86 protein-coding genes, 1 tRNA gene, 1 pseudogene and 1 riboswitch (1 of these 89 only partly in view) are annotated in these 98,129 nt (G+C 59.3%); of the genes and pseudogenes, 39 read left to right on the top strand and 49 right to left on the bottom strand.

Translation table 11 applies throughout. The annotated features are described in order from the left end of the window. Positions 1-268: 268 nt before the first annotated feature. On the bottom strand, positions 269-3,115 hold the full coding sequence (gene rapA, locus CIB54_RS07255; RefSeq protein ID WP_065952024.1) for an RNA polymerase-associated protein RapA: 2,847 nt from the start codon (positions 3,113-3,115) through the stop codon (positions 269-271). A gap of 219 nt (positions 3,116-3,334) precedes the next feature. On the opposite strand from rapA, the gene CIB54_RS07250 reads away from it, so the two are divergent. Further along, on the top strand, positions 3,335-3,676 hold the full coding sequence (locus tag CIB54_RS07250) for an aspartate-semialdehyde dehydrogenase (RefSeq protein ID WP_065893415.1): 342 nt from the start codon (positions 3,335-3,337) through the stop codon (positions 3,674-3,676). Here CIB54_RS07250 and CIB54_RS07245 read toward each other — a convergent pair. The 3 genes from CIB54_RS07245 to CIB54_RS07235 all read right to left on the bottom strand — a co-directional run bounded on the left by CIB54_RS07245 (position 3,673) and on the right by CIB54_RS07235 (position 6,284). Next, complete coding sequence (locus CIB54_RS07245; RefSeq protein WP_101219300.1) at positions 3,673-4,854, bottom strand: aminotransferase class V-fold PLP-dependent enzyme; 1,182 nt, start codon at positions 4,852-4,854, stop codon at positions 3,673-3,675. The genes CIB54_RS07250 and CIB54_RS07245 overlap by 4 nt on opposite strands. After that, positions 4,851-5,321, bottom strand: coding sequence for a RidA family protein (locus tag CIB54_RS07240; protein ID WP_101219298.1), 471 nt, complete (start codon positions 5,319-5,321; stop codon positions 4,851-4,853). Before CIB54_RS07240 ends, CIB54_RS07245 begins: the two co-directional genes overlap by 4 nt. A 90-nt stretch (positions 5,322-5,411) precedes the next feature. Further along, positions 5,412-6,284: a LysR substrate-binding domain-containing protein gene (locus CIB54_RS07235; protein WP_065952021.1), complete on the bottom strand. Its 873-nt coding sequence runs from the start codon at positions 6,282-6,284 to the stop codon at positions 5,412-5,414. A gap of 132 nt (positions 6,285-6,416) precedes the next feature. On the opposite strand from CIB54_RS07235, the gene CIB54_RS27435 reads away from it, so the two are divergent. Together CIB54_RS27435 and ccoM are read left to right on the top strand one after the other, a co-directional pair. After that, a complete protein-coding gene (locus CIB54_RS27435) occupies positions 6,417-6,578 on the top strand; it encodes a hypothetical protein (protein WP_090408332.1) in 162 nt (53 codons plus the stop codon). A gap of 143 nt (positions 6,579-6,721) precedes the next feature. Beyond that, positions 6,722-6,838, top strand: a complete 117-nt coding sequence (gene ccoM / locus CIB54_RS27885) for a cytochrome c oxidase subunit CcoM (protein WP_017530457.1) — start codon at positions 6,722-6,724, stop codon at positions 6,836-6,838. A gap of 168 nt (positions 6,839-7,006) precedes the next feature. Here the strand turns inward: ccoM and CIB54_RS07230 are convergent, their stop codons facing one another. From CIB54_RS07230 to CIB54_RS27260, 3 genes are all read right to left on the bottom strand, one after another. After that, positions 7,007-8,482 carry an inorganic phosphate transporter gene (locus CIB54_RS07230; RefSeq protein WP_101219296.1) on the bottom strand — a complete coding sequence of 492 codons (1,476 nt, stop codon included), beginning with the start codon at positions 8,480-8,482 and terminating at the stop codon, positions 7,007-7,009. 329 nt (positions 8,483-8,811) lie between these two features. Next, positions 8,812-9,012, bottom strand: a complete 201-nt coding sequence (locus CIB54_RS07225; protein ID WP_003172389.1) for a hypothetical protein — start codon at positions 9,010-9,012, stop codon at positions 8,812-8,814. 292 nt (positions 9,013-9,304) lie between these two features. Continuing rightward, complete coding sequence (locus tag CIB54_RS27260) at positions 9,305-9,532, bottom strand: hypothetical protein (RefSeq protein WP_137201566.1); 228 nt, start codon at positions 9,530-9,532, stop codon at positions 9,305-9,307. Here CIB54_RS27260 and pcaR point away from each other — a divergent pair. The 11 genes from pcaR to pcaC all read left to right on the top strand — a co-directional run bounded on the left by pcaR (position 9,521) and on the right by pcaC (position 20,314). Continuing rightward, a complete protein-coding gene (gene pcaR / locus CIB54_RS07220; protein WP_065886157.1) occupies positions 9,521-10,363 on the top strand; it encodes a pca regulon transcriptional regulator PcaR in 843 nt (280 codons plus the stop codon). The genes CIB54_RS27260 and pcaR overlap by 12 nt on opposite strands. A gap of 144 nt (positions 10,364-10,507) precedes the next feature. Beyond that, a complete protein-coding gene (locus CIB54_RS07215; RefSeq protein WP_101219294.1) occupies positions 10,508-11,848 on the top strand; it encodes a 4-hydroxybenzoate transporter PcaK in 1,341 nt (446 codons plus the stop codon). Positions 11,849-12,117: 269 nt separating this feature from the next. After that, complete coding sequence (locus CIB54_RS07210; protein WP_101219292.1) at positions 12,118-12,975, top strand: CoA transferase subunit A; 858 nt, start codon at positions 12,118-12,120, stop codon at positions 12,973-12,975. Continuing rightward, entirely contained in the window at positions 12,975-13,754 is a 780-nt protein-coding gene (locus CIB54_RS07205) for a CoA-transferase subunit beta (protein WP_101219290.1), read from the top strand. Before CIB54_RS07210 ends, CIB54_RS07205 begins: the two co-directional genes overlap by 1 nt. Further along, positions 13,751-14,953, top strand: a complete 1,203-nt coding sequence (gene pcaF, locus CIB54_RS07200; protein ID WP_269801676.1) for a 3-oxoadipyl-CoA thiolase — start codon at positions 13,751-13,753, stop codon at positions 14,951-14,953. The genes CIB54_RS07205 and pcaF overlap by 4 nt, the downstream gene beginning before the upstream one ends. Before the next feature lie 18 nt (positions 14,954-14,971). Further along, the gene (gene pcaH / locus CIB54_RS07195) at positions 14,972-15,676 is read left to right on the top strand and encodes a protocatechuate 3,4-dioxygenase subunit beta (RefSeq protein WP_101219286.1); all 705 of its coding nucleotides are present in this window, start codon (positions 14,972-14,974) and stop codon (positions 15,674-15,676) included. A gap of 1 nt (position 15,677) precedes the next feature. Continuing rightward, complete coding sequence (pcaG, locus tag CIB54_RS07190; RefSeq protein WP_101219284.1) at positions 15,678-16,244, top strand: protocatechuate 3,4-dioxygenase subunit alpha; 567 nt, start codon at positions 15,678-15,680, stop codon at positions 16,242-16,244. A gap of 188 nt (positions 16,245-16,432) precedes the next feature. Continuing rightward, positions 16,433-17,728 (top strand): MFS family transporter, encoded by a 1,296-nt coding sequence (locus tag CIB54_RS07185; protein ID WP_065932817.1) that lies wholly within the window; start codon positions 16,433-16,435, stop codon positions 17,726-17,728. A gap of 10 nt (positions 17,729-17,738) precedes the next feature. Further along, the gene (locus tag CIB54_RS07180; protein ID WP_101219282.1) at positions 17,739-19,103 is read left to right on the top strand and encodes a 3-carboxy-cis,cis-muconate cycloisomerase; all 1,365 of its coding nucleotides are present in this window, start codon (positions 17,739-17,741) and stop codon (positions 19,101-19,103) included. A gap of 10 nt (positions 19,104-19,113) precedes the next feature. Then, a complete protein-coding gene (gene pcaD / locus CIB54_RS07175; protein WP_101219280.1) occupies positions 19,114-19,905 on the top strand; it encodes a 3-oxoadipate enol-lactonase in 792 nt (263 codons plus the stop codon). 10 nt (positions 19,906-19,915) lie between these two features. Beyond that, positions 19,916-20,314, top strand: coding sequence for a 4-carboxymuconolactone decarboxylase (gene pcaC / locus CIB54_RS07170; RefSeq protein ID WP_065952012.1), 399 nt, complete (start codon positions 19,916-19,918; stop codon positions 20,312-20,314). A gap of 18 nt (positions 20,315-20,332) precedes the next feature. Here pcaC and CIB54_RS07165 read toward each other — a convergent pair whose 3' ends face one another. The 8 genes from CIB54_RS07165 to CIB54_RS07130 form a co-directional block, all read right to left on the bottom strand. Beyond that, complete coding sequence (locus tag CIB54_RS07165) at positions 20,333-21,994, bottom strand: M91 family zinc metallopeptidase (protein ID WP_232790532.1); 1,662 nt, start codon at positions 21,992-21,994, stop codon at positions 20,333-20,335. 103 nt (positions 21,995-22,097) lie between these two features. Further along, a complete protein-coding gene (locus CIB54_RS07160; RefSeq protein ID WP_065952011.1) occupies positions 22,098-22,997 on the bottom strand; it encodes a polysaccharide deacetylase family protein in 900 nt (299 codons plus the stop codon). A gap of 84 nt (positions 22,998-23,081) precedes the next feature. Then, positions 23,082-24,332 carry an OprD family porin gene (locus CIB54_RS07155; protein WP_101219278.1) on the bottom strand — a complete coding sequence of 417 codons (1,251 nt, stop codon included), beginning with the start codon at positions 24,330-24,332 and terminating at the stop codon, positions 23,082-23,084. Between the two features lie 150 nt (positions 24,333-24,482). Further along, entirely contained in the window at positions 24,483-26,165 is a 1,683-nt protein-coding gene (locus tag CIB54_RS07150; protein WP_101219276.1) for a J domain-containing protein, read from the bottom strand. 11 nt (positions 26,166-26,176) lie between these two features. Beyond that, entirely contained in the window at positions 26,177-27,874 is a 1,698-nt protein-coding gene (locus CIB54_RS07145) for a molecular chaperone HscC (protein WP_101219274.1), read from the bottom strand. A 163-nt stretch (positions 27,875-28,037) separates the two neighbouring features. Continuing rightward, entirely contained in the window at positions 28,038-29,495 is a 1,458-nt protein-coding gene (gene adeC, locus CIB54_RS07140; RefSeq protein WP_101219272.1) for an AdeC/AdeK/OprM family multidrug efflux complex outer membrane factor, read from the bottom strand. Continuing rightward, positions 29,492-32,653 carry an efflux RND transporter permease subunit gene (locus CIB54_RS07135; protein ID WP_101219270.1) on the bottom strand — a complete coding sequence of 1,054 codons (3,162 nt, stop codon included), beginning with the start codon at positions 32,651-32,653 and terminating at the stop codon, positions 29,492-29,494. The genes adeC and CIB54_RS07135 overlap by 4 nt, the downstream gene beginning before the upstream one ends. Before the next feature lie 3 nt (positions 32,654-32,656). Beyond that, entirely contained in the window at positions 32,657-33,802 is a 1,146-nt protein-coding gene (locus CIB54_RS07130; RefSeq protein ID WP_065952005.1) for an efflux RND transporter periplasmic adaptor subunit, read from the bottom strand. A 286-nt stretch (positions 33,803-34,088) separates the two neighbouring features. Between CIB54_RS07130 and CIB54_RS07125 the strand changes: the two genes are divergently transcribed. Next, the gene (locus CIB54_RS07125) at positions 34,089-34,721 is read left to right on the top strand and encodes a TetR family transcriptional regulator (protein WP_065952004.1); all 633 of its coding nucleotides are present in this window, start codon (positions 34,089-34,091) and stop codon (positions 34,719-34,721) included. Positions 34,722-35,024: 303 nt separating this feature from the next. Here the strand turns inward: CIB54_RS07125 and CIB54_RS07120 are convergent, their stop codons facing one another. Together CIB54_RS07120 and CIB54_RS07115 are read right to left on the bottom strand one after the other, a co-directional pair. Then, positions 35,025-36,080 carry an alkene reductase gene (locus CIB54_RS07120; protein ID WP_065952003.1) on the bottom strand — a complete coding sequence of 352 codons (1,056 nt, stop codon included), beginning with the start codon at positions 36,078-36,080 and terminating at the stop codon, positions 35,025-35,027. Positions 36,081-36,213: 133 nt separating this feature from the next. Then, entirely contained in the window at positions 36,214-36,534 is a 321-nt protein-coding gene (locus tag CIB54_RS07115; RefSeq protein ID WP_101219268.1) for an ArsR/SmtB family transcription factor, read from the bottom strand. 155 nt (positions 36,535-36,689) lie between these two features. On the opposite strand from CIB54_RS07115, the gene CIB54_RS07110 reads away from it, so the two are divergent. Next, entirely contained in the window at positions 36,690-37,274 is a 585-nt protein-coding gene (locus tag CIB54_RS07110; RefSeq protein ID WP_101219266.1) for an acyl carrier protein phosphodiesterase, read from the top strand. A gap of 41 nt (positions 37,275-37,315) precedes the next feature. Here the strand turns inward: CIB54_RS07110 and CIB54_RS07105 are convergent, their stop codons facing one another. Continuing rightward, positions 37,316-38,116, bottom strand: a complete 801-nt coding sequence (locus CIB54_RS07105; protein WP_101219264.1) for a lysophospholipid acyltransferase family protein — start codon at positions 38,114-38,116, stop codon at positions 37,316-37,318. Further along, a complete protein-coding gene (gene olsB, locus CIB54_RS07100) occupies positions 38,116-38,871 on the bottom strand; it encodes an L-ornithine N(alpha)-acyltransferase (RefSeq protein ID WP_065886188.1) in 756 nt (251 codons plus the stop codon). The genes CIB54_RS07105 and olsB overlap by 1 nt, the downstream gene beginning before the upstream one ends. Before the next feature lie 185 nt (positions 38,872-39,056). Between olsB and CIB54_RS07095 the strand changes: the two genes are divergently transcribed. From CIB54_RS07095 to CIB54_RS07075, 4 genes are all read left to right on the top strand, one after another. Next, the gene (locus CIB54_RS07095) at positions 39,057-40,130 is read left to right on the top strand and encodes a serine hydrolase domain-containing protein (protein WP_101219262.1); all 1,074 of its coding nucleotides are present in this window, start codon (positions 39,057-39,059) and stop codon (positions 40,128-40,130) included. Continuing rightward, positions 40,127-40,441, top strand: coding sequence for an amidase (locus CIB54_RS07090; protein WP_101219260.1), 315 nt, complete (start codon positions 40,127-40,129; stop codon positions 40,439-40,441). The genes CIB54_RS07095 and CIB54_RS07090 overlap by 4 nt, the downstream gene beginning before the upstream one ends. 1,200 nt (positions 40,442-41,641) lie before the next feature. Beyond that, positions 41,642-42,223: a YceI family protein gene (locus CIB54_RS07080; protein ID WP_065951997.1), complete on the top strand. Its 582-nt coding sequence runs from the start codon at positions 41,642-41,644 to the stop codon at positions 42,221-42,223. 1 nt (position 42,224) lies between these two features. Next, positions 42,225-43,382, top strand: coding sequence for a phospholipase D-like domain-containing protein (locus CIB54_RS07075; RefSeq protein ID WP_101219256.1), 1,158 nt, complete (start codon positions 42,225-42,227; stop codon positions 43,380-43,382). A gap of 82 nt (positions 43,383-43,464) precedes the next feature. On the opposite strand, the gene bglX is transcribed toward CIB54_RS07075, so the two are convergent. Continuing rightward, positions 43,465-45,756, bottom strand: a complete 2,292-nt coding sequence (gene bglX, locus CIB54_RS07070; RefSeq protein ID WP_101219254.1) for a beta-glucosidase BglX — start codon at positions 45,754-45,756, stop codon at positions 43,465-43,467. 238 nt (positions 45,757-45,994) lie between these two features. Here bglX and CIB54_RS07065 point away from each other — a divergent pair, with 238 nt between their 5' ends. The 4 genes from CIB54_RS07065 (at position 45,995) to CIB54_RS07050 (ending at position 49,443) form a co-directional block, all read left to right on the top strand. Continuing rightward, a complete protein-coding gene (locus CIB54_RS07065) occupies positions 45,995-46,606 on the top strand; it encodes a LemA family protein (protein WP_065886194.1) in 612 nt (203 codons plus the stop codon). An 18-nt stretch (positions 46,607-46,624) separates the two neighbouring features. Next, positions 46,625-47,356, top strand: coding sequence for a TPM domain-containing protein (locus CIB54_RS07060; protein WP_101219252.1), 732 nt, complete (start codon positions 46,625-46,627; stop codon positions 47,354-47,356). 31 nt (positions 47,357-47,387) lie between these two features. Next, positions 47,388-48,005, top strand: a complete 618-nt coding sequence (locus CIB54_RS07055) for a TPM domain-containing protein (RefSeq protein ID WP_065949301.1) — start codon at positions 47,388-47,390, stop codon at positions 48,003-48,005. Between the two features lie 220 nt (positions 48,006-48,225). Further along, positions 48,226-49,443, top strand: coding sequence for a class I SAM-dependent methyltransferase (locus CIB54_RS07050; protein WP_101219250.1), 1,218 nt, complete (start codon positions 48,226-48,228; stop codon positions 49,441-49,443). Positions 49,444-49,502: 59 nt separating this feature from the next. Here CIB54_RS07050 and CIB54_RS07045 read toward each other — a convergent pair whose 3' ends face one another. The 4 genes from CIB54_RS07045 to CIB54_RS07030 all read right to left on the bottom strand — a co-directional run bounded on the left by CIB54_RS07045 (position 49,503) and on the right by CIB54_RS07030 (position 54,909). After that, positions 49,503-52,061: a TonB-dependent receptor gene (locus CIB54_RS07045; RefSeq protein WP_101219247.1), complete on the bottom strand. Its 2,559-nt coding sequence runs from the start codon at positions 52,059-52,061 to the stop codon at positions 49,503-49,505. Between the two features lie 118 nt (positions 52,062-52,179). Next, entirely contained in the window at positions 52,180-53,145 is a 966-nt protein-coding gene (locus tag CIB54_RS07040) for a FecR family protein (RefSeq protein WP_101219244.1), read from the bottom strand. Continuing rightward, complete coding sequence (locus CIB54_RS07035) at positions 53,142-53,681, bottom strand: RNA polymerase sigma factor (protein WP_065949297.1); 540 nt, start codon at positions 53,679-53,681, stop codon at positions 53,142-53,144. The genes CIB54_RS07040 and CIB54_RS07035 overlap by 4 nt, the downstream gene beginning before the upstream one ends. Before the next feature lie 211 nt (positions 53,682-53,892). Next, positions 53,893-54,909, bottom strand: coding sequence for a DUF4917 family protein (locus CIB54_RS07030; protein ID WP_065949296.1), 1,017 nt, complete (start codon positions 54,907-54,909; stop codon positions 53,893-53,895). Between the two features lie 123 nt (positions 54,910-55,032). Between CIB54_RS07030 and yiaY the strand changes: the two genes are divergently transcribed. Then, complete coding sequence (yiaY, locus tag CIB54_RS07025) at positions 55,033-56,181, top strand: L-threonine dehydrogenase (RefSeq protein WP_065949295.1); 1,149 nt, start codon at positions 55,033-55,035, stop codon at positions 56,179-56,181. A 90-nt stretch (positions 56,182-56,271) separates the two neighbouring features. Further along, positions 56,272-56,946, top strand: a complete 675-nt coding sequence (locus tag CIB54_RS07020) for an NAD(P)H-binding protein (RefSeq protein WP_101219242.1) — start codon at positions 56,272-56,274, stop codon at positions 56,944-56,946. Here the strand turns inward: CIB54_RS07020 and CIB54_RS07015 are convergent, their stop codons facing one another. Then, positions 56,947-57,435, bottom strand: coding sequence for a DMT family transporter (locus tag CIB54_RS07015; protein ID WP_065949293.1), 489 nt, complete (start codon positions 57,433-57,435; stop codon positions 56,947-56,949). 77 nt (positions 57,436-57,512) lie between these two features. On the opposite strand from CIB54_RS07015, the gene CIB54_RS07010 reads away from it, so the two are divergent. The 3 genes from CIB54_RS07010 (at position 57,513) to CIB54_RS07000 (ending at position 59,858) form a co-directional block, all read left to right on the top strand. After that, complete coding sequence (locus CIB54_RS07010) at positions 57,513-58,421, top strand: LysR family transcriptional regulator (RefSeq protein ID WP_420094154.1); 909 nt, start codon at positions 57,513-57,515, stop codon at positions 58,419-58,421. Between the two features lie 147 nt (positions 58,422-58,568). Then, positions 58,569-59,210 (top strand): LysE family translocator, encoded by a 642-nt coding sequence (locus CIB54_RS07005; protein ID WP_101219240.1) that lies wholly within the window; start codon positions 58,569-58,571, stop codon positions 59,208-59,210. 120 nt (positions 59,211-59,330) lie between these two features. Further along, positions 59,331-59,858 (top strand): DUF4142 domain-containing protein, encoded by a 528-nt coding sequence (locus CIB54_RS07000; RefSeq protein WP_065949290.1) that lies wholly within the window; start codon positions 59,331-59,333, stop codon positions 59,856-59,858. 52 nt (positions 59,859-59,910) lie between these two features. On the opposite strand, the gene CIB54_RS06995 is transcribed toward CIB54_RS07000, so the two are convergent. Next, positions 59,911-60,336 carry a low affinity iron permease family protein gene (locus CIB54_RS06995; RefSeq protein WP_065949289.1) on the bottom strand — a complete coding sequence of 142 codons (426 nt, stop codon included), beginning with the start codon at positions 60,334-60,336 and terminating at the stop codon, positions 59,911-59,913. A 180-nt stretch (positions 60,337-60,516) separates the two neighbouring features. On the opposite strand from CIB54_RS06995, the gene CIB54_RS06990 reads away from it, so the two are divergent. Continuing rightward, complete coding sequence (locus CIB54_RS06990; protein WP_101219238.1) at positions 60,517-61,299, top strand: GNAT family N-acetyltransferase; 783 nt, start codon at positions 60,517-60,519, stop codon at positions 61,297-61,299. Here the strand turns inward: CIB54_RS06990 and CIB54_RS06985 are convergent, their stop codons facing one another. From CIB54_RS06985 to CIB54_RS06965, 5 genes are all read right to left on the bottom strand, one after another. Next, positions 61,300-61,800, bottom strand: coding sequence for a methylated-DNA--[protein]-cysteine S-methyltransferase (locus CIB54_RS06985; RefSeq protein ID WP_065949287.1), 501 nt, complete (start codon positions 61,798-61,800; stop codon positions 61,300-61,302). It abuts the gene before it with no gap. A gap of 87 nt (positions 61,801-61,887) precedes the next feature. Then, positions 61,888-62,211 (bottom strand): hypothetical protein, encoded by a 324-nt coding sequence (locus CIB54_RS06980; protein ID WP_101219236.1) that lies wholly within the window; start codon positions 62,209-62,211, stop codon positions 61,888-61,890. A 124-nt stretch (positions 62,212-62,335) separates the two neighbouring features. Further along, positions 62,336-62,641, bottom strand: coding sequence for a DUF6482 family protein (locus CIB54_RS06975; protein WP_101219234.1), 306 nt, complete (start codon positions 62,639-62,641; stop codon positions 62,336-62,338). A gap of 872 nt (positions 62,642-63,513) precedes the next feature. After that, positions 63,514-63,882 carry a DUF2513 domain-containing protein gene (locus CIB54_RS06970; protein WP_065869382.1) on the bottom strand — a complete coding sequence of 123 codons (369 nt, stop codon included), beginning with the start codon at positions 63,880-63,882 and terminating at the stop codon, positions 63,514-63,516. A gap of 129 nt (positions 63,883-64,011) precedes the next feature. Continuing rightward, positions 64,012-64,479: a helix-turn-helix domain-containing protein gene (locus CIB54_RS06965; protein WP_083225742.1), complete on the bottom strand. Its 468-nt coding sequence runs from the start codon at positions 64,477-64,479 to the stop codon at positions 64,012-64,014. 175 nt (positions 64,480-64,654) lie between these two features. Here CIB54_RS06965 and CIB54_RS06960 point away from each other — a divergent pair, with 175 nt between their 5' ends. Then, positions 64,655-65,299: a hypothetical protein gene (locus CIB54_RS06960; protein ID WP_101219232.1), complete on the top strand. Its 645-nt coding sequence runs from the start codon at positions 64,655-64,657 to the stop codon at positions 65,297-65,299. On the opposite strand, the gene CIB54_RS06955 is transcribed toward CIB54_RS06960, so the two are convergent. Then, positions 65,274-65,852 carry a recombinase family protein gene (locus tag CIB54_RS06955; protein WP_065869384.1) on the bottom strand — a complete coding sequence of 193 codons (579 nt, stop codon included), beginning with the start codon at positions 65,850-65,852 and terminating at the stop codon, positions 65,274-65,276. The two genes, CIB54_RS06960 and CIB54_RS06955, sit on opposite strands and share 26 nt — an antisense overlap. A 105-nt stretch (positions 65,853-65,957) precedes the next feature. Between CIB54_RS06955 and CIB54_RS06950 the strand changes: the two genes are divergently transcribed. Next, positions 65,958-69,077, top strand: coding sequence for a DEAD/DEAH box helicase (locus CIB54_RS06950; RefSeq protein ID WP_101219230.1), 3,120 nt, complete (start codon positions 65,958-65,960; stop codon positions 69,075-69,077). Positions 69,078-69,175: 98 nt separating this feature from the next. Here the strand turns inward: CIB54_RS06950 and CIB54_RS06945 are convergent, their stop codons facing one another. The 12 genes and pseudogenes from CIB54_RS06945 to CIB54_RS06890 form a co-directional block, all read right to left on the bottom strand. Beyond that, entirely contained in the window at positions 69,176-69,958 is a 783-nt protein-coding gene (locus CIB54_RS06945) for a site-specific integrase (protein ID WP_101219227.1), read from the bottom strand. A gap of 1,051 nt (positions 69,959-71,009) precedes the next feature. Next, positions 71,010-71,141 (bottom strand): annotated as a pseudogene (locus CIB54_RS27940) (DUF6538 domain-containing protein); the annotation flags it as partial. Positions 71,142-71,229: 88 nt separating this feature from the next. Further along, a tRNA-Gly gene (locus CIB54_RS06935) sits at positions 71,230-71,303 on the bottom strand. Positions 71,304-71,437: 134 nt separating this feature from the next. Next, positions 71,438-72,322, bottom strand: a complete 885-nt coding sequence (locus CIB54_RS06930) for an alpha/beta fold hydrolase (RefSeq protein ID WP_065949284.1) — start codon at positions 72,320-72,322, stop codon at positions 71,438-71,440. A 303-nt stretch (positions 72,323-72,625) separates the two neighbouring features. Continuing rightward, on the bottom strand, positions 72,626-73,318 hold the full coding sequence (locus CIB54_RS06925) for a pseudouridine synthase (protein ID WP_101219225.1): 693 nt from the start codon (positions 73,316-73,318) through the stop codon (positions 72,626-72,628). Next, complete coding sequence (locus tag CIB54_RS06920) at positions 73,308-73,520, bottom strand: cysteine-rich CWC family protein (RefSeq protein WP_065949282.1); 213 nt, start codon at positions 73,518-73,520, stop codon at positions 73,308-73,310. The genes CIB54_RS06925 and CIB54_RS06920 overlap by 11 nt, the downstream gene beginning before the upstream one ends. Before the next feature lie 48 nt (positions 73,521-73,568). Beyond that, positions 73,569-77,162: an urea carboxylase gene (uca, locus tag CIB54_RS06915; protein ID WP_101219222.1), complete on the bottom strand. Its 3,594-nt coding sequence runs from the start codon at positions 77,160-77,162 to the stop codon at positions 73,569-73,571. A 166-nt stretch (positions 77,163-77,328) separates the two neighbouring features. After that, complete coding sequence (locus CIB54_RS06910) at positions 77,329-77,958, bottom strand: urea amidolyase associated protein UAAP2 (RefSeq protein ID WP_101219220.1); 630 nt, start codon at positions 77,956-77,958, stop codon at positions 77,329-77,331. 9 nt (positions 77,959-77,967) lie between these two features. Further along, positions 77,968-78,693, bottom strand: a complete 726-nt coding sequence (locus CIB54_RS06905; protein ID WP_065949279.1) for an urea amidolyase associated protein UAAP1 — start codon at positions 78,691-78,693, stop codon at positions 77,968-77,970. Then, on the bottom strand, positions 78,690-79,454 hold the full coding sequence (locus tag CIB54_RS06900) for an ABC transporter ATP-binding protein (protein WP_101219218.1): 765 nt from the start codon (positions 79,452-79,454) through the stop codon (positions 78,690-78,692). The genes CIB54_RS06905 and CIB54_RS06900 overlap by 4 nt, the downstream gene beginning before the upstream one ends. After that, positions 79,451-80,266 (bottom strand): ABC transporter permease, encoded by an 816-nt coding sequence (locus CIB54_RS06895; protein ID WP_065949277.1) that lies wholly within the window; start codon positions 80,264-80,266, stop codon positions 79,451-79,453. The genes CIB54_RS06900 and CIB54_RS06895 overlap by 4 nt, the downstream gene beginning before the upstream one ends. 11 nt (positions 80,267-80,277) lie before the next feature. Next, entirely contained in the window at positions 80,278-81,345 is a 1,068-nt protein-coding gene (locus CIB54_RS06890) for a putative urea ABC transporter substrate-binding protein (protein WP_101219216.1), read from the bottom strand. Positions 81,346-81,404: 59 nt separating this feature from the next. Beyond that, positions 81,405-81,506: riboswitch (guanidine-I (ykkC/yxkD leader) on the bottom strand. 163 nt (positions 81,507-81,669) lie between these two features. Between CIB54_RS06890 and CIB54_RS27595 the strand changes: the two genes are divergently transcribed. Together CIB54_RS27595 and CIB54_RS06875 are read left to right on the top strand one after the other, a co-directional pair. Further along, positions 81,670-82,041 (top strand): hypothetical protein, encoded by a 372-nt coding sequence (locus tag CIB54_RS27595; RefSeq protein ID WP_101219212.1) that lies wholly within the window; start codon positions 81,670-81,672, stop codon positions 82,039-82,041. 146 nt (positions 82,042-82,187) lie between these two features. Then, complete coding sequence (locus CIB54_RS06875) at positions 82,188-82,622, top strand: DUF3757 domain-containing protein (protein WP_065949275.1); 435 nt, start codon at positions 82,188-82,190, stop codon at positions 82,620-82,622. A gap of 4 nt (positions 82,623-82,626) precedes the next feature. On the opposite strand, the gene CIB54_RS06870 is transcribed toward CIB54_RS06875, so the two are convergent. Beyond that, entirely contained in the window at positions 82,627-83,739 is a 1,113-nt protein-coding gene (locus tag CIB54_RS06870; protein WP_065949274.1) for an enoyl-CoA hydratase/isomerase family protein, read from the bottom strand. Between the two features lie 135 nt (positions 83,740-83,874). Between CIB54_RS06870 and ung the strand changes: the two genes are divergently transcribed. From ung to CIB54_RS27255, 5 genes are all read left to right on the top strand, one after another. Next, positions 83,875-84,567, top strand: a complete 693-nt coding sequence (ung, locus tag CIB54_RS06865) for a uracil-DNA glycosylase (RefSeq protein WP_101219210.1) — start codon at positions 83,875-83,877, stop codon at positions 84,565-84,567. Between the two features lie 191 nt (positions 84,568-84,758). After that, positions 84,759-86,702, top strand: a complete 1,944-nt coding sequence (locus tag CIB54_RS06860) for a hypothetical protein (RefSeq protein ID WP_101219208.1) — start codon at positions 84,759-84,761, stop codon at positions 86,700-86,702. 317 nt (positions 86,703-87,019) lie between these two features. Further along, positions 87,020-88,984: a hypothetical protein gene (locus CIB54_RS06855; RefSeq protein WP_157829692.1), complete on the top strand. Its 1,965-nt coding sequence runs from the start codon at positions 87,020-87,022 to the stop codon at positions 88,982-88,984. Positions 88,985-89,285: 301 nt separating this feature from the next. Further along, positions 89,286-91,475 (top strand): autotransporter outer membrane beta-barrel domain-containing protein, encoded by a 2,190-nt coding sequence (locus CIB54_RS06850; protein ID WP_332871779.1) that lies wholly within the window; start codon positions 89,286-89,288, stop codon positions 91,473-91,475. Positions 91,476-91,626: 151 nt separating this feature from the next. Next, a complete protein-coding gene (locus CIB54_RS27255) occupies positions 91,627-91,914 on the top strand; it encodes a chitin-binding domain-containing protein (RefSeq protein ID WP_137201593.1) in 288 nt (95 codons plus the stop codon). 149 nt (positions 91,915-92,063) lie between these two features. On the opposite strand, the gene CIB54_RS06845 is transcribed toward CIB54_RS27255, so the two are convergent. From CIB54_RS06845 to CIB54_RS06830, 4 genes are all read right to left on the bottom strand, one after another. Then, complete coding sequence (locus tag CIB54_RS06845; RefSeq protein WP_101219202.1) at positions 92,064-95,219, bottom strand: hypothetical protein; 3,156 nt, start codon at positions 95,217-95,219, stop codon at positions 92,064-92,066. 167 nt (positions 95,220-95,386) lie between these two features. Continuing rightward, complete coding sequence (locus tag CIB54_RS06840) at positions 95,387-96,415, bottom strand: AbrB family transcriptional regulator (RefSeq protein ID WP_065949268.1); 1,029 nt, start codon at positions 96,413-96,415, stop codon at positions 95,387-95,389. Next, the gene (locus CIB54_RS06835) at positions 96,408-97,922 is read right to left on the bottom strand and encodes a tripartite tricarboxylate transporter permease (protein ID WP_065949267.1); all 1,515 of its coding nucleotides are present in this window, start codon (positions 97,920-97,922) and stop codon (positions 96,408-96,410) included. Before CIB54_RS06835 ends, CIB54_RS06840 begins: the two co-directional genes overlap by 8 nt. A gap of 1 nt (position 97,923) precedes the next feature. Beyond that, on the bottom strand, positions 97,924-98,129 hold the final stretch of the coding sequence (locus CIB54_RS06830; protein WP_101219200.1) for a tripartite tricarboxylate transporter TctB family protein. It continues 253 nt past the right edge of the window; only the last 206 of its 459 coding nucleotides appear in the window; the start codon falls outside the window, past its right edge — the gene reads right to left on this strand; its stop codon occupies positions 97,924-97,926.

Below are 98,129 nucleotides of genomic sequence, written 5' to 3'. Positions count from 1 at the left end.
ATGGGCCATCCATGGCCCAGTGCGGCTAACCCGGCGTCCTGCCGGGTTACCCACGGATTCAAGCCTGCGGTCGGCCAGCGTGGTTTAACGGGGCGCCTGAGATCAAGATCAAAAGCAGATCAAGAGCAAGAGCGGCTCGCTTCGCATCGTGGTTAGCGTTGGCGGCTGTAGGCTGCGAAGTTGTGTAGATACCTATGCGCCGATGAGCCCCTTAAGACATAAAAAGGCCCGCAGTGTGTGCGGGCCTTTCTTTTTCAGCAGGCAGTGATCAACCCGCCACCAGCACTCGAATCGCTTCCAGTCGCAACGCCGCCTTGTCGAGCATGGCCAGGCCTTGCTCGCGCTGGTTGCGCAGGGCCACCAACTCGCTGTCGCGTACGGTCGGGTTGACCGCCTGCAGCGCGGTCAAACGCGCCAGCTCTTCGTCGGTGTCGGCCGCCAGGCGACGCTTGGCCTCGGCCACGCGCTCGGCGTGACGCGGGGCGATCTTCTCTTCGCCGGCGTTGATGCGCGGCGTCAACTGGTCGCGCTGGGCCTGCACGAATTTGTTGGCGCTGGCCCGCGGCACGCTTTCCAACTGGTCGTTCAAGGTCACGAACGACACGCGGCCGGACAGGTCATTGCCGTTGGCATCCAGCAGGCAGCGCAGGGCTGCCGGTGGCAGGTAGCGGCCCAGTTGCAGCGAGCGCGGGGCAACCACTTCGCTGACATACAGCAGTTCCAGCAAGACGGTTCCCGGCTTGAGCGCCTTGTTCTTGATCAGCGCCACGGCGGTATTGCCCATGGAGCCGGACAGCACCAGGTCCATGCCGCCTTGCACCATCGGGTGTTCCCAGGTGATGAACTGCATGTCTTCACGCGACAGCGCCTGGTTGCGGTCGTAGGTGATGGTTACACCTTCGTCGTCGCCCAGGGGGAAGCTGGCGTCGAGCATCTTTTCGCTGGGCTTGAGGACCAGTGCGTTTTCCGAATGGTCTTCGCTGTCGATGCCGAAGGCGTCGAACAGGGTTTCCATGTAGATCGGCAGGGCGAACTGGTCGTCCTGCTCGAGGATGTCCTCGACCAGCGCATCACCTTCACCCGCGCCGCCGGAGTTGAGTTCCAGCAAACGGTCGCGGCCGGTGTGCAGCTCCTGTTCCAGGCGCTCGCGCTCGGCGCGGGCTTCGTCGATCAGGGCCTGCCATTGCCCGTCGTCGGCGTTTTCCAGCAGCGGCAGCAGGCGTGGGCCGAACTGATGCTGCAAGGCGTTGCCGGTCGGGCAGGTATTGAGGAACGCGTTCAGGGCTTCGTGGTACCACTGGAACAGACGCTCTTGCGGGCTGGTTTCCAGGTACGGCACGTGCAGTTCGATCACGTGTTTCTGGCCGATCCGGTCCAGACGGCCGATGCGCTGTTCCAGCAGGTCGGGGTGGGACGGCAGGTCGAACAGCACCAGGTGGTGGGAGAACTGGAAGTTGCGGCCTTCACTGCCGATTTCCGAACAGATCAGTACCTGGGCGCCAAATTCTTCATCGGCGAAGTACGCTGCGGCGCGGTCGCGTTCGAGGATGTTCATGCCTTCGTGGAACACCGTGGCCGGAATGCCGGAGCGTACGCGCAGTGCGTCTTCCAGGTCCATGGCGGTTTCGGCGTGAGCGCAGATCACCAGGACCTTGGTGCGCTTGAGCATTTTCAGCTGATCGATCAGCCACTCGACACGCGGGTCGAAGCGCCACCAGCGGTGCTCTTCCTCGATGTCCGGTTGTGCCTGGAAGCTGACTTCCGGGTACAGCTCGGCGTGTTCGCCCAGCGGCAACTCCATGTATTCGTCCGGGTTCGGCAGCGGGTAGGCGTGCAGCTTGCGCTCCGGGAAGCCTTGCACGGCGGCGCGGGTGTTGCGAAACAGCACGCGGCCGGTGCCGTGGCGGTCGAGCAGCTCACGCACCAGGCGCGCGCTGGCTTCGGTGTCGCCATCGTTGACGGCGGTCAGCAAGGCTTCGCCTTCGTTACCAAGGAAACCCTGGATGGTCTTGTGCGCGGCAGGCGACAAACGGCCCTTGTCCAGCAGCTCCTGCACGGCTTCGGCCACCGGGCGGTAGTTCTCGCTCTCGGCGCGGAAGGCGTGCAGGTCGTGGAAGCGGTTCGGGTCGAGCAGGCGCAGGCGCGCGAAGTGGCTGTCCTGGCCCAGTTGTTCCGGGGTGGCGGTGAGCAGCAGCACGCCGGGAATCACTTCGGCCAGTTGCTCGACCAGCGAGTACTCGGCGCTGGCCTTGTCTTCGTGCCACACCAGATGGTGGGCTTCGTCGACCACCAGCAGGTCCCAACCGGCAGCGAACAGCGCGTCCTGGGCCTTCTCGTCGTCCACCAGCCATTCCAGGGCGACCAGCGCCAGTTGGGTGTCTTCGAACGGGTTGGTGGCATCGCTTTCGATAAAGCGTTCTTCGTCAAACAGTGCAACCTGCAGGTTGAAGCGGCGGCGCATTTCCACCAGCCACTGGTGCTGCAGGTTTTCCGGGACCAGGATCAGCACGCGGCTGGCACGGCCCGAGAGCAACTGGCGATGGATCACCAGGCCCGCTTCGATGGTCTTGCCCAGGCCCACTTCGTCGGCCAGCAATACCCGTGGTGCGATACGGTCGGCGACTTCGCGGGCGATGTGCAGTTGGTGCGCGATGGGTTGCGCACGCACGCCGCCCAGGCCCCACAGCGAAGACTGCAGCTGGCGGCTGGTGTGTTCCAGGGTGTGGTAGCGCAGCGAGAACCAGGCCAGCGGGTCGATCTGCCCGGCGAACAGGCGGTCGCTGGCGAGGCGGAACTGGATGAAGTTGGACAGCTGGGTTTCTGGCAGGGTGACCTGCTCGTTCTGCCCGTTGAGGCCGTGGTAGACCAGCAGGCCGTCGACGTCATCGACTTCCTGTACGGTCATTTTCCAGCCTTCGAAATGGGTGATGCTGTCACCCGGCGAAAACCTCACGCGGGTGAGGGGCGCATTCCGTAGCGCATACTGGCGAGTGTCGCCAGTGGCCGGATAGAGCACGGTCAACAAGCGGCCGTCCTGTGCCAGAACGGTGCCTAACCCCAGCTCTGCTTCGCTGTCACTAATCCAGCGTTGCCCCGGTTGATACTGCTGCGCCATGCTGCCTGACTCCCGCCGTGAAAAAGCCGACTATCTTAACGGAACAAGGCCCCATGCCCAAGGACTCTGACGAAAACTACTGGGTTGGTGTGCACGCCCGCCGGCTAAATCGACGGGTGGCGGGCACTCACAACTGTCGACTGGGTCACAGCTTGGCGAGCGAACGCTCAAGTCGCCCTGAGGCGCGCCGACAGCCTGTTGATCAGGAGAATCAAGATTATGTTGCCACCCATGCTGCCCGTCAGTGTCGTGCCGGTCACGTCGCAACTCGATCCGGTGCGCCAGAAGCCGGATATCCCGCCCGTTGTGCCGGTTCAACCGGGCTCCAACGAGAGCACCATCGACCTGAAAAAGGGCGATGCGGAGCAATCGACCTTTCTGCTGCGCGAAGAACAACGCCGCCAGCAAGAGCAGCAAAAACGTCAGCGTGAAGCCGGCGACGACCCTGAGCAGCACCTGCCGATTCCCGGCGATCTGCTCAACGCCGACAACACCGTTCCCGTGGCGCCGCTGATTGAAGACGCACCGCGCCAGGGCTTGTGGGTAGACATCGAGGTTTAGTCGCGCAGTGCTCGCAAGGCCCCCAGCAGTAACTCGCAGTCCCGGTCGTCGTTGAATGGGCTGACGGAGATTCGCGCAATGCTGTTCAACCCGCGCGCCTGCATGTCCAGTGGTGTGTAGGCCACACCGTTGGCGCCGATGTTGATGCGCTGCAAGCCCAGGCGCTGCTTGAGTTCGAAGGCGTCCCAACCGCTCAGGTTGAAGGCGATCAGTCCGGACTGAAGCGTGCCCACGTCATGCAAGGAAATCCCCGGGATCTGGCGCAGCCCTTCGCGGATTCGCGCGCTGGTGCGCGAGACGCTCTCCCATACCGCTTCTATCCCCAGTTGGTTGATCTCCTGCAAGGCATTGCCGAGTCCGGCCAGCAAGGCAAAGGACGCTTCGCTGGTCTCGAAGCGCCGCGCGTCGTTGCGCAAATCGAAACCGGCGGCGGTCCAGGGAGCTGAAAACACATCGCGCTGGGCAGGATTCAGGCGCTGCAAAAACGCCGGCCTTACATACAACAGTGCTGTGCCCCGTGGCCCGCGCAGGTGCTTGCGGCCGGCGCACTTGAGCACATCGCAGTGCAGCGCCTGCACATCCACAGGCACCTGGCCGAGCGCCTGTCCAGCGTCGATAAAGTAGGGGATGGCGTGACGCCGCGCCACTTCGCCGATGGCCTGGGCAGGGTTGATCAGCCCACCGTTGGCCGGTAGCCAGGTGAGGTTGATCAACTTCACGTCGGCGTCAATCATCGCCTCCAGTGCCACCGGGCACACTGCGCCGGCCGCATCGCAGGGGATGACGTCGATTCGAGCACCTGCTTGCACGGCCATGGCCATGCTCGCCAGGTTACCGCCCCATTCATGCCGGCCCACCAGGATGCGGTCACCCGGCTGCCACGGTCCCAGGGCCTGGAACGCCAGGTTCCACGCCGTCGAGCCACTGCTGGCGAAGGCAATCGAGGACGCAGGCGCATTGAGCAATTGCCCGGCGGCGCGACGGGCCTGCTCCACCAGCAGGGCGCCATGCTCGCCAGCTTCCATCGGACCGTCCTGGGCTTCACGTTGCAGTTGCGCGACGATGGCGTCGAGGGTGGCCTGGCTGGGCAGAGACGCGCCGGCATGATTGAAGTGCACGATGCCGGCCCGGCAGCCAGGCGTGGCCGCTCGCAGCTGTCGGATGTCCAGCGGGGTCACGGTTGCAACTCGAAAATGGCGTCAACCTCCACGGCCACGCCTGCTGGCAAACTGCTCACGCCGACAGCAGTGCGCACATGCTGGCCTTTGTCACCGAGGGCGTTGACCAGCAGGTTCGACGCGCCATTGGCGACCACGCTCTGGCGCTGGAAATCGGCGTTGCAGGCGATGAATACCCCCAGCTTCACGATGCGCACCACGCGCGACAGGTCATCGCCCAGGGCATCGCTCAGTTGCCCGAGCAGGCCCAGCGCCGCGAGTTCTGCCGCCTGCGCGCCTTGTTGATCATCCAGCGTGTCGCCCACGCGACCGACGTAGGCGGGCGTGCCATCGAGCAGGGGAATCTGCCCGGAAATGAAGAGTTGGTTCCCGCTGACGACATGGTTGATGTAGTTGGCCGCCGGTTGGCTGGCAGTCGGCAGTGTCAGGCCAAGGGCGTGAACGCGTTGACGGATGGAGTCGCTCATCATGCAACCTCTTGAGGGGTGAGGTTCCAGCATGTTGGCTGCACCGGTGGCCGACAAACGGATAGATCTCAACCGACGCATCGAAAAAAATCATGCGTCGGCGCAGGTTGCCTGCAGCCACTGACTGAAACATGTCGCCGCTTCGCTCAGCGGACTGTGGGGCGTGATCAGCCAATAGCCGATCTCACTGTGGTACGGCGGCCAGTCGAACGCCTCCACCAGGCTGCCGTCGCGAAGCTTGCGTTGGATCAGGCGATGGCGGCCCATGGCGATTCCCTGGCCGGCCACGGTGGCTTCGACCACGATGTTGTAGTCATGCAGCATCACGCGAGGGTGGCGCTCAAGGTCGACCTGATAATGCTGCGACCAATCCGTCCACTCGAACGGGCGGTGTGAGGTGGCCATCAACAGCGGGCTATCCTGCGATTGGCCGGCCTTGAAGGCCGGGCTGCATACCGGTGACAGGGTTTCGGTCATCAGTCGCGTGGCGTGCACGTCGGGCCAGTCGCCCTTGCCGTAACGGATGGCCAGGTCAACCTCGGCACCGGCGACGTTGGCCAATTGAATGGCGGGCAGCAATTCAACCTGGATATGCGGGTAGCGATCGAGAAACCCGGCCAGACGCGGCGCCAACCACAGCGTGGCAAAGGACGCCAGCAAGCCGACGCGCAACAGGCTCGGGCCGGGAACTTCTTTTTGGTGGCGGGTGGCGGTTGCAATGGCATCAAGGGCCGGGCGGATTTCGTTGTAGTAATGCTGGCCGTCCACCGTTAGATCTATCGCACGTGTGCGCCGGATAAACAGCGGTTTGCCCAAGTGTTGCTCAAGTTTCTGCACCTGGTGGCTCAGGGCGCTCTGGGTCACCGACAACTCATTTGCCGCCTTGATAAAGCTCAAGTGCCGCGCCACAGCCTCAAAGGCGCGCAGGGCCAGCAACGGAGGAAGGTCCTTGTGCAGTGCCACCGGGTTGCGTCTCCTGGGGAGGAAGGGAAGTGCCGATTCTGGTCGATGCCCTGCCTTTTGTCGCCCGCTGATTTGCCGTCGGGCGCGGGAGACCGCATTATTGGGCACTCCCGCCATAACGTAAGCCAAGCCATGAGTGACGACGACAAGCTGATCGACCTGAATGCCGAACGCGCCAAGCGCGTGCATGACCTCAATGACAAACGCCTGAACGAAGTGCGCCAGGCGTTTGAACAGGCGATGCCCCTGGGTAAAGCCAAGAAGAAGTCGAAGAACAAGCCGAAAAAACGTTGAATCAACTTGCCTGGATTGATCCAGGTCAGTTATTGCCCTTCTTTACGCCCCGTCGCGGGCGACATTGATCCCCGTCAATTTTCCATTGCGCCTTCTCCATTAACTTAGCCCTATCGCAACAGGGCGAGTGCAGGAGGCCGGTCATGTTTATCGATAATGTGGTATTTGCCGGAGTGCTGACCGTAAGCCTCATGGTGCTGTTTTTTGTAGGATTTGGATTTTTTATCTGGAAAGACGCAAACAAGCGTAAAAAACCTTAGGTTTTTCCGGATTACAGGGCACGCAAGGCATTTTGGGCGACTTCGGTCGCCCTTTTTTTTGGCCGATCGTTGGCCGATCATTCCCATGCAGGGCGTGGGAACGATCATCAGGCCATAAAAAAAGGTGCGATTCTCGCGAATCGCACCTTTTTTATTGCAGGCGACTAATCAGTTGCCCAGCGCCCAGGACGCCAGCCAGAACAACCCGGCCGAGAGGCCTACGGTTGCCGGCAAGGTCAACACCCAAGCCATCAGGATAGTCTTGACCGTACCGCCTTGCAGACCGCTTTTGTTAGCGACCATGGTACCGGCCACGCCAGAAGACAACACGTGGGTGGTGGACACCGGCAGGGCGAAGATATTGGCAAAGCCGATCATGGTGGCGGTGGTGATCTGTGCCGACATGCCTTGGGCATAGGTCATGCCTTGCTTGCCGATCTTCTCACCGATGGTCAGCACCACGCGCTTCCAGCCGACCATGGTGCCCAGGCCCAGGGCCAGTGCGACCGCGAGAATCACCCAGAACGGTGCGTACTCGGTCGTAGCGGTCAGGTCCTTGCGCAGCTTGTCGAGGTCGGACTTTTCACGCGCATCCAGGCCAGGCAGCTTGCCGACTTTCTTGGCGGTATCGTCCAGGCAGAGCAGGTAACGACGTACTTCAATGCGCTGGTCGGCACTCAACGCGTGGTAGTCGGAAACACCTTTGAGCGTATCAACGAGCGCGTTGATAGTCGGCTCGGTCTGCTGCGGGTTGCATTGGAACTTGCCCGGCAGATCGTCTTTCACGCTTTTGCCCAGGGCCAGGAACTCGCCGAGGGTGGCATTGTTGCGCTGGTAGAACTGGCTCAAATGCACGGTGGCGTCGCGGGTACGTTCGATCTGGTAGGTGGTGCTGCCCAGGTCGAGCACGAACTGCGCCGGCACGATACCGATCAGCACGAGCATGATCAGGCCGATGCCTTTTTGCCCATCGTTGGAGCCGTGCACGAAGCTGACAGCCATGGCCGAAATCACCAGCACCAGGCGGTTCCAGAACGGCGGGTGCTTCTTGTCGTCAAGCTTGCGGCGCTGGTCCGGGGTCTTGTGCATCTTCGACAGCGGGCGCCACCACTTCAGGCCGATCAGCACCAGGGCTGCGACGAGAAAGCCGGCCATCGGCGAGAACACCAGGGACGCACCGATATCGATCGCTTTCTGCCAGTTCACACCGTCAGCCAGGGGAATATCGTTGATCAGGGCGTTGGCCAGGCCCACACCGAGGATCGAGCCGATCAGCGTGTGGGAGCTGGAGGCGGGGATACCGAAGTACCAGGTGCCCAGGTTCCAGGTGATTGCCGCCGCCAACAATGAGAAGACCATTGCCAAACCATGGCCGGTGTTCACATTGATCAGCAATTCCACCGGCAGCAGATGCACGATGGCGTAGGCGACACCTACACCGCCGAGCAACACGCCAAGGAAGTTGAACACCCCGGAGAAGAACACCGCCAGGTGCGGCGGCATGGCTTTGGTATAGATGACTGTGGCCACCGCGTTAGCGGTGTCATGAAAGCCATTGATGAACTCGAAGGCGAGGACAAAGGCCAGGGCGAGCAACAGGCTCACTAGAACCCAAGCATCCAGTCCGCTGAATAAATCGATCATGAAGGTTTTCTGACCCGGTCGTAAGGGGGCGCGATTATGCCAGAAAACCTCAGTAATCGATGCATTAGCTGCTCATCGGTAACAATCTAGCTTGAAAAAAACCGGGCTGTGCAGGCGCATCCCAGGGTTTTCGGGGCTTTGGCAAGTGGTTGATTTGTAAAGCCCGGGCGCGAAAAAACGCGGTTTCGACACGAAAATGTCATGTGTGAAACATTTGTATGAAATTTCGTTAGCAGCAGTAGGGCGCCGACCAGTGGCTTTGAAGGGCGATGCCCTTCGCAGGCGATGGCCGGCACAGACCGTAAAGCCTGGAGGCTCAACGCACAGCCCTAGGGCTCTTCGGCTTTGAGTTCCTGCTCGATCTTCTGGATTTCCTGGGCGAATGCCTGGTCCAGCAGGCTGGCGCGCTTGCGCCATGGCTTACGTTCCGGCTCAGGCTGGGCGGCGTAGGTGGTGACTTCCCCGCCGTAAACGTCCTTGTAACGTTGCTCCTGGCGCTCAAGTTCCGCGCGCAGTTCATCTTTCGTCACAGTGTTACCTAATTGAGTTGGGTTTAATAAGGGTACAACTTCAAGCCAGAAGGCGCCGCGGGTATACCTACTTGAACAGACGCCCTGTCCAAGTTTAAGTAGGGACCTGAGATCGCTTTTTCAATCCACTGCTTTAATCGACCATGCGCACGGAATGCGGCGCCGGGCGAGCTCCGATCCCAATAGCTGAATTGGGCTGACCTCTGTACAGGCTGCATTATAGCGACGCATTTGAAGAACGCTATCGGCATAAAGTTAAAAAGCCTCAACTTCATGTGCGAGTTTTGTTACATCACAACCTAAGTGTCGGCTGAACATATACCTCAGGCAGCCGTTTTTTACCGAGCAACGCGCTGCGGCAGGCTTGGCAGCCGAGAATTGCGATAATCGAATGATCGTCCGATAATCGCCCAATGTTGCCGCCCTTGCCTTGTGCATCGCTAAGCGTGCAGCTAGTAATAGCAGCCAGCCCTTCTGTGGTTGAAAACAAGAAAAAGGATCCCTGGAAATGAACGATCAATTGCGCAACTCCTTCGCGTCAGTGGCGCCGCCGATCGTGGCATCACCCGCCAAGCGCATCCAGGCGTTCACGGGTGATCCGGACTTCATGACCTCCCTGGCCCGTGGCCTGGCCGTGGTGCAGGCGTTTCAGGAGCGCAAGCGTCACCTGACCATCGCCCAGATCAGCCATCGCACCGAAATTCCGCGTGCCGCCGTGCGCCGCTGCCTGCATACCTTGATCAAGCTGGGGTATGCCACCACCGATGGCCGTACCTACTCGTTGCTGCCCAAGGTGCTGACCCTTGGCCACGCCTATTTATCGTCGACCCCCTTGGCCGTGTCGGCCCAGCCTTATCTGGACCGCATGAGCGAACAGCTTCACGAAGCCTGCAATATGGCGACCCTTGAAGGCGACGACATTCTTTATATCGCCCGTTCGGCCACCACTCAGCGCCTGATTTCCGTTGACCTGTCCGTGGGTGGACGCTTGCCGGCGTACTGCACCTCCATGGGCCGCATTCTGCTTGCTGCCCTGGATGATGCCTCGTTGCAGGATTACCTTGACCACGCCGATCTGCAAACCAAGACCAGTCGCACCTTGACCACGCCCGAAGCGTTGTTCGAATGCCTGCAACAAGTGCGTCAGCAGGGCTGGTGCATCGTCGATCAGGAGCTGGAGCAGGGCCTGCGTTCAATTGCCGTACCGGTTTACGACGCCTCGGGCCAGGTGCTGGCCGCGCTCAATGTCAGCACCCATGCCGGGCGGGTCAGCCGCAGCGAGTTGGAGCAGCGTTTCCTGCCGAGCATGCTCAGCGCCAGTCGCGAGCTGAGCATGCAACTGTTTGCCTGAGTGTTCGGTGACCGCACAGAACCCGGCGTGATCAATTGACGCTGTTTCCCCTGGCTTATTAATGTGCGGCAGCGCTTCAGGGCGCGCTCCAATAATAATCGCGACCCCAGGTCGCTGGCCCGCCATCGGTGTGGAATAAAAATAATGAATCAGCCATCTGTCGGTTCTACCCTGGACGTGCAGTCCTTCATCAATACCCAGCCGTTGTCTCGTTACCAATGGCGCGTGGTGATCCTGTGCTTCCTGATTGTCTTCCTCGACGGCCTCGACACCGCCGCCATGGGCTTTATCGCACCCGCGCTGTCCCAGGACTGGGGCATCGACCGCGCCAGCCTCGGCCCGGTGATGAGCGCCGCGTTGATCGGCATGGTGTTCGGCGCGCTGGGTTCCGGCCCGCTGGCCGATCGCTTCGGGCGCAAAGTGGTGCTGGTGGGCGCGGTGCTGGTGTTCGGTGCCTTCAGCCTGGCTTCGGCCTACAGCAGCAATGTCGACCAACTGCTGGTGTTGCGTTTCCTGACGGGCCTGGGGCTGGGCGCCGGCATGCCCAACGCCACCACGCTGCTCTCCGAATACACCCCCGAGCGGCACAAGTCGCTGTTGGTGACCAGCATGTTCTGTGGCTTCAACCTGGGCATGGCCGGTGGCGGGTTTATCTCGGCCAAGTTGATCCCGGCCTTCGGCTGGCACAGCCTGTTGCTGATCGGTGGCATCCTGCCGTTGATCCTGGGCGCGGTGCTGCTGGTGTGGTTGCCGGAGTCGGCGCGTTACCTGGTGGTGCGCAACCGTGGCACTGACAAGGTACGCAAGGCCCTGTCACCGATTGAACCCGGCATTGTCGCCCAGGCCACTCACTTCAGCGTGCCGGAACAAAAGACCGTCAAGGCGCGCAACGTGTTCGCGGTGATTTTTTCCGGCACCTACAGCGCCGGCACGCTGTTGCTGTGGCTCACCTATTTCATGGGCCTGGTGATTGTTTACCTGCTCACCAGCTGGCTGCCAACCCTGATGCGCGACAGTGGCGCCAGCATGGAGCAGGCCGCCTTTATCGGTGCCTTGTTCCAGTTTGGCGGCGTATTGAGCGCCGTCGGCGTGGGCTGGGCGATGGACCGGTTCAACCCGCACAAAGTGATTGGCACCTTCTACCTGTTGGCGGGGGTATTTGCCTACGCGGTCGGGCAGAGCCTGGGCAATATCACGCTATTGGCGACTCTGGTGCTGATTGCCGGCATGTGCGTCAACGGTGCGCAATCGGCGATGCCTTCGCTGGCTGCGCGCTTCTACCCCACCCAGGGCCGCGCCACCGGCGTGTCGTGGATGCTCGGCATCGGCCGTTTCGGTGCCATTCTCGGTGCGTGGATGGGCGCTACCTTGCTGGGACTGGGCTGGAACTTCGAGCAGGTACTGACGGCGCTGGTGATTCCGGCGGGGTTGGCCACGGCAGCGGTGCTGATCAAGGGCATGGTCAGTCACGCCGACGCGACCTGACGTCTGGCAGGGTTGAAAATGTGGGAGGGGGCTTGCCCCCGATTACGGTGGGTCAGCTTGATAATTGCTGACTGATACACCGCCATCGGGGGCAAGCCCCCTCCCACATTGGATCATCTGCGCCCAAGAGTCAGCCCCGCAACAATTCGTTCGATAATCGAACACTGAGTCGATTATCGGATTGTTCGGCCCATCCCCCCGGCTTAATCTTCAAGCACTTCGGCGCCCCCCTCAGCGCCTTTTTCGATCAACACCGGGAGCCCAACCCCATGGCTGAAATTCTCACCCTGCGTGATGCGGTCAAGCGCTTCGTGAACGATGGCGACACCGTCGCCCTCGAAGGCTTCACTCACCTGATCCCCACGGCCGCAGGTCATGAAATCATTCGTCAGGGCAAGAAAGACCTGACGCTGGTGCGCATGACGCCTGACCTGATCTACGACCAGTTGATCGGCGCCGGCTGTGCGCGCAAGTTGATTTTCTCCTGGGGCGGCAACCCGGGCGTGGGCTCCCTGCATCGTCTGCGCGACGCCGTGGAAAAACACTGGCCGCAGCCACTGGAGATCGAAGAACACAGCCATGCCGACCTGGCCAACGCCTACGTCGCCGGCGCCTCCGGCCTGCCGTTTGCGGTGCTGCGTGCCTACGCCGGTTCCGATTTGCCCAAGGTCAACCCGCTGATCAAGACCGTCACGTGTCCGTTTACTGGCGAGGTGCTGGCGGCCGTCCCGTCGGTACGCCCGGATGTGACGGTGATCCACGCGCAGAAGGCCGACCGCAAGGGCAACGTGCTGCTGTGGGGCATCCTCGGCGTGCAGAAGGAAGCGGCCCTGGCGGCCAAGCGCTGCATCGTCACCGTCGAGGAAATCGTCGATGACCTGAACGCGCCGATGAACAGCTGCGTATTGCCGACCTGGGCCCTGACCGCCGTGTGCCATGTGCCCGGTGGCGCGCATCCGTCCTACGCCCACGGCTATAACGAACGCGACAACCGTTTCTACCAGGCGTGGGACCCGATTGCCCGCGACCGTGGGACTTTTACCGCCTGGATCGACGAATACATCCACGGCACCGCCGACTTCAGTGAATTCCAGGCCAGGTTGGTCACCGCGCAGGAGGCCAAGTAATGACTTACTCCACGAATGAAATGATGACCGTCGCCGCCGCGCGCCGCCTCAAGAATGGCTCGGTGTGCTTCGTCGGCATCGGCCTGCCGTCCAAGGCAGCCAACCTGGCGCGCCTGACCTCGTCGCCTGACGTGGTGCTGATCTACGAGTCTGGCCCGATTGGCGCCAAGCCATCGGTGCTGCCGCTGTCCATCGGCGACGGTGAGTTGGCGGAAACCGCCGATACCGTGGTGCCCACCGGTGAGATCTTCCGCTACTGGCTGCAGGGCGGGCGCATCGACGTCGGCTTTCTCGGCGCGGCTCAGGTCGACCGTTTCGGCAACATCAACACCACCGTGGTCGGCGATTATCACCAGCCCAAGGTGCGTTTGCCGGGTGCCGGCGGCGCGCCGGAAATTGCCGGTTCCGCCAAAAGCGTATTGATCATCCTTAAACAGTCGTCCCGTTCGTTTGTCGACAAGCTGGACTTCATCACCTCGGTCGGCCACGGCGAAGGCGGCGATTCACGCAAACGCCTGGGGCTGCCGGGCGCCGGTCCGGTCGGCATCATTACCGACCTGTGCATCATGGAGCCGGAAGCGGGCAGCCATGAGTTCGTGGTCACTGCGTTGCACCCTGGGGTGACCCGCGAGCAAGTGGTCGCGGCGACCGGCTGGGCCGTTCGTTTTGCCGACCAGATCAAGGTGACCGCCGAACCGACTGAGGTTGAGCTGAGCGCCCTGCGTGACCTCGAAGCACGCACCGCCGCCGCCCATGGCCAAGCGCCGGGAGAAGCCTGATGCGCGATGTCTTTATCTGTGACGCCATTCGCACCCCCATCGGCCGCTTCGGCGGTGGCTTGTCCACGGTGCGCGCCGATGACCTGGCGGCCTTGCCGATCAAGGCGCTGATGGAACGCAACCCAACGGTGGAGTGGAGCGCCGTGGATGAAGTGTTCCTCGGCTGTGCCAACCAGGCCGGCGAAGACAACCGTAACGTGGCACGCATGGCGCTGTTGCTGGCGGGCCTGCCGCAGAGTATTCCCGGTGTGACCCTCAACCGCTTGTGCGCCTCGGGCATGGACGCTGTCGGTACCGCCTTTCGCGCGATTGCCAGCGGCGAAATGGAGCTGGCGATTGCCGGCGGCGTCGAATCGATGTCCCGTGCGCCGTTCGTGATGGGCAAGGCCGATGCGGCGTTTTCACGCACCATGAAGCTCGAAGACACCACCATCGGCTGGCGTTTTATCAACCCCTTGATGAAAGCCCAATACGGCGTCGACGCGATGCCGCAGACCGCCGATAACGTTGCCGACGACTACAATGTTTCGCGCGCCGACCAGGATGCCTTTGCCCTGCGCAGCCAGCAACGTACCGCTGCCGCGCAGGCCGCCGGCTTCTTTGCCGAAGAGATTGTGCCGGTGCGGGTGGCCCATAAAAAAGGCGAAACCTTTGTGGAGCACGATGAGCATCCACGGGACACCACCCTGGACGCTCTGGCCAGACTCAAACCGGTCAACGGCCCGGACAAGACCGTCACCGCCGGCAACGCCTCGGGCGTCAACGATGGCGCTGCCGCGCTGATCCTCGCTTCTGCAGAGGCTGTGAAGAAACACGGTCTCACTGCCCGCGCCCGTGTGTTGGGCATGGCCAGTGCCGGCGTCGCCCCGCGCGTGATGGGGATCGGCCCGGTGCCGGCGGTGCGCAAGCTGGTGGAGCGCCTCGGTCTGGCGGTCACTGATTTTGACGTGATCGAACTCAACGAAGCCTTCGCCAGCCAAGGCTTGGCGGTGTTGCGCGAGTTGGGTATTGCCGATGACGCGCCGCAGGTCAACCCCAACGGCGGCGCCATCGCCCTGGGTCACCCACTGGGCATGAGCGGCGCACGGCTGGTACTGACAGCCCTGCACCAGCTGGAAAAAACCGGCGGCCGCAAAGGCCTGGCGACCATGTGCGTGGGCGTGGGCCAAGGCCTGGCCCTGGCGATTGAACGCGTCTAACAACAGAGGATTTGCTCCATGAAAGACAAGCCCGGTTACCGGCGCCCGCACGCGGGCACTCAACCTGACTACCTGCACCCGGCCTACCAGTCGACGAACTTGCGTTCGCCGTCGCAACCGTTGGTGTTTCTGCCCCATTCCTTGTCGGAAATCACCGGCCCCACCATCGGCGCCGAGCGCATCAGCAAGAACGACAACGACCTGACCGCCCAGCATGAAGGTGAGCCCCAGGGCGAACGTATCATCATTCACGGGCGGGTGCTGGACGAGAACGGCCTGCCGGTGCCGGGCATCCTCGTGGAGATCTGGCAGGCCAACGCCGCCGGTCGCTACAACCACAAGCGCGACCTGCACGATGCGCCGCTGGACCCGAACTTCACCGGCACCGGGCGTACCGTCACCGACGCCGAGGGCTGGTACCAGTTCCAGACCATCAAGCCTGGCGCCTATCCGTGGGGCAACCACCACAACGCCTGGCGCCCGGCGCATATTCACTTTTCGCTGTTCGGACCCAGCGTGCTGACGCGGCTGGTCACGCAAATGTATTTCCCCGGCGACCCGCTGCTCGAATACGACCCGATCTACAACTGCGTGCCGGACGCCAGCGCCAAGCAACGCCTGATCGCAAGCTTCGACCTGGAAAAAACCATTCCTGCCTATGCCCTCGGCTACCGCTGGGACATCGTCCTGCGCGGCCGCGACGCCACGCCGATGGAGAAATGAGATGAGCCTTTACGCAACCACGTCCCACACCGTCGGGCCGTATTACCACATCGGCCTGACCTGGCTGAACCGCGAAGACCTGACGGTCGCCGCCACCCTGGGCGAACGCGTGGCAATCAGCGGGCAGGTGGTGGACGGCAACGGCGATGTGGTCAACGACGCCATGCTTGAGGTCTGGCAGGCCAACGCCGCCGGCAAGTACGACCACCCGGAAGACGAGCAGGACAAAGCGCTGGATCCCAACTTCGAAGGCTTTGGCCGCGTGCCGGTGGATGCCGAAGGGCGCTTTCGCTTTACCACGATCAAGCCGGGCAGTGTGCCGGGGCTTCAAGGCACGACCCAGGCGCCGCATCTGGTGGTGCTGGTGTTTGCTCGTGGGTTGGTGAAGCACTTGCTGACGCGGATTTATTTTGACGGTGAGGCGTTGAATGGGGATGACCCGTTGCTGGCGTGTGTGCCGGCGCAGCGTCGCGGTACGTTGATTGCCAAGCAGGATGCTGCGGGGGTTTATCAGTGGAATGTGGTTTTGCAGGGGACAGATAAGGAAACGGTGTTTTTCGATTATTGAGTGGGCTGTAGGGCCCTATCGGGGGCAAGCCCCCTCCCACACTTGAATGTATTCACAAATCAAAATGTGGGAGGGGGCTTGCCCCCGATGGGGCCCTCCCAGGCACCACCTACCCAAAAGTCTGCTTGCATGAAACGGTTGTTGCAAAGTATGTCTAGGCTATAACCGTTCCCATTGAGTAAAAAACCATGACCACAAAAACCAGTCACTACACCGGAGAAGAGCGCAGCAAACGGATTTTTGCGATTGTCGGTGCTTCCTCCGGCAATCTGGTCGAATGGTTCGACTTTTACGTCTATGCCTTCTGCGCCATTTACTTCGCCCCGGCCTTTTTCCCCTCGGACGACCCCACCGTCCAACTGCTCAACACCGCCGGCGTGTTCGCCGCCGGGTTCCTGATGCGTCCGATCGGCGGCTGGCTGTTTGGCCGGGTGGCCGACAAACATGGCCGCAAGAATTCCATGATGATCTCGGTGCTGATGATGTGCGCCGGTTCCCTGGTCATCGCTTTCCTGCCGACCTACAAGGATATCGGCGCCTGGGCCCCGGCGCTGCTGCTGGTGGCGCGGCTGTTCCAGGGGTTGTCGGTGGGGGGCGAATACGGCACCACGGCGACCTACATGAGCGAAGTGGCGCTCAAGGGCCAGCGCGGTTTCTTCGCCTCGTTCCAGTACGTGACCCTGATCGGCGGGCAACTGCTGGCGGTGCTGGTGGTGGTGATCCTGCAACAGATCCTCACCGAAGAAGAATTGCGTGCCTGGGGCTGGCGCATTCCGTTCGTGATCGGCGCCATTGCGGCGGTGATCTCCCTGTTGCTGCGCCGCACCCTCAAGGAAACCACCAGCAAGGAAATGCGCGAAGACAAGGACGCCGGCAGTATCGTCGCGCTGTTCCGTGACCACGGCAAAGCGTTCATTACGGTGCTGGGCTACACCGCCGGTGGCTCGCTGATTTTCTATACGTTCACCACCTATATGCAGAAATACCTGGTGAACACCGTCGGCATGCACGCCAAGACCGCCAGCTACATCATGACCGGCGCGCTGTTTCTGTACATGTGCATGCAGCCGCTGTTCGGCATGCTCGCCGACAAGATTGGCCGGCGCAATTCCATGCTCTGGTTCGCCGGCCTGGGCACGCTGTTCACGGTGCCGATCCTGCTTACCCTGAAAACCGTGACCAGTCCGTTCCTGGCTTTTGTGCTGATCACGCTGGCACTGGCCATCGTCAGCTTCTATACCTCCATCAGTGGCCTGGTCAAAGCCGAGATGTTCCCACCCCAGGTGCGTGCATTGGGCGTGGGCCTGGCGTATGCCGTGGCCAACGCGGTGTTCGGCGGTTCGGCGGAAGTGGTTGCGCTGAGCCTGAAGTCCATCGGTATGGAAAACACCTTCTACTGGTACGTCACCGCGATGATGGCCGTGGCGTTCCTGTTCAGCTTGCGCCTGCCGAAACAGGCGGCGTACCTGCATCACGATTTGTAAGGGATGAGTTATGACACTGCGCACGAGCAACCAACTGTTCGACGCCTACTTCACCGCCGACAGCATGGCCGAAGTGTTCTGTGACCAGGGCCGATTGCAGGGCATGCTGGATTTCGAGGCCGCGCTGGCCCGGGCCGAGGCCCAGGTCGGGTTGATCCCGCAGGCCGCCGTGGCGCCGATTGCCCAGGCCTGCCTGGCATCGCTGTATGACGTGGATACGCTCAGCGTGGCGATTGCCACGGCGGGCAACTCGGCGATTCCATTGGTCAAGGCGCTGGGCAAGTTGATTGCCGCTGAAGACGCCGGGGCCGAGCGTTATGTGCATCTGGGGGCAACCAGCCAGGATGTGATGGACACCGGCCTGGTGGTGCAATTGCGCCGCGCGCTGGAGCTGATCGAAGCGGACCTGGCGCGCCTGGGCGATGTATTGGCGTCCCAGGCGCAGCGGCATGCATCGACACCTCTGGTCGGGCGCACCTGGCTGCAGCATGCCACGCCCGTCACCCTGGGCATGAAGATCGCCGGCTGGCTGGGCGCGGTGACGCGCAGTCGCCAGCGCCTGGTGGAATTGAAACCGCGTTTGCTGGTGCTGCAGTTTGGCGGTGCGTCGGGCACCCTGGCTGCGCTGGGCGAGCAGGCCATGCCGGTGGCGCAAGCCTTGGCCGCCGAGTTGCAACTGAGCTTGCCCGAGCAGCCGTGGCACACGCAACGTGATCGTCTGGTGGAGTTTGCCAGCGTGCTCGGCCTGATCGCCGGCAGCCTTGGCAAGCTGGGCCGCGACATCAGCCTGTTGATGCAAACCGAAGCGGCGGAAGTGTTCGAGCCCTCGGCGCCGGGCAAGGGCGGCTCTTCGACCATGCCGCACAAGCGCAATCCGGTCGGCGCCGCCGTGCTGATCAGCGCCGCGACCCGTGTGCCCGGTCTGGTGGCGACGATGTTCAGTGCCATGCCCCAGGAGCACGAACGCAGCCTGGGGCTGTGGCACGCCGAATGGGAAACCTTGCCGCAGATCTGCCGATTGGTCTCGGGAGCACTGGAACAGGCGCTGCTGGTCAGCGAAGGGCTGGAGGTGGATGCCGAGCGCATGGCCCGCAATCTCGACCTGACCCAGGGCCTGGTGCTGGCCGAAGCTGTCAGCAGCGTGCTTGCCCAACGCCTGGGGCGTGAAACCGCGCACCACTTGCTGGAGCAGTGCTGCAAACGCGCGGTCGCCGAGCAGCGCCATTTGCGTGCCGTGCTGGCGGATCAGCCGCAGGTCACCGCCGAGTTATCCTCGGCCGAACTGGACCGTCTGCTCGACCCGGCCAACTACCTCGGCCAGGCCCCTACCTGGGTCAGCCGCGCCGTGACTGAACACTTTGCATTGACCGCGTAAGGAGACCACTGTGGCTTTCGTACAACTCGCCGAGGGCGAACTGCATTACCAACTCGATGGGCCCGCCGATGCACCGGTACTGGTGCTGTCCAACTCCCTGGGCACTGACCTGCATATGTGGGACATCCAGGTGCCGGCATTCACCCAGCATTTTCGCCTGCTGCGCTTTGATACCCGCGGCCATGGCAAATCCCTGGTCACCGAGGGCCCCTACAGCATCGAACAACTGGGTCACGATGTGATCGCGTTGCTGGATGCGCTTGATATTGACCGCGTGCATTTTTGCGGGCTGTCCATGGGCGGGTTGATCGGCCAATGGTTAGGCATCAACGCCGGCACGCGGCTCAATCGTCTGGTGGTCTGCAACACCGCCGCCAGGATCGGCACGCCTGAGGTGTGGAACCCGCGTATCGAAATGGTATTGCGCGATGGCGCGGCGGCGATGGTTGCACTGCGTGATGCCTCGATTGCACGCTGGTTCACCGCCGATTTTGCCGCCGCCAACCCCCACCAGGCCGAGCAGATCACTGCCATGCTTGCGGCCACTTCGCCCCAAGGGTATGCCGCCAACTGCGCGGCGGTGCGCGATGCGGATTTGCGTCATCAGTTGGCGTCGATCAAAGTGCCCACCCTGGTGATTGCCGGCACGGAAGACGCGGTGACCCCGCCAGCCGGCGGACACTTTATCCAGAACCATGTAAAGGGCGCCGAATACGCCGAGTTCTATGCGGCGCATCTGTCCAATGTGCAAGCCGGCGCTGCGTTCAGCGACCGCGTGATTGAATTTCTGCTGGGCCGCTGAGGAGCTTTTCGTGGACGAGAAACAACGTTATGCCGAGGGTCTGCAAGTGCGCCGCGAAGTGCTGGGCGACGCCCATGTGGAGCGCAGCCTCAATGCCCTGACCGAGTTCAATAGCGAGTTTCAGGAAATGATCACTCGCCATGCGTGGGGAGACATCTGGACCCGCCCAGGCTTGCCACGTCACACCCGCAGCCTGATCACCATCGCGATGCTGATCGGCATGAACCGCACCGAAGAGTTGAAGCTGCATTTACGTGCCGCCGCCAGCAACGGCGTGACCCGCGCCGAGATCAAGGAAGTGCTGATGCAGAGCGCGATCTACTGCGGGATCCCGGCGGCCAATGCGACGTTCCACTTGGCCGAATCGGTGTGGGATGAGTTGGGCGTGGAGTCGCGAGGTTCGGCCTGATAGGCGGTGGCCCTGTTTCTAATATTTTTTTCTGAGGGGCAGTTGCAGTTCCTCTCTCAATGCGTTTTCAGTGAACGGCTTGGGGTTGGTCGTGGTGGGTTGCGCAGATGGCCTGTTGATGAAGTTGAACGGCGGCGCGTCGGTGGGTAAGCCAACCGCCTGGTGTTCAACATCGCGTTCACCGGAGAGTTTATGCGGCACCCTTGTTCTCCCGGGTAGCATGCTGCCGTTGGCTCCGTTATACGCATGGGCCATCTCATGGTACAGCGTGACGATGGGGCCACTAACATCAGGGAGCGAAAAGGAGGGGTTGTAATGTATTTCGCCTGCGGTCGCGACATCCCCGGGTCGATTGTAAGTAACCTCTCCCCAGTCGGCTGGAGTTAATCCTTCCAGGTCGTATGTGGTGAACACGCCGCCGAAGTTTTGTCCCTTCCATTTGTCTTTAGGGTTTACTTCATCAGGTCTGTCCGTGGAAAAATGTTTTCTCAGTTTCAAACTGTTGAAGTGATAAGAACCGTTATTGACTTTGGTTTCTTTGATCAGCGTCGGAGCATCATTACGGTTCGCTGCCGCGTCCGCCTCAGCTAACATCTGCTTGCCTGTCGGCGAGAAACGTAATAAGTCAAGATCATCTTTTACGGTCTGTACAAACTCTTCAGAACCTTCGACGGTATACCCACTGTGTCCCACCTCCTTGAAGGTCGTGTGAGTCAGTGTGGAGCCCGGGGTACGATGAACTTCGTCCGTGGGTTTGGCATAAATTACGCTGTCGTCGCTGTGCGTCCGAACAATGTTTTTATCGCGTCCGGTGTATACGGTGGCCTTGCCGTGGGTAACGATAAGGTTCTCGCCCTTACCCCCGTGTAAAATAGTCGGGTTATCAAGGGTGTTCTTGGTGACAATCATGAAGTCGTGACCGTCTCCTCCGTCCATGTACAGACTACTCCCCTTAGTCCGTTCGCCAGCTTGCATGCGGTCATTGCCATTATTGCCCCTGAGCACGCCATTACCGGTACCGGCGATCATCAGATCCTCGCCGTCACCCCCGAACGCTATGCCCTGGCCACTGCCGAGCTTAAGCGTATCGTTGCCTGATCCACCGCGCAGGGTGGTATATCCTGAGCCAGCCTGGGCGTAATCGTTACCGTCCCCTAAGTCGATGTCTACGGGGAATTTCACATCAGCGTCGACAAGCACACAGTCGTCGCCCCCGTTTGTTTTAATACGCAGGCTGTAGACTTCGCTTTCTTCGGAGTAAATCTTATTGAGTTGGTAGGGTTTATCATTGACTGTGACGATTATGCTCTGGTCGGGACCGTCTTTTATTCTGATACGGTCATTGGCATTGCCTGTTTCAATCACCACTACTAAGTCTTCGGCTAAGTGGGGTTTTCTATGCAGGCTGTTGATGGTTGTTTCATGACTTATTTTTACATGCTTGTCGTGTCGCAGCACTTCAGCGTTGATGTATTTCTCTTTGTACCGATGAACCGGTTTTTGGTCTGGGGCGAGTCGTGAGTTTGCGTTGAACCTCAGGCGTCGATCGTTGTTGGCGTGAGGGTCGCTCACACTAGGAATATTAATCATCGTCGCCGTTGGAGCGCCAGAGGCTTGAAAGGTTGGCGAAAGTAAGGGATCCGTCATTGGTATGGGCGGGGAGGGCGGTTGGGTAATCATTGTCTACCTGGGCATGAAGAGTTGCGTTCCTCTTTGGTGGCAAGTATTGATGTAGGGTTCCTGATATCTATTTATACCTGCACATCCAATTGTTGCGGGGCGCTTAGTGGGCATCGGCGTCCCACAGCCAATTCCACACCCCTGGCAGATGCACCGGCTCGTTCATATCCTGGACCGTGCGGGCCAGCGCTGCGCGTTGCAGGGTGGCGGTGTCGGTGTAGAAGGGCGTGGCGGCGGTCTTCAGGCCGTTGATGCGGGCGCTGTCCATCAGGATCTGCAGGTACTCCTGCATATGCCGTGCGGTGTAGCGGTTGATGTCATGGAAGGTCACCACCACCGGTACCACGCCGTCCACCGTCGGCAACTCACCCGCCGCGATGCGCTCACGCACCACTGACAGCTGCCGGTACAGGTTGGCGCGGCGGCGTGGGCTGCCATTGAAGCCCCAGATCTTGCCGTCGTTGGCACTCAGGTCGGTCAGCAGGACCTGCATGCCGTGGCGTCGGTAGGCGGCGAATGTGCGGTGGTCGTAGTTCCAGAACGGTGGCCGCACCAGCAGGGGCGGCGTGCCGGTGATGGCGGCGATGTCCGCGGCGCCCTGGGTCAGGGTGCGTTCCAACTCGGCGTCATTGAGCCAGCGATGATTGGTATGAAACGCCGTCGCCGTGTGGAAGGCCAGGACATGGCCGGCGGCATGTTCACGCACCATGGTCTTGCGGCCCCGCGCGCTGCCCCCTGAACGGGCGGCTTCGGTCTGTAGAAAGAACACCGCCTTGATCCCCGGCGATACCGGGTTATCGGCCAGATCGGCCACCACCGAGCGGCTCGGGTTGTTGTAGCCCGAGGCGCTGGGGCCGTCATCGAAAGTCAGCAGAAAACGGATCGGCGCCCGGGCTTGCAGGCGTTGCTCGGTCTGCGGCGTCAGGGCAATGGGCGAACCGATACAGCCGCCCAGGCTCAGGGCCAGGGCAAACACTGCGATTGCTGGGACGAAGGTTTTCATGCTGTGCGCGGGCCCGAATGAAAGGCCGCTGCTGGGGCGATCAGCAGCGGCAGGCGCGCACCATACAGTAACTGCGGCGCCGGTTTACAGCAGACTTATCGGGTAGCTGACGATCAACCGGTTTTCATCGAACTCGTTGTTGCTGTAGTCACGCCGCATGCTGGAGTTGCGCCAGCGCAGGGTCAGGTTTTTCAGGCTGCCGCTTTGTACGGTGTAGCCCAATTCGCTTTCGCGGCCCCATTCCTTGCCGTCGGTCACCGTGCCGGTGTGCACGTTGCTGCCGCTGATATAGCGGTTCATCAGGGTAAGGCCCGGTACGCCAAGGGCGGCGAAGTTGTAGTCGTGGCGAACCTGCCAGGATTTTTCCTCGGCGTTGTCGTAGCTCGAGTTATAGCTGTCGTTGGCCAGGGTGCCGCCGCTGGTGCCGTTGACACGCATCCAGGCGCTGTTGCCGGTGAGTTTTTGCAGGCCGACGTAGAAGGTGTTGCCACCGTGGCGCGCGGACAGCAGGCCGGACCAGGTTTTGTTGTCCAGGTTGCCGGCGCGGGCGCTGCCGTCGTCCTTGCCGTAGAAGAACCCCAGGTTGGCGCCCAGGGTCCAGTCGCCTACGGGCTGGCTGTGGATCAGATTGACGAACTGCTGGCTGTAGATGTCCTTGAGCTGGGCATTCCACACCCCGACTTGGGTGCGTTTGTCGTTGAAGGCATATTCGGCGCCCTGGAAGTTGAAACGATCGGACGTGAACGCGGTTTTGCCGGTCATCGACAGGTCGCGCATGCTGCTGTCGTCCCGCGGGCTGTTGGCACGAAACTGACCGCCATACAGGGTCAGGCCATCGATTTCCTTTGATGTGATCTGCCCGCCGCGCAGGGTTTGCGGGAGTGAGCGACCATCGTCCGAGCGCAGGATCGGCAGCACCGGCATCCATTCCCCGACTTTCACTTCAGTCCTGGAAAACTGCGCCTTGAACGCCACGCCCAGGCGCCCGAACGCATCGGCCGGGCGGCCGTCGTGGTCCAGCGGCAACAACTGCGTGCCGCCGGTGCCGCGCCCGCCATCGAGCTTGAGCGAATACAAGCCCAGCACGTCCACACCGAAGCCGACCGTGCCTTGAGTGAACCCGGACTTGGCGTCGAGGATGAAACTTTGCGTCCACTCCTGCGCGCCGCCCTGGGTTTTGGTCGGGTTGGTGTAGTTGCGATTGAAGAAAAAATTACGCAGGTTGAGGTTGGCGCTGGCGTCTTCGAGAAAGCCGTGTTCCTCGGCAAGAGCGGGCAGGGCAAGACTGCTGACAACGCTGGCCAGCAGGAGCTGGCGCGGATGGAAAGTGCTCATGGTATCGGACCTGTTGTTATTGGGGTTATGCAGGTGGCCGCCATGGTGCTGGGTGCTGCGGGGACGGTGAAAGTGGGGCAGAGCGGGTTGTGGGCGATGATCGAACGCAAGTTGCGGGCCTGCGCAATACGCTCAGGCCCAAGCGTCTCGTTACTGTTTGGGCAGGTCGATATGGGACCATGGCACCGCTGGCAGGTAGTGCTGCGCGGCGATGATCACCGCCACCATCACCACCAGGAATACCACTTGCAGCGGGCTCCAGAAGGCCCAATGCAGGCCGTTGAGCCACGGAAATTTCAGGCTTTTCTCACCCATGTGGCCGATGCGTTTGCTGTGCAGCAGGTTGATCAGCAGCATCCCGGCATACGTAATCGCTCCCAGAATGCCCAGTGCCAGCCCGCACACCGCGAGCATGGCCAATTGCGGGATGCCGTGGCGTAACACCAGCCAATACTGGTTGGGGTTGACGCGTTTAGGGATCAAATACTGGCTCAGCCACACGTCCGCAACTACAAAGGACGCACTCATCCCGGCCCACATCTGCGTGATCCGAAAGAAGACCACGGCCGGCAAGATCGCCAATACCACTAAGATGAGTACGACCCCGAAGTCCAGCTTTTCGGTTTCAACGTGAACGAGGTTCAGGACAGCGGCCAAGGCAAAGATCGCCCAGAGCCGGATAAGCACATGGACGTAAATCGGTCGTGGGACGAATTTGCGCCAGAAAAACAGGTCGCTTTGGGGCAGGCGTTCGATCAACTGCGGATAACGCCAGGTCAGGGTTTCGCCCAGATGCTGGCAAGCGTTCCATTCGTTTTGGCCAAACCTGCCGATGATGCGCATCTGTTGGGTTGCGGTCATGGGCGTGAGCAACAAGCGCGCGGCCAGGGCATCGGCGCAGGTGCGCCGGGTGTCCTGGGCTTTGTCTTGGAGGCTGATATAAAAGCTTTCCTGCTCGCAACGCGACACCAGGCTGCGCCACATCCACGCGGGTTCCGCAAACACGCCTTTCTGGTCGTCCCAGCCAAAGGCCTGGCATACGCGTTCAAACAGCGGCACGCTCCATTGGGTGTCGTGCAGCAGTTGCAGAATAATGTGTTGCCACTGTTGCTGCTGATCGAACACCCGCAGCCAGGCTTGCTCGTTGTAGTGCGTCAGTTGGGTGATGAACTCGCGCTCGGCCTTTTGCTCCAGCAGTTCCTGCAAGTTGAGGCGATATTCCTGCAACAGCTCACTGGTCAGTGCATCGTGCTGCCATGGCGTCATGGCCACCCGTTGCCAGGGTGTCAGCCATTCCAGCTGTTGCATCGCCCAACGGGTAATTGCACTGCGCTCGCCGGGGGCTTCAAAGCAGTGGCGCAGCAGGCCGGCCTGGAAGGCGTCGCTGCAGTCCTGTTGCCGGGCCTGGGCCCAGCGCTCATCGAGGTTGTCGGCGTTGAGGCCGGTGAGCAACGCATGGACCGGGTCAGGTTTTGGCGCTTCAAAGGGCGCGGGGCTGAGCGTACTGACGTCCATCAGCTCGGCCAGGTCGTAGGCGCCTTTGGGCGCAGGTGCCTCGAACGCAGCAGGGCTCAAGGGACGGACATCCATCAGCTCGGCCAAATCCTTGAGGTTGCTGTCAGTCTGTTCGACGACGGCAGTTGCGCGCTGTTCCTCTTCGTTGTCTGCACGCCAGCGTGCGTATCCCAATGCAGCCTCATAAGCTTCGCGCAGACGCTGGAACCCTTCGGGATCATCGTCCGGGCGGCAGCTTTTCAGCAGTCGCGCGTAGGTTCGCTTGATGGTCCGTTCGTCGGCATCGTCCGCCAATTGCAACACTGTCCAACAGTCCATGTGGATTTCCTTCAGCGCCAGAACCCGTTATCGAGTTGCTCAAGTTGTCGGGTCAGTTCGCTGCGGGCCTCACGGATGCGGCGCTCGTCCTGGGTGTCGAGCACTTGCTGAAACTGCGCGGCCCAGTGTCCGAGTTGCTCGCGCAGCTCGCCCAGGCTTTCCTGGTAGAGCCGTTCGAGGCGGGCGGTCAGCACGGTGTTGACCTGCTGGTCGCGCGGGTGAATTTTCAACAATGCCAACGCTTGCAGGCGTTGCTGGATCTCTTGCGGGCTGAGCACGCCAGGATTGTTTTCGATCACCAGCGAGTGCTGCTCGCCGGTCAGCGGAATGTTCACCTGGGCTTCGAGCAAACCGTTGTTGTCGTAGGTGAAGCGCACGTCCAGTGAGACTTCGCCAGCCTTGCGCTTGGGCACGGGGATTTCCAACTGGCCCAGTTCGATGTTGTCTTTCACCAGACGGCTTTCGCCTTGGTAGATTTTCAGCAGCACGCGGGGCTGGTCGTCGTAGAGCGTGACCACGCTTTTGACCCGGCTCACCGGCACGCTGCTGTTGCGTTCGATCAGCGGCAGGTAATGCCCGCTTTCGATATGGCCGCCGTACTGGTTCGAGGTTTCGATACCCAGGGTGTAGGGGCAGACGTCGGTCAGCACGATTTCTTCCAGTGCCGCCGAGCGGGCTTTGAGCGCGGCCTGGATCGCCGCGCCGTGGGCAACCACCTGGTCCGGGTCGAGGCTGATGGACGGGAAACGCCCGAACAAACCAGCGGCCAGTTTGCGCACCAGCGGCATGCGCGTGGTGCCGCCGACCAGCAGGATTTCATCCAGGTCACCGACCCGAATGCGTGCGTCTCGCAGGGCGCGTTCAATCGGTGCGCGCAGGCGTTCCAACAAGGGCGTGTAGAGCTTGGCGAGTTCGGCCTGGGTGATGGTTGTGACCCACTGCTGGCCATCGATACGCAGGGCGAACTCGGCGCTGTCGTCCTGGCCCAAGGCTTTGCGCACGCGCTCGGCTTCGCGACGCAGGGCTTGCAACACACTGCTGGTGGGCGGGAAACCCTGGGCATTGCGCTGGCTGTCGACGAAGTGCTCCAGCAACAACGTGTCGAAGTCTTCGCCGCCCAGGAAGTTGTCGCCGGCGCTGGCGCGTACTTCCATTACACCGTCGAACAGCTCGATGATCGACACGTCAAAGGTGCCGCCGCCGAGATCGAAAACCAGGAACGAGGTTTCCTTGTCACGCTGGTGCAAGCCATAAGCCAAGGCGGCGGCGGTGGGCTCGTTGATCAGTTTTTCAACATTGAGCCCCGCCAGTTCACCGGCAATGCGCGTGGCTTTGCGCTGGCCGTCGCTGAAGTAGGCGGGCACGCTGATCACCGCTTCGGTGACGGTTTGGCCATAGGTGCGCTCGATGTCTTCCTTGAGGCTTTTGAGGACCAGCGCCGACAGCTCTTCGGGGCGGAACGAGCGGTCGCCCAGGCGCACTTCGGTGGCACTGCCCATGTAGCGCTTGAACAGCGACGTGGTCAGGTGCGGGTGAGTATGCAGGCGTTCCTTGGCGGCTTGGCCCACCAGGATGCGGCCTTGATCATCCATGCCTACCACGCTTGGGGTCAGCAACTGGCCAAGGGCATTGGGCACCATTTCGGCGGCATCGCCGCGCCACACGGCGGCCAGGCTATTGGTCGTGCCCAGGTCAATGCCTACGATCATTACGACAAGCTCCCTCTGTGGTCTGTAAGAATCTGTTACCAATCTTACCCTGAAAGGTTGAAGTGAAGGCAAGCCAGCGCCCACCTTTGATTCGCAGGGGTTAGTGACATGGCAAAAAAAAACCGCTTCCGGTAAGGGAAGCGGTTTGATTAGACAGGCGCTATCAGAACAACTTGAGCGGCGGCGCTTGTTCTTTCACCGGCTCGTTCTTCGCGGTCTGCTCATTCCAGCCGCCGCCGAGGGCCTTGTACAGGTTGACCTCGCTGGTCAGCTGCGCCAGGCGGTCGGTGATCAGCGATTGCTGGGCACTGAACAGTTGGCGCTGGGCATCAAGGAAGGTCAAATTGCTGTCCACACCGATGCGGTAGCGACGCTCGGCCAGGCGGTAGTAGTCCTGGTTGGCGGCGACGAAGCCACGTTGGGCATCCAGTTGCTGCTTGTAGGTCTGACGTGCGGCGAGGCCGTCGGAGACTTCCTGGAAGCCGGTCTGGATCGCCTTCTCGTAGTTGGCCACGTTGATCTCTTTCTGGATCTTCGAGTAGTCCAGGCTTGCGCGCAGGCTACCGGCGTTGAAGATCGGGATGTTGATCTGCGGTGCGAACGACCAGGTGCCCGAGCCGCCCTTGAACAGGCCGCCCAGGTTCGGGCTGGCGGTGCCGGCGCTGGCGGTCAGGCTGATGCTCGGGAAGAACGCCGCACGGGCCGCACCGATGTTGGCGTTGGCGGCCTTGAGGTTGTACTCGGCCTGGACGATGTCGGGACGCCGTTGCAGCAGGTCCGACGGCAGGCCGGCGGGTACTTCGCTGAGCAGGTCATCAGACAGTGGCTTGCTGGCGATATTCGCCGGCAGGCCGGTGCCCAGCAGCAGGGTCAGGCTGTTTTCGTCCTGGGCCACCTGGCGCGTATACCGGGCAAGCTGCACCCGGGCGTTTTCCACCGAGGTGCGCGCCTGGCTCAGGTCGAGGGCCGAGGCCACGCCGACTTCGTTGCTGCGCGAGGTCAGCTTGAAGCTCTGCTCGAACGCCCCGAGGGTGTCCTGGGTCAGCTTGAGCAGTTCCTTGTCGGCCTGCCAGGTCAGGTAGGCATTCGCCACGCTGGCCACCAGGCTGATCTGGGTGCTGCGCCGCGCTTCTTCGGTGGCGAAGTACTTCTGCAATGCTTCTTCGCTCAGGCTGCGCACGCGGCCAAACAGGTCCAGCTCATAAGAGCTGATCCCCAGGCCCACCGAGTACTGGCTGGAAATGCTCGATTCGCCGGTCTGCGACAGCCGCGCCGGGGTACGCGAACGGGTACCGTTGCCGGTGGCCGAGACGGCCGGGAACAGGTCGGCACGCTGGATCTGGTACTGCGCCGCATAGGCGTCGATGTTCAGGGCCGCGACGCGCAGGTCGCGGTTGTTCACCAGCGCGGTCTGGATCAGCTGTTGCAGGACAGGGTCATGGAAAAACTGCTTCCAGCCTTGCTCCGCGGCAGCCTGGCCCGGCGCCTGGGCCGACGAGTACGCCGGCCCCTGCGGGAACTGCGCCGCTACCGGCGCTTCGGGGCGCTGGTAGTCGGGGATAAGCGAGCAGCCACTGAGCACGAAGGCGGTGACGGCTAAGGAAAGTAGCGACTTGCTCATTGGCCAGCCTCTTTAGGAGTTTCAGTGGTGTTTTTCTGTTTGCGTTCGCCGGCGGAAGACACGGTTGCGTAGAACAGTGGCACCCAGAAGATCGCCAGCACGGTCGCGGTGATCATACCGCCGATCACGCCGGTACCGATCGCGTGCTGGCTGCCCGAGCCTGCGCCGCTGGAAATCGCCAGCGGCAATACGCCGAGCACGAACGCCATGGACGTCATGATGATCGGGCGCAGACGCATGCGGGATGCCTCGATGGCCGCCTCGACAATGCCCTTGCCTTGCTCGTGCAGCTCCTTGGCGAACTCCACGATCAGGATCGCGTTTTTCGCTGCCAGGCCCACCGTCACCAACAGGCCGACCTGGAAGAACACGTCGTTGGACAAGCCGCGCATGCTGGTGGCGATCAACGCACCGATCACACCCAGCGGGACTACCAGAATCACCGCAATCGGGATCGACCAGCTTTCATACAAGGCGGCGAGACACAGGAACACCACCAGCAGCGACAGGGCATACAGCGCAGGCGCCTGGGAGCCGGACAGACGTTCTTCGTACGACAGGCCTGTCCAGGCATAGCCGATGCCGGCCGGCAGTTCCTTGGCAATCCGCTCGACTTCCGCCATCGCGTCACCGGTACTGTAGCCAGGCGCCGGCGTGCCGAGGATTTCCATGGCCGCTACACCGTTATAACGCGAGAGCTTCGGCGAGCCGTAGATCCACGTGCCCGACGAGATGGCCGACAGCGGCACCATCTTCCCGGAGTCGGCGCGCACGTACCATTTGTCCAGGTCTTCCGGCGACATGCGGCTGGCCGCATCACCCTGTACATACACCTTCTTCACCCGACCACGGTCGATGAAGTCGTTGATGTAGCTGCCGCCCAGCGCGATGGCCAGGGTCTGCTGGATGTCCGACAGGCTGATGCCCTGGGCGCTGGCTTTCTCGTCATCGACGGTCAGTTCGTACTGCGGCTCATCGTTCACGCCGTTGGGCCGCACGCCCGCCAGTATCTTGCTTTGGGCCGCCGCACCGAGGAACTGGTTACGGGCTGCCATCAGCTTGTCGTGGCCGACGCCACCCTGGTCTTGCAGGAACACGTCGAAGCCGGTGGCGTTACCCAGTTCCAGAACCGAAGGCGGCACGATGGCAAATACCATGGCGTCCTTGAAGGCCCCGAAGAAGTAACCCTGGGCCCGCTTGGCCACTTCGAATACCGACTGGGACGAATCGCGCTCGTCCCATGGCTTGAGCATCACGAATGCCAGACCCGAGCTCTGGCCGCGGCCGGCAAAGTTGAAGCCGTTCACGGTAAATACCGACTTCACGGCCTTGCCTTCGCCCGGCTCGCCTTCCTTGTCATGCAGCAGGAAGGCGCGCATGTCGTCGATGACTTTTTGCGTACGCTCGGCCGAGGCGCCCACGGGTGTCTGTACCTGGGCGAAGATCACGCCCTGGTCTTCCTCAGGCAGGAACGCGCTCGGGATACGGGTGAACATCCAGATCATGCCGGCCAGGATCAGCGCATACACGATGAAGGCCGGGATCTTGTGCTTGATCATGCCGCCCACGCCGCGCTCGTACTTGAGTACGCCGCTGTCGAAGGTGCGGTTGAACCAGCCGAAGAAGCCGCGCTTGGGTTGGCCGTGTTTTTCCGGGTCGATCGCCTTGAGCATGGTGGCGCACAGGGCTGGGGTGAAGATCAGGGCAACCAGTACCGACAACGCCATCGCCGACACAATGGTGATGGAGAACTGCCGGTAGATCACGCCGGTGGAGCCGCCGAAGAAGGCCATCGGCAGCAAAACCGCCGAGAGTACCAGGGCAATACCCACCAGGGCGCCCTGGATCTGGCCCATGGACTTGATGGTCGCTTCCTTGGGTGACAGGTGCTCCTCGGCCATGACCCGCTCGACGTTTTCCACCACGACGATGGCATCGTCCACCAGCAGGCCGATGGCCAGGATCATGCCGAACATGGTCAGGGTGTTAATGGTGAAACCGAACGCCGCCAGGATCCCGAACGTACCCAGCAGTACCACCGGTACGGTCATGGTGGTGATGATGGTGGCGCGGAAGTTCTGCAGGAACAGGAACATCACCAGGAACACCAGCACGATCGCTTCGATCAGGGTGTGAACCACACCGGAGATCGATTCGGTCACTACCGGGGTCGTGTCGTACGGCACCACGGCTTTCATGCCTGGCGGGAAGAACGGCTCCAGGGATGCCACGGTGGCGCGGATCGCTTTACCGGTGTCCAGGGCATTCGCCCCGGCGGCCAGCTTGATCGCCATACCGGACGCCGGCTTGCCGTTGAACTGCGCGCTGATGCTGTAGTTCTGGCCGCCCAGTTCAATACGTGCAACGTCGCCCAAGCGCACTTGCGAGCCGTCGGCATTCACCTTCATCAGGATCTTGGCGAACTCTTCGGCGCTTTGCAGGCGCGTCTTGCCGATGATGGTCGCGTTCAATTGAGTGCCGGGCAGGGCAGGCAGGCCGCCCAGTTGGCCGGTGGCCACCTGCACGTTCTGGGCCTTGATGGCGTTGCTGACATCCACCGGGGTGAGCTGGAAGTTGTTCAGCTTGGCCGGGTCAAGCCAGATACGCATGGCGTACTGCGAACCGAATACCTGGAAGTCACCCACACCCGAGGTACGGGAAATCGGGTCCTGGATGTTGGACACGATGTAGTTGGAGAGGTCGTCCTTGGTCATGCTGCCGTCTTCCGACACCAGACCGATCACCATCAGGAAGTTCTTCACCGACTTGGTCACGCGGATACCCTGCTGCTGCACTTCTTGCGGCAGCAGTGGGGTCGCCAGGTTCAGCTTGTTCTGCACTTGAACCTGGGCGATGTCCGGGTTGGTACCCTGGTTGAACGTCGCAGTGATGGTCATGCTGCCGTCGGAGTTACTGTCCGAGGCCACATAGCGCAGGTTGTCGATACCGTTGAGCTGTTGCTCGATGACCTGTACCACGGTGTCCTGCACGGTTTGTGCGGACGCGCCTGGGTAGGTCACCTGGATGTCAATGGCGGTTGGCGCAATGGCCGGGTATTGGTTGATAGGCAGCTTCAGGATCGACAGTGCCCCGACCAGCATGATCACCAGGGCAATTACCCAGGCGAAAATGGGACGGTCGATAAAAAATTTCGACATGGATTACTCCCCTTTGCCAGCAGCGGCAGCAGGAGCGGCAGAACCGGCGGGCTTGGCGTTGCCGGCTTCCGTGACCTTCACCTCGGCGCCCGGCTTGACGTACTGCAAACCTTCGGTGATGACGCGATCGCCCGCGTTGAGGCCTTTCTCTACCAGCCAATAGGCGCCGGCAGTACGGTTGGCTACCAGTTCACGCTGCTCGACCTTGTTGTCGGCATTGACGATCAGGGCCGTCGGGGTGCCCTTCAGATCACGGGTCACGCCTTGTTGCGGCGCGAGGATGGCCTTGCTGTTCACACCGGCCTGCAGCTGGGCGTGCACGAACATACCCGGCAGCAGCACATGGTCGGGGTTGGGGAACACGGCGCGCAGGGTCACGGAACCGGTGGTCTGGTCGACCGACACTTCAGAGAACTCCAGTTTGCCTTGCTGGCCGTAGTCGCTGCCGTCTTCCAGGGTCAGCTTGACCATGGCGGCGTTGTCGCCGGATTTTTGCAGTTGGCCGCTTTCCAGGTCTCGACGCAGTTTCAGCATTTCGGCCGAGGACTGGGTGACGTCGACGTAGATCGGGTCCAGCTGCTGGATCACGGCCATGGCGTCGGCCTGGCCGTTGCTGACCAGCGCGCCTTCGGTTACCGCAGAGCGGCCGATACGCCCGGAAATCGGCGCGAACACCTTGGTGTAGCGCACGTTGATCTGCGCGCTCTGCAGGTCGGCCTCGGCGGTCATGCGGTCGGCGACGGCGGTGTCGTATTCCTGGCGGCTGACGGCTTGCTCATCGATCAGTTGCTTGTAGCGATCGGTGATCGATTTGGTCTGCGTCAGCTTGGCCTGGGCGCTCTTGAGCGTGGCTTCATACACCGACGGATCGATCTGGTAGAGCTGCTGCCCTTCCTTCACGTCGGCGCCTTCCTTGAACAGGCGCTTGAGAATGATGCCGTTCACCTGAGGGCGCACTTCGGCAATGCGGTAGGCCGTGGTGCGGCCCGGCAGCTCGGTGGTCAGGGTAAAGGCTTGCGGTTGAATAGTGACCACGCCGACCTGAGGGGTTTGAGCGGGCGGAGCCGCTTCTTCCTTTTTACATCCGCTGAGCAGCGATGCCAGGGCGACGGCAGTGACCAGAGCGGTAACAGCTGGCTTAAGTTGCATGAAGATCCTCGGGTCAGGCGCGCAGGGTGCGCACAAGAAGTGTGGAAGGGTAAAAAACAAGCCGTGAGTGGATAAGTAGCTTGCTACGCAATATACTTACGTTCATGGTTGTTTGTAAACTCTTGACAGGCTCGGCGCAATGCTGACAAAGCAGCGCCCAAAGCCTCGATTTTAGTACGTTCGGCGCCCATGACGGTGTCGTCCCACAATTATTCAGATGATCGTTCACGCCTATTAACGTCGCGTTAACGATAGTCCCCAGTGTTCTGATTGAGGTTTTACTGCCATGGTTCGTCGCACCAAAGAGGAAGCTCAGGAAACGCGCAGCCAGATCCTCCAAGCCGCCGAGCAAGCCTTTTATGAACGTGGCGTTGCACGGACCACGCTGGCGGACATTGCCGCCCTGGCCGGCGTGACGCGCGGTGCTATTTACTGGCATTTCAGTAACAAGTCCGATTTGCTGCAGGCCCTGCTCGACACGCTGCACGAACCCTTGGACGAATTGGCCCGGGCCAGTGAAAGCGAGGATGAAGTCGACCCGTTGGGGTGCATGCGCAAACTGCTGATTCATCTCTATCATCAAGTGGCCCTGGACCCGAAAACCCGGCGCATCAACGAGATCTTGTTTCATAAGTGCGAGTTCACCGATGAAATGTGTGACATGCGCCGCCAGCGCCAGGCCCATAGCCTGGAGTGCAACCTGCGCATCGGTCTGACGTTGCGTAACGCGGTGCATCGCGGGCAATTACCGGACGGTCTTGATACCCACCGTGCTGCGGTGTGCCTTCATGCGTACATCCACGGCCTTATCGGCCAGTGGCTGCTGGTGCCTGAAAGCTTTCAACTGCATCAGGACGCCGAGCGCTGGGTGGACGCAGGGCTGGACATGCTGCGCCTGAGCCCCAGCCTGCGCAATTGAGACAAAATGCGTAATTGCGACCAGTTGTGTCAACAGTAAAGCCCAAGGACGGTCAATCGTCCTTCTGCTGATTGAAGGGGTGACTTTATATACGGACTGGCGGGCGGTTGATAGGTAGCGGCCTAAGTATTTTGTAGCGATATTGTTGCGGTTCTGTGAAGCGATGTTTCCAAGACGAAACATGCGGTAAAAAATGTGGGAGGGAGCTTGCTCCCGATAGCGGTGTGTCAGTCACTGATGTGTTGACTGAAGCTCCGCTATCGGGAGCAAGCCCCCTCCCACATTGCTTTGTGTTTCGGTCAGTTAGATCGGCAGGGTTGGGTAGTCGATATAGCCGACCGGGCCTTTGCCGTAGAAAGTTTCCGGGTGCGGCTCGTTCAACGGCGCATCGGCCTTCAGGCGTGCCGGCAGGTCCGGGTTGGCAATGAACGGTATGCCGAACGCCACTGCATCGGCCTTGCCGGCGGCCAGCCAGGCGTTGGCGCTGTCTTTGGTGAAGCGTTCGTTGGCGATGTACACGCCGCCGAAGGCTTTTTTCAGTTGCGGGCCGAGGCTGTCTGCGCCTTCTTTTTCACGGGAACAGATGAAGGCAATGCCACGCTTGCCCAGTTCGCTGGCGACGTAGGTGAAGGTTTCCGCCAGGTTGTCATCGCCCATGTCGTGGGCGTCGGCACGCGGTGCCAGGTGCACGCCCACGCGGCCCGCGCCCCAGACCTCGATGGCGGCGTCGGTCACTTCCAGCAACAGGCGCGCACGGTTTTCCAGGGAGCCGCCGTATGGGTCGGTGCGCTGGTTGGTGCTGCTTTGCAGGAACTGGTCGAGCAGGTAGCCGTTGGCACCGTGGATTTCCACGCCGTCGAAACCGGCGGCCTTGGCGTTTTCGGCGCCAGTGCGGTAAGCGTCGATGATGTCGGCGATTTCAGCGGTTTCCAGGGCGCGTGGGGTGGGGTAGTCGGCCAGCGGGCGTACCAGGCTGACGTGGCCTTTGGCCTGGACCGCGCTCGGCGCCACCGGGGCCTCGCCATTGAGGTACGACTCATGGGAGATGCGGCCGACGTGCCACAGTTGCAGGAAGATCTTGCCGCCTGCGCCGTGCACGGCCTTGGTGATGTTGGCCCAGCCGCGCACCTGGTCGTTCGACCAGATCCCCGGTGTGTCCGGGTAACCCACGCCCATGGGCGTCACGGAAGTGGCTTCGCTGAGGATCAGCCCGGCGGATGCGCGCTGCACGTAATACTCGGCCATCAGCGCGTTGGGAACGCGGCCTTCATCGGCACGGCAGCGGGTCAGCGGCGCCATGATGATGCGGTTCGACAGTTCCAGGTCGCCCAGTTTTATCGGATCAAAAATAGTCGTCATGGGAATGTACCTTTCTCTTCAAGTTGATCAGTTGGTGGCGGGGGCCAGGTCGGCATCGCCGTTCTGACGGAAAGTAATCAGGGTCACCGGCAGCGCGAGAATCATTAGCAATGAGCGCGGCATTTTCGGCTCCTTATTGCGGCGCAGGGGCGCTGAGTTCGGCGATGAGCGCTGCGAGGAAGGCTTGGATCGTTTCCTCATTGCGTCTGAAAAAGTGCCACTGCCCGGCTTTCTGACTGGTGATCAAGCCCGCCCGTTGCAAGGTCGCCAGGTGGGCCGATACGGTCGACTGGGACAAGCCGCAGCGCTGGTCGATCTGCCCGGCGCAGATGCCGTATTCGTGGTTGTGCAATTGCTCGGGAAACTGCACTTTCGGGTCTTTCAGCCAGGTGAGGATGTCTCGTCGTACTGGGTGGGCCAGGGCTTTTATTATTTCGTCGAGGTCGATCGGCATGGCAGGGTGCTCGGTGGCGTAAAACGTTATATCGCGATGAGGCGAACTTTAAATCGTCGTATTCCGATATACCAATATGATTTTGATCTGGAATCAGCACGAATCGGTATATCGGGTTATAACGATATGATGGCCGCAGTGGTAGACTGCGCGCCATGAATTATCTCGCACATCTGCACCTGGGCGGCCAACTGCCTGCGCAATTGCTGGGCAGCCTGTATGGCGACTTCGTCAAAGGCCGTCTGCAGGGCCAGTTCAACCCGCAAATCGAAGCGGCGATCCAGTTGCATCGCTCCATTGACCGATTCACCGACAGCCACCCATTGGTGGGGGCCGCGTTGTCGCGCTTCAGCCTGACCCGCAGGCGCTATGCCGGGATCGTGCTCGACGTGTTTTTCGACCATTGCCTGGCGCGGGATTGGACGCTGTATGCCGATCAGCCGCTGGAGCGCTTCACCGCGCAGGTGTACCGCGTGCTCGCCGCAGAACCTGCATTGCCGGGGCGGCTGGCGCAAATCGCACCCTCTATGGCGGCGGATGACTGGTTGGGCTCGTACCGCGAGTTTGCGGTGATGGAGCAGGTGCTGCGCGGGATTTCGCGGCGGCTGACGGACCCGGAGGCGTTAGGATTTGCGATGCGTGAGTTGCGCGAGCACTATGAGCCTTTGAGTGAGGATTTCCGGGTTTTCTACCCCGAATTACAGAGCTTTGCACGTATCCAGCTGACCACTGAGGTCTAAATGTGGGAGGGGGCTTGCCCCCTCCCACATTTAGAGTGTATTCACAGCATTAAGGCGGCAAACGCTGGTCGCACATGCGCCTGCTCACTCTCCGGCAACGGCCCGAACAACGCCTTCTGCACCGCCTGCTGCGCCTGATAGGCCAGCGCCGCGCGCTCCTGCCCGGCGCAGGCAATCGGCTTGAGCAGATGAATCTCCACATCGCCCTGGTCATTGGCGAACAGCCGCATCAGGTGCGACAGCAAATCATCATCGCCGATGAACGGCGCCAGTGAGTCCACCGCACCGTCGCGCAGATACCGTATCGCCACCGGTTGCAGCGACACATCCGCATCGATCGCACTGGCCAGCAAGCGCCCGTGAAAGGTGCGCAGGCTGCGTCCGTCGGTGGTGGTGCCTTCCGGAAACATCAGCAGCGGGTGGCGTTGCTCCAGATGACGGGTCATCTGCTTGCGGATCAACTGGCTGTCACCTGAACCGCGACGAATGAACAGGCTGCCGGCCTTGGCCGCCAACCAGCCGGCCACCGGCCAGGTGCGCACTTCGGCTTTGGACAGAAACGACAGTGGAGTGACCATCCCCAGCAGCGGAATATCCGTCCAGGACACATGATTGCTCACCCACAGCATCGGCGTTTGCGGCAGTTCGCCGTGCACCGTCACGCGAAAGGGCAGGGCATTGGTCAGCCGTGCCATGAAGAACCGCGACCAACGCTGGCGCCGCACCATTGAGTTGGCCACCCCCAGGCGCTCGAACAGGCCAAACACACTGGCCATGCTCAGGCCCAGTGCCACCACCAGCAGCACCCGGGCGATGCGTCCGTACACGCGCAGGCGGCCCATCACATCGCCGCCTTGAAGTGGCGCGCATAGCGCGGGCACAGCTGATCGCGTTTGAGCAGGATGAACACATCGGCCACCTGGAAATCTTCGTCCCAGCACGGTTCGCCGCAGATCTTCGCCCCCAGGCGCATATAGGCCTTGAGCAGTGGCGGCATTTCGGCGATGACGTTGGAGGGCAGATCCAGTGCCGGCAGTGGCTTTTTCGGTTCGGCGCGCAGGTGCTCGTTGCACAGGTAGCGCTCGCGCAGACGCTGCATGATCGCGTGGGCCTGGATGCCGCCATCGTGCATCGGGATACTCGCGCAGCCCATCAGGTAGCTGTAGCCACCCTGGTTGAGTACCTCGGCCAACTCACCCCACAACACCGCGATGGTGCCGCCGTTGCGGTAGGCCGGGTCGACGCAGGTGCGGCCGATTTCCAGGATCGGACCCTGCAAGTGCAACAAGCCATGCAGGCTGAACTCCTCCTCGCTGTAGAACCGGCCCAAGGTGCTGGCGGCCTGGTGGTCGAGCAAACGGGTGGTGGCGACGAGCCGACCGCTGTTCAAATCCCGCACGCCGATGTGGCTGCAGTGAACATCATAGTCATCCATGTCCAGGCCCAGTTCCGCGCCCTTCAGCTTGGCATTGAACTCGCCGCTGAACACGTTGAACCGCAGGGCCTGGGCTTCCTGCAAGGCCTGTGCGCCGACCAGGCGTTCGGCTTGCAGGCGGCGTTCATTGCCTTTGTCGCTGATGCGGGCGATCTGAGTCATAGCGAGTCTCCGAGTGCCGGCCAGGTTGCGGCCGGTCGACTTTGTTGTCCAAAGTCAGGCTATGTAGCCTCGGTGTCATCTCCGTGAAGTTACGGTGACGGTTGGGTGACAGGCCCTATGTCGCAAATCTGTCATGGGCCTGCGCTAGGCTCGCGGGCTTGAATGCCCCCCTTGAGTTTGTGCCCATGGTCCGAGGCCTGTTGTGCGTTGTTGTGCTGTTCGTCACCGTTACTGCCCGCGCTGAAATCTGGCCCGAAAAAGAATGGGCCACGGGCAAGCCACTCCAGGGTCCCGCTGTCGATGCCCTGAACGCCTATGCTTTTCCCAGCCGTGACGACGCCACCCGCGATGGCATCCGCACCGATGCGCTGCTGGTGATTCGTGACGGCGAAATTATCTATGAACGCTACGCCGCGCCCACCACCGCCAGCACGCCGCACCTGACCTGGTCGGTGAGCAAAAGCCTGATGGCCACCGTACTCGGCGTGGCCTACGGCGAAAACCGCTTCAAGCTGAGCGACCCCGTTGCGCGTTTCTACCCGCCGATGAGACAGCACCCCAAGGTGACCATGGCCGACCTGCTGCACTGGGCCTCGGGCCTGGATTGGCAGGAAGACTACGAGTACGCACCGTTGAAGTCCTCGGTGGTGGCGATGCTCTATACCCGAGGACGTGCCGATATGGCCGAGTTTGCCGCCAATACCGACGCCGCTGCTGCACCGGGCCAGGCGTTTCGTTATTCCAGTGGCGACAGCAACATCTTGTCTGCGGCCCTCAAAGGTATGCTCGGCCACAAGGCGTATATGAGCTATCCATGGGATGTACTGTTCGAGCCGCTGGGTATTCGCAATGCGACCTGGGAAACCGATGCCGATGAAACCTTCGTCGCCTCGTCCTATGCCTACCTCACCGCTCGGGACTTGGCGCGTGTCGGGCTACTGATGGCACGGGACGGGCGTTGGGGCGAGCAACAGTTGCTGCCTAAAGAATGGGTGGCCTTCAATCGGCAGCCGTTCGACAAATACAAAAGCGGCCAGGATGAAGCAGTCCCCGGCGGTCAGTGGTGGCTCAACACAGGCGCGTCCAAACCCTGGCCCGATGCCCCCGCCGACACCTTCGCCGCCCTCGGCCACTGGGGCCAGGCGCTGTTTGTACTGCCGGACGAACACCTGGTGATCGTGCGCTACGGCGATGACCGTGACGGCAGCTACCGGCATAACGAACTGCTCAAGCGCGTACTGGCGGCGGTGCAGCCATGATCCGCCGTCGGCCGTTTACCAGCTTGTTTGTGCTGCTGTTGCTCGCCCTGCTGGGCTGGGTGTGGCACGAGCGCGTCAACCTGCAAGCCTTCCCTGACATCATCGCGGCGTACACGGCCAAGGAGTATTGCTCGTGCCGGTATGTGGAGAACAATCCTGCGCAGTATTGCCTGGGGTATGTGAAGCAGTATGTGCCGACCAGTGGGTTTATCGACACGCCGGAGCGCAGTGAAGTGACGGCGAGTGGGTTGGGGCGTACGCATACGGCGCGGTGGATGGGGGAGAGGCAGGGGTGTCGGTTGGTGCCGTGAGGCATCAGGCGCCCGGTGCAGTGCACCAGGCCCGTACTACTTGCTCGGGATTCCACGCCCGGTCGCTGATGAGCATCGACGGGGAAGAAATCAACGCTAAGCACGCGACGTCGCAACCGGTAGCAAATGGCTGTCCACCGTCTGCTTTGTTTGGCGAGGTAACTTGCTCGCGTTTGTCTGCGCAGCAGTCTCCGGTTTTTGACTGCTTTGCCCCACAAATGTAAGCAAGCGCTCACCACCGAGTCAGGGCGTTCGACTCCGCTCATCCCGTGGGCGTTGTCAAGACCAAGGATGTGTTTGAGTGGATATGGGATATCACTCGCTATGCAGGATTCGCGCTTGGCGGATGAGTTCGGGGGCAGAAGGCTTGTCGAAAAATGGCCGGTCAGGGAGTGAATTCTCTATTTTGATAGAAATTTGGCGGGGGTAAGGGGGACGGGTTTAAGGCGTGAGTGTGTAATGTGTCAGGGTTTTTTGGAGGCGCTCCTTTCTGTTTTTATATGAAGTTATCAAACAAAATCGCATACCGCCTATTGGGAAATAGTATTAAGAACTGTCAGTTTTCACAGGTGCATGTTTTTCTGTGTTTTTTATAATCAGACTTTCTTAGGTGATGTGGAGAGTTGAAAAAATGAGAGAAATAATCTATAGAAACCCGTCGGATATGCGGATGTGTGGCACCTACCCACCTGAATTGTTAGAGTTGGACGGTACGAAATTCCTTACTGTGCATGATCGGCAAGGAGGGACGTATGAGGGTACTAAGGTCTCCATAGAGTGTGAAGTGGAACATGTGAGGCCTGAGTGGGTGTTGACTATCAACTTGTCCGGTGGTGGAATCAAGAAATTCAAGGCAAGTGAGATTTCTGCGATGACGAGGCACATCTAAATAAGTTGATATATATAGCAGTAAGGCCCTTGCGCCTTTTTTTGACAACTTAAAAGAGCTCCTTTCTCGGGATCCACGCGTGGTCTCAGATGAGCAGCGACAGCGCAGAGATGAACGCTATGCATGCGCCCTCGCAACCAGTGCCAAATGGCTGTTGTGGCGAGGGAGCTTGCTGCCGATAGTGGTGTGTCAGTTACAAATGCATTGGCTGACACGCCGTCATCGGGGGCAAGCCCCCTCCCACATTGGATTTGCGCCGTTCGTGAGATTGCGCTTAAGGTTCATCCAGATTTTTTGCCCCATGAGCCTTTATGTTCAATCTCAAACCTCTGGTCTTCGCATTGCTGACCTGTGCCACCGTGCCTGCCCACGCCGACTGGTACCTGGATAACGAATCCTCACGCCTGTCCTTCGTCACCACCAAAAACACCGAGATTGCTGAAGTGCACCGCTTCCTGGTGCTGCACGGCAAGGTCGACAGCCAGGGCGCGGCCCAGGTGCAGGTGGAGCTGGAGTCGATCAACAGCGGTATCCCGCTGCGTGACGAGCGCATGCGTAAGCAACTGTTCGAGATCAAGCAGTTTCCCGAAGCGTTGATCAGCACGCAGATCAACCTGCAACCGATCAATGACTTGGCGTCCGGTGCGCAGTTGGAATTGCGCCTGCCGCTGAGCATCACCGTGCATGGCAAGACCCACACGTACAACGCCGAGCTGTTGGCCACGCGTCTGGATGACCGACGCTTTCAGGTCGTGACCCTGGAGCCGGTGGTGGTGCGCGCCGAAGATTTCGAGCTGCAACCCGGTGTGGCGGCGTTGCGCAAGGCGGCGGGGTTGAAGTCGATCAGTTTGTCGGTGCCGGTGGGTGCGGTACTGATCTTCACGGCGCGCTGACGTGGGCGGCGCGGTGTTCCCGTGGCGCAGCGCCAACCGTTTCGAGTTGTTGATCGACGGGCCGAATTTTTTCCCGCAGATGCTGGTCGGCATCGCCCGCGCCGAGCGGCAGGTGGACCTGGAACTGTACCTGGTGGAAGCCGGTGCCTGTGCCGAAGCGATGGTGCAGGCGCTGGTGCTGGCCGCTGAGCGCGGGGTGCAGGTGCGCTGCCTGTTCGATGATTACGGCAGCCTGGCGTTTACCCTCGGGTTGCGCAAGCGGTTGACCGACGCGGGGGTGCAGCTGCGTTTCTACAATCGCCTGAACTGGCGACGCTGGATGCGCAACCTGTACCGCGACCACCGCAAGCTGTTGCTGATCGACCAGGACGTCGCGGTGATCGGCGGGACCGGCGTCACCGATGAGTTCTGGACGCCTGGACAAGACACGGCCGACTGGCATGAAGTGATGGTGCAGATCAGCGGCTCGCTGGTGCTGGACTGGCAGGCTCTGTTCGACCGCCAGTGGCACGCCAACGCGGCACGTCGGGAGTGGAAACCCGCCACGCATTTCGGCCTGCCGCGCTTGCCCAAGGTGCCTGCCACCGGGCCAGGGCTTGGTCGCGTGGCGTATGCCGACGCCCGTCAGCACCGCGATATTTTGCAATCGCTGATCCGTGCCTTGAACAGCAGCAAGACGCGCATCTGGCTGGCCACGCCGTACTTCCTGCCCACCTGGAGTGTGCGCCGCGCCTTGCGCCGGGCGGCCGGGCGCGGGGTAGAGGTGCGTTTGCTGCTCACCGGCCCGCGCACCGATCACCCGTCGGTGCGCTACGCCGGGCACCGCTATTACCCGCGTCTGCTGCGTTCAGGCGTGCAAATCTTTGAATACCAGCCGTGCTTTTTGCACCTGAAGATGGTGCTGGTGGATGACTGGGTCAGCATTGGCTCGTGCAATTTCGACCACTGGAATCTGCGCTTCAATCTGGAAGCCAACCTGGAAGCGCTGGACCCTGAATTGACGCGGGCGGTGGCGGGCAGTTTCGAGCGCGATTTTGCGCAAAGCCAGGCGGTGAGCCTGGAGACATGGAAGGCGCGACCGTTGTGGCGGCGGGTGAAGCAGCGGGTGTGGGGGTGGATTGATCGGTTGGTGGTGAATCTTCTTGACCGAAGGGGTTGAAGACAGCGGCAAGCTACAAGCTACAAGTTAAAAGCAGAACTGCTCTTTCTTGGCGCTTGTAGCTTGTAACTTGAAGCTCCCCCTAGAGCAGTTCAAAGCTCTGTTGCTGCACATCCTGGGAATCCAGCCCGATCTGTACATTGAACTCACCCGGCTCCGCGGCGAACTTGAGCTGGGCGTTGTAGAACTTCAAGTCTTCCTCGGTGATGGTGAAGTGCAAGGTGCGTTCTTCGCCGGCCTTGAGCATGACTTTCTGGAAGTTCTTCAGCTCTTTCACCGGGCGGATCATCGAGCCGGCCACGTCCTGGATATACAACTGCACCACGGTTTCGCCATCGACCTTGCCGGTGTTCTTCACGGTGACGCTTGCATCCAGCTTGCCGGTCTTGTTCAGGGTGGTGGACGACAGTGCCATGTCCGACAGGCCGAACGTGGTGTAGCTCAGGCCATAGCCAAACGGAAACAGCGGCCCGGTGGTGTCATCGAAGTACTGCGAGGTGTAGTTGCCCGGCTTGCCCGGCGTGAATGGCCGGCCGATGCTCAGGTGGTTGTAGTAGGTGGGAATCTGCCCCACGGAGCGTGGGAAGGTGATCGGCAGCTTGCCCGACGGATTGTAGTCACCGAACAGCACGTCGGCGATGGCGTTGCCGCCTTCGGTGCCGGAGAACCAGGTTTCCAGGATCGCGTCAGCTTGTCGGTGCTCTTCGAGAATCGACAGCGGCCGGCCGTTCATCAGCACCAGCACCAACGGCTTGCCGGTGGCCTTGAGGGCCTTGATCAGGTCGCGCTGGCTTTGCGGGATATTCAGGTCGGTGCGGCTCGACGACTCGTGGGACATGCCACGGGACTCGCCCACGGCCGCGACGATCACGTCAGCATTCTGCGCAGCCTTTACCGCCTCATCGATCAGCACCTGGGCGGGGCGCGGGTCATCCACCACTTCCGGGGCATCGAAGTTGAGGAAGTTGAGGTAGTCGAGCACCGCTTTGTCGCCGGTGATGTTGGCGCCACGGGCATAGATGACTTTGCCCTTTTCGCCGATCACGGCGTTCATGCCGTCAAGCAGGGTCACCGACTGTTCTGGCTTACCGGCCGCCGCCCAGCTGCCCATCATGTCGATCGGGGCCTTGGCCAGCGGGCCGACCAGAGCGATGGTCGCGGATTTTTTCAGGGGCAGGGTGTCGTTGTGGTTTTTCAGCAACACCAGGCTGCGGCGCGCAATGTCGCGGGCGTCGGCACGGTGCAGGCGGCTGTCGGCATAGGTGTCGGCCGGGTCATCCTCGGCCTTGCCGATGCGCAGGTAAGGGTCCTTGAACAGGCCCATGTCGTACTTGGCGCCGAGCACTTCGCGCACGGCGTTGTCGATGTCGCTCTGCTCGATCTCGCCGGACTTGAGCAGCCCCGGCAGTTCCTTGCCGTACAACGTGTCGTTCATGCTCATGTCGATGCCGGCCTTGATCGCCAGCTTGGCGGCTTCACGCCCGTCCTTGGCCACGCCGTGCTTGATCAGTTCGAAGATTGCGCCGTGGTCGCTCACGGCCAGGCCCTTGAAGCCCCAGTCCTTGCGCAACAGGTCGTTCATCAGCCAGGTGTTGGCGGTGGCGGGCACGCCGTTGATCGAGTTGAGCGCCACCATCACGCCGCCGGAGCCGGCCTTGATTGCCGCGTGGTAGGGCGGCAGGTAGTCCTGGTACATCTTGACCGGGCTCATGTCGACCACGTTGTAGTCGCGGCCGCCTTCCACCGCGCCGTACAGGGCGAAGTGCTTGACGCTGGCCATGATGCTGTCGGCATTCGCGGCGCTGGCGCCCTGGAACGCCTTGACCATCACTTCGGCAATGCGCGACACCAGGTAGGTGTCCTCGCCGAAACCTTCCGAGGTGCGGCCCCAGCGCGGGTCACGGGAGATGTCGACCATCGGCGCGAAGGTGATGTCGAGGCTGTCGGCGGCGGCTTCCTGGGCGGCGATGCGCCCGGAGCGGCCGATGGCGTCCATGTCCCAGCTGGAGGCCAGGGCCAGGCTGATCGGGAAAATCGTGCGATGGCCGTGGATGACGTCGTAGGCGAAAAACATCGGGATCTTCAAGCGGCTGCGCATGGCCGCGTCCTGCATCGGACGGTTTTCCGGGCGGGTGATGGAGTTGAAGGTGCCGCCGATGCGGCCGGCGGCGATTTCCTTGCGGATCAGCTCGCGGGGCATTTCCGGGCCGATGCTGATCAGGCGCAACTGGCCGATCTTTTCATCGAGGGTCATCTGCTTGAGCAGGTCGCTGACGAAGGCGTCCTTGTCTTTAAGCGCAGCAGGCTTTGTTTCTGCCCATACGGGGTGGCTGGCCAGAGTGGCAACAAGGCCGAGCAAACACAGCTTCTTCATGAATATCCTTTTTCGGCTCACTGCACAGCGGTCAGGCTGATCGGCCAAAATGACGGGAGCGTCTATTGTTGTTCGGGTGTTGTTCAGATAAATGCAGCACACTCTGAACTCTTTTTCGCGCTGGGCATCTTTGTAGCTGATTGGCTCGAAGCATTCCAGTGGTGGCGGATTATGCCCCAAGCGCGTGGTTTATAGGGTTAGTCATCACATTCCATCCAGATTGGGCAGGAGAAACACCATGCAAGCAGCACAAGGTTACCGCTGGGGCTTGAAAGCCGCGGCGCTGTTATTGATCAGCAGCGTGCTGAGCGGTTGCGGCATCAACAACATCCCGACCCTGGACGAACAGGCCAAGGCGGCCTGGGGCCAGGTGCAGAACCAGTACCAACGCCGTGCCGACCTGATTCCCAACCTGGTGGAAGTGGTCAAGGGCTACGCCGCCCACGAGCAGGACACCCTCACCGCCGTGATTGAAGCGCGGGCCAAGGCCACCTCGATCCAGGTGGATGCCAGCACCCTCGACAACCCGGAAAAACTCAAGCAGTTCCAGCAAGCCCAGGACGGCTTGAGCGGCGCACTCAGCCGTTTGATGGTGGTGTCCGAGCGCTATCCGGACCTGAAGGCCAACCAGAACTTCCTGGCCCTGCAATCGCAGCTCGAGGGCACGGAAAACCGTATCGCCGTGGCCCGTCGCGACTTTATCCAGGCCGTGCAGACCTACAACACCGAGATTCGTACGTTCCCGGGTCGCCTGTGGCACAGCGTGATGTACAGCGACTTGCCGATCCGCGCCACGTTTGAAGCCACCAGTGCCGATGCCGATAAGGCGCCGCAGGTGAAGTTCAAATAACGCTGCCTTGAGGTGTCGATGCGTTTATTACGGATAGGCCTGGCGCTGTGGCTGCTGGGCTGTGTGGGCATGGCCCAGGCGGCCCTGACCTTCCCGGCATTGACCGGGCGGGTGGTGGACAACGCCCAGATGATCGACCCGGCGGTGCGCGAACAACTGACCCAGCAATTGCAGGCGCTGGAGCAGACGTCCGGTGACCAGATCGTGGTGGTCACCGTGCCCGACCTGCAGGGCGTGCCGATTGAAGACTACGGTTATCAATTGGGCCGCGCGTGGGGCATCGGCCAGAAGGGCAAGGACAACGGCGCGCTGTTGCTCGTGGCCCGCGACGAGCGAAAGTTGCGCATCGAAGTCGGCTACGGCCTGGAAGGTGTGCTGACGGATGCGCAGTCCTGGGTGATCATCAACCAGGTGATCGCGCCCAAGTTCAAGGCCGGCAATTTCAGCCAGGGCATCAGTGACGGTGTCGCGGCGATGATCCAGGTGGTGGGCGGTGAACCGTTGGCTGTGCCGGCCCACGTGGCGGATACGAATTTCGCCAAGGACAATCCCGGTTTTTCCATCGGTTTGTTCGTCCTGCTGATCGGCGTGTTGTGGCTGTGCAATCGCATGGGCCTGCCGGTGGGCGCTATCCTGCTGGCGATCCTCAGCAGCAGCGGACGCGGCGGCGGTGGGGGCGGCGGCGGTGGCGGTGGTTTCCGCGGCGGCGGTGGCGGTTTCGGCGGTGGCGGGGCTTCGGGCGGCTGGTAATGACAATAACGAAAATAGAGCATCTACAACCATGGCATTACTGACTGAACACGAGCAGCGCCAAGTGGCCGAGGCGATCGCCCGGGTCGAGCAACAGACTGACGCCGAACTGGTCACCGTGCTGGCGGCGCGGGCCGACGACTACGCCTACATCCCGTTGCTGTGGGCCAGCCTGATTGCGTTGGTGGTGCCTGGCGTGGTGCATTACTTGTCGGGCTACCTGACCATGTACACCTTGTTGCTGGCGCAGTGGGCGACCTTCATTGCGTTGTGCCTGGTGTTTCGTTTGCCCAAGGTCACTACCCGTTTGATCCCGCGCTCCGTACGCCATTGGCGCGCCTCGAACCTGGCGCGCCGCCAGTTCCTCGAGCAGAACCTGCATCACACGCTGGGCAGCACCGGAGTGCTGATTTTTGTCAGCGAGGCGGAGCGCTATGTGGAAATCCTGGTGGATGACGGCATCTCCACGCGGTTGGACGACAGCAACTGGGATGGCATCGTCAGGGCGTTCACCCAGCAGGTGAAACAGGGGCAAACACTGGCCGGGTTCATTGCCTGCATCGAGGCCTGTGGTGAATTGCTCAAGGTGCATGTGCCGGTGACGCAGACGCGCAACGAGCTGCCCAATCGCCTGGTCATACTCGAATAACCAGGGCAACACAGTTGCAAATGTGGGAGGGGGCTTGCCCCCGATTGCAGTCTGTCAGTGACAAATATACTGACTGATCCACTGCTATCGGGGGCAAGCCCCCTCCCACAGTTGGATCTACCTTGGCTGCTGCAACTGACCACTGGTCAAATAACTCCGTGCCGTCGCGGGTTATCCCCCCTAAAATGCCCGGCATTCTTTGCCCGAGGCGTTTTTGTTCATGTCCGTCACCGCTCAACCCGCCAGCCCTGCGCCGGATCATCATGCCCAGTTCATCGACCTGCTGAACGCGAGCCTGGCGCAGAACGCCTTCATCAAGCTGGTGCTGGCCAAATACGTCGGTGATGAAGCCGAACTGCAGCGGCTGATCATCAAGCCGGTCACTGTAAAGGAACAGCCGTGCCTGTCCTTCGTCTACCGCTACAAGACCCGCGACATCACCAAAAACCTGGCGCTGGCCGACGGCGTAGCGGCGATTGCCGAGCTGCTGCCAACCTCGTTCAAGAACGCGCACCTGTTGTCGCTGACTGATGAAGCCCAGCTCGAATACAGCAAGAAGAACAAAAGCTCGCTGTTCAAAAGCAAGCCGCAGCAATTGCGTGAGGCGCCATCGGCCGAGCATAACCGCGAGAAAAATCGCTTCCTCGACCTGAGCCGACCGTTCCTCGCCGACCTTGGCGTGACCGACGCCAAGCAGGCGCTGATCCCGTCGATGTCGCGCAAGTGGAAGCAGATCAACAAGTTCATCGAAGTGTTCAGCCATGCGCTGACGTCGTCGCCGTTGCAGCTCGACCAACCGGTGCGCGTTGCCGATTTCGGCTCAGGCAAGGGCTACCTCACGTTTGCGATTCACGACTACCTGCGCAACACGCTCAAGGCCGAAGGCGAAGTGACCGGTGTCGAGCTGCGCCAGGACATGGTCACCCTGTGCAACGAAGCGGCTGCGCGCCTGGAACACCCGGGGCTGGTGTTCAAGTGCGGCGATGTGCGCAGCGTCGCGCCGAGCCAGCTGGACGTGATGATCGCCCTGCATGCCTGCGATATCGCCACCGATTATGCGATTCACACCGGCATCCGTTCCGGCGCGTCGATCATCATGTGTTCGCCGTGCTGCCACAAACAGATTCGCCTGCAGATCCAGAGCCCGGCGCTGCTCAAGCCGATGCTGCAGTACGGCCTGCACCTGGGCCAACAGGCGGAAATGGTCACCGACAGCTTGCGCGCCTTGTTTCTCGAAGCCTGCGGGTATGAGACCAAAGTGTTCGAGTTCATCTCGCTGGAGCACACCAACAAGAACAAGATGATCCTGGCGATCAAGCGTGCCGAGCCTTTGGAAAATACGCAGTTGCTGGCAAAGATCCAGGAGCTCAAGGCGTTCTACCACATCACCGAACATTGCCTGGAAACCCTGCTGCGCGCCGATGGTTTCTTGAACTAGGCGCGGGGCCCAGGTGGGAGGGGGCAAGCCCTCTCCCACATTCAGACTCGGTGTAGCCATCAGAAGAACCGCGTCACGCTGATCTTCGCGTCGCGGCCCTTGGTATAGGCGCGGTCGCCGCTCAACGCCGGGCGGAAGTTTTCGTTGAACAGGTTGTCCACGGTGAAGTTCACCTCGGTGCCTTTCAGATACGCCTGCTGCGGTGTCCATTTGGCGAACAGGCCCTGAGTGTTGTAGCGCTTGTTGCCGTACTGGTCGTAGAACAGGTCGCCGACCCCGGAGCCCGGGCCGCCGGAATATTTGTCGCTGGGCAGGCGGTCGGTGGCGCCGATGAACTGGCCCATCCAGCCTACCTGGGCATCCCAGGCCGGAATGTGGGTGCCCAGCACCAGCACCCATTTGGTCGGCGGGATATCCCGCGCTGCCACGTCCGGGCCCCAGGGGTTGGTGTAGGCGCCTTCGTGCTGGCCTTTGGCATAGGCGAATGACACCGAGCCGAACACGTAGGTGGAGTTGTAGATCGACTCCACTTCAATGCCCTTGATGGTCAGGCCGCCGATATTGCGGTAATTGGACATCGCCCCCGGTGGGCAGGCGGAACCAATGGTGCCGCCGTTGACGGCCTGGTTCTGGCAGCCCACGCCGGTGGCCTTGAAGATTTCGTCTTCGACCTTGTTGTGGAACACGGTGGTGCGCAATTGCAGGTTGTCATCCTGGGCGACGAGGTTGTCGAAGTGGGTGATGTTGCCCAGGGTAATCGAGGTGATGCGCTCCGGGTCCAGGTCCACGCTGGTGGCGGTACGGCTGCCCAGGCCCTGCACTTCATATTGCTCGTCGATCACCGGCGCACGCCAGGTCTGGCTCCAGTTGGCGAACAGGCCGACGTTTGGCGTAACGGTCCAGAACAGCGCCAGACGCGGCGACCAGCCGGTGTAGGTGCGGTCGCTGTAGTCGTGGCCGATCGCAGGGTCAGGGTTGTTGTAGTACGGCGCATCATTGCCTTCGCCACGGTTGCGCACATGGTCGTAGCGCAGCGACGGGGTGATGGTCAGATCGCCCAGGGTCACCGCGTCCTGGATGAAGAAGCTGTGGGTGTCGACCTTGCCGTGGGGCATGAACCCCGGCTGAAAATGGCCATAGTTATAGCGCGGCGTATTGTAGGTGCTGCCGGGCATCCACATTTCGGTGTCGCGCACGTGTTTGCGCACCTGCCCGCCGACTGTCAGCGCATGCTGCAGGGGGCCGGTGTCGAACAGGCTGACATTGCGGATATCCAGATGCTTGTCGGTGTAGGCGGTGTCCATCTTGCGCCCGCCGGTGGCCAACTGGAAAAACGCAGTGGCATCACGCTCGTCGGTCTGTTCGGTGTTGGACTGGGAGTACTTGACGGTCACGTCCACCAGCGGGTTGTCCAGTGGCTGGTAGTGGTACTTGCCCGACCAGGTGGTGTCGACGGTATCGCGGTGCGCCAGAAAGCGCTTGAGAGCACCTTCATAACCGTAGCGGTCGATGTTGGCCTGGGTCGGCGGTGTTGGGTAGCTGGCGGCGGAAAAGGGCGTCCAGCGGTTGCTGTGGGCGCGCGAGTAGGACAGGCCGACACTGTGCTCCTCGGTGAAGTACGCATTGACCTTGAACAGCTTGCCGTCCACATCCTGGGCGCTGTTAGGCAGGCGCTGAGGGTTGATCGGGTACTGGTTGTTCTCGTTGGGCAACTTGGCGGCGACCTTCATGTCGCCGCCGTCGCGCTGGGTCAGGTAGGCCAGGGCATCGAAACGGCCATCGTCGGTGCGGCCATACACGGCACTGCTGTAGACCTGCTCATGGTCGTTGCTCGAGTAACCGTATTTGAGCATTGCGCCGCTGTTGCGACCGTCCTTGAGCAGGTCCGGGGCATCCTTGGTGGTCATGTTGACCGTACCGCCGAAGCCGCCGTTGCCGGTAAACGGCGAGTTCGGGCCTTTCTCTACTTCAATGCTCTTGATCAGCTCGGGCTCGATAAATACCGTGCCCTGCTGGTAGCGCTCGAAACCACTCTTGGTCGCGCCATCCACGGTCATCGGCACGTCTTCGGCATCGCCGAAGCCACGGATGTTGATGGTTTGGCCGCCGGGTTTGAGCGAGCCGCCCTGGCTCACGCCGGGCAGGGTCTGCAACAGGCTGGGGATGTTATTGGACTGGTAGCGGTCAATGTCGGCCTGGGTCAGGGTGGAGCGGTTGACGGTACTGGAGTCCACTTCGTTGCCGGTGCCGATCACGCTCAAGGTATCGAGCTGGATTGCGCGGCCTTGCGTGGTCCTGGCTGCATCGGCGCGCACCACATAGGTCGTGCCGACCTTGATCAGGGTCAATTCAGCGCCCTTGAGCAGGCTGCGAATCGCGTCTTCTGCGCTGTACTCCCCCTTGAGGGCCGGCGCCTGTATCTGCTTGAGCAACGCCTCATCGAACAGCAGCTGGATTTTCGCCTGCCGGGCCACCTGGCTCAGGGAGGTCGCCAACGGCTGGGCCGGCAGTTGCAGCGTGAATGACTCGGCCTGGGCGCTGACGCTGAACGCCAGGCAGGTGGCAAGCAGGGTCGGTCGAAGAAACAGGTGCGAAGCAGGGCAAGGCGCGCGAAACATGAGATCCCCCGGTGCGGCTAAATAGCCAAAAAGGTGTGCGCATCAAACGCAGACGGGAGGAAGACGGGGCAGGCAAAAAAATCCACACATGCGAATGCAAAATATTCTCATGTGTGGCTTATTGGCTCGATTCGATCCTCATAATGCCGTCGGCGCCGGTCACGGTTTTTACCGGCAACAGGGCGGGCAGGGCGTTGAGCAGCGCGTCCGGGTCATTCACATCCAGGTTGCCCGACACCTTGAGGCGCGCCACGGCCTTGCTGACCTGCAAAGGCGCCTGGGGACGGTACAGGCTCAGCTCGTCGATCAGGCTGGCCAGCTCGCGATTACGAAACGCCAAGTGCCCACTGCGCCAGTCGGCGACGTCTTCGGCGTTCAGGGTTTGCTGGTGCAACGTGCCCTTGGCGTACTGGTAACTGGCGCGTTGCCTGGCCTGGAGCAACGCGGCGGGGTGTTTTCGATCCGGTTCGAAGGCCACTTGGCCATGGGCCACGCTGACCACCAGTTGCTGTTCGCTGCGGCGCACATCGAAACCGGTGCCCACCACCCGCACATTCGCCTCGCCGGCTTGTACGTACAGCGGGCGGTCCTGGTCGGCGGCCACTTCGATGTACAGCTGGCCTTTGTCCAGGTGAAGGATGCGCTGGTGCGCGGTGAAATCCACGCGAATGCGGGTGTTGGCGTTCACATACAAGGTGCTGCCATCGGGCAGGTGCAGGGTACGCATGCCCTTGGCATGACCGGCAACCTGGGCGTGATACAGCGCACGTGGCGCACCGAGATGAGGCGCAAGAACGGCGCAGAGCAAGGCGGCCGCCACCGCCAGCGCGGGGCGCCATACAGGTTTGCGCCTGGGCAGCGCCACCGGTTTGTTCAATGGCTGCAACTGGGCGAGGTCAGTCCACAATTGCTCGAATTCGGCATAGGCGCGCGCATGGGCCGGGTTGGCCTGCCAGGCGGCGAAGGCCTTGCGGTCGACACGGTCCGCGTCGTTGCGGTTGCGCGCAAACCAATTGGCGGCTTGGGCATCGATGGCCTCGCTCGCTTCGATGTCCGGCGCGTCGAGGTCGCTCAGGCGGTTCATTGTGGCTGCTCCGTGCCGGGTCCAGGTTGAAGACGTCGCTTGCAGTGCAGCAGGGCGAAGGCGATGTGCTTTTCCACCATGCTCGTTGAAATGCCCATGCGTGCGGCGATCTGTGCCTGGCTCAAGCCTTCGAAGCGATGCAGCATAAGGGCTTCTCGCCGACGGGGCGAGAGTTCGGCGAGGACTTCTTTCAGTTGTTCCAGGCGCTGGATGCGCAGCGCTGCGGCCATGGGCTCGTTTTGCTCATCGGTGACGGCTTCAGTGGGGGCGTCGGCCGGATCGGGGTGGACACTGCGGCGTACCTGCTGTTTACGCCAGTGATCGCGCAGCAGGTTGCGCGCCATCTGGAACAAAAACGCCCGTGGCTGCTCGACCTTGGCCCGGTCGCGGTAGTCCAGCCATTGGGTAAACACATCCTGGGTCATGTCCGCCGCGTCACTGGCGTTGTCCGTGCGTTTGCGCAGGAAATGCAGGATATCTGCATAGAATCCGCGACAGGCATCGGCCGACAATGGGTCGGGCTTGGGACGAGACATGGATATCCTTCTTGACGCAGCACGGCTTGGAAAAGGTCGTGAATGATATCGAGAATTATTGTCATTTGTCTCTATTTAAAGGCTGCACTCACCTCAAATGTAGGAGGGGGCTTGCCCCCGATGGCGGTGTGTCAGGCAATGAATGTGTTGACTGATGCACCGCTATCGGGAGCAAGCCCCCTCCCACATTTGATCTTCTTGGTTCACTGGATCAGTGTTCGACCGGCACCGACAGCGCCGGGTTACCCAGCGGATGGGTGCGCGCTGCAAAGAATTTCAGCTGCGCTCCAGTACCTTCGAACAGCTGCGAATACCGCTGCTTCTGCTGGCGAATGAACCCTTCGCTGCGCCCCGAGACCGAAATGGCCAGGGTGGTGATGTCGGCCTGGCGGATCGCATCCACCAGGTGTTTATCCTGCGGCCCCAGGTCATGGCCGAAGATGCACAGCGCGCCCTCGTGGGTGAGCAATTGTTCATAACAGAACGACAGATAATCCGAACTGCGAATGGTCTTGAGCTTGTCTTGCACCTTGCCTTCGCTGACGAACAGCGGCACATCGTCCAGCGTCTTGATTGTGTTGTTGATCGCGAAACTGCTGAGCAACGTGCTGTCGGTGGACGACAGTTTGCGCGCGGTACCGTCGAGGTTGCGCACCAGGTGCAGGCCGCCGTGCAGGTACAAAATGCGTGTGGCGTCGGTGCGGGTGTCGCGCAGGTCGAAGCTTGAATCGGCGCTGCAAAACAGGTCATCGATACCCGGCGTGTGCAGGATTGCCCAGTAGTTGAGCAGGTCGTAATTGCTGGTAAATACCGTGGTGTAGCGGGCCAGTTCCGCGTGGATGGTCGCCAGGGTCGAGGGCTGTACCAGGCGCCAGGGAATATGCACGGTATGGATCGTATTGATCAGTGCTTCCTTGATCGCGTAATAGCGATTGCGTGGCGCCGCCGAGCTGACCGCCAGGGCTTTGTTGACGCGGCTGGTGGTTTTTAGCGCGCCCAGGGCCTGCTCGAAACTGCGGGTCTGCAGCGCATCGAATACGCTGAGTTCGGATTGGCCCAGGGGCTTTTCTTCCACTGTGCGAGCGTTTTCAAACAGCGAGTCGTAGGCAAAGTCTTCCCAAATCGTGCGGCTTGCGCCGTTGCCGATCAGAATCCCATTGAAGTCGATGGCGCCGCGCAGTGCGCTCCAGTCGTCAAGGTGGGCGTCAATATTCTGGAAATCCTTCATTGCGGCGGGTCTACTCGAAATCGGCTGGACGGTGACTTTATCACGAGCCGGCATTGATCCTGGTCAAGATACGGCAAGCGGTACCGGTGGATTCTGTGGGTATAAAGCCCCTGAGGATCGACCATGAGCAGCACGTTTTTTATCCCCGCCGTCAATATCATGGGCATCGACTGCCTCGACGAAGCCATGATCGCCATCCGCAATTACGGTTTTCGCAAGGCGTTGATCGTCACTGACCAGGGGCTGTGCAAAGCCGGTGTGGCCAGCATGATCGCCGAGAAACTGGCGATGCAGGACATCGATTCGGTGGTCTACGACGGCGCCAAGCCCAACCCCAATGTGGAAAACGTCGAGAAAGGCCTGGCGTTGCTGCAACAGAGCGCCTGCGATTTTGTGGTGTCCCTGGGCGGCGGCTCGCCCCATGACTGCGCCAAGGGCATCGCGTTGTGCGCCACCAACGGCGGGCGTATCGGCGACTATGAGGGGGTCGACCAATCGAGCAAGCCGCAGCTGCCGCTGGTGGCGATCAACACCACCGCCGGCACGGCCAGCGAGATGACCCGTTTCTGCATCATCACCGACGAAACCCGCCACGTGAAAATGGCCATCGTCGACCGCAATGTCACGCCGCTGCTGTCGGTCAACGACCCGGCATTGATGGTCGCCATGCCCAAGGGCCTCACCGCCGCCACCGGCATGGATGCCTTGACCCATGCTATCGAAGCCTACGTGTCCACCGCCGCCACACCGATCACCGACGCGTGCGCAATCAAGGCCATCGAATTGATCAGCGCCAACCTGCGCCTGGCGGTACGCGACGGCAGCGACATGGCCGCGCGGGAGAACATGGCGTATGCGCAGTTCCTCGCGGGCATGGCGTTCAACAACGCGTCGCTGGGGTTCGTGCATGCCATGGCGCACCAGCTCGGTGGCCTGTACGACCTTCCCCACGGCGTGTGCAATGCGGTGCTGCTGCCCCACGTGCAGAGTTTCAACGCCAGTGTCAGCGCCAAGCGCTTGAGTGACGTAGCGCGTGCGTTGGGTGCCGATATCAAGGGGGTGACTCCGGAAGAGGGCGCGCAGGCTGCTATCGTCGCGATTCGCGCGTTGTCCCAGGATGTGGAAATCCCCGCCGGCCTGCGTGAGCTCGGCGCCAGGTTGCAGGATATTCCGCTGCTGGCGAGCAATGCGCTGAAGGATGCGTGTGGCCTGACCAACCCGCGGCGCGCGGATCAGCGTCAGATCGAGGAGATCTTTCGCAGCGCGTTTTGATAGGGGCAGCTTCGAGCTGCAAGCGGTAAGCTACAAGTTGAACGCGTTCAACATGAGCATGAAGCTTGCGGCTTGCCGCTGAGGTCCCCCATGAGAGTTCTGTTATTCGGCGCCACCGGCATGGTCGGCCAGGGCGTGCTGCGCGAGTGCCTGCTGGCCGCCGACGTGCAGGAAATCGTCGCTGTCGGCCGTACGCCGTTGACCCAGCAACACGGCAAACTGCATCAGGTGTTGCACAGTGACATGCTGGATTTCCAGCCTCTGGAAAACCTGCTGCAAGGCTTTGATGCGTGCTTCTTCTGCCTGGGCGTTTCCTCGGCGGGCATGAATGAAGTCAAGTACACCCACCTCACTTACGACCTGACGTTAGTCGCCGCCAGCACCCTGGCGCGGCTCAATGCGCAGATGACGTTTATCTATGTGTCTGGCGCCGGCACCGACAGTTCCGAGAGGGGCAAGTCAATGTGGGCACGGGTCAAGGGCAAGACCGAGAACGCGTTGCTGCGCTTGCCGTTCAAGGCGGTCTATCTGTTCCGGCCGGGGATCATCCAACCGTTGCACGGCGTGCGTTCCAAGACGCCGTTGTACCAGGCGTTCTATAGCGTGCTCGGGCCGTTGCTCTCGTTGGTGCGTCGGGTAAAGCCGGATTGGGTGGTGAGTACCCAGACGGTCGGCCAGGCGATGTTGCAGGTGGCCAGACAGGGCGCGCCGCACGCGGTGGTGGAGCAGCGGGATATCAGTCATCTGGCCGTTGAGCGCGGCTGATCAACCCGCTGTCGCCACTGCCCGCACCGGCGTGGCGCTGAACTGAATCAACACCACCGCGCCCATCAACAACAGCGCTCCGAGCGCCCGCGGCATTGTTATTGGGCGCTGCGCAAGGCCGAACAGCCCGAAATGATCGAGCAGCAACGACGCCAGAATCTGCCCGGCCATGGCCAGTGCGATAAACCCTGATGCGCCCAGCCTGGGCAGCAGCATCAATGCCAGCGAAATGAAGCACACCCCAAATGCGCCACCGGCCCACATCCACAGCGGCGCCCGGGTGATAAAGGCCAGGCTCGGCAAGGGCAGCCGTAGTGCGATGATCACCGGCAGCAACACCATGACGCTTACCAACAGGGATGCCAGCGTCGCCCACAACGGGTGGCCGAGCCCGCGACCCAGGTTGGCGTTGATCGCACTCTGAAACGGCACCACAGCGCCGGCGATCACCGCCAGCAGCAACAAACCCAGCCAATGCAACGTTGTCATGTCGAATCTCCCAGAGGTTTTGCTGGACTCTAGGCTATTCGTCGCGCAAATTTAAATTCCGATTTGTTATGCCGAGCATGCAGCTGATGAATGATCTGCGACGCGTTGACCTGAATCTGTTGGTGATCCTCGATGCTTTGCTCAGCGAGCAACATGTCACCCGCGCTGCCGAGCGCCTGCACCTGAGTCAACCAGCGGTCAGCCATGCGCTGGCGCGCTTGCGTGACCTGCTGGGTGACCCGTTGCTGGTGCGTCAGGGCGGCGCATTGATAGCCACCGCCCGCGCGCTGGAGTTGGCCACGCCGTTGGCAGAGGCCCTGGCCCAGGTGCAGGCGCTACTGGCGCCGAACCGTTTTGACCCGGCTTCGGCCAAGCGCCGTTTTCGCCTGGCGATGTCGGATTACAGCGCGGCGATTTTCCTGCCCGGCTTGGTTCGTCTGTTACGCCATGAAGCGCCGGGCATCGACTTGCAAATCATCCAGGCCAGCCGCGAAGGCATGGTCGACGGCGTGCTCAATGGTGATCTCGACCTCGCTGCCGGGGTCTTCCCTGACGTGCCAGCCGAACTGCGCACGACGCCGTTGTTCGAAGAGCACTACACCTGCCTGGTCGACCGCGACAGCCTGCCCAAAGGCGGTGTGCTGGACCTGGCTGCGTACTTGTCACGGCCCCATGTCCTGCTGGAAATGCGCGGCAGCGGCACGCCGGAAATCGAGCGTGCGTTGGCCGCCATTCGTGAGCGGCGGCACGTGGCAATCAGCCTGCCGCACTGGGGCGTGGCACCGCAGTTGATTCAAGGCACGGACCTGATCCTGACTGTTTCATCCCGAGGCCTGCTGAATATCGATCACGCGCACCTGATGAGTGTACCGCCGCCGTTTCATATTCCATCGTTTGCGTTCGAGCTGGCCTGGCATGCGCGCCGGGGCGGGGATGCAGGGTTGCAGTGGTTGAAGGGTCGGGTGCAAGGTGTGCTGGAGGCCTGAGCAGTCGCTACCAAGCTGCCGGTGGCTGAGCGCGGGTATGAAAAATTCGCTTAACTTGCAGTCGCCCGTCACGAATAGAAGTTTTACCCGCAGCCCCGGAACCTGCAGAATCGCTGTGTCTTTCAACAATTTGCCAGAGCCCCGCCCATGACCCCATCCCTGCTGTTAGCGGTCCTTGCTTCCGGGTTTATCTACGGTATTACGCCCGGCCCTGGCGTGTTGGCCGTGTTCGGCATCGGTGCCGCTCGTGGCCGTCGTGCGGGGGCGGGGTTCCTCGCTGGGCATTTACTCGGGGACGTCGTGTGGTGCAGCACCGCATTGGTGGCGATTGTGGGCGCGCGGGAGGTTGGCAGCAGTGCGTTTGATGTACTCGGCGTGCTCAGCGGCCTTTATCTGTTCTGGCTCGGCTGGCGCGCCATCTGCACCCGGCGCCGTAGCAGCGACGCCCCTCAGGGCGCGGCGCGGCATCCGTTCTGGCACGGCATTCTGTTCGGCCTGACCAATCCCAAGGCGTACCCGGTGGCAGTGGCGACATTCACGGCATTGCTCTCCAGTCGTGCCGAGTTGCTGACGTGGTCGATGCTGCCGTCGCTGATTGTTCTGAGTTTTATCGGCGGCCTGCTGGCCTATGCGATCCTGATCGGTGTGGTCGGTGCCCAACGCGTGCGTACGGTGTATCAGCGCCACGAAATCCTCATCACGAAGCTGTGCGGCGTGATGTTTATCGGGTTCGCCATCAACGCGCTGGCGCACGCGTTGCCGGGCCTGTTTGCAAGCAAACCTGCGTGAGTCGGCAACGACCGTTCGTCGCACTGCAAATTTTTTTCTAAACCTTTGCCGCGTGCAAAATTCGAATCCAAGGCGAGGCGCAGTTCCCTTGCCCCTATTTTTGCCTTGGAGGAACCCATCATGAGCCGCATGGCTATCCGGTTACGCACCGCCAGTTTCGCGATGCTGCTGGGCCTCGGCGCCAGCAGTGCTTTCGCCCAGTCGCCTGCCCAATTCATCGAGCAGGCTTCAGCCAAAGGCATGGCCGATATCGAAACCAGTCGTATGGCTCACGCCAAGACCTCGTCCCAGGAAATCAAGGATTACACCATTGAGGTGATCAACGAGCGCACCCTGGCCAACCAGCATCTGGCGGCGATCGCCAAGAAGCTCGACCTGCCGGTGGCCCCGCGGGAGAAGATCGTCGACAAGGCCGAAACCCTGATGCCCGAACTCAAGGACGGCGACTCCTTCGACGCTGCCTATGCCGCGCAGCAGGTCAAGGAAAATGAAGACGCCATCGCCCTGTTCAAGCAGGAAGGTGCGGCGTCGGATGTGCCTGAGATCAAAGCGTTGGTGGACGAGACGCTGCCCAAGTTGCAAGAACGCCTGGAGAAAGCCCGGGCCCTGGCATCGACCTACGGCAAGGGGCACCAAGGTGACGGTTGAAGTGACTCCCTGAAATGAAAACGGCGGTTGGATCATCTCCAACCGCCGTTTTTTATGCCTGGTTCAAATCGGTTTTCGGCGGCGCCGCATCGTCGGCGGCGGCACCACAACTGCTGTTGAGGCTCAAGCTGCCGGCTTTGCCGATATCGCGGTATTCCTGACGCAGCTTTTCAAGCTCTTTACGGTCCAGGCCGTCCAGGCTCAGCACAGCGTTCTGAGCATCCTTGGACACACGCAACAGCTCGTCGATCTTGATATGCAGGATGTCGTTATCGCGGTTCTGTGTGTTCTGGATCAGGAACACCATCAGGAACGTGATGATGGTGGTCGAGGTGTTGATGATCAATTGCCAGGTGTCGTTGTAATGAAAGTACGGTCCGCTCAGGCTCCACGCCAGAATCAACGCCACCGCCGCGTAGAACGTCCGGGGGCTGCCGGCCCAGCGCGATAGAGTTTGGGAGACTGTGGAGAATTTCATGACGGTTATTTCCTCAAATAAGGGTGATGAAAATTCTGACCGCAGGCACTCGTCGAAATTTCTTTTTACAACTTAGCCTTCGGATAAAAGCAGGCGTTTTTCTGCCTGGGTTTTAGGAGCGGGCCTACGGCGCTGCGAAGCGTTGAGCGCAAGACTGGGTTTTTGCCCTGGACAGTCCTTATGTACGCAAAGGCCGCTACTGACATACCCGCACTTTATTACTTGACCGAAGATCATTTTTTTGCAACGACCTGCGCGATGTACCGTCGACATGCCGCCGGTATCAACACCTATTTTGCCGAGGAGAATTCCTCGCCGTGGAATACGTTGTTCATTCGCGTGGGCAGCGCTCCCTTGCACGAAGCGACGCAGGTGATCCTGGAGCTGATCCGCCGTAACGTAGCCCCAATACGCATCGTGATTCCTGAGGTACAGGTCGATGGGTTACGCGGCGCGCTCACCGGGCTTGGTTTTGAGCCTGCTGAAAAGAGCACCACGATGGTCCTCCCGTTGGCGCGCTTTGCGCCATCGATCAGCGAGGAGGCTGTGCAGATCAGCCTGACGTGTGACTTGAATGAATGGGCGAATCCGCTTGGCAGTGTGTTTTCGATATCGCCCCAGACGGTCGCCGATTATCAGGCCCGGCACCAGCGGGCGCTGGACGCCGATGAAGCCCTTTATCACTTCATCTTGTCCGCCGAGGGGCAGGTGCGCTGTTCGTTGACCTTGTCATTGTGTGAGGGTGAGGCAAGGCTCAGTGACGTCGGCACGCTTATCGGCTTTCGTGCCAGAGGCTACGCCACGCGATTGATTCAGGCGGCCCTGCTTCACGCTTCGGGTCTTGGGGCACGCAGGTGTTTTCTCGAGGGATCGATGATGGCTGTCCCGCTGTATCAAAAATTGGGTTTTCAACGTTTATTCGACTGCGCGTCCTTTGTTCGCGGGCCTGTCCCAAGCCCATGATCAGAACGCCAGTGTTGCCTGACCGCGATCCTCCAGCGTCAACAGATACCGCTTGGCTTCAAGCCCGCCGGCAAACCCCGTCAGTGCCCCCGAAGCCCCCACGACGCGGTGACAGGGCGCAATGATCGAGATCGGGTTACGCCCGTTCGCCGCGCCTACGGCGCGCACCGCGTTTGGGTTGCCGATCTGCCGGGCAATCTGGCTGTAGCTGCGAGTTTGGCCAAACGGGATGGTCAGCAAGGCCTGCCAGACTTGCTTCTGAAAGTCGGTGCCGTCGAAGTCCAGTTCCAACTCGAAACGGTTGCGCGTGCCAGCGAAATACTCCGCCAGCTGACGCTCTGTTTCCAGGAGTACCGGGCTGTCGTTGGCTTCGTGCAGCTCACCCAGGCGCACCCGATTTTCGCGTTCCGTTTCCCAGAGCACGGCACCGAGCTTGCCGTTGCGTGCCACCAGGGTGAGTTGGCCGACGGGGGAGGGCATGAGTTTGTAGGCGTATGACATGGGCTTGATCCTTGAGGCTGTCCGGTGCAACTATCCCCTCAGTGAACCCCAGGAGAAACCGGTTTCTTGCGGTCGAATTTGCTGGCGTTAAAAACGCCAGTGAATCCAATGGCCTGACCCATAGGCCACCGCGACATAGAAGATCAACCAGATGATCGAGGGAACCGACATTGCCACCCACGCGCCGAGATTGAGCAGGGCCAGCATGATAGCGCTGAAGGCTACCCCTCGGCTGGTGTGTCGCATTGAGTACCAGGCGCCGTAGACGGAGCCCGCGAGGGTCGCTGCCACTGCCATGGGGCGCAGTCCGAAAGGGATTGGGGTCAGTGGCAGCAACAATGGAATGATCAGCACAAGCCCCACGACTTTTCTTACTGCTTGCCTTGAATTTTCCTGTTCAGGGGAAGACATCCGGTAGGCCCTGCTGCTGACTGAGGTTGCTGCATTCTCGTGGTGTGGACGGCCCTTCCCTGTAGGACGCTGCTTAAATCAATGTCGCTGATACTCGGAAAACGGGTCCGACAATAAATGTAGCTTAGAGCGCCGCGTTCAGTGAAAAAGGAATGCGCAACCCACCAATCGGCTCTTCGCGGACCCCGCACATTTCGTCATGCACGCTGTGTTGCACCAGCACGCAGGGAAATGCGGCCACCCCTTGCAGCAGGTCGCGCAAGTGGGTGGTGGAGCGGATGCGCAGTGGCTGTCCGTCATCGCCCCGTAGCGTTTTTTCATCGCGATCCAGCCGGACCCGTGCCAGATACAAGCCACCTTCCAGCGACAGCAATTGCAGCTCGCGGATCTCGCCGTTCGCGGCCAGCTCGGTCAGCATGTGCACATTCATGAATTGGACCTCATTGGACGCCGACCTTGGCGTGCTCGAACGGTTGATCAATGTGTTTTGGTCTTCAGCGTACAATACTTGTACAGAATTTTATATTTGTACAGTTTTCTGGGGCGACGCGAACACACGCGTTATCGGCCCTTGAACGCCAGGCATAAAAAAACCGGTCACAAGGACCGGTTTTTTAGACTTCCCCTGTCAGCCGTGGCATGACAGGAGAACGCATTTGTGTGGAGCGGGTAGAGGGAATCGAACCCAAACCCACATGTCACGTAAGCCAATGAATTATAGGAATATTCAGCATGAAATGTAGGAGGGATTTGTAGGAGTGAGAAGGTGCAATCAGTCTTGCTCATGCGGGATCTGGGAAGGTCAAACCCTTAGAAACAGTGGGGTGGTGTGATGGCATTGCATTCCTTCTCTGCTTCGTCTTTTGATCAATCCTTATAGCTGAGTTTGGCGGATATAAATGTTCGGAAAGTTGGAGCGGGACAATTTCTCGCTTGATTGGAAATGTGATTTTTGGTATACATTTCGGGTCTTCACTTCGTGCTCTATCGGCGTCCTTACGTTCGGGCACGATTCTAATGCAGTGACACGCAGCAGGCCTCAGAAGGAACGCGGCATAGAGGTCGTCGGTAGAGATGCCCGGAAGGGTGGCTGAAGCCGAGTCGCGAGCAGCCCCATGTGAAACCTAACCTGCCTTAGCATGGTCGTTGTGATAATTCAGCCACAGGCCGGAAGCAATCTATACGGAAGGTGAGCCCTTTCGGTAGGCTGAGGTTCCTCTAACTCCGCGTCAGCGGGGTGTTGGGGGAAATGCAACCTCTCTCTACCGGAAGGTATTTGAAACACAGCGATACATGGGTGGTTTAATTGGCTAACACCCAAGCCAGAGCTGATTTTCCTATGAGCTTTACTGATTCCAGTGTCAGCTCAATGCCCTTTGATTTTGCCGTCGACTTGATGCGCTCCCACACGGCTTGGCTTCGAATGGTTTCTAACAGTTCGTGCCCTTCCCATGTCAGCTTTGGGCCGATAATTGCTGGTCCATCCATAGAGCCAGCATCAATTCCAGAAATGAACCCGCCTTCCCACAGCAGCAACGCGTGTTCCGCTTCGCTAGTGTCTTCGTCCTGCTGTGCATAGCTGAGTTCGTAGCCGAAATGGTCACGGTCACTGAAGCTGAGGGCTTCGACCTCGATCAATACATCCCTGATCACATCCCAATCACGTTTCATATTTCCTCCATGATTCTGCTTTGAGTGTTTGATCTTAAGCTGCGTTACCTGCTTGGTGGCGGCGTCTTATGGGATCGAAAACGCAACGTAAGTAGAGCGTAAAGCAACAGATTGACATCCGTTGTTGAGCTAGCGTGAAAGCAGGCTCCACCTCGTTGATGTAACGAGTCCCCAGTTACCGCTCTTGTTGGGTCTTCTCCACTTCGCTACCGGCATCGTCCTCAAATATGCCAACGCCTCTTCAAACGAACCAAAGCGAAGCTCTGCGGATTTTTCCCCAACGCGGAATGAGCCGTCTCGCGGGCTTGCTAGCCCGGGATGAAAGCACGTCCCGTCTGCGGCGTAGGGCACCTCTACTGCGGCTTCGTATGGCGCTGGTGGCTCAACGATCTCAAACAGCTGGCTCGGATCTACACCTAAAGCATCTGCAAGGCTCTCTACGGCATCTAAAGAGGGGTTAGCCATACCGCGTTCGATGCGGCTCATGTAGCTGCGGGCTATAGACGCATGGTCCGCAAATGCTTCTTGGCTTAAACCGGAGGCGAGCCTCAATGCTTTGACTCGCAAGCCGAAGCGTTCTCGTAGTGGAGTTTTCATACCTCGAATGTCGCCGCGATGTAGACTAATCGGCCACGCTCTATTCGGAACATTTCAAACATGCTCAGAATTTCGTAGCAGTGTTGCTATGCCGGAGCTAACAGGCGCAGGTCCCTACGTGCATGTCTCGTAAGCGCACGTTTGGGCGAGCGAAAACCATAAAAGGATTTGTGCGATGCAGTTTGTTATGAAGCTGGCGGGGTGTGTCGGGATTGTGTTTTTGATAACGCAAGGAGTTAGCCGGTGTTCGGAGGGCGAAGAAGGCGCCGAGATCGTTACGAAACCTGTTATCAGCGAGACTCAACAAATCAGTGCCCTAAAGGCGAAAGAAGATTCTGCACCTGAATCGCTGCTTTCGGATGAAGGTATCGCAACGGCCGACGAAGGCTCTGAGTGCTACAGCGATGTATCCCCTAAGCTCAGGTCTCTGATTGATGATATTCGTGCCTGTGAAGTTGAAAATGCTTTGGGAAATCACGACAGTTCGGCCCTAAAGATCATTCCTGCACGGGGCTACAAAAATGGTGCCGCCGGTGTCTTCAAAAAGTATCGCCTGCATGTCAATCAGAATGCCGATGTAACTTGCCGAGATGAGCCTTGGCCGGATACGGGCGCTGCTGGCTGTAAGGTTGGCGTTTACGTAAGCCGTATCAGGAAATCGAATCAATACTCGGACTCTGCTGGCTGGACTGCGGTTTGGTTTCGTGGAGTTAATGAATCCTCATTCCGCCCCGTGAGTCCTTTTGCAGAACACATATCAACGGTCAATGACTCCATCCTGCGAGTCGGCGGTCTTATGGATGTTTCTGATCGGCCTTGACCCCGGCGATGGTCGCCCTTGAGACCGCGTATAACTTCGATAGAGCGCTGATACTCATGCCCTCGTCGAGAGCTTTCGTGATTTCGGAACGCTGTCTCTGCGTGAGCTTGGGCGGCCTGCCAAGCTGTTTTCCTTGTGCCTTGGCTCTTACCAGTCCCGCCTGAGTGCGTTCGATTAGTAAGTCCCGTTCCATTTCAGCAACTGCCGCAAGCATTGATAGCAATAGCTTTCCTGCTGGAGAGGTTAGGTCGGTGGACCCTAGCTGTTGCACAACGACTCGGATGCTGCGTTCGCCGAGCATTCGAACGGTCTGAAGAATATCAATCGCATCTCTCCCTAGCCGGTCTAGCTTGGACACTACGAGTGTTTCCCCATCCCGAATCTTACTCAACAGCTCTCGGAATGCCGGGCGCTGAGCTGCGTGGGTTTTCCCGCTCACTGTGTCTGAGAACCAGAAATCTATGACCCATCCGGCGTTCTCTAGCTCTAGACGTTGGTTGAGGGTCTCTTGCAGTCCTGTTGATACTCTGCCATAAGCGAAAGTAGTAGCCATTTGCCCGTGTCCCTAGAGGTGTCAGAAAACGGTGTCGAAAATAGGACGCCATGCCAGGAAAGCCAAGGCTAATTTTCTGACAGGTCTTGGGCGAGGCTGTTATGGATGCCAGAAAACGGTCGTTTATTGGCAGGTCTGATTACTAAGGAAAGTGCTATGCAACTAGGTTTAGATTTCGTTAATGACGAGCTTTGGAAAAGTTTGCGCACGGGTCAGAAAAAAGGTGTTGAGTCTGCTTTTAATTATCTTGCTGGCGCCAAGACGCAACATTCTTGTCTGATCAGCCTTCCGACTGGCGCCGGGAAAACAGGTGTGATCGCAACAGTTGCACATTTCAGTTCAAAGAAAAATATATTAATTCTGTGCCATCGCTCCGCTGTTAAGGATCAAATACTCAAACAACTCTCAGGCGATTTTTTTAAAGAGCGCATCCCTCTAGAACGTATTCCTTTAAAGTCTGTATGGTCAGGGATAACTAAAGTTGCAGACGCTGGGATATATGTCACGACCTTCCAAAAGCTTTCGTCTACTGATGCGGTTACGTTGAAAGCTTTTACTGAGGCTATCGATTTAATAATTATCGATGAGGGGCATTCAGAGCCGTCTCCAGTATGGAGTAAAATATCGAGATCAATTAATGCGCATAAGATAATTATCACCGCAACCCCTTATCGAAATGATCTTTTTAAGTTTGATGTGTCGCCAGATTGTAGTTTTATTTACACGTTCAAACAGGCGCTAGAGCACAACGTATTGTGCAGTCCGAGTTTTGAGAGTTTACCTGAAGAAAATCTGGTTGAGCGAGTCAAAGTTTTAATTGATAATCAGCCTGGCACAAAGTGTATAATTAAATGTAGGAATCATTATGAAATAAATAGGTATGAAGAGATTTTCTCGCGGAGCTATAAAACGATAGCTATACATCAACAGTTTGCTGGTGATGGTCGAGAGAATTTCAAGTCGGTGGTTCCGAAAGCACTTAAAACTTCAGATTATCAAGTTATCATACATCAAAGAAAGCTCGATGAGGGTGTTGATATACCGAGCGCTAAAGTTTTGGTGATTACATATCCTGTAAGTAGTGGTAGAGAGCTTGTTCAAACTGTAGGGAGAATCGTTCGGAAGAGTGGGGAGGATCTAGCTCACGTTTTGGATCTAAGCAATGGTTCAAATGCTCGGTTGTGGAATAATTTTATAAAGTTTGATGAGTATTTGAGCAGTCCAGGCGCGGTCACATCTTTTCTTAAGTCCCTTGATACCTCTGCGCTTCTGAAGTCGTATCTCGATTCGTTTCCGGAGATAAGCTACTTTGATTCGGGGTATAAGAAGAAATTCAATATTGCTGAGTTTGATCCAGAGCATAGTCTGAAGCTGCCACTGGCTTCGCTGTGTTTTATCAACAAGGAAGCTAACTTTTCGCTCCCTGTGCTCGTAGACTCTCTATATTGGAAGCTTGTGAATAACGGAGAACTGGTCACGATTCAACGTTCGGTCGGCTTTTCAGTCATAACCAGTATTAGCTTCAATAATTCAAAATTTCTGAGTGACTCACTTTTTTTTGAACCCGCCTTGCAAGTTATAATCTTGCGAGAAGCTGGTGATCTTTTGGTTGTGTATGATAGTAGGGGTATAAACTACGCGTTTGAATCGGAGCTTGGTCTTGGGTCCACCATTTCTCTGGATCAAATTTTGGCATTGGCTGCTAGAACTAAGAGCTTAAAAACCAAAAGCACAACAAGTTTCGCAATAGGTGACGCAAAACATCGTCCCGAAGGGATTTCATGGAGGGGTAAGAACCTTGAAGCGGTAAACTCATCTCAAGCCAACGCATCCTATGCAATTTCAACGCTGCTTGTGGATAACTTAACACCTGAAGGGACATCGGAGACGAGTTACTATCTTGGCGTCGGATCAGGTCGGGTGTCAGACCAGAAAAAAAGGAACATGAATTTAGCTCAGCTTTCTCATTGGATCGATGATATTCATAAAGTTATAGAGAATTCAGATAGGAATACTAGCCCTCTTTTGAATTCCTTTGCAAAGCCTGTTAATGAAAGTCCAAGTGGTTCACCTACTGTATTGTTACTTGACTTAAGCACCTTTGAAACCCCCCTTGATTTTACCGATGGTCATCATAGATATACATTCAATAATGACATTTATTATGTTCAGTATAATCAGGATGATAACGTTTTTTTACTAGCTAGCAGCGATAATTATACTTCGGCAATACTTTCCTATAGTTTGAAAACTAAGATCCCTCGGCTGAATACATTAAAAGATTTAACTCTAACCAATGCGGAGGCTAGGGGTGGAAATAAAAGCTATCAATACGGCCAGTCAGCTAACGAAATTTTAAGCGATAGCATTGTAAAGGTTTTGTATCAAGACTCTATTAGTTATTATTCTGGGAGCTACTATAAGATGAGGCTTCCGACAGAGCTAGGTGTGGATATCGCGGAATCAAATATTGGCAAATCTCTGCACTCTATAAAAGAATTGCAATGTAAGGGTTTAAAAGAAAAAGGGGACTCATCGTCGCTTACGGAAAATCTTTTCCCTCAAAACTCCGTATTTTCCATTATAGATAAGATTAAAGACATTCCAAACCCAGATAAAAAAATTGCAGACCTCGGTCCTTTCTTTTCCCACGTAGCGGATCTCGACTTCCTATTGTGCACGGATTTAGGGACTGAACCGGCTGACTTTATCGCAAGCACTCCGTCGAAGTTGATATACGTCCACGTGAAGTGCGCAGATGTCGGAGCCCCTCACTCCTCTGCGGGCGCTCTTGCGATGGTTGGGACACAAGCAATTAAAAATCTAGAAGCATTAACTTCGCCGAATGCAGACCTTTTCTTTGCGAACTGGAATATGTTGAAGTCTCCTTGGCGAACTGACAATGCTCACCCGGATCACGTTAAAAGACTTCGACTGATAGAGAAGATGTCTCCTGAAGAATATATGCTGAAACGTGGTGTCGATTACGATGCGCTGATTGATCATGCATGGAACACTATATCCAATCGTCGTAAATCTTTTGCAGTAGAGAAAGAGATTTGGATTGTGGTTGGTAACGCTTTTTCGAAAAAAGATTTTTACCACCAGATCCGTCTTGGGCAGCAGTGTGCCGCAGAGACACTACAAGCTTTTCAGCTTATAGACTCATGGCTAAATACACTGTCAACAAACGAGGTTTCCTTGAGGCTTTTTGTTTCTGAGTAATTATATTCTCGTTTGAGTGCGGACTAGGGAGGAGATGAGTAATTTTTGTCTCCTCTCTAGTATATTTAGACATTTGTCTCGCACAATTATTTTTTCGATCAGAGAGGTTGAGTCTTTCGCCTTAGAGCATCGCTTATCGCATCCAGTCCGTCCGAAATGATGAGCGGTTTTATAAGTGGTAGTTCATAATTTAATAACTCTATGTAAGTCAGTAGTCGTTCTGCCTCGGCATCCTTCCTATATCGGCCAGTGGTTTCTGTTGCACCTCTGCTATGGCCTGCCAATTGAGCAATGATGTCGGATGGCACCCCTTGCTCATTTAATGCAGTGATAAAATTGTGCCTGAAAGAGTGGAAGGTGCGTTTTCCATCAAGCGGTATATGTAATTGTTTTCCAAGAAAGCGTTCATTAAACCAGCTGCCTGCTGGTTTGCCATAACCTTTAATTGCGTCCCGCTTGAGTTCTGGAAACAGGCGCTTATGGCCGGCATCAGATAGCGATTTTATATAAGCTGGAAATCCCAGCTTGATCAGGTGAGAGTGTAGAGGGGTGATTCTTTTAGAGTTTACAGTTTTTAATGTTTTATCTGTTTTGTTGCTTTTTATACTATCCTGTCCGTCGATGTCTGTTTTGTCAGGGGTGTCGAGATTAAAGTCCAGGTAATATATGCCGGACTCTGATTGTTTTATGTCGCCGATATACAGTTGGCAGAGCTCATTTATTCTGCCTCCGGTGTAAAGTCCGAGAAGGGGAAGCCAGTAGAAATGAGGGCGGAACTGATATAATCTTCCGTGTTTGTTTCTTTCGCCTGTTCCTGTTGAAAACCAAGAAGCGGAAAAAAATCTTGTCCAGATATGGTTTTTCAAATAAGAAGCGGTCATCTTGGTTTCGGGTGGTTTTTTTCGATTTTTCAATCGCTCTTTTTGCCGGATTCAAAGTGAGAATCATATTGTCAACCGCCCATGAGAACATACTGGACAGTGAGTCCATGTAGCGCTCAACACTCGCAGATGAAAGGCGACTCTCTCCATGTTCTTCGGCCATAGCGAGTAGTTTATTTGCGTCTTGTGTTTTATGGCGACGAGCTGCGCTATACCTATTTTCAGGCATTTTCCGAAGTTTTGCCTCGTAGTCCCAAATCAGTTGTCGGTTTAGAGCTCCCAATGGAGGATCGTTCATGAGGTCTACAAATGCACCACATTGGGTAGCCATTCTCTTCTGCTGATCGGGCTTCCACTTGATTTGTTTCCTCGACAGGAACTGATCCATTAAAGACGAAGCGAGTTCTTTGGCACGATCCGATCTACAGCATTCATAAGGTAGTGATGGTGGAGCCGAGGTGGCGGAAATGACTGCCGTTGGGGCTGAGGTGGAGGCTAGTGACGCCGCTTTGTCCGCTAAGACTTTTATCCAAGGAGCCCTGATTCTTTCGGCCTGAATCTTTGTGATAAAAACCGAGCTGGTAGTAAACCGTATACCGGGTAGGTCACAGAAGGCTGCTGTCCGAGTATTTAGCTTGAAGCGAAACGCAGTTTCGTCGGAGTAACCACATTCAATTATATTTGCAATCGTATGGCTGCGATGGAAAGGTCTGAGGTGTCCAGTGAAGGTTTGCTGTATGCCCAACTCAAATGCACTGTCCAAGACAAAGCCGCCGGTATCTTCTTGCCGGTCCACTATTGTGTAATCGTCAACCCAATATATTGGATGGGCATTCAGCCTGCACACGATGAGAATTTTGTGGTTGAGGATCTCTCCAAGCACCAGCGCGGGCTCAACCTCAAAGGTATCGCAAAAATCTTGGATGCTGATTAGTCCGGGTCCTGCTAGCAGAGGGCTTCCCTCAATCACTTTCGTCTCATTCACTTTTTTCAGCTCACTTATGCATGAATGCCACCGCGCAATTAGGTGCGATGCTACAGCTTTTGCTGAGCTGAGATCAGTGGTTCGAGTAGACGTGTGAATTTCTCTTTGACCCAATTGAACGCGATAGCGAGCCGGGACGGTGATGCGAAGGACGTAGATTCCGCTCGAACGGCGGTAGAGGTTGTTGCGCTGCGTCACGTTGTAGGAGCCCTTTGTAGGAGGACTACGTGACTATCTCGCTTTCTACCCACTAGATTTCTAGGAAATCAGTGAGTTAGAAGAGAAGTGGAGCGGGTAGAGGGAATCGAACCCTCAACTAAAGCTTGGGAAGCTTTCGTTTTGCCACTAAACTATACCCGCTCAAAGCGGCTGACTTTGTACCAGATGTTCACCCGGATTTGAAGTTTTTCTTCGAAAAAATCGCACGTTGCGCTCGCACCGCTTGCCGATAGGCGGTGCCACTGCAGGAGCGCGCTCCTACAGTGGGTCGCATTTCAGACCGCAAAGGCATGTTGCGTCTGACCTGGCTGACAGCGTAACCGACTCACCGGCCGCTGCCCTTTCAAAAAGCCCACCACCGCCTCCCGGCTGTCCCGGCACGCCGCTTTATGCTCCATATCCAGGAAATGCCCCGTCGCCTGAACCGTGCTGAAGCTGCTGTTTTTCACATGCTGGCCGAACAGCCTGGCATCGCCTGCGCTGGTGTACTCGTCCCATTCGCCGTTCACGAACAGCACCGGAATGTCGATCTGCCTGGCTGCCTTGAGGTAGCACAACCGGTCGCTGTAAAGCACTTGGCTGATGTGGAAATGCATCTGCCCGTACTCATGCTCGGCCAGGCTGCTCACGTGCTTGTGGTTGAAGCGCTTGAACAGCGACGGCAGGTGCTTGCCGAGGGTGCTGTTGACCAGGTGGCCGACGCGGTCGCGCTCCAGATTGCCGAGGTAGTCGACGCCGCGCTCCAGATAATCACGCATCGGTGCGTTGATCACCGGGGAGAACGAGCTGATCACGGCCTTTTCGACGCGTTGCGGGCGTTGAGCGAGGGCGAACAGCGTGGCGGCGCCGCCCCAGGAGAAGGAGAGCACGTGTTCGGCGGCAAAGCGGTCGATGAGTTCCAGCAGGATCTGGCCTTCGACTTCCTTGGTCAGCATCCGCTCGTGGCGGTTGTGTATTTTGGAACGGCCGGCATAAGGCTGGTCGTACAACACCACATTGAATTGCGGGTACAGGCTTTTCACGGTCTGGGCGAAAGAGGCCGTGGTGGCCATCGAGCCATTGACCAGGATGATGGTCTTGTCAGCGGCATCGGCGCGATAGAACTCCGTGTAAACCCGGTATTGACCCTGTATATCCAACACAGCGATTTCTGGCCTCATGTCGTAAGACTCCTGGCAAGCGGGTAGGGCGCGCAAATGACTTTGCACGAGCTTTATGACAGGTAGGCATACGCCTGGAAGCCGAGCGCCCATGTCGGTCCGATTGCGGCTGGCCGACAGCGGTTGTCAGGGCGGGATGTTTGCCGGGACGGCCCGTAATCAAGCGCGGGCGCGGCAAGGTGTTTCTTGGAGGTTATAGGTGACCCGCCAGTCATCATCCGACGGGTGATCTTGATTCAAGCACAGCCTGGGGATGTCGCCAGCGGCGCAGCTGGTTTTTTGCCATCAGCGGCTGAGCGGTCGTCAGACGAGACGGATTTCCTCGTCAGTCAGCGCCCGATACTCGCCCGGCGCAAGCGCTGCATCCAGGTGCAGCGGGCCCATGCGCTCGCGATGCAGGGCTGTCACTTTGTTATCAAAATGGCCGAACATGCGTTTCACCTGGTGATAGCGGCCTTCGATGATGCTCAAGCGCGCCGTCCTCGGTCCCAGTAACTCCAGCTCGGCGGGTTGGGTGATGAGGTCTTCGAAGGCGAAGTACAGGCCCGCCCTGAAGACCGCCGCATAGTCAGGGCCGATGTCCTGCTCGGTTTCCACCCGATACACCTTGGGCAACTTGGTTGCCGGTTGCGTCAGGCGTCGCGACCACTGGCCGTCATTGGTGATCACCATCAGCCCGGTGGTGTTGTAGTCCAGGCGCCCGGCGATATGCAGTGCGTCCTTGTGCGGTTCATCGAGCAGATCGAGCACGGTACGGTGTTGCGCATCGGACGTAGCGCTGACGCACCCTTGCGGCTTGTGCAGCATGAAATAACGGGCAGGTTTGCCCGGCTGCAGCACTTCACCGTCCACGCGCACGCTGCTGAACGTGCGCACCTCATGAAGCGGGTCGCATACCGTTGCACCGTCCACCGTTACCCGGCGTTCGGCCAACAGCCGCCGCACGTGCTTGCGATTGAACCGTGGCAGGTTACTGAGGAAGCGATCAAGGCGCATCGCGGTGACGCAACTGTTGGTCTACCTGGGCGCAACGCGGGCACAGGCAGGCCTTGTCGCGCAGTTCGTCGGGCAGCGCCTGGAGCACCGCCGGGTCGATGGTGACGCTGTAGCACCAGCAGGCCTGGCCGGCCGTGCGCGGGTCGGCCAGGCTGCAGTCGTTACGGGCACCGCAGGCGGGGCAAAGGGTTGGGGTGTTCATTGGACGGTCATGCCGGGCCTTGAAAGTCCCCGCACAATACAGCGTCGCTCAATCCCGCTCCAGCACCACTAACCTTTGGCCGGCGCTGATGCCACTGCCCGGCTGCACGGCAACGTCACGTACCACACCGGCAAACGGTGCCAACACCGGGATCTCCATCTTCATGGATTCCAGCACTACCAGCACATCGCCGGCTGCAACGTGCTCTCCGGCCGATACCCGGACTTGCCAGAGCCCGCCCGCAATGTGGCTGTCGACGCTGTACTGATTGGCGTGTAACGGTTTGTCTTGCGCCAATGGCGCTGCCAGGGCCTCGCTCTCCAAATGCGCCAGGCCGCCGGCAAGCCAGCGCTCGCGTTCGGCATCGAAAGCCCTTTTTTGCCGTTGGCGAAAGACATCGATTGCCGCGGCTTCCTGCGCCAGAAATTGCTGATACGTGATCAGGTCCAACTGGCTGTCTTCAATGGTCGGTTCAAAGCGCCCGAGCGGGAAGTCGCGGCGTATCTGCAGCAGTTCTTCGGCGCTCACCGGATAAAAACGGATCTGGTCGAAAAAACGCAGTAACCACGGCTTGCCCCTGAATGCCGCGACGTCGCGATAGCGATTCCACATCTGCAGGGTTCGCCCCACAAACTGATAGCCGCCCGGACCTTCCATGCCATAGACACACAAGTAAGCGCCGCCGATGCCCACCGAGTTTTCAGCAGTCCAGGTGCGCGCCGGGTTGTATTTGGTGGTCACCAGCCTATGCCTGGGGTCCAGGGGGGTCGCGACCGGCGCGCCGAGATAGACGTCGCCCAGGCCCATTACCAGGTAGCTGGCGTTAAACACGGTGTGGCGAACTTCATCCAGGCTGACCAGATCGTTGATGCGGCGAATGAACTCGAGATTGCTCGGGCACCACGGCGCGTCCTGGCGCACCGTGGTCATGTATTTGTCGATGGCCAGCTGGCAAGCCGGGTCGTCCCAGGATAACGGCAGGTGGACGATGCGAGAGGGAACTTGCAGGTTTTGCCTGGCGCACACGCAGGCCCAATCCGCGATGATCAGCGGTAGCAGATCGGCCAACGGCAATTGTTCCGGTTGATAGTGGATTTGCACGGAGCGGATGCCTGGGGTCAGGTCAATGACACCCTGCAATGCTCGAGCTTCAAAGGCTTGCATCAAGGCGTGGGCGCGAAAACGTAGCACCAGGTCAAGTTCGGGAGCGCCGATTTCCAGAAGCAGGTGAGTGTCGCCGGCCAGACGGACGACGAGGCGCACGTCAGCTTCGCCGATGTCCAGCACCACAGGTGATGCCATTCTCACTGGGACCGTGTTGCGGCTGCACTCGCGCGCTTCAACGAGGGCAGGCCAGCCCTCACAGCGGTCCCACTTCAAGGCGAGAGCGCGAGCAGTCTCGAGGTCGACCGCCTCGAACCTGAGCTTGTCTCCCGCCTTGAGCTGTCCCAGTTGCCACAGGTCCGCCTCGATCACCGTCACCGGGCATACAAACCCACCGAGGCTTGGCCCATCCGGGCCAAGGATCACTGGCATGTCTCCGGTAAAATCCACGGTGCCGACGGCATAGGGATTGTCGTGGATATTGGAGGGGTGCAGGCCCGCTTCACCGCCGTCCGTTCGCGCCCATACAGGCTTGGGCCCGATCAATCGCACACCGGTACGACTGGAATTGAAATGCACTTCCCATTGTGCGGCGAAGAACATGTCGATGTATTGCTGCGTGAAGTATTCCGGCGCGCCGTGTGGGCCGTAGATCACACGCAGCGTGCGCACAGCGGGCAGCGGCTCGGCACTCTGTGTCTGCCCCGCACTGCGATCCTCCAGCGGCCGTACATGCAACACGTCACCGGCACGCAGCGCCCGCCCGCCATGACCGCCAAACAGACCGAGGGTGAAGGTGCTTTTGCTGCCCAGATAATCCGGTACCTGCAACCCACCGCGCAGACACAGGTAACTGCGCGCACCTGCACCGGTGATCGTACCCAGGCTCAGGACCGAGCCTGCCTCGATCAATAGCGCGGTATTCATCGGCACTGTCTGCTCGTTGAGCAGCAGCGCAATGTCTGCGCCTGTCACCGCCACCACCGTCGCGCAATTGAAGCGCAGCAGCGGGCCGCTCATGGTGATTTCCAGCGCGGCGGCGCCCTCGCTGTTGCCCAGCAGACGATTGCCCAAGCGTAACGCGCGGCTGTCCATGGGCCCCGATGGCGGCACCCCTACGGCCCAGTAACCCAGGCGGCCGGGGTAGTCCTGCACGCTGGTTTGCGTGCCGGGGCTGATGACCTCGAACGTATGGGCGGTGTAGATCAGGCTGTCGAGGCAACGGGTCCACGGCCGGCCACTGGCGAAGGGCGCCGTGAGTAAAATCTGGCGCAGGTAATCGCGGTTGGTTTCCACACCGTAGAGCCGGCTGTCGCTTAACGCCTGGTGCAACGCCAGGCGCGCCTGTTCGCGGGTAGGTGCCCAGGTAATAAGCTTGGCGATCAGGGGGTCGAAGTAGGGCGGGATTTCGCAGCCGGCTTGTACCCAGGTGTCGATACGCAGGCCTTCGGCGGCCGGAAACTCCACGCAGGTCAACAGCCCCGGGCTCGGCTGGAAATTGCGCCCAGGGTCTTCTGCATACACACGTGCCTGAATCGCATGGCCGCTGGGGCTGAGTGCCAATTCGCTCAACGGCGGCATGTCACCTGCTGCCAGCAACACCATCCAACGTACCAGGTCGACGCCCCACACTTGTTCGGTCACGCCATGCTCTACCTGCAAGCGTGTGTTCACTTCCAGGAAGTAGAAGCGTCCATCCTCACTGTCGAAGATGAACTCCACGGTGCCGGCGCTGCGGTAATTCACGGCTTTGCCCAGGGTGATGGCCGCCGAGCACAGGGCCTCGTTCATGCCCGTGGGCAGGTTGGGTGCAGGGGTTTCTTCAAGGACTTTCTGGTGACGTCTTTGCACCGAGCAGTCACGTACGCCCAGAGCGATCACTTGGCCTGTCCCGTCGCCAAATATCTGTACTTCCAGGTGACGCGCGTGCTGGATGTATTTCTCGATAAACACACCGGTGTCGCCGAAATTGTTTTGGCCCAGGCGTTTGACGATTTCGAAGCCGTCGCCCAGCTCCTGCGGGTTGCGGCAGATCCGCATGCCAATGCCGCCGCCACCGGCGGTACTTTTGAGCATGACCGGGTATCCCACGCTGTCGGCGGCCAACAGTGCGTCGTAGAGACTGTCGAGCAGTTCACTGCCTTCGAGCAATGGAATCCGCTGTTGCCTGGCCAGCGCACGAGCGGTGTGCTTCAGGCCAAATAGTCGCAGTTGTTCAGGCGTTGGGCCGATAAAGACCATGCCTGCATCTTCACAGGCCTGTGCAAACGCGGCGTTTTCCGACAGAAAGCCGTAGCCGGGATGAATCGCGCCGGCGCCACAGGCCTTGGCGGTAGCGAGCAGTTTTTCCGCCGCCAGGTAGGTGGTGGCCGCGGTCCCTTCACCGAGGCTGTAGGCCTCGTCGGCTTGCTGGATATGCAAGCTCGCCGCATCGGCTTCGGCATAGACGGCGATACCCTTGACCTGCAATTCACGCAAGGTGCGCAGAATACGGCAGGCAATGGCGCCACGATTGGCGATCAACAGTTTTTTGAACATGACAATACCCCACAGGCTGACAGCTGATCAGCCTTGTCCTGGGCTGCGGGTCGTCCCGCATAATTAGGTGCGCCGAGGTCGTCCACGGCGCGAGGTCGTTATTTGAGGCACTGCCTGCTGCGAGCTTGGCACAGGGCAAACAACCATGTGCGCAGGCGCTTGAGTTTCAATCCCATACCAGCACCTGCGCAGGGGTTGGCCGGTAGGCGTTGCAGGGATTGTTAAGCTGTGGGCAATTGGAGATCAGCACGATCACGTCCATTTCCGCGCGCAGGTCGACATATTTGCCGGGTGCGGAAATACCGTCTTCGAAGGTCAGCCCGCCGTCGGTCGTCACCGGCACGTTCATGAAGAAGTTGATGTTCGCACCGATGTCGCGTTTGCCCAGGCGACCGTCATTGACGCAGGCGCGCAGGTAGTTGTCTCGGCAACTGTGCATGTAGCGTTTGTCCAGGGCGTAGCGCACGGTATTGCTCTCTTGGGCGCATGCGCCGCCCAGTGTGTCGTGGCGTCCGCAGGTGTCGTGCACAAGGGTCAGCATCGGCTGTCCAAGGTTGGAATACAGCACGCTGCCGACGCTGAGGTAAACGCGGTTCTGGCGCCGCAGGGTGCGTTGCACGTCGTAGCGTTCCCTGGGGTTTTGTGCGTTGTAGAACAGCGTGTCGACAGCCTGGTTGCCCTCCAGGTCGAGGATGCGCAGGGTCTGGCCGGCCTTGATCTGCATCAGCCACGGCTCGCCGGCGGGGATAGTGGCGCGGTACACGGCTGCATCCGCTTGTTTCAGTGCATCAGACATGGCAGTTCCTCAAGCGAACAGGCGCTCGGTGTTGATGAAACCGCGCTCGTTTTCCGGGCGCGAAGTGCGGCAGTGCTCGGCGACGCTGGGGGCGGCGTTCATCCAGCTCAGCTTCAGCGGTCGCGGGGCGTAAGCGGGGTTGGGATCCATCGGATGTTGCAGCGCGGTCAGCACCACCAGCGTATCCATCGGTGCGTAGAGTTCGATGTAGTCGCCAGCTTTTGAATTGTCCGGCACAAAGTGCAAACCGCCGTCTTCGTCCACGTTGACTCTGCTGAAGAGGTTGAGGGTCATCAACAGATCGGACAGCCCCAGTCCCCACTTGCCCAGCTCGACCAGCAGGTTGTCGGTGCCGTTGCGGTAGAAGCCATTACGCAGTTCCTGATAACGGCCCTGTCCGTATTTCTCGGCGACCTCCGATGCGCACAGCACGCCGCCGATGCTGTCGCTCCAGCCGCAGGTGTCTGCGGTGATCGCGGCAAGCACACGGCCCATGTCCGAGTACAGACAATGGCCTGCGGTGAGCTTGGCAGTGTGCTGGCATTTGAGGCTGTCAGGCAGGTTCAGGCGTTCGGTTTTTTCATTGGCGTTGAGCAACGTCAGGCTGACGTTGGCACTGCCGTGCAGGTCAGTGAGGCGCAGCAATTGGCCGCGCTTGAGCACAAAGGATCGGTGGCCGCCGCCGGGCAGCAGTTCTTCGGCAAATGGCCGCAACGGTTGGATGGAATCGTTCATGTGCACATCACTCCTGGTTGCGCGATGAATGCCTTGCGGCGCTCGCTGTTCAAAGGGATATCGAAGGTAATACGGGCACCATGGGCGCCAGGACGCAGTGGATCGACGTGCACCTTGTCGAATACCAGTAAGCGCGTACCAAGGCTGAAGCCTTCGTTCAAATCGTGGGTGACCATGAATACGGTCAGTCGGGTCTCGTACCACAGCTCCAGCAGCAGCGAGTGCATGTCTTTGCGAATGCCAGGGTCGAGGGCGCCGAAGGGTTCGTCCAACAGCAACACACGCGGCTTCATGATCAGCGCCTGGGCGATGGCCAGGCGTTGTTGCATGCCGCCGGAGAGCTGCGCCGGATATTTGCGCAGGGCGTGGTCGAGGCCGACTTTGTGCAGCAGTTCGGCGGCCTGTTCGCGCGCCTTCTGCCTGGCTTTGCCAAACAACCTCCCGAGCACGCGCGAGCGCGGCAGCTCCAGGCCCAGGGCGACGTTATCCAGCACGGTCAAGTGCGGGAACACTGAGTAGCGCTGGAAGACCACGCCGCGGCTGGCATCCGGCTCGGCGGCCAGGGGCTGGCCTGCCAACAGGATCTGGCCCTTGCAGGCGGTTTCCTGTCCCAACAAAAGGCGCAGGAATGTGGATTTACCGCATCCGGACGGACCGACCAGTGCGCAGAATTCGCCTTCGGCCACGTGCAGGTTGAAGTTTTCAAGTACGACTTGGGTGCCGTAGCGCTGCCATACATTGTTGACGCTGATAAAACTCATGCCCGCGCTCCTTCGTACCAGGGAAAAGCGCGTCGGGCCAGGGCCAGCAAGCACCAGTCCATCAACCAGGCCAACAGGGTGACCCATGCGACGTAGGGCACAATCACGTCCATCGCCAGGTAGCGACGTACCAGGAAGATTCGGTACCCCAGGCCGTCGGTGGAGGCTATGGCTTCGGCGGCAATCAGGAACAACCAGGCCGAGCCCAATATCAAGCGCAGTGAAATCAGCAGGCGAGGCAGCAACTGCGGCAACACCACGCGTAACATCAGTGTCCATGTGGACGCGCCCAGGGCTTGCGCCTTGACCAGAAGCTCGACCGGGATCTCGCGCGCACGCTGCTCCAGGTCGCGGGCCAGGGCTGGCGTAATGCCGATAATGATCAGCACGACCTTCGACAGTTCCCCCAGGCCGAATACGATAAACAGGATCGGCAGGATCGCCAGGGGCGGCACCATCGACAGCACGGTCAGCAGCGGCGACAACGAGGCACTGACCAGCGGCAATGTGCCGCAAAACATCCCCAGGCAAAGACTTACCAACGCGCTGATACCCAAGGCAATACCCAAGCGGCGCAGGCTCGATGCGCTGTCTTGCCACAATATGTATTTACCGGTGCGACTATCCTCGCTGAACGCCAAGCGTGCGACGGCCTCAGCCATTTGCCCGGCGCTGGGCAGCAGTTTGTCGTTGGGATTGTCCGCGAGGCGCTCCGCCGAGCCTGCGAAGTAGGCGAACAGCAACAGAGCGAACGGCAGCAGCATCAACAGCACACGGCTGGAGCGATTCGGGCGACGGTTTATCAAACGCATGGCCAGTTCTCCTACAGCGTGCCGTCAGCAGCCATTTGTACGTAAGTGGGATCGAAACGCAGCTTGAGGTTGGCAGTGTTGCCGCTGGTCGTTCCATTGGCGAAGCTCATGCCTACGGCGCCGCTGTCCCGGGCGCCCTCGCCCAGCAGACCGTGTGTAAAGGAGAATTCAGCGACCTTGTGCATGGTTGCCGGCAATTGCGCGCTGGTGACGAAGGCCAGGGCGTCCTGTGGCGTGGCGAACAGCTTGGTGGTGTCCAGTTGCGCTTGATAGCCTGTTAGATCGGTGCCGGACGTCTTGGCCATATGTTCAAGCGCTTGAGCACTGGCGGCGCTTTTGGCGTTCATCAGCGCGACCACCTCGAACCAGGCGCCGGTGAGGGCTTTGCCCAAGCCAGGGTTGTCCTGCAGGACCTGAGTGTTGACCACCATCATGTCCATGAACTCACCGGGCACCTTGCTTGTGTCGAACACTTCGGTTACTCCGGGCCTGGCCTTGATTTGCGACAGCATCGGATTCCAGGTGACGACGGCCTGCACCTGATCGGTGTCGAAGGCTGCGGCAATGTCGGCGTCAGAGGTGTTGACGACGCTCAGGTCTTTCTCTGTCAGACCGGCCGCTTGCAAGGCGCGAGCCAGCAGATAGTGGGACGCCGAGAGTTCCACCAGGTTGACTTTCATGCCCTTGAGGTCGGCCAGGGTCTTGCCGGCGCCCTTGATCACCACGCCATCGTTGCCGTTTGAAAAGTCGCTGACCACCAACGCTGTGCTGTCTACGCCGCCGGCAGCGGGGATGGTCAGCGCGTCCATGTTAGTCATGGTGCAGCCGTCAAACTGACCTGCGGTGTACTGATTGATGGATTCCACATAGTCGTTGAGCTGCACCATGTCGATGGTGATGCCGTACTTCCTTGCCCATTTGTCGAGAATGCCCTGGCTGCCGGCGTACTCCCAGGGGATCCAACCGGCGTAGATGGTCCAGCAGACGCTGAAGTGGTTTTTTACGGCGGCATGGGCTTGGATGCTCATCATGGCAGTCAATAGCGCGGCGAGCAGAGCGTTCAAACAGGTCGAGTTCATGGGCGGTTCCGCTGAGTCAAGGGCGAGCAGGCGCAACGCGGCACCGCGAACGGTGGCTGATCTCCCGGGCTTTTATCCCGCCGTGTAACCTCGACTGGAGGTCGCCCACTCTCGGACCAGTCACTCGCTGTTGACGAGCCGGAACCCTAGTCGGCCATTGCTGGTTGTGGTGCCGCGAATCTGTGCCTCATCCTTCAGGAAACAGGCGGGAACGAACCGCACTAAAATCGTATTTAACTGTCAGATATTTCGTTATTCGATGATAAATCGGATCACGCCCCCCAGCGTCGCTGGAGGTGCTCTTCCGCGGTCCAGGAGGCCGCCATGTATCGACGACTGCTGCTCACTGCATTACTCGGCCTGACCCTGTCAGCGTGCGTGCCCTATTACGATGGAGGTACCACTTACTATCGCTCCGAGGTCTACACCGCACCGGCACCCGCCTACTATTACGGCGGTCCTCGTTACTACGGGCCCAGCTATTACACACCCGCGCCACGCTACTATTCGGCTCCCCGCTATTACTCGGCTCCCCGCTATTACTCGGCGCCGCGTTATTACCAACCCGCGCCACGTTACTATCCAAGGTCTGCCTATCGGCCGTATCCAAACCAGGGATGGGGAGACAATCGGTGGGGCAACGGCGGGCACGGGCGTGGTGGCGATCATGGCGGTGGACGCGGAGGTCACCGCTGACAAAAAGGTTTTGAAAAAAGCGGCGCATGATGCGCCGTTTTTTTTTGCCCGCCGTTTGTCGGTACTGTCAGAATTAACAGCTAGCTTTGAGGCCGGAGATATATTTCACTGCGGGAGAAGCAGTGTGGTTATCGAAGGGGGCATCCATGCTCAAACACTTGATGTACATGCTTTTACTGGTTGTCTGTATGGCTGGCCAGGTGCAAGGCAGCCAGTTCTGTCCAGACAAGTCGGAGATCCAGACGGGCACAGGTTATTTCCTGTACCAGGCCGGCGGCATGCTGTGGCAAGGTCCGAAGGTTGAACCCGGCGAGTTCATACACGCCTTTTCAGGCGCGGTGTTTGCGCCGGAAAAGGGTGATGATCGAAGGAACGGGCTGGTGGAAAAGTGTGTGTACACCAATCAGCGCGACGAGCTTGTCGTATTGCGCCCGTGCCTGTCAGGCGTGGTCAGCGGCATGTCGTTGGTGGACAGCTTGCATTGGGAGCGCGATAACGCCTCGTTCGACCAACTGGTTTATCTGTGCAAGGAAAATCAACCGGGTAACTGTGCTTTTAACGTTAAGGAGAATCGGCGATAAGCTGTCAATAATCAGACAGGTCTGCCAGAGGATTCCTACCTTCCCATGCCTTGTTGAAGTGCGCCTGCACCACCGCCTCGGGAATGGTATTGATATCCGGCCAATGCCAGCGGGGCGCCTGATCCTTATCGATCAGCCTTGCGCGTACACCTTCGGCAAATTCCGGGTGGCGGCAACAATTGAGGCTCAGCGTGTATTCCATCTGGAACACCTGGGCCAACGACAAATGACGGGCGCGTCGGATCTGCTCCCACACCAGGTGCGCCGTCAGCGGGCAGCCCTCACTGAGGGTCTTGCCGGCGCGGGCCAGGAGTGGGTCGGCGTGATCCTTGAGCAGGCTCAACGCGCGCCACGCACTGGCCACGTCACCCACATCCAGCCATTCGTCGATCTGCCCCCGGCGCGGCATCCATTGCGCCTCGGGTAGCTGGTGGACGGCGTCCTGGGCCAAGGCCTTGAGCAAGCTGTTGAGCTGCATCGCGGTCTGTTCTTGCCAGTTCAATTGGAGCAGGCCGTCAAGCAATTCGTCTTGCTGGTCATCGCGCAGAAAACGGTCGGCCAGGCCCAGGTCCAGGGCATCCCGGCCATTGATATGGGCACCGGTAAGGCCCAGGAACACGCCGAGCGTTCCGGGCAGGCGCGACAGAAACCAGCTGGCGCCTACGTCCGGGTACAAGCCGATGCTGATTTCCGGCATGGCCAAACGGCTGCTGGGCGTCACGATACGCACGGACGCACTCTGCAACAGGCCCATCCCGCCGCCCAGCACATAACCGTGACCCCAGCAGATCAGCGGTTTCGGGTAGGTATGCAGGCGATAGTCGAGGCGGTACTCGGCGGCAAAAAATTGCGCGGCCAAGGTGGGCACAACGCCAGGTTGTTCACGGCAGGCCATCGCCAGGCTGCGCACTTCGCCACCTGCGCAAAAGGCCTTGGGGCCGTTGCCGCGCAGCAATACGCAGACGATATTCGGGTCCTTGGCCCAGGCATCCAGGCGTTCGCCCAAGGCCAGGATCATCGGCAGGGAGAGGGCGTTGAGCGATTGTTGCGCATCCAGGCTGGCGATGCCGATGCGGGCACCGTGGTTGCCGGTGAGTTCTTCGAAGTGCAGGTTCATCGTGACCTCAATCCAGAAGGTGAAGGATCAGTATGATCGCTCCGTGGGAAACTGGAGGTGGTGTATCAGACCAATTGACAAGCGGGGTCGGCTTTCCTAGGGTTCGCCCATTGTTTTTCACTCGATGACCTCATCATGACCGACGGCGACCGCATCAAACTCGAACCCAGCTGGAAACACGCGCTGCGCGAGGAGTTCGACAAGCCCTACATGGGCGACCTGCGCGAGTTTCTGCGCCAGGAACACGCCGCAGGCAAAGAGATTTATCCGCCGGGCCCACTGATCTTCAATGCACTCAATTCCACGCCGCTGGACAAGGTCAAGGTGGTGATCCTCGGCCAGGACCCCTACCACGGCCCCGGCCAGGCTCACGGCCTGTGTTTTTCGGTACAACCGGGCGTGCCGGCGCCGCCCTCGCTGGTCAATATCTATAAAGAACTCAAGCGTGACCTGAATATCGATATCCCCAACCACGGCTACCTGCAAAGCTGGGCCGACCAGGGCGTGCTGATGCTCAACACCACCCTGACCGTGGAGCGCGCCAATGCCAACGCCCATGCCGGCAAGGGCTGGCAGTTTTTTACCGATCGGGTTATCGAGGTGGTCAGCGAGCAGCAGCCGCATTTGGTGTTTCTGTTGTGGGGCGCCCATGCCCAGAGCAAGCAGAAGCTGATCGATGCCACCAAGCACCTGATGCTGACCTCGGTGCACCCGTCGCCGTTGTCGGCGTATCGCGGGTTCCTCGGGTGCGGGCATTTCAGTCGCACCAACAAATTCCTTGAGCAGAATGGCGAGACGCCGATCAACTGGATGTTGCCGCCCATCTGAAGATGATCGGGCGGTGGCACATCGCCCTTTGCTTGACCTTCCCCCTGGTGTGTCCGTGCATCGGTCACGCCGGGCACCTGTTATATCTGACAGTATCCGCCGCACTTTTTTGCGCATTCAATAAGTAGCCAGACCTGAGCGTGCCGACCGTCTCGGTCGATTACCGATTGATTGTTCAAGGAGGAGTGGATATGTCTGATTCGAACTCACCCGCACGACACCAGCGCGCTCTGCGGCCGCGATCTCCAGGGGTAGATGACCCGACGATACTGGAACTGGACGCTCCCAACCCTTCCCAGACATTGCCTTTGGAATGGGACGAAGCGGCCAGGACGTTACCGGTCCAGCTCCATGATCAGGACCTGGAGGTCACGATCGCAAAGGTCTGGCCATTCAATCTCCATGAGCGGGAAATGGTGACAACGGTGGAATATCGTTGGGACGATGATACGGTGCACACCTTTTATATTCACGGCCCATACGACCCTGACACGGTATTTCCGTTGGTGCAGCGTCTACCCATGTCGATTCTGTCCAGCGGCGGTATCAGTCGCCTGACATACAGGGTCAGCGCGTCTTTGATCGGCACGACCGACTCGTTTCCGACCTTGGTCAATGTCGATAAAACGCCGCCCAATGGTGGCAACCCTGGCCCGCAGTTGCAGATTGATGACGAGGCTCGCGATGAGCTTACCGATGACTATCTGGTCAGGCACGGTGGTTTACCTGTCGAGCTGGTGCGTTGGTTCGATATGCGCATCGGGGATATATGCCACTTCTTCTACGCAGCTCTGCCGAATCAGGGCTTGGCAGGCACGCTTTTGATTACCAGAGAACACTACCAGGGCGCGCCCATCCGTTACCTCATTCCTGAGGCGCACGTGCGTGCCAGTGGCCGAGGTGAAAGGTTCGCTTCCTGCCGGCTTGAAGACCGGGCTGGGAACGTCGGGCAGTTTTCCGACGAGACCAAGCTCAACGCCTCCCCGGTTGTTCTGCCGGATTTGCCACGCCCCTTTATCGAGTCGGCTGAACTGGACGGGTTAGTCACTCTGGACGATGTCAGGCAGGGGTTGGCGGTCGCCATCACGCGCATAGGCGAGGCAGAGCCGGGGGACGAAATTCATCCCTTCTGGAATACGCATGCCCTCGAAATCAAGCCGATTGGAGAAGTGCAGACGTGGCCGATTCCCGTGAGCGTGCCGTGGTCTATTGTTGCGGCAGGCGGCTTCTCGACGCGCTACCCATTGCGTGTGCGCTACGTGTATCAGCGAGGCACAGCCTCCAGGAATTCACCGGACAGCTTCTATGAAATCGATTTAAGGGTCGCCGGCCCTGACCCGAGCGGGCCTGATCCGATCAATCGCAAGTTGGCCCTTGCGATTGTAAAAGGCGTGACGGGCGACAATACACTGACCTCCGCTGACAGCCCGGGGCCCGTGCCCGTGGAGGTGCGTTTATTTGTAGACCCTGAAGTTGGCGAACACCTGGAGCTGTGCTGGAACAGCGATGACCGTATCGTCGATACCTACTCCGTACAGCCGGGCGATAGGGCCGGGGATTTGATCACCTTATGGGTTTCGTGGGCGGTGGCATCATCCATTGCCTTGGCCGAGGTCTATTACTGGACAGACAATGGCATAAACCGACAGCGCAGTCCTTCCGCTTCGGTGCGGGTGCGTCTTGATACGCTGACCGGTTTGCAGAGCCCGTTATTATTAAATGACAGCACCGAGAATTTTATCGCGTGTGGGACCAACCCGGCACCTCATGAGGGCGTATGGATCGGCATACCCTGGCATGCGTTCCATTTCGAGCCTGGCGACATCGTGCATTTATACTGGGCAAGTTACCCGACGAATGACGGCAGTGGTGAACCGTTCCGAGGCACTGACGTATATTTTGAGCATGAACTGACCACGGATGATTACAACAACCGCAAGGCGACAATCCGCATTCTGCCTTTCGACTTGATTACCGCACCGGGATTGGTACCGGGATTTGGCTCGGCGGTGGTGCGGTACCGGTTGTTCAAGAGAACGGGGGACACCGGGTTGTCTTCCAGAAAACTCATCTATATCAACTTGAAAATACCTGGCGGTGGAACGTGCCTGGGGCCGCATGACGGCAATTTATAAATAATGGAGTTTCATTAACAGGGGCGAAAGCCCCTTTTTTTATGCGAGGTGAAAGAGACCTTCACAGGATGAAGGATGAGCCGGTTGCCGAGGGTTTAGATTAAATAGCATTAATGGTGCTGGTTTTCTTCATCAGCTGGCTATTAAACGCTGCGCAATTAATGCGTTTTAATTGGAAGCATATTTTTTATAAGTATGCAGCTGTCAAGTTTGACAGGCTGTGCAGTGTGGGAGAAGGGGGTTTAATCAAACGGCCAATCGTCTCGTGCGGCTGGCGATCAATGCACACCGTCTCTTACTCAAAGGAGTATGTAGCAATGGCTAAGTCGAACCCAAGCAACAATCCATTAACGGAGCCTGTACCTCATGGGCTTGCGCCTCACGCACCGCGAGCGGTGACCAGCGTTACAATCACCAATGCCCTGCCGCCCGTACCGGGTATGCCGCCTAATCTGATGGAAACTGTCGTCGCGCAAACGATAGGGGTTAATTTTAGTATTCCAATGTGGACGGATGTATTACCTATTCCTGGCGGTGTGCCGGATATATTACGGATTTATCTTAATGGTGTGCCCTACGGAAATCCCATTCGGTTTGAAAAACCATTGGCGGACTTGACGTGGCCCTATGTATCAAACATCAAGGCCGACAATATATCCAATCACGGGGAGTATGGCATTCATTACGAGATTTTATTGGCGTCAGAGGAGAATGAAATCTCCGACACCACGCTGGTGAACGTCGATACGGTTGGCCCTGCCGGCGGTCTTTTATTGGACGCTATCACCTTAGTGGCGGGTGCGGTGGACGGGAAGGTCACGCAGAGCTCTCTGGCAGCCAATGGTGATAAGCTGACCTGCCGTGCTCCGGGGCGTTTGATTGCGCGTGCGCTCGATACACTTCATATCTATAAGAATTATACTGATGCGGAACCGATAAAAGTAATAACAGACTTGCCGTTGGACTCATCGCCCATCGAGTTCTCGCTGACCAAAGATCAACTTGTCGATGACGGTACACGGGTGGACCGTATGGCGTACCGTTATTTTGACTACTCCAAAAACTCAACCATTTATCCGCCAAAGCTGAGAGAGATTGAGTATATATTGACACCGCAACCGGAGAATTTGAGCGATCCGGCGGTACCGGCGGCGCCGTTGGATCTTCGGGACGCGCAGTTGAAATTGGCAGAAGTGCATCTTTTCGGCTATGACAATTTCAGACCCGGCCAGATCGTGCAAATCGAGCTCGATAGTGCGCTTGGTACTCAGGTATTCCCGCATACATTGCTCATCGAGCCTACCCCCACTGACCCCGCAAAAATCGAAATTCCCTGGCTCACTCTCGTCGCGATCTATGGAATCACCGGGCCGGGCACTGCCAGCCTTCGTTACCGCGTGGTAGCGGAGGGGACCGCTTCAGCCTGGTCCAACACGATCTCGGTGGATGCGGACTTCAGCTCCGCTGCCGGGGACACTGACGGTCCGGGCCCGATCAGGGATTACCTGCCGTTGGTCACCGTGAGGTCCAGCGAGGGGCTTGTCAATGAAATCGGCCCAGGTGATACCGGCGATGCGACGGCTGAATTTGCTGTGTATACGAGCGCGGTCCCGGGACACCTGCTGCAGTTCTACTGGGGCGGGATACCGATTTACTCCACCCCTCGTGCCGTGACTCAGGCGGACATAGACTCAGGAACATTCACCGTCATTATTACTGCCGCCGTCATCGCAGCAGGCGGAAACGAACTGGACAAGAAGGTGTGGTACAGCCTGACGAATGGGGTGAACACCAACATGGACACCTCCCTGTCTACGTTGGTTGATGTGCTTGCCAGTGAGCTGCAGGATTTGAAGGCACCGGGTTTCCCCAAGTCTGTCAATGCAGGCGGCGGGATTCGCTCGATCACTTGCAAGCAGTTTGTCGAGCTTGGTATCGATGCGAGCATCGTGGACCCGGACAACTTGAAAAAGGGTGACACGATCAGGCGCTTCTGGACCCTTTACGGAGAAGGGTTGACGTCCACCAACAAGCTTGTCGAAGCGGAAATACTGCCCCCGATTGTCGTCGCAAATGATCATAGCCTGCCCGGCGGTGGGGAGTTTTTCCTCGTGGACTTCGCTGCCTATGTGCAGCCGGCGATTTTGGGCCGTGTTGAATTCTATTACACAGTGCTCAAGGCCGATGGAGTGACACAGGGTAAGTCACCGACAACCCTGCTTTATGTGAGCCGTAAGAATGCCGATGAAAGCATTTGCGGCGTCCCGCCCGCTACTCCTTAAGCGCATCAATGTACGAACCGTCATTGGCAGTACTGACGGTTCGTATCATTCGCTCGTTGTAAATACCTATCCGCTCTAAACTCGCTACCTACGCACATTTAGGATTAGTCCTACGGTTACAGGGACTTTGACTACATGAACCTATCCGCCTGATACGTACCCTTGCCGCTTCTGAAAGCCAGAGTCGATGGTCCTTAAATCGCTTGGCTTGTTCAGTCACCGACTAGAGGTACTTACCATGGCTACTGAAACAACATTTTGTCTTTCGCGCTTATCGCTGGCTATCAAAGTAATGGCTGTGATGCCCATGACGTTCATTGCCACGCAAGCCAACGCACTGAACATCTACCCAGGCCAGAACCTGGTTATAGACGGCACCTCGCAGGTCGATCGCTACGTCGTCAAAGAGGCGACCCTGACCTCCAATGGCGCGACGATGTTAGGCGTCAAGGCGCATGACTCCACGTTTACCATGAATGGCGGCAAGGTCAAAAATACCGCAGGCCAGGAAGTTGGCGTGGCGCTTTACGGCAGCAAGGGCACGCTGCGCGATGTCTCCATATTCAGTGGTGGGGCCCAAGGCCTGGTTGTCGGTACCCAATCGAGCCGTGGCTCGACGGTGGAGGTGTTCGACAGCACCATAACCGGCGGCACATTTGGCATCGGGCTCGGCGGCTCCAGCACGTTGTTCTTGAGCAACACCCAGGTCAGTGGTGTAAACGCCGGCTTGAGAGCGTACGACGGACAACTCACCACCCAGGGCGGCCGGATATACGGCGGCACCAACGGGATAGTGGCGTATCGCTTGCCCACGATGGACGACCCCTCGGTGTTGAACCTCAACCAGACCGAGGTGGAGGGCGGCACAGGCGCCGCCATCCTGGTGGACTATCCCGGCGGTACCCAGATCAATATCAACGATGGCACCACCCTGATCGGCGGCAACGGCAACATGCTCGAAATCGACCATGGCGGTGCAGCCGATGTGAATGTGTTCAACAGTGCCCTGAGCGGCAACGTTCAGGTCGGCAAAGACGGCGCCCTGGACTTGAAGATGGATGCCGCCTTCATGAATGGCGATATCGTCAACAGCGGCGGCACCGCTAACGTCGGCTTGAACAACGGCTCGGTGCTGACCGGGCGTCTGGACAATGTCGACAAACTGTCGGTCAACAGTGACGCCACCTGGGTGATGGTCGACGGGCAGCAGGCGCTCAACGCGCTGTCGATGAATGGCGGTAACGTCAAGTTCGGCGATTCGGGAGCCTTCTATAAGTTGGACGTGGCCAACCTGTCCGGCACGGGCGGTACGTTCATCATGAAGGCGGATTTTGGTCAGATGGCCGGGGACTTCCTGAATGTGACGGGCACCTCTTCCGGTGATCATCAACTGCTGATCGCCAGCACGGGGGCTGACCCGCTGTCCCAGCGCCTGCAGATGGTGCACACCGCCGACGGTGTCGCGAACTTCAGCCTCGCGGGCGGGCGAGTCGACCTCGGCACCTATTCGTATGACCTGGTGGCCGACAATCAAAACCATGACTGGTACCTTGACCCCGATAACAAAATCATCAGCCCGAGCACCAACTCTGTGCTGGCGCTGTTCAACGCGGCGCCGAGTGTGCTGTTGGGTGAAATGACCACCTTGCGCACGCGCATGGGGGAACTGCGTTTCAACGGCGGTCAGAGCGCCGGCTTGTGGACCCGCGCCTATGGCAATAAATATGAAGTGTCCAACGACAAGACAGGCCTGGGTTATAACCAGAGCCAGCGCGGGTTCACCCTGGGCGCGGATGCGCCGCTGGAGGCCGGCGACGGGCAGTGGTTGGTCGGTGTCATGGCCGGGCACAGCCAATCGGACCTGGACCTGAACCGGGGCAGCAAAGCGACCATCAACAGTTACTACATGGGTGGCTATGCCACCTGGCTGGACAGCGAGAGCGGCTTTTACTTCGACGGCGTGCTCAAGTTCAACCGCTTGCACAATGAATCCAACGTCGCCATGAGCGACGGCAAGAAGAGCAAAGGCAACTACACCCAGAATGCCACCGGCGCTTCGGCGGAGTTTGGCCGGCATATCACGCTGGATGATGGTTACTTCGTGGAACCCTATGGCCAGCTGTCGGCGGTGATCACCCAGGCCCAGAGCTACACACTGGACAACGGTCTGAAAGCCAAGGGAGACCGCTCCAGTTCGGTCATCGGTGAAGTGGGCGTTACTGCCGGCAACAACATCCAACTCGACAGTGGCAGCATTCTGCAGCCCTACTTGAAGGCTGCCGTCAGCCATGAATTCGACCAGAGCAACAAAGTGTTCGTCAACGACAACTCGTTCAACAACGACCTGTCCGGCTCGCGGTTGAAGCTTGGGGCGGGTGTGGCGATGTCGGTCTCTCAGGAATTGAGCGTGCATGCGGACCTGGAACGCAGCGTGGGCAAGAATATCAAGCAGCCGTTGGGTATCAACGTCGGGTTGCGCTACGCATTCTAAGTAGCGCGGGTAACTGGGGCGGGCGCCTCCTTTGTGTTGAAGGAGGTGCGTTCCGTTCGTCGGTCAAGTTGCAAACCTGTCAGATTTGACAGTAGGCGGTTATTTGTTTTTGACGCTAACTGGATGGGCATTCTTTTATAAGGAGATTCCCATGCGTTATTCGTTCAAGAACACAATGATGCGGGCTGTACCTGGGGTGTTAGTGGCAGCGGGGATGGCCGTGCTGCTTGCTGCGTGTTCCAGCAGTCCTGAAAATATAGGCGTGGATGGTTATCCGAACCAGGATCCGCCCTGCACAAGTGCAGGCTATTTCAAAAGCGTATCGCCTGGCTGGTTTTACAGGTGCCGCTACGACCTGGGGAGCAACCGTTGGATAAAGTATCCGCAACAATGCCCGGCCGGCACGGAATTCAATCCCGCCACACGGAAGTGCGAATAACGTAAATGCTGCATCAATAAGCCTCTCTTCCGTACGGTCGAGAGGCTTTTTTGTGTGCTCAACAAGGATGCCGGGTGGCGTTGAAGTGCGTATTGAATAACGTCCGGGGACGTTCCGCGCAACATCGCCACTCGGCACCGTTTCTGCAGCTATGGAAGTTCTGCCACCAAAATATCATCCAGCGAAAAATCTGCCGGTGAGTACGTGCTTCTGAAGAAAATACGTATCGGCAAGTACTGAGAAGGCGCCCCGGCAGGCAGCGCGAAGGACAGGTCGTAGGTGTACCAATTACCCTCGTGGACATAGACGAAGTTTTTTGACTGACTACCAAACTCAACGTATGTCAGGGGTTGGTAAGGGGACAAATCGACTTTCATTTTGAAACTGATACGGTAGGTTCTACCGCTTTTGATGAAAAAGGTTTTAATCACGCCCGGCGTTATAGCGCTAGCGCCATTGAGCTTTGCATGCCAGTAATTGTTATTATTGAAGTTCCGGATCTCGCCAAGCCCATTGACCAGATTGGCCCAGCCATTCCAGAAGAACACTTCAAAATCCGTGAAGTCAGAGAGGCGCAGCGCTTTGATGAGGTAAGTACTCGATGGAAAGAGCGTCGCGTCCGCTTCTGTTTTGCTGCCGGTATACCCCACTGCGGCCGTCACTTTAACCGTGCTGCCATCGGGGAGTGCGGTGAACCAACCGAGGTCCGCCGGCTCGCGAATAATCCCGTGTTCGGCCTGCTCTTGACTGATGAGATCGCCGTTCAGCAGTGTCAACGGTCTTGATGCATCAGTGCTGTGGCATTTGAGCCAGATCGGTTGGTCCTTCCTGCTGAGCAGCCACCTTGCCAGGTCCACCCAGCAGTAGTTGGTGCTGACTGTATTGAGGTCCAAGAGCGAGCCGGGTTTCAGACTGTTGAGTGTGGGCTGCGGCAGCGGGTTGCCGCCCGGTATCTCATCGAAGCCCAGGACTCGCAGGTTCAATACCCTTGAGTCACGGGTGGAGCCGTTGTTTGTTACGTGGTACTGAATGCGTAGAACGCTTTCGAGGTGGTAGGCCAGTACCCAGTTGGGAAACACAAATAGCACATAGCCCACACGTGGGTTGCCGTATTGAGGCTCAATGGTCGGCAGTGCGATACCGGGTCTGCCTGTCAACTCGGGTTTGATAAGATCCTTCTCAGACATTGCAAACTGCACTCGAATGGTCACATTCGGCGTGCTGTCGGCCATCTTTGGATCAATGGTAGCGTTTTCGTCGTCCAAGGGCGTGCTGTTATAAACCAACGGCGCGGGGAGATCATGCTCGATAATGATTTTCATGGGGACGATTTCCGAAGCCCGCGTTGCAGCGTTTGGCCGTACACGCTCGTAGGAAATATCCATCTGTTTATTGGGTCTGATGAAGTCAAGCTCCACCTTGAAGGGCAGGTCCCGACCTTCCCAGAAGATGTCGATTGGGAGGGGCTGCGAGGGTGCGGTTCCTCCAGGTGCATCACCCCTGGCATGCAGGATGACGGTATCCCCGTCTTTGATATCGGGGTTGGCGGGCACCCAAATGTTGGCTCTTTCGGACGTCCCTAGGTCGAACTCGTAAGCGGGCGGCGGAGCCTCGTCAACGTCCGGTGCGGGCAGTGCGGCATATCGCGCATCAATATAAACCGTTGTTATCGGAGAGCGATGCCTGCCGTCGGCGGTTATCGTGAAGTACCAGATTTCCAGGGAGCCGCCCATGAGCAGGGCAATCGGCACGCCCAGCCCTCGGATAAGCTCAAAGGACACCTTGCCGGAGCCGATTTTGTCTACCGTATTGTCGTAGTAACTATGACCAGGGGACTTGCCCAGCACATGGAGTTCGACCTGGTCGTAGTAACCGAACCCGTGAACTTCGATGTCGACGTGCGCTTGGGTTAGATCAGCAGGAATTCGTCCATTGACGGCCTCGCGCACTTCAGGCGCGCGCAGGCCCCCGGAGGCAGAGCCGGTTACATAGACTTCCGTGATAAAGGAGCCTAGATTCTTCTCGTTATAACGGATTCGTTCATATTGAAGGAAACTGCGGCCGCCAACGAGAGGCTCCAGGTCGATCACCGGGCACGGAATTCTAAGCAGTCGCGAGGCGGTCGATTGCAGGGGGGCTGAATTGTAGATTTTACTCACCGGCAGTCCAGCCGCCGTGCCGCTGAGGCGTACCCTGATCACATCGTTGATGGCATAGTTGCGAGGTTCGATCAAGACAAGGATTGTCACCTGCGCGCCAGTCACCTTGCTCAGGTCCAGTGTGCCGTCGTCGTCAGCCTCCAGGAAGTGGCAAGCTGGCAACAAGTCTCTTGACCCATCGTCCAGATAGACTTGGAGGTATTCGGCTTCCGACCAGCCGTCGGAAGGGTTGCCGACTTCATCTTCCACGCTGAACAGGCAAGGGTGAGAACCATTGCCGATTTTTAGCCAATCGCTCTGACATACTTCAATGACAATGTCCTGGTAGGTTCCAGCCTCTTCCGGCAACACAGTGCGCTTGATGGTGTGGTCACCGATTTTCAGGTGAATGACATCGCGTACTGCCCGATGATCGGGCGGGGGCAATGACGTGTCGGCGGGATAGGACGGAATTCCAATGGCTATGCACTTGCCATTGCTGAAGTCCGTCTCGGTGATGCCATCTCGCAGATACTTCGGATCAATGACCGGCTTGCGCAGGTTCGGGTTTACAGGGTGCGGGCTGACCGGGTTCTCTCCGCCGGGCTGGCGTGTATCGACCTTAAGGAGGGTTCTTTTGGTTTCTCCGACGGCTTGGCCGAGGCGCGTCACTCTGATGTATGCGTAGACCAACCCATCGGAGATCACCGGCCGCGGTACGAACAGGACTATCAATTGGTGGCCGTCAAGGTGTTGCTTCTGGATGGTCGTATGCGCAACGGGGTTCTTAAGCGTTCCCCAAAAACATTCCACATCGTCCAGCTCAGCCGCCTCCAGAAAGGGCAATAAGGCGAACAGCACCCCTTCCTCCTGCGACATTACCGCGATGCGGTTGATACCTGCATCAACACCCTGTACGCCCAGCGTGCGTGCCGGTATGTACAGGGTCAGGTCTGAGAGCGGCACTCTTTCGCCGGCCTTTATCAAGTTCAAGGTGGCATCGGAGGGAGGGGGGACCAGGTAACTCGTGTCGATGTGGGATCGCCGTGCAGACGGTGCCTTTTTTCTTTTCTCCTGCGCGCGAGGGATCGGGGCAGGCAGTGATTGCTGCTCTGAGTTGTCGGTCAGGTGTTGGCCGGATGGTGAAGATTCTTCATTGCTGTCCATGGTGAAACCCTCTGCAATCAGTGAGACACACGATGTCTACGGCCATTACGCAATGGCCGTAGCTGCGAAGAGGTGTAACGCGCGATGGGAGGCGCAACCAGCTGTGAGAGTTGACAGTGCCGACCAACGGTCATGGCCCGAATGAGGGGCATTCTCGCAGCGGATTGTCAGGGCTGGCGGTTCCAGTGTCGGAATAGCGGCTCGGCCAGGAATAGCACGAACAGCAAGCGCATCACCTGCATGGCCGTTACCAGGGGGACGGACAGTTGCAGTGTTTCGGCGGTAAGACTCATCTCGGCAATGCCGCCGGGCATCATGCCCAGGGTCAGCGAGCGCAGATCCAGGTGCGTCAGTGCACTCAGGCCCACGGCCGCCAGTGTTGCCAGCGCCATGGTCAAGACCGTGCCGATCAAGGTGCGGGCCATGAACGACGGAGCCCGGCGAAAGAACTGGCGGTTGAAGTGACAACCCAGGCCGCTGCCGATCAGCCATTGGCCGACCTGGCTACCGCCATCGGGCAGCCCGATATGCAGGTCGAACACCACACTGGCCGTCGCACTCACCAGCAATGGCCCGAACAACCAGGGGTTCGGCTGACGCAAACGCTGCCAGCCCCAGGCCACCATTGCGCCGAGTGGAAACAGCAACGCCAGCCACAGCCCGTTCACCGGCGCGGGATGAAACTGCGGCGCGCCGCCGCCCAGCACATACTTGAAGATCGCCGGTACACACAGCACCACCAGCAGCACGCGCAAACTCTGGCCGGCGGCAACACGGCTAAGCACCGCACCGTTGCGCGCGCCGAGGTTGACCATCTCGCCGGACCCGCCCGGCATGCTGGAAAAAAACGCGGTAGCGCGATCTTCACCACTGCGGCGCATCAACCATACGCCGACCACACTCGACAGGCTGGTGACCAGCGCGCCGAAAAAGATCAGCCCGAAGTGGCTCATCACCTGCTCGATCACCACCGGCGTGAAGTGCAAGCCAATGCCGATGCCCACCACCCATTGGCCGCATTTGCGCCCGCCGGGAATTTCCGCCAACTGCCACGGCGTCAGGCAACGCACCAGGATGATCGCCAGCAACGAGCCGACCATGTAGGGCAAAGGCCAGCCGACGAGGCTGGCCAGGTAACCGCCGGCCAGGCCGACCAGCGGTGTTCCCCACCACTGTTTAAAGGTGACGTCAGACATCGGCCACGGCACGACGCTGCAGGGCGCGTTTGCGGTAGATGCGCACCAGCGGGAACATCAGCATCAGCGCGGTCAGTACCCATACGCCAAAGGTGATCGGGCTCGACCAGAGGATGTCCAGTGCACCGTTGGAGATCGACAGCGCCCGGCGCAGGTTCTGTTCCATCAGGCCGCCGAGGATAAAGCCCAGCAACACCGGCGACAGCGGGAAATCGAGCTTGCGCAGGATGTAGCCGAAGATGCCGATCCCGACCATCAGGAACAGGTCGAACGTGGTGGCGTGAACCGCGTACACACCGATTGCGGTGATGATGGCGATCACCGGCACCAGCGCCCAGTTCGGCACGGCGAGGATACGGGTGAAGATGCGGATCATCGGGATATTGAGGATCACCAGCATGATGTTGGCGATAAACAACGACGCGATCAGGCCCCAGACAATGTCCGGTTGCTGTTGGAACAGCAGCGGGCCGGGCGTGATGTTGTACAGCGAGAGGGCGCCGATCATCACGGCTGTGGTGCCCGAGCCGGGCACGCCCAGGGTCAGCATCGGCACCAGGGCGCCGCAGGCGGAGGCGCCGATCGCGGTTTCCGGGGCGGCCAGGCCACGCATGTCGCCCTGGCCGAATTTGCCGCTGGCACCGGCCAGGCGTTTTTCGGTCATGTAGGCCACGGCGGACGCCAGGGTTGCACCGGCACCCGGCAACACACCCATGATGAAACCGAGCAAGCCACAGCGGATGTTAACCACGAACACCGCACCGGCTTCCTTGAGGTTGAACATCATGCGCCCGGTGGCTTTGACCGCTTCCTGGCCGCGGTGGGTTTTTTCCAGCAGCAACAGGATCTCGCTGATGGAGAACAGGCCCAGCACCAGCACCACAAACTGGATGCCATCGGTGAGGTGGATGTTGTCGCCGGTAAAGCGGTACACGCCGCTGTTGGCATCGATGCCCACCGCCGAGAGGAACAGGCCGATCAGCGCCGCCACAAAGGTCTTCAGCGGCTTGTCACCGGCCATGCCGCCCAGGCACACAATCGCAAATACCATCAGCACGAAATATTCCGCCGGGCCGAAGGCAATCGCCCATTTGGCCAGCAGCGGGGCGAACAGCACCATGCCGCAGGTGGCGATAAAGGCACCGATGAACGAACTCCAGGCCGACAACGACAGCGCCACACCGGCCAGCCCTTTACGGGCCATCGGGTAGCCGTCGAGGGTGGTCATTACGGTGGAGGCTTCACCCGGAATATTGAGCAGGATCGAACTGATGCGCCCGCCGTATTCGCAGCCCAGATACACCGCTGCGAGCAGGATCAACGCGGACTCGGGTGGCAGGCCCAGGGCGAATGCGATGGGGATCAACAGCGCCACGCCGTTGATCGGGCCCAGGCCCGGCAACAGGCCGACTACGGTGCCGATCAGCGTGCCGCACAGCGCGGTGATCAGGTTGTACGGGCTCAGCGCGACGCCGAAGCCCTGGCCCAGATAGCCAAAAGTATCCATATCAGTTCTCCAGAACGTCGAGCAGGCCGAGGGGCAGCGGCACATCCATGGCTTTATCGAACAGCAGGTACAGGCCGATAGCCATGAGGCCGACGATCACCACGCTGGGCATCCAGCGGCCGCCATACAGGCGCGCCATCGGGATGCCGATCAACATGCTGCTGAGGATGAAACCCAAGGATTCGAAGGTAGCGGCGAACACGAGCA

This window comes from Pseudomonas fluorescens, from assembly GCF_002837185.1.
GTDB classification, from domain to species: Bacteria; Pseudomonadota; Gammaproteobacteria; order Pseudomonadales; family Pseudomonadaceae; genus Aquipseudomonas; species Aquipseudomonas fluorescens_AM.
This window is presented reverse-complemented; position numbering and strand designations above follow the sequence as displayed.

What these genes read in the sequence shown, in the direction of transcription:
- CIB54_RS07125 (WP_065952004.1), top strand. Translation starts at nt 34,089, where the DNA reads ATGGTTCGTCGCACCAAAGAGGAAGCTCAGGAAACGCGCAGCCAGATC.
- CIB54_RS07060 (WP_101219252.1), top strand. Translation starts at nt 46,625, where the DNA reads ATGCGTTTATTACGGATAGGCCTGGCGCTGTGGCTGCTGGGCTGTGTG.
- uca (WP_101219222.1), bottom strand. Translation starts at nt 77,162, where the DNA reads ATGTTCAAAAAACTGTTGATCGCCAATCGTGGCGCCATTGCCTGCCGT.
- CIB54_RS06980 (WP_101219236.1), bottom strand. Translation starts at nt 62,211, where the DNA reads ATGTCTTCCCCTGAACAGGAAAATTCAAGGCAAGCAGTAAGAAAAGTC.
- CIB54_RS06960 (WP_101219232.1), top strand. Translation starts at nt 64,655, where the DNA reads ATGCAGTTTGTTATGAAGCTGGCGGGGTGTGTCGGGATTGTGTTTTTG.
- CIB54_RS06985 (WP_065949287.1), bottom strand. Translation starts at nt 61,800, where the DNA reads ATGTCATACGCCTACAAACTCATGCCCTCCCCCGTCGGCCAACTCACC.
- CIB54_RS06855 (WP_157829692.1), top strand. Translation starts at nt 87,020, where the DNA reads ATGGCTAAGTCGAACCCAAGCAACAATCCATTAACGGAGCCTGTACCT.
- CIB54_RS07080 (WP_065951997.1), top strand. Translation starts at nt 41,642, where the DNA reads ATGTTCAATCTCAAACCTCTGGTCTTCGCATTGCTGACCTGTGCCACC.
- CIB54_RS06895 (WP_065949277.1), bottom strand. Translation starts at nt 80,266, where the DNA reads ATGCGTTTGATAAACCGTCGCCCGAATCGCTCCAGCCGTGTGCTGTTG.
- CIB54_RS06990 (WP_101219238.1), top strand. Translation starts at nt 60,517, where the DNA reads ATGTACGCAAAGGCCGCTACTGACATACCCGCACTTTATTACTTGACC.
- CIB54_RS07180 (WP_101219282.1), top strand. Translation starts at nt 17,739, where the DNA reads ATGACACTGCGCACGAGCAACCAACTGTTCGACGCCTACTTCACCGCC.
- CIB54_RS07090 (WP_101219260.1), top strand. Translation starts at nt 40,127, where the DNA reads ATGATCCGCCGTCGGCCGTTTACCAGCTTGTTTGTGCTGCTGTTGCTC.
- CIB54_RS07010 (WP_420094154.1), top strand. Translation starts at nt 57,513, where the DNA reads ATGCAGCTGATGAATGATCTGCGACGCGTTGACCTGAATCTGTTGGTG.
- CIB54_RS06840 (WP_065949268.1), bottom strand. Translation starts at nt 96,415, where the DNA reads ATGTCTGACGTCACCTTTAAACAGTGGTGGGGAACACCGCTGGTCGGC.
- CIB54_RS27255 (WP_137201593.1), top strand. Translation starts at nt 91,627, where the DNA reads ATGCGTTATTCGTTCAAGAACACAATGATGCGGGCTGTACCTGGGGTG.
- CIB54_RS07105 (WP_101219264.1), bottom strand. Translation starts at nt 38,116, where the DNA reads ATGGGCCGCCTGCGCGTGTACGGACGCATCGCCCGGGTGCTGCTGGTG.
- pcaH (WP_101219286.1), top strand. Translation starts at nt 14,972, where the DNA reads ATGAAAGACAAGCCCGGTTACCGGCGCCCGCACGCGGGCACTCAACCT.
- CIB54_RS07210 (WP_101219292.1), top strand. Translation starts at nt 12,118, where the DNA reads ATGGCTGAAATTCTCACCCTGCGTGATGCGGTCAAGCGCTTCGTGAAC.
- CIB54_RS07160 (WP_065952011.1), bottom strand. Translation starts at nt 22,997, where the DNA reads ATGAAAACCTTCGTCCCAGCAATCGCAGTGTTTGCCCTGGCCCTGAGC.
- CIB54_RS07230 (WP_101219296.1), bottom strand. Translation starts at nt 8,482, where the DNA reads ATGATCGATTTATTCAGCGGACTGGATGCTTGGGTTCTAGTGAGCCTG.
- CIB54_RS06850 (WP_332871779.1), top strand. Translation starts at nt 89,286, where the DNA reads ATGCCCATGACGTTCATTGCCACGCAAGCCAACGCACTGAACATCTAC.
- CIB54_RS06845 (WP_101219202.1), bottom strand. Translation starts at nt 95,219, where the DNA reads ATGGACAGCAATGAAGAATCTTCACCATCCGGCCAACACCTGACCGAC.
- CIB54_RS06910 (WP_101219220.1), bottom strand. Translation starts at nt 77,958, where the DNA reads ATGTCTGATGCACTGAAACAAGCGGATGCAGCCGTGTACCGCGCCACT.
- olsB (WP_065886188.1), bottom strand. Translation starts at nt 38,871, where the DNA reads ATGACTCAGATCGCCCGCATCAGCGACAAAGGCAATGAACGCCGCCTG.
- CIB54_RS06965 (WP_083225742.1), bottom strand. Translation starts at nt 64,479, where the DNA reads ATGAAAACTCCACTACGAGAACGCTTCGGCTTGCGAGTCAAAGCATTG.
- CIB54_RS07250 (WP_065893415.1), top strand. Translation starts at nt 3,335, where the DNA reads ATGTTGCCACCCATGCTGCCCGTCAGTGTCGTGCCGGTCACGTCGCAA.
- CIB54_RS07030 (WP_065949296.1), bottom strand. Translation starts at nt 54,909, where the DNA reads ATGAAGGATTTCCAGAATATTGACGCCCACCTTGACGACTGGAGCGCA.
- CIB54_RS07055 (WP_065949301.1), top strand. Translation starts at nt 47,388, where the DNA reads ATGGCATTACTGACTGAACACGAGCAGCGCCAAGTGGCCGAGGCGATC.
- CIB54_RS07205 (WP_101219290.1), top strand. Translation starts at nt 12,975, where the DNA reads ATGACTTACTCCACGAATGAAATGATGACCGTCGCCGCCGCGCGCCGC.
- CIB54_RS06995 (WP_065949289.1), bottom strand. Translation starts at nt 60,336, where the DNA reads ATGAAATTCTCCACAGTCTCCCAAACTCTATCGCGCTGGGCCGGCAGC.
- CIB54_RS07035 (WP_065949297.1), bottom strand. Translation starts at nt 53,681, where the DNA reads ATGTCTCGTCCCAAGCCCGACCCATTGTCGGCCGATGCCTGTCGCGGA.
- pcaR (WP_065886157.1), top strand. Translation starts at nt 9,521, where the DNA reads ATGAACGATCAATTGCGCAACTCCTTCGCGTCAGTGGCGCCGCCGATC.
- CIB54_RS07150 (WP_101219276.1), bottom strand. Translation starts at nt 26,165, where the DNA reads ATGGACTGTTGGACAGTGTTGCAATTGGCGGACGATGCCGACGAACGG.
- ung (WP_101219210.1), top strand. Translation starts at nt 83,875, where the DNA reads ATGACCGACGGCGACCGCATCAAACTCGAACCCAGCTGGAAACACGCG.
- CIB54_RS07020 (WP_101219242.1), top strand. Translation starts at nt 56,272, where the DNA reads ATGAGAGTTCTGTTATTCGGCGCCACCGGCATGGTCGGCCAGGGCGTG.
- CIB54_RS07050 (WP_101219250.1), top strand. Translation starts at nt 48,226, where the DNA reads ATGTCCGTCACCGCTCAACCCGCCAGCCCTGCGCCGGATCATCATGCC.
- CIB54_RS07130 (WP_065952005.1), bottom strand. Translation starts at nt 33,802, where the DNA reads ATGCAACTTAAGCCAGCTGTTACCGCTCTGGTCACTGCCGTCGCCCTG.
- CIB54_RS07005 (WP_101219240.1), top strand. Translation starts at nt 58,569, where the DNA reads ATGACCCCATCCCTGCTGTTAGCGGTCCTTGCTTCCGGGTTTATCTAC.
- CIB54_RS06920 (WP_065949282.1), bottom strand. Translation starts at nt 73,520, where the DNA reads ATGAACACCCCAACCCTTTGCCCCGCCTGCGGTGCCCGTAACGACTGC.
- CIB54_RS06860 (WP_101219208.1), top strand. Translation starts at nt 84,759, where the DNA reads ATGTCTGATTCGAACTCACCCGCACGACACCAGCGCGCTCTGCGGCCG.
- CIB54_RS07135 (WP_101219270.1), bottom strand. Translation starts at nt 32,653, where the DNA reads ATGTCGAAATTTTTTATCGACCGTCCCATTTTCGCCTGGGTAATTGCC.
- CIB54_RS06905 (WP_065949279.1), bottom strand. Translation starts at nt 78,693, where the DNA reads ATGAACGATTCCATCCAACCGTTGCGGCCATTTGCCGAAGAACTGCTG.
- CIB54_RS06955 (WP_065869384.1), bottom strand. Translation starts at nt 65,852, where the DNA reads ATGGCTACTACTTTCGCTTATGGCAGAGTATCAACAGGACTGCAAGAG.
- CIB54_RS07145 (WP_101219274.1), bottom strand. Translation starts at nt 27,874, where the DNA reads ATGATCGTAGGCATTGACCTGGGCACGACCAATAGCCTGGCCGCCGTG.
- CIB54_RS07000 (WP_065949290.1), top strand. Translation starts at nt 59,331, where the DNA reads ATGAGCCGCATGGCTATCCGGTTACGCACCGCCAGTTTCGCGATGCTG.
- CIB54_RS06925 (WP_101219225.1), bottom strand. Translation starts at nt 73,318, where the DNA reads ATGCGCCTTGATCGCTTCCTCAGTAACCTGCCACGGTTCAATCGCAAG.
- CIB54_RS07185 (WP_065932817.1), top strand. Translation starts at nt 16,433, where the DNA reads ATGACCACAAAAACCAGTCACTACACCGGAGAAGAGCGCAGCAAACGG.
- CIB54_RS06975 (WP_101219234.1), bottom strand. Translation starts at nt 62,641, where the DNA reads ATGAATGTGCACATGCTGACCGAGCTGGCCGCGAACGGCGAGATCCGC.
- CIB54_RS07065 (WP_065886194.1), top strand. Translation starts at nt 45,995, where the DNA reads ATGCAAGCAGCACAAGGTTACCGCTGGGGCTTGAAAGCCGCGGCGCTG.
- CIB54_RS07155 (WP_101219278.1), bottom strand. Translation starts at nt 24,332, where the DNA reads ATGAGCACTTTCCATCCGCGCCAGCTCCTGCTGGCCAGCGTTGTCAGC.
- CIB54_RS06900 (WP_101219218.1), bottom strand. Translation starts at nt 79,454, where the DNA reads ATGAGTTTTATCAGCGTCAACAATGTATGGCAGCGCTACGGCACCCAA.
- CIB54_RS07165 (WP_232790532.1), bottom strand. Translation starts at nt 21,994, where the DNA reads ATGATTACCCAACCGCCCTCCCCGCCCATACCAATGACGGATCCCTTA.
- CIB54_RS06930 (WP_065949284.1), bottom strand. Translation starts at nt 72,322, where the DNA reads ATGAGGCCAGAAATCGCTGTGTTGGATATACAGGGTCAATACCGGGTT.
- CIB54_RS07015 (WP_065949293.1), bottom strand. Translation starts at nt 57,435, where the DNA reads ATGACAACGTTGCATTGGCTGGGTTTGTTGCTGCTGGCGGTGATCGCC.
- CIB54_RS07215 (WP_101219294.1), top strand. Translation starts at nt 10,508, where the DNA reads ATGAATCAGCCATCTGTCGGTTCTACCCTGGACGTGCAGTCCTTCATC.
- CIB54_RS06875 (WP_065949275.1), top strand. Translation starts at nt 82,188, where the DNA reads ATGCTCAAACACTTGATGTACATGCTTTTACTGGTTGTCTGTATGGCT.
- yiaY (WP_065949295.1), top strand. Translation starts at nt 55,033, where the DNA reads ATGAGCAGCACGTTTTTTATCCCCGCCGTCAATATCATGGGCATCGAC.
- CIB54_RS06950 (WP_101219230.1), top strand. Translation starts at nt 65,958, where the DNA reads ATGCCAGAAAACGGTCGTTTATTGGCAGGTCTGATTACTAAGGAAAGT.
- bglX (WP_101219254.1), bottom strand. Translation starts at nt 45,756, where the DNA reads ATGAAGAAGCTGTGTTTGCTCGGCCTTGTTGCCACTCTGGCCAGCCAC.
- CIB54_RS27435 (WP_090408332.1), top strand. Translation starts at nt 6,417, where the DNA reads ATGAGTGACGACGACAAGCTGATCGACCTGAATGCCGAACGCGCCAAG.
- CIB54_RS07115 (WP_101219268.1), bottom strand. Translation starts at nt 36,534, where the DNA reads ATGCCGATCGACCTCGACGAAATAATAAAAGCCCTGGCCCACCCAGTA.
- CIB54_RS06835 (WP_065949267.1), bottom strand. Translation starts at nt 97,922, where the DNA reads ATGGATACTTTTGGCTATCTGGGCCAGGGCTTCGGCGTCGCGCTGAGC.
- ccoM (WP_017530457.1), top strand. Translation starts at nt 6,722, where the DNA reads ATGTTTATCGATAATGTGGTATTTGCCGGAGTGCTGACCGTAAGCCTC.
- adeC (WP_101219272.1), bottom strand. Translation starts at nt 29,495, where the DNA reads ATGAGCAAGTCGCTACTTTCCTTAGCCGTCACCGCCTTCGTGCTCAGT.
- CIB54_RS06970 (WP_065869382.1), bottom strand. Translation starts at nt 63,882, where the DNA reads ATGAAACGTGATTGGGATGTGATCAGGGATGTATTGATCGAGGTCGAA.
- CIB54_RS06890 (WP_101219216.1), bottom strand. Translation starts at nt 81,345, where the DNA reads ATGAACTCGACCTGTTTGAACGCTCTGCTCGCCGCGCTATTGACTGCC.
- CIB54_RS07120 (WP_065952003.1), bottom strand. Translation starts at nt 36,080, where the DNA reads ATGACGACTATTTTTGATCCGATAAAACTGGGCGACCTGGAACTGTCG.
- CIB54_RS07095 (WP_101219262.1), top strand. Translation starts at nt 39,057, where the DNA reads ATGGTCCGAGGCCTGTTGTGCGTTGTTGTGCTGTTCGTCACCGTTACT.
- CIB54_RS06945 (WP_101219227.1), bottom strand. Translation starts at nt 69,958, where the DNA reads ATGACCGCTTCTTATTTGAAAAACCATATCTGGACAAGATTTTTTTCC.
- CIB54_RS27595 (WP_101219212.1), top strand. Translation starts at nt 81,670, where the DNA reads ATGTATCGACGACTGCTGCTCACTGCATTACTCGGCCTGACCCTGTCA.
- CIB54_RS07040 (WP_101219244.1), bottom strand. Translation starts at nt 53,145, where the DNA reads ATGAACCGCCTGAGCGACCTCGACGCGCCGGACATCGAAGCGAGCGAG.
- CIB54_RS06870 (WP_065949274.1), bottom strand. Translation starts at nt 83,739, where the DNA reads ATGAACCTGCACTTCGAAGAACTCACCGGCAACCACGGTGCCCGCATC.
- CIB54_RS07045 (WP_101219247.1), bottom strand. Translation starts at nt 52,061, where the DNA reads ATGTTTCGCGCGCCTTGCCCTGCTTCGCACCTGTTTCTTCGACCGACC.
- CIB54_RS07240 (WP_101219298.1), bottom strand. Translation starts at nt 5,321, where the DNA reads ATGAGCGACTCCATCCGTCAACGCGTTCACGCCCTTGGCCTGACACTG.
- rapA (WP_065952024.1), bottom strand. Translation starts at nt 3,115, where the DNA reads ATGGCGCAGCAGTATCAACCGGGGCAACGCTGGATTAGTGACAGCGAA.
- CIB54_RS07110 (WP_101219266.1), top strand. Translation starts at nt 36,690, where the DNA reads ATGAATTATCTCGCACATCTGCACCTGGGCGGCCAACTGCCTGCGCAA.
- pcaG (WP_101219284.1), top strand. Translation starts at nt 15,678, where the DNA reads ATGAGCCTTTACGCAACCACGTCCCACACCGTCGGGCCGTATTACCAC.